Below are 115,343 nucleotides of genomic sequence, written 5' to 3'. Positions count from 1 at the left end.
ATCTTGTGAACTCTACGGAATTTGGTTCTTTTTGGTTGTAACATAATCTCTAAATTTTAGATTTTAGATTTTAGATTTTAGATTTTTTTTATTTTAAAAAAGTAACGGTAATTTAAAATTCAAAATTTCTAATCTAAAATTTTAATTATTATTGTTATTGTTGTTGTTTTTTCTAGGTCTTCTGTTGTCTCTGTCTCCTCCTCTGTTTCCTCTGTCTGACTGACCTCCTTTTTTCTGTTGTCCCACTAGTGGAGAAAGTTCTCTTTTACCGTAAACTTCACCTTTCATGATCCAAACTTTCACTCCTAATCTACCGTAAGTAGTGTGAGCTTCTGCCCAGTGGTAATCGATATCTGCTCTGAAAGTTGACAATGGGATTCTTCCTTCTTTGAAAGATTCTGATCTTGCCATTTCAGCTCCGTTTAATCTACCAGAGATTTGAACTTTGATACCTTCAGCACCCATTCTCATCGTACTTGCCATTGCCATTTTAACAGCTCTTCTGTAAGAAATTCTGTTTTCAATTTGCTTAGAAATACTATCAGCAACTAGTACAGCATCTAATTCAGGTCTTTTGATTTCGAAGATGTTGATTTGAATATCCTTACCTGTAAGTTTCTTCAATTCTTCTTTCAGTTTATCAACTTCCTGACCTCCTTTACCGATGATCAATCCCGGTCTAGCAGTAGTGATTGTAACTGTTACTAATTTCAGTGTTCTTTCAATATAGATTTTTGAAATACCACCTTTAGATAATCTAGCCTCAAGGTATCTTCTGATTTTGTAGTCTTCAGCGATTCTGTCTCCATAATCGTTTCCACCAAACCAGTTAGAATCCCATCCTCTGATGATACCTAATCTATTACCAATTGGATTTGTCTTCTGTCCCATACCTTGATTAATTTTCTTTATTACCTAAGATTAATGTAACGTGGTTAGATCTTTTTCTGATTCTATACCCTCTACCTTGTGGAGCTGGTCTTAGTCTCTTCAATTGTCTTGCACTATCCACGAAGATTTCTTTAACGATAAGGTTAGCTTCTTCAATATCCGCACCTTCGTTTTTAGTCTGCCAGTTTGCCATAGCAGAAAGAAGTAATTTCTCTAACTTGTTAGATGCATCCTTCTTAGAATATTTTAGGATATAAAGAGCTTTATCTACCTGCTCTCCTCTAATGATATCAGCAACTAATCTCATTTTTCTCGGAGAAGACGGGCAATTATTTAATGAAGCTTTTACAACGTCTTTGTTAGCTTCTTTTCTTGCGATTGAACTATCTTGTTTTCTTGATCCCATGATTATCTGCTTCCTTTGTTTTTGTTACCACCATGACCTCTGAAAGATCTTGTTGGAGAAAATTCGCCTAACTTGTGACCAACCATGTTTTCTGTAACATATACAGGGATAAAAGATTTCCCGTTATGTACTGCAATAGTTTGTCCTACGAAGTCCGGAGAGATCATCGATGCTCTAGACCAAGTTTTGATAACTGTCTTCTTACCAGACTCTATATTTGCCTGAACCTTCTTATCTAAAGTATGATGAATGAACGGTCCTTTTTTAAGTGATCTTGCCATAATTATTTTCTTTTAGATACGATGTAACGGTTAGACACTTTGTTTTTCTTTCTAGTTTTGTAACCTTTAGATGGTTTACCGTTTCTAGATCTTGGGTGACCTCCTGAAGAACGTCCTTCACCACCTCCCATTGGGTGATCAACTGGGTTCATTACAACCGCTCTTGTTCTTGGTCTTCTACCTAACCATCTGCTTCTACCAGCCTTACCTGATACTGTTAATTGGTGGTCAGAGTTAGAAACTGATCCAATCATTGCATAACATTCAGTAAGGATCATTCTTGATTCTCCTGAAGGCAATTTGATGATTGCATATTTTCCGTCTCTTGAAGTCAATTGAGCTGAAGAACCAGCACTTCTTGCTAAAATTGCACCTTGACCAGGCTTCATTTCAACACAAGAAATCACAGTACCTAATGGAATGTTTTTCAACTTCATTGCGTTCCCTACATTTGGTTCTACGCTTTCACCAGAAATTACTTTCTGATCCACTTTGATACCGTTTGGAGCGATGATATATCTCTTCTCTCCATCTGCGTACTCTAATAAAGCGATAAATGCAGTTCTGTTTGGATCGTATTCTACAGATTTTACAGTGGCTTCAACGTTTGCTTTGTTTCTTTTGAAGTCAATAATTCTGTATTTCTTTTTGTGTCCACCTCCGGTGTAACGCATGGTCATTTTACCTGTTTGGTTACGTCCACCTGACTTTTTAATACCAACTGTTAGAGATTTCTCTGGTTTGTTGGTAGTAATTTCCTCAAAATTGTTTACAATTCTGAATCTCTGTCCCGGGGTGATAGGTTTTAATTTTCTAACAGACATTACTATTATTTATAATTAATAATTAATTTACAGCAAAAATATCGATAACCTCACCTTCAGCAAGTTTGATTACCGCTTTTTTCAATTTGTTTGTCTTTCCTACTTGAAGACCTTTTTTAGTGTATTTTGAAGATACCTTCGGAGCATAAATCATTGTGTTAACGTCTGCTACTTTTACACCGTAAGCTGCTTCAACAGCCTTTTTAATCTGGATTTTATTCGCCTTAGGATCAACTAAGAAAGAATAAGAACCTCTTAAATCTGTAAGGTAATTAGCCTTTTCTGAAATAACTGGTTTAATAATAATAGACATGACTTATTTCTTTAAATTTTCCTGGAATTTTTCAACTGCACCTTCGAAGAAAATGATCTCACCAGCATTTACTAAATCGTAAGAACTGATTTCGTTGAAGTTCATTACTTTAGTTTTAGGTAAGTTTCTTGAAGATAAATACACATTCTTGTTAGCTTCAGGAAGAACGAATAAAGATTTTTTACCGTTAAGTTCCAATGCGTTTAATACATTGATAAAATCTTTAGTCTTAGGAGCACCAAAGCTCAAATCTTCTAAAACTTTAATGCTGTTGTCTCTCATTTTCTGAGATAAAACAGATTTTTTAGCTAATCTCTTAAGAGCTTTGTTCAATTTGAATCTGTAGTCTCTTGGTTTTGGTCCGAATACTCTACCTCCACCTCTGAAAGTTGGAGATTTGATATCCCCGTATCTAGCAGATCCTGATCCTTTTTGCTTCTTAAGCTTTTTAGTAGAAGCTGTAATTTCGCTTCTTTCTTTTGCTTTATGAGTCCCTTGTCTTTGTGCAGCAAGGTACTGTTTAACTTCTAAGTAAACCGCGTGCTGATTTGGCTCAATTCCGAATACTGTTTCGTCTAGAGTTACTTTTCTTCCGGTCTCTTTTCCTGATGTATTTAATACTACTAGTTCCATTTTCTGATAATTACATAAGAATTTTTAGCTCCCGGAACAGCACCTTTTACTACTAAAAGATTTTGTTCTTGATCCACTTTTAATACTTGAAGGTTTTGAACAGTTACCTGCTTACCTCCCATTCTTCCAGCCATTCTCATCCCTTTGAATACTCTTGAAGGGTCTGAACCAGCACCGATAGAACCTGGAGCTCTAAGTCTGTTGTGCTGACCATGAGTTGCCTGCATTACACCTCCAAATCCATGTCTTTTAACAACACCCTGGAAGCCTTTACCTTTTGAAGTTCCTGTTACGTCAACAAATTCACCTTCAGCGAATAAATCAACTTTCACCTCTTCTCCTACTTTTACTTCATCAACGAATTCTCTGTAGAATTCTACTAATTTAGCTTTAGGAGCAGAACCAGCCTTTTTAAAATGACCAGCTAACGCTTTACCAACGTTCTTCTCACTCTTGTCATCGAAACCTAATTGAACAGCTTTATAACCGTCTTTTTCTAAGGTTCTGACCTGTAAAACCGAGCATGGACCAGCTTGAATAACTGTACAAGGAATGTTTTTCCCTTCTTCGTTAAACAAAGATGTCATACCGATTTTTTTACCAATAATACCTGACATTGTTTATATTATAATAAAATTTATCCTTTATTTATACCCATTTTTCGGAAGTCTGAAGTAATTTCTACTTTTGATATAGGCATACTACGCCCCTAAAATGAGTGTGCAAATCTACGAATAATTTTATAACTGACAAATATTTCGTCTAAAATATTTTGATTTTTAATCAATTAGATGATTTTGAAAAAATTCAGAATAAATTTCCTCAGGAATTATTTTGATTTTAGAAAAGAAATTAAGAAGAAGCCTTAATTACACCATCACATTCACTCCCATTTCTTCCAGCACCGCCTTATCTTCATCAGCAATACCCACGTCGGTAATCAGATAATCCATGGCATCGAGAGAAGCTATTTTTCCAAAACCTTTCGTGTTGAGCTTGGAAGAATCTGCAAGAATAATTGTTTGATCTGCACATTCGATCATCACCTGATTAAGGTGAGCTTCGGCAGCATTGGAAGTACTGATTCCGAATTCAGGGTCAATCCCGTCTACCCCCAGGAAAAGTTTATTGCAGGAAAACTGCTTCAGGATTCCTTCTGAAATAGATCCTACTATAGAAGTAGAACTCTTTCGCACTTCACCCCCCAGCTGAATGATATTAATATTAGGATTGTTACACAATTCAATGGCCACCCGCAGCGAAGAAGTCAAAACAGTAAGTGGTCCGAAATTCACCAGCATTCTGGCCAGATAATGCATCGTGGTTCCGGAAGCCAGAATAATACAGTCGTTTTCCTGAATAAGAGACAACGCAGTTTTAGCAATCGCCTGCTTCGCCTCTACATTAATATTTTCTTTCTCCCCTACATTTTTTTCATAAGCATAACGCACCTGTTTGCTGGCCCCGCCGTGGTTCCGGAAAAGAAGACCAAGGGTTTCGAGATAATTCAAATCCTTTCGTATCGTAACTGAAGAGACATTAAACTTCTCACAAAGGTCCTGAACCTGTACATGACCTTTCACATCCAGCTCTTTCAATATTTCATCGTGCCTGGGTATCAGCTTTTCCATTTTATTCGTTTCACCAAAATTAACGATTATTTTTTACATTCCTAAATTTCATTTATTTTCTTTTTGCTTTCGAATTTAATTTATATATTTGAAAACGAAACATAAACGAAACATTTATGAAACGAAACGAAGAACTCAATACATTAACCCATGTGAAAGAATGGGATTTTATCGTCATCGGAGGAGGCGCCAGCGGTTTAGGCTCAGCCCTTGATGCCGTAAGCAGAGGCTTCAAAACCTTATTGCTTGAATCTCACGATTTTGCAAAAGCAACCTCCAGCAGAAGCACCAAGCTGGTGCATGGAGGCGTACGATACCTGGCACAGGGAGATGTAGGATTGGTAAAGGAAGCCCTTAAAGAAAGAGGTCTTCTCGCAAAAAATGCAGCCCACATTGTAAAAAATCAATCTTTCATCATTCCTAATTATACATGGTGGGGTGGAATTTACTATAAAATAGGACTTTCCGTCTATGACTTCCTGGCAGGAAAATTAAGTTTGGGTAAGACAAAGTATATCAGCAAATCTACCACTATTGAGAAACTCCCTACTATTGAACAAAACCATTTGATGAGTGGTGTTGTTTACCAGGACGGGCAGTTTGACGATGCCAGACTTGCCATCAACTTAACTCAGACGATTATTGAAAAGGGAGGAAATGCCATCAACTATATGAAGGTGATCAATCTACTGAAAGACGATTCGGGTAAAATCTCTGGAGTCGTTGCAGAAGATCAGTTTTCGAAACAGCAATATCAGATTAATGCGAAGGTGGTCATCAATGCCACAGGTGTCTTCACAAATGAGATTTTGAATATGAATAATCCTAAACATGGTAAGCTTGTAGTACCAAGCCAGGGTATTCATTTGGTATTGGATAAATCATTTCTGAAAAGCGATGACGCGATTATGATTCCTAAAACATCAGACGGTCGGGTCCTGTTTGTTGTTCCTTGGCACGACAGAGCTTTGGTAGGAACTACCGACACTCTTCTAAAGGATGAAAGCTTTGAGCCGCGTGCCCTGGAGGAAGAGATCAGTTTCGTATTGAATACCGCAAGACAATACCTGGCTAAAAAACCAACCCGTGAGGATGTAAAATCTGTTTTTGCCGGATTGCGTCCACTGGCAGCTCCTAAAGATGGAAGCAAAAGCACAAAAGAAGTTTCCAGAAGCCACAAAGTAATTGCATCAGATACAGGCCTGATCTCCATTATCGGAGGAAAATGGACTACCTACCGCAAAATGGCGGAAGATACGATTGATGAAGCAATGAAAGTTCACCGCCTGGGAAATACCACTTCCAAGACAGAACATCTTTCCATCCACGGAAATGTAAAACCCGAGAGCGTAGACCGGAGTAATCATTTATATGTATACGGTTCGGACATTCCGGCAATAAAAGCCTTACAGGAGGGAAATCCAAAGTACAAACAGAAAATCCATCCCGATCATCCTTTCACCGTGGCAGAGGTTGTATGGGCCGTAAGGAATGAAATGGCTGAAACCATTGAGGATATTCTGGCCAGAAGAGTACGATTGCTGTTTCTGGATGCCAGGGCTGCCATAGACAGCGCTCACCATGTCGCAAGAATCATTGCCGAAGAAAAAGGATATTCTGAAGAATGGGCCCAACAGCAGGAAAACGAATTCATCGAGTTAGCAAGAGGATATTTATTAACTCCCTACTCGCCTAAAGCTATTCATCTCAATTAACACACTATATCGTATGAATGAAAAATTAATTCTCGCTCTGGATCAGGGAACCACTTCCTCCCGAGCGATCTTATTCAATCACAGTGGAGAAATAAAATATTTATCCCAAAAAGACTTCCGACAAATATTCCCAACTCCGGGATGGGTGGAGCATGATCCGAACGAAATATGGTCATCACAGATCTCAGTAGCAGCAGAAGTTATTGCCAAGGCAGGTATTTCCGGACTTGAAGTTGCAGCCATCGGTATTACCAACCAGCGCGAGACCACAGTGGTTTGGGATAAAGAGACAGGTGATCCTATCTACAATGCTATTGTATGGCAGGACCGCAGAACTTCAAAATACTGTGATGAGCTAAAGGAACAAGGTCACACCGAGGTCATCAAAGAGAAAACAGGACTCGTATTGGATGCTTATTTCTCTGCCACCAAATTAAAATGGATTCTCGATCATGTAGACGGTGCGAGAGAAAAAGCGGAAGCTGGAAAACTATGCTTCGGAACGGTAGACACATGGCTGGTTTGGAAACTCACCCGCGGGAAAATGTTTATCACAGATGTTTCGAATGCCAGCCGTACAATGCTTTTGAATATCCATACCCTTGAATGGGATAACGACCTGCTTGAATTATTCAATATCCCAAGAGACATTCTTCCTGAAGTAAAACAAAGCAGCGAAGTCTATGGAGAGACGGCAACCACATTGTTCTCTACCAAAATTCCTATTGCCGGAATCGCGGGAGACCAGCAAGCCGCTTTATTCGGGCAGATGTGTACTTCTCCGGGAATGGTAAAAAACACCTACGGAACAGGCTGCTTTTTATTGATGAATACAGGAAAAGAAGCTGTTTCTTCTAAGAATAATCTTCTTACCACAGTAGCATGGAAAATCAATGGCGAAGTAAACTACGCTCTGGAAGGAAGTGTATTTGTAGGAGGAGCTGCTATCCAGTGGCTCAGAGACGGCCTGAAGCTGATCAAGTCTTCTGTGGAGGTCAATGAACTGGCAGCATCAGTTAAAGATAACGGAGGTGTCTACTTTGTACCTGCCCTTACCGGTATGGGAGCCCCTTATTGGGATCAGTACGCAAGAGGCACAATGGTAGGAATTACACGTGGAACGACTGACGGACATATTGCCAGGGCAACACTGGAAGGAATTGCATTCCAGGTTTATGACATCGTAAAAGCAATGGAAGCAGACTCCGGAAGAGAAAGTCTGGAATTGAGAGTAGATGGTGGTGCTTCGGCAAGTGATCTTCTCATGCAGATACAGTCTGACTTATTCGGTTTCAAAATCACAAGACCGAAAACATTAGAGACCACTGCATTGGGAGCTGCTTATCTCGCAGGGCTTGCTGTGGGCTACTGGAAGAATATAGATGAAATACAGGCGCAATGGATTGTTGACAAAGATTTCCATCCTCAACTGGAGAAAGAGGAGGTGGATAAAATGACCCATTTCTGGAAGAAAGCCGTAACGCGTGCACAAAACTGGATAGAAGATTAATTTCCTGACCTTAAAAAAACTCACATGACACCATTTATTGCAGAATTAATAGGGACAGCACTTCTTATATTATTAGGAAACGGTGTTGTTGCCAATGTTGTATTAAAAGATACGAAAGGAAATAATTCCGGCTGGATCGTCATCACGACCGCCTGGGCTTTAGCCGTTTTTGTTGGAGTAACTGTGGCAGGACCGGTAAGCGGCGCACACCTTAATCCCGCTGTGACCATCGGACTTGCTACTGCAGGACAATTTGAATGGAACCTCGTTCCCTCCTATATTGCCGCTCAAATGATCGGTGGAATGATCGGCGCATTTCTTGTATGGCTGTTTCATAAGGATCACTTTGCCATTACAGAAGATGAAGGTGCCAAACTGGCTTGCTTCAGTACAGGCCCGGCCATCCGCAAAACATCTTCTAATCTGATCAGTGAAATCATTGGAACGTTTGTGCTGGTATTTACCATCTTTTATTTTGCAAACCCCAGTATTTCTTTACAGGCGGATCCGGCAGCAAAAGTGGGACTTGGTTCTGTAGGGGCAATTCCTGTTACTTTCGTTGTTTGGGTCATTGGATTATCTCTGGGAGGTACCACGGGCTATGCTATCAACCCTGCCCGGGATCTTGCCCCCAGAATAATACATTCAATCCTCCCTGTAAAAGGCAGCAGCGACTGGGGCTACGCATGGATACCCGTTGCAGGACCAGTGATCGGAAGCGTAATAGCAGCTTTACTCTATGGAATTTTAACGTAAACAGGAATGCAAATGGCGAAAGTTCTAAAAGGAATCCTCCTCTGCCTGACAGCAGGAAGATTATTCTCTCAGGAAAGTACTGAGAAGAAGGAAAGCAGGCTTGATTTTACAGCCAATATTCAGAACAACCACTTATGGAGAGGATTAATCATTACAGATAAACCTGTAGTGATGGGAAATCTTTCCTACGCTCTGGATGCAGAAAAAAAATGGAAAGTGGGAATCTGGGGAGCCTCTGCCCTGGCAGATGATAAAGACAACACACACTATAAGGAGATCAACTATTATGTTCAGTATTCTGACGGACGTTTTTATATTGGATTATGGGATCTTTACAACTCAAGAAATATCAATACGGCAGTGGCTGCGGACGACATCTTCAGCTATTCTCAAAGAAGAACAGCGCATATTATTGATTTACGAACAAACTATACTTTCGGACCTTCTTTTCCAATTAATATTGAAGCAGACATCATGCTGTACGGAGGAGCTAATGCAGGGGAAGTACTCCTGGAATCTGACGGAAGCTATAAAAGAAACCGATATTCAACGTATATCCAGGCAAGCTATCCGGTCATCAGTGGTCAGAAAGTAAATCTGGATGCTTTTGTAGGGGCCGGTTTTGCCCTGAACGACAAAACATTTCTGTTTGGAAATGGCAAAAACAGCTTTGACATCGTGAATGTAGGGGTAAAAGCAGGAAAAGTTCTTAAAATCACAGATCACTACAGCCTTCCCGTTTCTATGATGGCCATGTGGAATCCATCTAACAAGTTCGCAAGGATCCAACTGGCTGCAACGGTTTTTTAAACCCGTCTTACGAAATTCATACAGAGCTGCTCACAACCCGGGCAGCTCTTTTTACTAAATTGGACAACCAACCGTCAAACTGCTGAATTGCTATTTTTTCCCATGAGGAAAACAACCGCTCTATGGCATGCAGTATTGAATCCAGATTTGTAATTCATGAAATTACTTTAATCACCGGGATTTTACGGTTTTTCGTTTGGCCAAATATGTTTAATTTTGAAAAAAAAGAAACTATGAAAAAGATTTTCAGCTTAATGGTCTTATTCGTTGGTATTTTTACTTTGGCCCAGGTAAAGGTCCCGTTTACTGGACACAGAAGTTTTGACATCATGAAAGGATACAGTGGCACAGGTACTCCCCATTATTATTTGGATGTAAAGAAAAACGGTGATGTTCTTTTCGGATATGTTCAGGTGAACCAGGCCAACGGAAAAGAGACTAAGGAAGAAGTCAATGCCGGTAAGTACGCTCCTGAGAAAGTGATGAAGGTGGTGTTCAAAAAGTACAATGAGACTTTCTTTGTTAAGTTCGATAAAAATAAAATATTTATGACTGACGAAAAGGGCAACGTCCGGAACCTTGAAGGCTGCTGCTCTTCCAGTGAAAGCCTTGATAAGGAAACCTGTACCTGCGAAAGCGAGTTCTATGAATAATACAGGAAGTACTGATACGAAGAATATTTTTACTTAATATAGGAAGAAATCTGTAGAACTGTTCAGGTAAGCCCTTTAATAGAAACAGCCATATGAAAGTATCCATAACGGCAGTAAGATCCGGATCATCAGGTGTGTCCGTAATCATAGGGATTTTACAGTTTTGTTTTTGGTTAAATATTTTTAATTTTGATAGAAAAGCTATGAAAAAATTTTTCAGTTTATTGCTATTATGCATAAGTATTTTCTCCTTCGCACAATCCCAAACCCCATTTACAGGGAAAAGAGATTTTAATATTGAAACCGGCGAGCAGGGATCAGGAGCTCTTTCTTATTATCTGGATATTAAAAGCAACGGAGATGTTCATTTTGGATCCGTTCAGATTGAACCGGAAAGCGGGAAGGAAAAGAAAGAAGTCATCAATGCAGGGAAATACAATCCTAAAGTCATGAAAGTACACTTCAAAACATATAATGAAACTTTTTATGTAAAGTTTGATAAAATGAACATCTATCTTACTGACGCTAACGGAAATATCAAAAAGTCTGACGACTGCTGTCCGGAAACGGATCAGAAGAACTGCGACTGCATGAGTATATATCAATGAAAGTAATACAAATCCTTCTCGTCTTTTTTATTCTTGCTTCCTGTCAAAAAGAAAAACATCCTTATACATTTTATTATTGGAAAACCAATTTAAAACTGGATCAGGAGGAAGAAAAGGTATTGGGCGAAGCCCCGGTACCTTTTCTTTACACAAGATTTTTTGATGTAGATAAAGCAGGCGGAAAGTTTCAGCCGGTGGCCGTAATCACTAAGGATAAAAGCTTCAGGACCGGCAAGCAGATCGTGCCCACAGTTTTTATTACCAATCAGACTTTTCTTGGTATCAGCCCGGAAGAGATCAGTTTTCTTGCCAAAAGCATCCATGAGCTGGTGGAGAAAAAAATCCGGGAGTATGATTTGAAAACCAATCGGGAGATTCAAATCGACTGTGACTGGACATCCGGAACCCGGAATGATTACTTCAAGTTTCTGACGGAGCTTAAAAGGGTTTCAGGAAAAGACATTACCTGTACCTTACGTCTCCACCAGGTCAAAGATAAAAAACAAACCGGCATCCCACCGGTAGAAAAAGTATATCTGATGTGCTACTCTACCTCTTCCCCATTAGAGAAGTCTGACAGGAATTCTATTCTGGATGTGAGTATTCTGAAAAGTTATCTTTCCAGGCTGGAAGATTATCCTGTGAAGAAGATCGAAGTCGCCCTTCCCATTTATTCCTGGGGTATCGTCACCAATCATCTGGGAAAACACCGTTTAATCAATGCATTATCTGAAAAGGATCTTAATCACCCTGCCTTTAAGAAAATATCAGCTCATGAAGCTGAAGTCCTTAAGGATGGCTTCTATTTTGGAAGCTACCTGAACAGGGGATTCAGAATAAAGGTAGAAGAAATATCTGAGGAACAGCTGGATGAAGTCCTGAGTTTTCTGGAGAAAAAAATACCTGATTTTACTATTATTTATTATCAATTAGATAGTAAATTTGTTTCAGATCGAAAATTTTAAATCTATTGCGATGGAAGCCAACCGTTTTCAGGGACCTTAAATTCTGAAAAGCGCATCTTCTTTTCAGCGTGATGATTAACGACTTAATAAAACCAAAAACACTATAAACCTTATGAAAAAGTATATTCTTTCGCTTGCGGTTGTATCACTTTTCTATACGAAATCTGACGCCTGTGCATGGTCGGATCCGGACTATGAGTACTTTAACCTGTTTACGCAAAGCATTATAAAGGATAAGTCTTATCTTCCGTTCCTTCATAATTATTCTGCAAGATTTTATACGGGATACAACGCTGCCCTGATTCCGGATGACAATATTGAAACCTGGAAAAGATTCTTCAACAATCAGCTTAATGATTCAGAAACCAGAAATCTGGTCTATACCATGAGCTTGAATGATCTGAATGCATTGAAAAACGGCAGCCCTTCCAATCCTCTTTTACAAAAACTGGGGACAGGCTTTTACCAGAAATATAAGGAAGCAATCGACTATCTGATTGAAGCCAAATACCTGGAACCCTACATGAGAATCAATTATATTGCGGGTGAAAACTCTTTTTACTATGACAGACGCGATACGGATAAGAATGCCACCTCACTGGATTACCATAAAACATTTACTGCCCTAACGTCATTGTACAATGCAGCCAAAAACCCTGAGATCAAGCAGCGCTACGGATATCAGCTTGTAAGGTTTAATCATTATACCAGAAACTATGATGCCGCAATTCAGGCCTTCAAATCGTATATAGAACCTATCAAGCTAAGAGGCCCTGTCTACTTTATGGCATTGGACCAGCTGGCAGGGGCACAAAGAGGGCTCGAGAAAAATAATGATGCCAACTGGAACTTCTTTCAGGTATTTATGAACAGTAGAGACCGCAAGGAGTCTGCATTTGTCTCGATGAAGCTTTCGGATACCGCTTCGTTCAGTAACATCATGAAAAGAGCCAATACGAATGAAGAAAAGAATATGGCCTATTTTCTTTTAGGCTATGAAGAGTTCAACAATCCGATTCCCATCATGGAGAAGATGTATGACATCAATCCGGATTCAGAGATTCTGAAAGTAATGGCGGTAAGAAGCATCAACGAGCTGGAAAGAAGCTATCTGCCTACGTACTACTATACTGCCGCAGCTTCTGGCACAGTGTTCGTCAACAGAGGTAATACCGAAACGGAAACTTCAAAAGACACCAAGGTTGATCAGGCAGCTCCTGAAGTAAAAGAAGAAAAAATTTCTTTCTGGCAGAAAATCGTAAGATTCTTCAAAAATCTCTTCGGAGGTTCTTCTAAATCCGGTGAAGGAAGCCAATCCGACCAAAGTAATGATGAGCTGTTCAGCAATCCGGACAGGATTCCGTTTTATACCCGGTCCTCCTATTACTATGATGATAAAACCCAGGATTATCTGAATGATCTTGAGAAATTCACAGAGAAAACCAAGGAAAAATCTAAGGATGAATATTGGCAGATCGCAAATGCCTATCTGAAATTCCTGAAGAAAGACTACAAAGGCAGCACTGAAATCCTGGACGAGATCAAAACAACCAATCCTGAATATCAGGAAGAGATCAAAAGAATGAGAGTTCTTAATGATATTGTTTCACAGCCCAAGGTTGATGCAGCTTTTGAAGATCATCTGATGAAAGATTATGCTGAATATTTTGTGGAAAAGAAAGTGGAAAAAGATACTGTAAATACTCAAAACTATGACTATTATGGCGACACTCCCTCTACTGCTGATTTCCTTAAAGATGTTATCGCCAACCGCTACTTCCTTCAGGGTGAAGATGGAAAATCTTTCCTGATGAACAACAAATTATCAGATCTCCAGTACAATCCAAACTCCAGTCTGGTAAAAAGTGTTGAGGATTTTTATAAAAAGCCGAACAAAACTCAGTTTGAACAGCAGATCATCGCTAAAAATATGGATAGCGTCGGTAATATCGAAGCATTCTTCAGCACCATCTATGGGGATCGCGCCATGAGGCAGGCAGATTTTGAAAAAGCCAAATTATATTATGAAAAAGCACAAAGCTTTGCAGGAATTCCAAGAGTAGAATCTGAATGGACAGACAACGGTCAGAAGATCAGCATGAAGCAATATGCATCTACAGACTACGATGGTTTTGATAATATCTCCAGTCTTGTCTTCGGCCATAATGTTTGGGAAAGCTTTTCAAGCCCGGATACCGAAAGTATGAAAGCTGAAAATTATGCTGACTTCCCTTTCATTAAAAGTAATATGAACAAACTGGAACTGGCTAACGTCCTGCTTCAGCTGAAAAAAGCAGGAACCGGAACGGATGAAAAAGCGGCTAAGGCCAATCAACTCATCGGAAACCTACTGTATAATACCTCTATTTTAGGGTATTACCGACAAGTGTTTGTGATGGATATCGATAACAGCAATGGCGGTAAATATAATTTCTGGAATACGGACCGGAAAAATCCTTATAAGTATTATTATAAAAATTTCCTTGACACCACGTATATTGAACCGGATAACTTTGATCTGGCTATCAGTTATTATCAAAAAGCCCTTAAGCTTGCCAGCAATAAAGAAGAAAAAGCAAGGATCTTATTCCAGATGGCAAGTGCCGAGCAAGGTAAATACTACCAGTATGAGGCAAAAAACCAATTGAAATACAATTATTCTGATCCGAAGTGGTCTGAAAAGGAACAAGCTCACCAGAAAGAACTGGACGACATGAAAAATCAGAAATACAGGACGTATTTTACCCAACTGAAATCCCAGTATGGAGATACTGAAACCTCTCAAAACCTGATGGGCAGCTGCAGCTACTTCAGCTATTTTATGAAAAGATAATTAGGTTGAGCAAGATGCAAGAAGGATGAGAGAAGCGTCAATAGGATCGTTTCTTAATGGTAAGATAAAATTGACTGGCCCAGTAGCCCCACTTTTCATTATCAGAAGAACATGTTATCCGAAGCTCACTACTTACTGATAAAAAAAAGGAATCCTTACGATTCCTTTTTTTGTTTTTCCTGTCTCTGAAGCCATTCTTCATGTTTCTTTTTGAAGAACTCATATTTATAATTCTGGTTTCTCTGTGCAGCATCAATGGAATGGGAAGTATGAATATCGGCATCCTTTTTGGCAAACTGAGCCAGGTTTTCATAATAATGGTGAAGCTGATCGAGTTCTGATTCGGTAAGGTCTTCAATATCTACAATCCTGTTGCTGGCTTTTTCATGGGCAGCAATGATTTCGTTCAACTTGATCTGTATGGCTTTGGAGTCTTTGTTCTGTGCCTTTTGGATCAGGAAAACCATCAGAAACGTGATGATCGTTGTTCCGGTATTAATGACAAGCTGCCATGTTTCAGAATAATCAAAAAAAGGCCCTGAAACGGCCCAGACTACTACAATAAGCATTGCTCCCAGAAATGCATTTCCACTTCCTGTAAATTTCACAGCCTGGTTTGAAAATTTTTCAAAAAAATTATTATTTCTATGACTCATTATAATTTATTTTCCACTAATAAATGTATAAAATTAACATGAATCTTAACGTAAAAATAATTCCAGAGATAATCATCCCATACTTTAATGAAGCACATGGATCTCTAGTGAATAGAATCACAGATTTGAACGTGAGAAAAATATTTCCGGGAATCAAAAAACATCTCGCACTCCCCTACTTTTTGATTATTTCATTTTTCTTAACCGATGCCACCATATAATAAATCCCGTTACCGGCAATGAGCATCCGGCAAGCGAAATGACAAAATACAGGATAATACTTGGCAGCCCCATGATCTCTCCGGTATGTAATGGCTTGGCCAGGGAGGTGAATTGTTTGTTCAAAGGTTTATCTGAAAATAATTCTTTGGTCTTAAAGTTTCCGGTTTTATCAAAGGTTATTTCATCGGGAAGCATCATTCCAAGGAGATTCTGCGTGTTGGTTTTGATGACAACATACCTGGGGTTTTCTTTGTTGGGTAATTCTATACTGGTTACTGCAGGGTATGGAAGATGTTGACCCGCCAGTTTTAAGATTGCATCAATGGATGCGGAAGGTGCATCTTTGAGATTTTTCTTTTCATCCTGTTTTTGCAGCATATCTTCAAGGAGCCCGCCAAAGGCGTCATCGACGCTGTCATTCTCCTGGGAAATATTAGCAATAGAAGTCCCTCCTAAACCGACAATCATCGCGTTTTTCACCCACGGATATGTGACGTATAATCCGGTAGCTGCCATAAAAAAAAGCATCAGAAAGGTATAGAAGCCAAGGGTATTGTGCAGGTCGTAGTTGACGCGTTGAAACTTTGCCTTCCACATAATGGTAAGCCCTTGCTTCAGAAATTTTAATTTTTTGGGAAGCCAGAGGACAAATCCTGAAATCAGAAGGAGACAAAATATCAGCACTGAAGCACCAACAATCTGTCGGCCTGCATTTCCCATCATCAGGTTTCTGTGCAGATCGAGAACCACTTCAAAGAACCTGCCCGATCCCACTTCGGGCTGTCCAAGGATTCGTCCTGTGTACTGATTGTAATAAGCACTTTTATCCAACTGATTTTCACGGTAACCAATGACATAGCTTCTGTCTTTCTGTTCCGGAATAACCAGAGAGGTAAGCTGCTTATTCTGCTGTAGTAATTCAGCCTGGATCTGGTCAGGAGGTTTAGGCTGTCCGGAAGCTGAGGCAAGATAGATTTTATCTCTGTTAGTAAAATCCACGATCTGGTTTTTGAAAGCGTATAAGCAACCCGTAACGCACATCACAAAAACAATGGCACCGGATAGCAGACCTAACCAAAGATGGATCAGCCATGACAGATATTTGGTGACCGGCTCATTTTTCCTTCTTTTTCTATAAAGACTTTTAAAGAATGTTTTCATTATCTTGCTATAACAAAAACATTAAGACAGCAAAACTGTCTTAATGTTCTATAAAATTAAAATTGATATGAATATATTAATACGTTAATACGTCTTATTTTTAAAAGCTGCGAACCAAAGGCGCGGATCATAAATTTCTACAGGCCTTCAGGCTACTTCAACTTATTTACGTCCTTTGAACTGAACATCTTTTACAATGTCTTCAAATTTTGCATAATGTTCCGGAGTCAGCACTTTCTGAATAGCCGCTTTTCTCTGGGCATCAAATTTTTCCCAGTATTCTTTGGCCAGGTCATTGTTTCCGTGGTACACATCGTGGGCATCATTGAACGCTTTTTCAAATGCATCATTAGCCGCATTTACAACTTTAAACTCATCTTCAGAAAGCTGCCCTTCAGTCTTGATTCTTTCCAAAAGCGCATGATCATATCTCGGTCTTTTTCTGGAATTTTCATCAACGAATTTGTTGAATTTTTCCATTTGAGGTCCATCAAGAACTTTAGCCATTTCAAGAGATTGCTGTGCTCTCAGTTCTTCATTTTTAATTCCCAGAGCGACACGGTCCATTTTTCCACCTTGGGCTTTTGCTACCTCGAAGTTCTGCTGCTGTAACTGTTGGTATTTGGCAGTGATCTCATCAAAGCTTTTGGTCTGATCAGGAGTCAGCTGTACTTCTGTTTTATACTGATTGTAGTCTATCCCTTTCTTTTTGTCTCCGGAACAAGAAACGACCAACAGGGTAGAGAATACTATAGCGATTGTTTTGATGTACGTACTTTTCATTTATATTTTTTTTTTAGGTTTATCTATTTTTAGAAGAAGTAATTGGCTCCGAACTGATATCTGATTCCGTCCACTCTGAATCCAAAGTTATTTGCAGGGTCGGAGGCATCATTACGTATATTTTTGTCTAACAGATTATAGACCCCGAAGGTAAATCGCACGTGCTTATTCAGCCTGTAAACGGTTCCCAGATCCCATAAGAAATAAGCAGGTATCGGATATTCCTGAGCTCTTCCTCGGCTTACGCCCGGCTGGCTCTCACTTCTATAGTTTCCTCTTGACCAGAATTCGAAACTTTCGCTGGCTTTCCATGAAAGGTTCGCATTTACCATATGCTTTGGAATCCTTGCATACGGTTTGTTATACAGCTGAGGAATTTCATCCGATTTAATCTTGGTATCGGTGTAGGTATAGTTGGCTTTTAATACAATCTCTTTCGTCACATTAACTCCCAGGTTAGCTTCTACCCCCATACTGTTGGCCTTACCCAAATTTTCTCTTGTTGAGATAAAGTCGTAGATATGGTTATAGATGCTTTCAAACTGCTTACATTCTTCGCTGTTGTTACATTTTCTAACTTCTACCAGTTTATTTTTAAAGTCGGTGTTAAATCCTGTTATACCCAGGCTAACCACTTTTTTATTATCCTCAAACATCACGGTCAATTCCTGGTTAAAGCTTTTCTCAGGTTTAAGGTCTTTGTTTCCGATGATCACCCCGTCCTGCGTTCCGCCTCCGGTTACCTGTCCCCATCCAGGATTTACAGCTCTTAAGCCTGGTGCTTTATATCCCCATGAAGTTCCTCCTTTTACGGTGAAGTTATTGTTAACATTCCATACCAAATAACCTCTTGGTGTAAAGTTGGAACCGTAATTTTCATCATTATCAAGACGGGCACCAGTGACAAGATGAAGCTTATCAAGCAGGTTCCAGTTTCCTTCTGCAAATGCAGACCAGTTCCAACGGGTTAGTTTGGTTACGATATCCCCTTCGGATTTGATCTTGTTTCCTAAATCATTCAGTCTTTCATATCTGTATTCTCCCCCGAAACTGATCACGTGCTTTTTAATATTGAAGTTATTCAGGCTGTAGGCAAGGAACGTCTCATACCTCATATCCCTGTTCGGGTTGTTGGTATTATCATATTGAATGTAAGAGTTCGTATGAAAGTTTGAATAATCTCCTTTATGGCTTAATGAAAGTACATTTCTTTCATAATTATTACGTGAGCTTTTTGCCGTAGGAGCCAATGAGTAACCTGGGTTCTGATTTCTCTCCTGACGGTTGTAGTCGTAGTTTAATTTAAAAGTATTCTTGTCATTCGGAGTAAGGCTGAATTCTGTCCCGAAGGCTTTGATCACTCTTTCTGTAAATCCCCCTACAAACTTATCTTCATTTCTGTCAGAATAGCTTCCTGTAATCTTCATTTGAAGAAGATTCTTTATTAAAGATCCTGCTGTATATCCGTCTATCTGATAAGTATTCCCGGATTCTTTATGTACCTGCTGAATGAGACTGGTCCCAACGGATCCTCTCCAGGTATTCGTAAGTTTTTTTGTGATGATATTGATCACTCCCCCCATCGCATCGGATCCGTATAAAGAAGACATAGGTCCTTTTACAACTTCAATTCTTTCGATTGTTTCCAAAGGCGGCATCCATCCCTGCTCGATTCCGGGACCGTCCGAATTGGGTCTTGTTTCTCTTGTATTGATTCGCTTACCGTCAATGAGGACTAAAGTCTGCCCGGATTCTGCTCCTCTTATTGAAAAGTCACTGGTACTTCCTCCTCCTGTTACAAATACACCGGGAATATCCTGTAATGCATCTGTAATATCTCTGTATGCTCTTTTCTTAATGTCTGCCTGGCTTATTACAGAAATTGTTGCCGGGGCATCTTTAATTTTCTGAGCATATCCTGAACCTGTAATTACAACTTCATCTATCGTACTGCTCTTCAAAGTATCCTTATTTTTTTGGGCACTTACTAAAGTCGTTCCTAAAACAAGGAGAGAAAAAGATACTGTTCTTATCATCACTAATTTTTTTGCAAAATTATTATTTTTAATCATTCTAAATAAATAATACAGGATGATATATCTCATTGCCAAGAGTAACTGAATATAAAATTCTAAATACCATCTACTATCTTAAAAGATACTCTTAACAATAAACCCATTTGATTATAAATAAAAAAAAGATGCACCTGATAAAGTAACATCTCATTAATTATTGAAAAGCAAATTAATTCTTAGCTTTAGAAATCATCTATTTATTTACCTATTCTTCGGCAATACTATTTTATTTAGGATATTTTACAGCTTTATCTATTTCTATAGGGTTGTTTTCTCTTAGCATTATTTTTCTTCGTTCGTCAGCCATTCCTTTCAGCTGATCTATGCTTTTAATCTGTACACCAGAAACCCAAAATGTATTGTCAGGATTAGTATTTGATTTGAACGATTCCGCAACTTCATGTAAAGGATCATTATAGAGTTCCAGCTGTTTTTTTGTAATGATCTTCTCAGTCACAGGAAGAGGTTTCTTTCCCATAAAACTTTCCAGAAATGGAGTTTCATAAGTCTTTGGATACTTCATGCTTTTAGCCAGTTTAAAAATATAGTTCCTGTGAGTATCTTCTATTTCAAAGATGAGTCCCGGAAGTCCACGAAATTTATAGGGCCCTTCACTTAAATTGATACTTTTACAAAACCAGGCAATCCATTGTCTTCCTCCAAAATTAGAAGTTGCTTTCTGTAATATATACTGGCCGTTAACTTTGGTTTCCTCTGACAGTTTCCAGTTGATTTTATCATTTGATTTTAAGGAATAAAAATCATTCAGCATAATGAGCGATATATTTTCAAAAGAGTTTCTCTTTCGGACAACAGCAGGAAGATCATCATCCCACATTGCATTCTTTCGGCCTCTGATTGTATTTAAAGAGTCATTTTCTGCATAATCATAGGGATAGAATTTTACATCAGTAAGATTAACATCGAGAATCATATTGGCTTTGGTAAAATCTTTTGCCAATGAATCTTTTTTATAATCAAGCTGGTATACAAAACGATGCGTCTGGGCACCGAACAATAAAGGAAATAATAAAAGTATTAGTGTTTTCACAACATAGGTTTGAATCAAAAATATCAATAATATTTGGATCTATCACAACAGGTAGTTGTTGTTTTGAATAGGGAAACAAAAAAATCCGTTCCTAAAAAGGAACGGATTCTATAATCATTGCAAAGTATGCAAGTTATCACACTTTAATTTCAACGTCTACACCTGAAGGAAGTTCTAATTTCATTAGAGCATCAACAGTTTTAGAAGAAGAAGAGTAGATATCCATTAGTCTCTTGTGAGCTGATAATTGGAACTGCTCTCTTGCTTTCTTGTTTACGTGCGGAGATCTCAACACTGTGAAGATTCTCTTATTCGTTGGTAATGGAATTGGACCGTTTACAACAGCACCAGTAGCCTTTACCGTTTTTACGATTTTCTCAGCAGACTTGTCTACCAAGTTGTAATCGTAAGATTTTAGTTTTATTCTGATTCTTTGTGACATTTCTTTAATTTAAAAATTAACCTTTTGCTTTAGCGATGATTTCTTCAGCAACGTTTTGTGGAGTAGCTTGGTACTTCTCTAATTCCATAGAAGAAGTAGCTCTTCCTGATGAAAGTGTTCTTAGAGTAGTAACATATCCAAACATTTCAGAAAGTGGAACTGAACCTTTGATTACAACAGCACCGTTCTTTTCTTCCTGACCACTGATAGTACCTCTTCTTTTGTTAAGGTCACCAATGATGTTACCCATATATTCTTCCGGAGTTACAACTTCCAGTTTCATAATAGGCTCCATAATTACTGGCTTAGCAGCACGTCCCGCTTCTTTAAATCCTAACTTAGCAGCCATTTCGAAAGAAAGAGCGTCAGAATCCACCGCGTGGAAAGATCCATCTTTAAGAGTAACTTTAATACCTTCAACTTCGAAACCAGCCAATGGACCGTTCTTCATTGCAGCTTTAAATCCTTTTTCAATAGCAGGAACGAATTCTCTAGGAACGTTACCACCTTTGATCTCATTGATGAATTCTAAACCAATCTTACCTTCGTCTGCAGGTCCTAGTTCAAATACAATGTCAGCAAATTTACCTTTACCACCTGATTGTTTTTTGTAAACTTCTCTGTGGTTGGCAACTTTTGTTAAGTTTTCTTTGTACTCTACCTGAGGTTGTCCTTGGTTTACTTCAACTTTGAACTCTCTCTTCATACGGTCAACAATGATATCTAAGTGAAGCTCACCCATACCAGAGATGATTGTTTGTCCAGAAGCTTCGTCAGTTCTAACCGTAAACGTTGGATCTTCTTCAGCCAATTTAGCTAGAGCGTTACCCATTTTATCCTGGTCAGCTTTAGTTTTAGGCTCAACAGCGATACCAATTACCGGATCAGGGAAAACCATCGATTCAAGAACGATTGGGTTTTTCTCGTCACACATTGTATCACCAGTTTTGATAGATTTGAAACCTACCGCAGCACCAATATCACCAGCTTCAATATATTCTACCGGATTTTGCTTATTAGCGTGCATCTGATAGATTCTAGAGATTCTTTCTTTATCTCCTGAACGGGTGTTCAAGATATAAGAACCAGCATCCAGTCTTCCAGAGTATGCTCTGAAGAATGCTAATCTTCCCACGAACGGGTCAGTAGCAATCTTAAATGCTAGAGCAGAGAAAGGCTCATCTACAGATGGCTTTCTTGTAATTTCAGCGTCAGTTCTTGGGTCAGTACCTTTGATATCATCTTTATCCAATGGAGAAGGCAAGTATTTACATACTGCATCCAACATAAACTGTACTCCTTTGTTCTTGAATGAAGAACCACAAGTCATTGGGATAATAGATAAATCGATAGTAGCAGCTCTCAATGCAGCATTGATTTCTTCTTCTGTAATTGAATCCGGATCTTCAAAGAATTTCTCCATCAAAGTTTCGTCATATTCAGAAACAGCTTCTACTAATTTCTCTCTATATTCAAGAACCTCATCTTTCATGTCTTCAGGAATTGGAACTACCTCGAAAGTAGCACCTTGTCCAGCTTCATCCCAGATGATCGCTCTGTTTTTAATTAAGTCTACAACTCCTTTGAAATCTTCTTCAGCACCGATTGGTAAAACGATTGGAACTGCGTTAGATCCTAACATATCTTTAACCTGGTTTACCACGTTAAGGAAGTCAGCACCTTGTCTGTCCATTTTGTTTACGAATCCCATTCTAGCAACTTTGTAGTTGTCAGCAAGTCTCCAGTTTGTTTCAGACTGAGGCTCTACTCCATCTACTGCTGAGAATAAGAATACCAATCCATCCAATACTCTTAAAGATCTGTTTACTTCTACAGTGAAGTCAACGTGTCCCGGTGTATCAATGATGTTGAAGTGGTAAGGCTTAGTATCTGCAAGAGGTTTTCCCTGGTCTGTTGGAAAGTTCCAAGAACAAGTAGTTGCAGCAGAAGTAATTGTAATACCTCTTTCTGCTTCCTGCTCCATCCAGTCCATTGTAGAAGCACCATCGTGAACCTCTCCAATTTTGTGGTTTACCCCTGTATAGAATAAAATCCTTTCAGTAGTGGTCGTCTTACCCGCGTCAATGTGAGCAGCAATACCAATATTTCTTGTAAATTTAAGATCTCTACCCATTTCAGATTAGAATTTAAAGTGTGAGAAAGCTTTGTTAGCTTCCGCCATTTTGTGAGTATCAGATTTCTTTTTGAAAGCAGCACCTTCTTCTCTTGAAGCAGCTACCACTTCATTAGCTAATTTCAAAGCCATAGACTTATCATTTCTCTTTTTAGAGTAGCTAATTAACCATTTCATTGCCATAGAAATTTTTCTATCAGCTCTGATTGGCATAGGGATTTGGAAGTTAGCTCCACCTACTCTTCTAGAACGTACTTCTACGTGAGGCATAACGTTTGTTAATGCATCTTTCCAGATTTCAAGGGCTGTTTTTTCCGTTTCTCCTTTTTTAGTTTCTACGATATCTAATGCATCATAGAATATTTTGAATGCGATTGACTTCTTACCGTCAAGCATCAAGTTGTTTACGAATCTAGTTACCAATTGATCATTAAACTTTGGATCTGGTAACAACGGTCTTTTTTTCGCTTTTGTCTTTCTCATTGCTTCTGTACCTTATTTAATGATTATTTTTTCTTTCCTTTTGCAGGTGCAGCTGCTGCTTGTCCTGGTTTAGGTCTCTTAGCTCCGTACTTAGATCTTCTCTGAGTTCTTCCATTTACACCAGCGGTGTCTAATGCACCTCTTACGATGTGGTAACGTACTCCCGGTAGGTCTTTCACCCTTCCGCCTCTAACCAATACTATCGAGTGCTCTTGAAGATTATGTCCTTCGCCCGGGATATAGGCGTTAACTTCTTTACCGTTAGAAAGTCTTACCCTTGCTACTTTTCTAAGTGCAGAGTTAGGTTTCTTCGGTGTAGTTGTATATACTCTCGTACATACACCACGTCTTTGTGGACAAGAATCAAGGGCAGCCGATTTGCTCTTCTTGGCAAGCGTGGCTCTTCCTTTTCTTACTAATTGTTGAATAGTAGGCATTTAATTGCTTTTTATTTTAGGGTGCAAAAATAATAATATTTTTTTAATTGACAAGCAGTTATGCATTTTTATTTCTTTCGAAAATCTTTACAAATATTTTTGCACCTGTCTGAAACCTGCATCCTTTTTATATTATTGAATCTTTTTTAAACCAGAAGATTAGATGAAAAATTATTTAAAAGCCTCTTTGATTACTTTTCCTTTTGCATATTGCACCGGAACTCTTAGAAGTTCAGCAATCGTACTGGCGATATCAATCTGCTCGTAGTCTCCCGTGCTGATAATAGTGTTCTTTTTAAAATCGGGTCCCATGGCAAAAAACTCTATATGCCTGCATCCTGCACAGTCATCTCCATGTTCTGCAAAACCTCCGTTCGCATCTATATGTCTGCCATGATCGTTAGAAACAATAAGTGTTGTTTTATCTTTATAAGCAGGAAGTGACTGCATATAATCCCAGATCTCTTTGATAGATGCATCGGTCGTTTTAATGGCTTTGATATATTCATTCCAGTTGTTGGCATGGCCGTAAGAATCTACATCTTTAAAATTGATGACTATCATATTTGGACTGTATTTCGCCATAACCTCTTTGGTTTTCGTCATGGTGATAAGGTCTTCACGATACCCTGATCCGTTTCCGCTCACGCCACAGTCTACACTTGGCTGGAACTTGCCTTTCCAGTCTGCCAGTTTACAGTCATTCAGAACTTCCAGTTTATCTTTAGAAGCAATCACCCATGCTTTTGTTTTATCTGCTCCGGTAAACTTCAGCCACTGTTGCATTACAGATGGAAAACCCGGTAATTCAGTTCCGTTATTTTTGATATTCTCATACACTCCTGAACACATCGCGCTATGTCCGGGATTGGTATTGGTGGTTCCGTTATTTTTAAAATTACTGATAAATACTCCCTGGCTGAGGAGGCTTACCCTATTAGGGATATTCTCTTGGTTAGCCGCTTCCCATGTTTCTGAAATTCGGGGCCCGTCCACGATAAGCAGCACTACATTTTTCGTCTGGTACTTTTCTTCAGTTTTGATTTGTGCTTCCGTATCATGGGTACTGCACGAAAATACAAAGAATGATATCATGAGATATAACAAGATCTTTTTCATAACTATTTATAGTATTTGTAGAATTTGAGTGCAAAGCTAGAAAATCAGCAACCCGGATGTATTAACAAATCATTATCTAATTTTTAAAAATTCAATAACCGGGGAATAATACCAGGAAATTAACAAGTCAGTTTTCCGAAAGTTTTGACAGAGCATAAAGGAACCATAACACCTGTATTATATTGTTAAAAACCTCATCAATCCAAACTATTTTAAAAAAATTTCTTATAGTTACCATCTATTGATAATTCGTAGAGTTCGGCACGATATTTCGTAAATTTGAAATAGTAAACAGTAATGAACGTATTAACTGCTATCTGTAACCATAACAGCCAACATTCAAAAAAGGCTAACGATAGCACCTTGTACATGACCTTTAAAAATAAATATATACATATGAAAAACGCTAGTATTATCGGCCTTAATGAAGCCGATTGCAAGAAAATCTCAGAAAAACTAAATGTACTATTGGCCAACTATTCGGTATTCTATCAGAACACAAGAGGTTCTCACTGGAATATTAAAGGTGACCAGTTCTTTACGCTTCACCCGAAGTTTGAAGAGCTTTATAATAGTCTGGTCTTAAAAATTGATGAAATTGCAGAAAGGATTCTTACGCTAGGAGCTACCCCAGCGCACAACTATTCTGATTATTTAAAAGTAGCCACCATTAAAGAAAGCAAAGAAGTAACCGATGCTTCGAAAAGTGTTGAGCTGATCTTAAGTTCATTCAAAGTTGTGATAGACCTTCAAAGAGAGCTTTTAGACATTACGGATGAAGCGGGCGATGAGGGGACAAACTCTCAGATGAGCGACTATATTACCGAACAGGAAAAAGAAGTCTGGATGTACAATTCCTATCTGGGAAAGTAAACAAATACATATCATCAAAATATTTCAAAAAAATCGTCTTACATTTAGACGATTTTTATTTTAAATTTTTATATTTGCGTTAAAATTACACATATTATGAACGACGTAAGACTGAACTCTATTCTAGATAATGATTTCTATAAAATAACCATGCAAAATGCAGTGGTAAAATTATTTCCAGGCTCTATTGTAAAATATGAATTTATCAACAGAGGAAAGCATCATTTTCCTGAAGGTTTTGATGTTGCCCTAAAAGAGGCTGTCAACAAAATGGCAGAATTAAAACTCACCAAAGATGAAAAAAAATTCATGGCCAGAACCTGTCCATATATCGATCTCCCCTACCTGGACTTTCTGGAAGGCTACCACTATGATCCTTCTGAAGTAAAAATCATCCAGGAGGGAGGTGATCTTTCAGTAACCGTTGAAGGGCTGTGGTACCGGACAATTCTCTGGGAAGTTCCTTTGCTCGCATTGATCAGCGAGCTTCATTATGAGATGAATCATATGGAAAGAGATTCTAATGACGTTGTGATGAGTAAAACCATTGAGAAGGCAGATTCATTGGCTAAGCTGGGTGTCACTTTCGCAGAATTCGGAACCAGAAGAAGGCATTCTTATAAAGTACAGAATCTTGTTATGGAAGCCTTAACACAGAAAAAAGAATCTACATTTATCGGAAGCTCTAATGTTCATTTTGCCATGAAGTACGGAGTGAAACCAATTGGAACCCATGCTCATGAATGGTTTATGTTCCATGCTGCAGAATATGGATTTAAAATGGCGAATGAGCTAGCTTTGGAACATTGGGTAGATGTATACAGAGGCGATCTTGGAGTAGCCCTTTCCGACACTTATACTACGGATGTTTTTTTCCAGCAGTTTGATAAGAAATTTGCCAAACTTTTTGATGGTGTACGTCACGATAGTGGTGATGCGCTGGAATTCGCTGATAAAACCATTGCCCATTACCAGAACAACGGCATCAATCCCATGTTTAAATACATTATATTTTCAGATGCACTGAATCTGGAGAAGGTAGAGGAAATCACCAATTACTGCCGTGGAAAAATCGGAATATCTTTCGGAATAGGAACCAACCTTACCAATGATGTAGGACTGAAACCAATGAACATCGTGATGAAACTTATCGGTGTACAGGCTCCTAATAAAGAGTGGATTCCAACAGTAAAACTATCTGACGAACATGGAAAATATACTGGCGACCCTAAAATGATTGAACTTGCGAAAGAGTTTTTGAGGATAAAAGAGTAAGATCAGATGCCAAATATCAGATCTTAGACACCAAATGCCAGAAGCTGATATTTAAACTTATAACTAGAAATGCTATGAAATTAAAAATTTGCATATTCCTGAGCCTTGCAGGAGGGATATTATCTTTCGGTCAGGAAAAGAAAAAAGAGCCGGTAAAATTCAACCAGGAGCTGGCTACCACCCTGGGTGCCGACCAATATGGCATGAAGCCTTATACGATTGTCATGCTGACTACGGGTACTGCTAAAATTGAAGATAAAGCGAAAATGAACGAACTGATGAAGGGGCATATGGCCAATATCGGCAAGCTTGCCGATGAAGGAAAGATTATTGTTGCCGGACCTTTTCTAGAAAAAAACAAGGAAAATTACCGGGGCATGTTTATTTTCAATACCAAATCCAAAGAAGAAGCTGAGCAATGGGTAAAAACAGATCCGGCAGTAAAAGCAGGAGTTTTCGGTTATGAAATTTTCCCATGGTACGGATCTGCAGCATTGCCTCTGTACCTTAAGCACCATGACGAAATAACGAAAGAAAATCCCTAGATTTTTAACCCTACCTACGCTAAAAATGGGAAAACAAGAAACAATCAAAACCAAAAAACAAATTAAATTATTTAACCAAATACTGATATATTTAAATAATTAACCATTAAATACAAATTTCATTAATAATTTGTTCGTTTTGTAAAATAGTATTACATTCGGTAAAATTAAAAACTTTACCTTATGAAGAAATTACTATTCTTGAGTTCACTGGCACTTGCCACTATGGGCAGTGCTCAGATTTTAGTTAATGAAAGTTTCGAAAACGGAACTTATCCTGGCTTCGTCATCAGCGGTGGCTACACTGATCTTAGCGGTGGTACAGCCAACACTTATCTCGGAAGCACCTGTGACGGGAACATATTTATAGGTGCTGAGTCCTACGGGTCAAGTGTAGCGAACAGAACCATCAATCTCGTTTATACAAAACCAGCCAGCGTAACCGCTAACGGAAAAAAAATCGATATTTCTTTCCAATTTACTACAGAACCTTACTCCATGACCAGCAGCATCGGTGGTGTCATCAATGTTGAATATTCCACGGATAACGGTACTACCTATACACCGGTTGGAACTCCCATTACACTGACCAGTGCAGCGCAGACCTGTGTACCGTTTACGGGCACTATTCCTGAAAGCGCCAATGTGAATGGCAATTTTATGCTAAGAATCCAGACGGTAGGAAGCTCTGGTAACTCATTCGATTTTTACAGTTTTATAGATAAAGTAAGTATCAAACAGGAAGTAACAGCACCTCCGGCGTGTACAACAATAAGCGCTCCGGTTACCGGTGCAACCGGAGCTTCTGTACGACAGCAGATCACATGGGCTGCCACAGGAGGAGCAGAATCCTATAAAGTGAAAGTAGGAACAACCCCTGGAAGTTCAAATGTCTATATGGGAACAACCACCAATACATTCTATGCCCCTGCATCAAGCAGCGTATTTCCAGAAAACACCCTGCTTTATGCATCGATTACTCCAACGAATACTTTAGGTGATGCGACCGGTTGCCCTGAAATCTCTTTCACCACAGGAGCCAATCCGTTTGCGCCATATTGCGGTCCGCTATTCGCAAAATCCAATGTGTATCCAATTTCCAATGTCGTCCTGAGTGATATGACCAACACTTCAAGCACTGCAGCTAATACCGGAAGCGGTCACGAAGACTTCATTTCAAAAATAGCAACGGTTTCAAGAGGATCTTCTTACCCTCTGACCTTAGCTGGTACAGGGCTTGGAGCCAACAGATTCGCATTTACAGTATTTATAGACTGGAATAAGAATGGAAGCTTCGGCGATCCAGGCGAATCTTATTTTGTAACTTCTGATTTCGCAGGCGGCACAGGAAATACTGTAACCGTTAACAAAAACATTACCGTACCCGCTTCAGCAGCGTTAGGAAATACAAGAATGAGAGTTAAGTATCAGTTCAACAGCTCTACAACGTCAGTAAGAACAGAATTATCTGATCCATGTACGGACGTGAACCAGGGACAGGTTGAGGACTACACAATAAAAGTAGAAGAGACACTGGGAACTTCTGAAACAGTGGCTAACAGAAAAGCTGACCTATCAGTTTACCCTAATCCATTTAAAGATATTCTAACAATTTCTGATACTAAAGATGTAAAAACCATTATCGTCAGCGATGTATCCGGAAGACAGTTAAAAACCCTTGCTGCAACCCCTGAGATCAATCTTTCCGACTTGAATGCAGGACTTTATCTGATCAGTCTTCAAATGAAAGACGGAACTACTAAGACCATTAAAGCAGTGAAAAAATAGTATATACCAAAACCATTATAGGTAAAAGCAGCAGTTGTTTAACTGCTGCTTTTTTTATGTTTTACAACGATTCGGGAAGTATTATAAGCTTCCCTATCATCATCGAAATTAAAAGAAATATTCTCAATCAGTACAGATGGGATAAGGTCTTCTTATGCGAAAACAACAATTAGGATCGCAAGCTGCATAGCCTGGTCTGCACACTCCATCGATTGGAAGTTCACATCCGGATTCATTTCCGCCTAAAACATTTTTTAAGACGCTTCTGTTTAAAACTTTTAAATTTTTCATAGGTATTGGTTTATTTAATTTCCTACTCTTTAAGATTTTCGGATATCTCTCTAAGGTATCTCTTAATTACGGGAATTAAATATACTGCTTATTTTTCAAACCGCTACTTTTCAAATAATTACAAAAACCCGAAATAACATTTTATATTTATTTCTTGTAAAAAAAAGAATTATTTTCACTATTTTAGATTAACCAAAAAAAAATAATTACAGTCTGATTGCAAATAAGTTACCATTACCATTAACATAAAACTTAATTCCATGAAAAAAATGAATCTCACAAAACTTTCGAGAACTGAATTGAAAGAAGTATCCGGCGGATATTTGTACCCGGCATTGTGTCACGGCGGATGTCACGGTGAAGCGATGATCAGATGTCCTGACGGCTCCACCACGATGACTGATTATATATGCATCAACAACAGATGTGAAGTGAATACCGGATTCTGTAAACCTTTGGTTCTTGAACCCCTACCGGAACCCATTGTACTTACTCCATAAATTGATAAAAACCAAAGTGAGCTTTACCGGCTCACTTTTTATGTATTAAAAAAGACTGGTTATGTAAAAAATCCTCCACCAAATGCTGTTACAGATCGGAATCGTAAAGAATTCATCCGGAGATCATGGAAAAAAAACCGGGATCTCCCTCAGATCCCGGTCAAAATAATGAACAAAGTAAGAAAACTAATGTGTTTTCTTATACTTTTTACGATAAGCAAAATGGAATACAATAGGCAGTATCGTAAATGACAGGAGCATACAGATGATAAGACCGCCTACGATCATGATCGCCAATGGTTTCTGAATCTCAGATCCCATTCCATTCGACATCGCCGCAGGAAGAAGTCCCATGGAACCCATCAGGGCAATCATCACAACAGGACGGATCCTACTTTGAACTCCCTGTACTATTGATTCTTTCAAAGACATTTTATTCTGCAGATTTTCCTTCATCACCCCGATCAGAACAATACCGTCAATGGTGGCCACTCCAAAAAGGATAATGAAGCCTATTCCTGCCGAAATCCCGAAAATAGTTCCTGTAAACCAAAGGGAAAGAAACCCTCCGATAAAGGCAAATGCCAGTGTAATGGAAGAGATCAGCGTGTCTTTTACATTTCCAAAGTTGAAATACAACAGCATGAGAATAAGGATCAAAGAGATTGGAACAACCATTGCCAGTTGCTTGGCCGCTCTTTCTTTACTTTCGAATTCTCCGGCCCAGGTCATTTTATGGCTTTTTGGAAGCTTTACATCTTTATCTACTTTTTGTTTTGCTTCTGCAATAGTACTTCCCAGATCACGGCCTTCGATATTAAATCCGACTCCGATATAGCGGCTGTTTCCTTCACGGTAAATAAATGATGGGCCTGTATGATAATCAATCGTTGCAATCTCTTTCAGAGGAACTTTCTTATTATCTTGGGTTGGGATCAAAATATCACCCATTTTCTCAGGTGTATCACGATACTGTTTTTCGAACCTCAACATGACATCAAACATTCTTTCCTCTTCATAGAATTTCGTGGCAGCCTGCCCGCCAATGGTCATTTCTATCACCGCTTGTGCATCAGCTGTGGAGACACCATATTTTGCCATTTTAGAGTCATGAAGCTGGATTCTTAGTTCCGGAAGTCCTATATTTTTAAAAACATTCACATCTGATATCCCAGGAACAGTTCTGATGGAATTAGCCACCTGATTGGCATAATTTTCAAGTTCAAATAAATCATTTCCAAATATTTTAATGACCAGTGGAGCTTTTACCCCTGCTACATATTCTTCTACATTATCCTGTATCGGCTGGCTAAATCCAAAATTGATCCCGGGATATTTTTCGAGAGAGACTCTCATCTTTTCTAAAAGATCTTCCTTTGAAATTTTATTTTTCCATTCATTTTCCGGTTTCAGCTGAATGTTAAATTCTATATTGAAAAAGCCGGTAGGGTCAGTTCCGTCATTAGGACGGCCGGTCTGGGTCATCACAAACTTCACTTCATCATACTTCATTAAAAGGTCTTTCATTTCTTTCGTAAGCCTTACAGATTCATCGAGGTTAACGCTATTCGGGAGTGTTGCCCGTACGTAGATAGCTCCTTCATTGAGCTTTGGTAAGAATTCGGATCCGTAATGGGAGAACTTCCACCCGCATACCGCCAGCAAAGCAACAAAACCGATGATAAATCCCTTTTTGTGACGGTCGCTGAATTCATAAATCCGAAACATATTGACCCTGAAAAATCTTGAAATAAAATTTTCCTTTTCTTCAATATTTTTTGTCAGCAATAATTTACACATTGCGGGAACATAGGTAAGACTCAAAATCAATGATCCCAACAGGGCATATCCCAAAGTGAATGCAAGTGGTGAAAACATCTTCCCTTCCACCTTCTGAAAGGAAAAAATCGGCATCAGAGCGACAATCAGAATCAGCAATGCAAAGAAGATATAACTTGCTACACTTCCTGCACTTTTCTTAATGATACCGAGCTTTGAAATTTTATTGAATCGCTCCAATCCAATCTTTTTCGCTTTATGTTCCAGGGCGACAAATACATGTTCTACAATGACCAGCGTCCCCTCCAGCAGCAGTCCGAAGTCCAGTGCTCCCATGGAAATAAGGTTGGCAGGCAGCCCCTGAATTTTTAGCATGATAATGGCAAAAAGGAAAGCCAGAGGAATAACTGATGCTACAATAAAGGTCGTTCTCCAGTTATAAAGGAATATAAACACGATAATAGAAACCAAAATCACACCTTCCACCAGGTTTTTGGAGACGGTATGAACAGTGGTGTTCACCAGTTCAGTACGGTCAATGATCGGAACAATCTGAACATCTCCCGGCAGTTCACCTCCGTTCAGCTGTCCGATCCTGTCCTTAAGTCTTGTGATCACTTCGCTTGGATTCTCACCACGCAGCATAATGACAATACCTTCTACGACATCGTTCTCTTTATTGTATCCCACCTGCCCCAGCCTTGGCTTAGCGGAAACTTTTACTTCCGCCACGTGCTTCACCAAAATCGGAGTGGATCCTTTTACCTCGATCTGGATATTTTCAATATCATCCTTGCTTTCCAAAAGACCTATTCCCCTCACTACATACGCCTGGTCTCCCTTAGCCACCACATCACCACCTACATTGATATTACTCTTAGAAACTGCTTCATACACATCCAGAGGGGAAAGGTCATAATTGTGTAATTCTGTAGGATTGATTTTTATTTCATAGGTTTTTTCCTCACCACCAAAGCTTACCACATCGGCAACTCCGGGAACTGCCAGCAATTCCCTTTCTACCACCCAATCCTGAATGGCAGTCACTTCCCTGATCGGCAGTTTACTTTTAATAATATACCGGTAAATCTCTCCTGTGGCCCCGGAAGGCGGCTCAATACTGTACTCTGCCCCATTGGGAAGATTTACGTTCCCCAGTTTATTGGAAGCATATTGCTGAGCATAAAAATCATCAACATGGTCATCGAAAATTACGGTAACCACAGAAAGCCCGAATAAAGAAATAGATCTTACCGAAGTTTTATTCGGAATCGCATTCATTTCTTTGGAAATCGGCAGGGTAACAAATTTTTCTATTTCTTCAGCACTTCTCCCCGGCCATTGGGTAATGACCCTTACCCTGGTATTGGTAACATCCGGAAATGCTTCAATGGGAGTATGGATATAGGAATAAATTCCTCCAGCCAACAAAAGAAAAGTTCCTAAAAGAACGATCAATGAGTTTTTTAAAGAGAAGGAAACTATATTCTGTACAAATTTTCGCATTACTTCGTAGAATTAATTAGTTGGTTTTTCAGATTTTCGTAAATCAACAGACCATTGGAAGCAATTACGTTTTCACCCTGTCTCAGATTTCCCTCTACATAAATATACTGGCTGTTGGAAGCAATTTCCGTTACCGGTCTGATTTCAAGGTCACAATCTTTTTTATACACCACCACGTAACTCTGGTTATTATCAAAAATCAGAGCTTTGGCAGGAATAGCCAGTGCCGATTTATTTTGAGAGTTCACCGGCAAAACAACATCAGCAGACATTCCGGGTCTCAGCTTCATGCCATTATTGTCCATAATGATCTTGGCCTTCAGCACCCTTTCATTTTCATTAAAAACCTGGGAAATATTATTGATTTTTCCTGGGAAGCTGTCATCGGGATACGCAAGGGTTTTTACCACGACCGGCTGGTCCACATACACATGCCTCATGTTGGTAGCGTATACATTGGCCATCACCCAAACCTTATCCAGGTTGGAAATGGTAAAAAGCTGATCTCCGCCTGCAGTCACAGGCATTCCTTTTGAAATATTCTTGGCAATCACATATCCGTCCGCCGGAGCTTTAATCTGAATGGTACTTCCTCCTGCTGAGTACAGCTGCATATTCTTTTGCGTCTTGGAAATATTAGACTGTAAGATGGCAACTTCCGACCTTGCTTCCTGTAGATCCTTTTGAGAGGCAATATCATCCTTATACATTGCTTCCACAGAAGAAAGCTTCCTTTTCGCCACTGCAAGCTGAGCCTGTAAGGTCTGGGTATCATCCTGCATTTCGTTCACTGCAGTACTCTTCAGACTGGCCAGCACCTGGCCTTTTTTCACATAATCCCCAAGGGAAAAATAGGTATCGGTAACAACTCCGTCCACAAGACTTACAAAGGGAACCGTCTTATCCGAATTACTCTCCACTTCTCCGGTAAGGGTAATACTTTCCTCGATGGGAAGCATTTCTGCTTTTACAAGTTTAATATCTTTTTTAAGTTCTTTGCTGATGCAGTATTTGTTGTCAGCTGCCTGATCCTCCTTTTTGTCTTTGCAGCCCGTAAGAGCGACGAGGGCTGACACATAAATTACTGCAATATATCTGGTAGTATTCATTTTCATAGCTTATAAATCTTGACCCACAACATACTGCAGGTTTTCATAGTATTGATTAAGTTCTTTTTTGGTATCCAGTATAATCATCTTGTTTCCGATATACGTATCAAGAAAATCCATATACTCCAGCATGCTGATATTTCTTAATCTGAAGTTTTTCTCATGACTTAGCAATAAACCATCCAGCGTTGACTCATAGGTGTCATCTATTTCTTCTGAGACCTGCTGGGTACGAAGGTAATTCCTGAAGACGGAAACAATCTCATTTTCAGACTTCAGCATATTTTTTCGCGTTTCCACCTTAGTCTTTTCAATTTGCAGTCTGGCTTCCTGGATATTCCCTTTATTACGGTCAAAAACAGGAAGATCAAAGGACAGCCCCAGGCCAATAAAGTCCTTCATAATATTTCCGCCACGGTCATACCCGATCGAAACGGATACATCCGGTGTTTTCATAGCGTTTTGTATTTCGAGGTTTTTTGCTGCATGCCTCTCATTGTTCCTGGCGATCATAATATCCGGTCGGTTTTCCTTTGCTTTTTCCATCCATTGGGACAGCTCAATTTCTGAAAGTTGTTTATCAGGCATCGTGAACGCGTCAGAAATCACCAGATAAGATCCGGATGGAATCATCAACAAAGCTTTCAGTTCCACCTGCTGGTCTTCAATTTCCTGTTTCAGGGAAACCAATTTTTTCTTGAATTCTATTTCCTGGGCTTTCAGGCGGACATATTCTGCCTTACTTATGTTTCCAAGGTTTAACTGATTATGGTAAGATTTTGTGAGTTTTTCAATGGAAGCGATCTGGCTTTGATAGATCTTCTGCTGTTCCTGGTTGTAAAGAATCTCTGTAATGGTATTTCGTAATGTTTTCTTGAGTTCACGCAGGACTTCCTGAAGTTCATATTTTTCTCCTTCCACTTCAATTTTTTGGAGTTCAATGTTTTTCCTTCTCTTACCTGCCGTCTGGATTACCTGCTCAATTTCAGCAGAGATCTGGGTATTCCTCCCCCAGTTTCCAATTAATGCAGGCTGTTCCTCAATATCATATGTTCGCCAAAGGTTCACTTCGCTGATACTCAACGTTGGATTTGGCCAGTATTTAGCCTGTACCGCCCGGGCTTCTGCTTGGGAAATTTCAAGTTTCCGGGCAATAATATCCAGATTATTAGCGAGAAAAACAGCTTCAGCCTCTTTTCTTCCCATTTTCAGGGTATCTGAAATCTGTGCCGAAAAAAAGCTGAAGCAATGAATGTAAAATAGTGTATAAAAAAGTTTGTTCAAGGTCTCATATTTAAGACCACAAAACTATCCGTCTAATATTAGAGGCAATTTCGAACAAAATTAAAATTCGATTAGCTCAACATTAGAGTTTGATTAGAATGAGTATGTAAGAAGTATCTCTAATGCTTTTCTTGCAGATTTGCTGGTTACACAGAATGATTTACAAATATACTAGTCGAGGAATTGACAACACAAGTCTGTCCAAGCACCTGCTACATCTTTGAAATCTGCGAAAGATTAAAATATTCATGAATATAAACGAAATAACCCTTATTTTTTTATCAATAGAAACGGACCTTAGTCCGTTCTACCATTACCAATACAATCCCTTGGCTTTAGCCCAAAATTAGAATAAATATGTAAATCTATAGGAGATAAAAATTTCAGGCATTTGGAGATTAGAATGATTATGTACGGAGTATTTTCAATGGTTTTCTCGCAGATTTGCTGGTTACACAGATTGATTTTCAAAGATATTAATCCAGGAATTGACAACAAAAGTCTATCCCATACACTTGCTAAATCTGTGAAATCTGCGAGAGATTAAATATTCATGAATATAAACGAAATAACCCTTATTTTCTATCAATAGAAACGGACTTTAGTCCGTTTACCATTATCAACACAATCCACTGGCTTTAGCCCAAACTTAGAATAAATATGTAAAATCTATAGGAGTTAAAAATTTCGGGTATTTGGAGATTAGAATGATTGTGTACGGAGTATCTCCAATGATTTTCTCGCTGATTTTGCAGATTACGCAGATTGATTTACAAATATCTAAATCCAGGAATTGACAATACAAGTCCATCCCAAACACCTGCTAAATCTGTGAAATCTGCGAGAGATTAAAATATTCATGAATATAAACGAAATAACCCTTATTTTCTATCAATAGAAACGGACTTTAGTCCGTTCTACCATTACCAATACAATCCATTGGCTTTAGCCCAAACTTAGAATAAATATGTAAATCTATAGGAGATAAAAATTTCAGGCATCTGGAGGAAACACAAGAAAAACACTCGTTCCCACATCCACAACAGATTCAATGTTCATCATAATATGATGATGGTCAAAGATACTTTTCGAAAGAGATAAACCGATTCCGCTTCCTTTAATTCCATCCACATTTTTCCCTCTGTAGAATGTATCTGTAATTTTAGCAAGGTCATCCGGCGGAATTCCTTTACCTTGGTCTTTTACCTTTATATTGAGGTGATCGGCGCTTTCAGATAATGTAATAACGATAGGGTGATCCTGAGAATATTTGATTGCATTCTCTACAATATTATACAAAGCCAGATACAGCAGGGTCTCATTTCCCGGAAACTCCAGCAAGGCGGGCTTCATGACCTGTAGCTCTATTTTAAGGGAAGAAAGCTTTTCTTTTGCCTTAGGTTCCAGCTTTTCGTAAATCTTCCAGATCAGTTCGTCTATCCTTACCTGTTTATGGGAAGATTCAAGTTTGGTCATTCCGGACATCAGCAAAAGATTGTTGAGAATATTTTCAATCTCATAGACATTATCCAGAGATTCTTTGGCGACCTTTTTATATTCTTCGGGAGTACGGTCTTTTTGGGCAAAAACTTCAAGGTTTCCGGAAATAGCGGCTAGTGGAGTTTTAAATTCATGAGAAACATAGTTGATAAAGTTTTGCTGCAACAGAACATTCTCAGAGATTCTTCCCAATAGTTTATTATAAGATTTAATCAGATCTTCAATTTCGTCATTGGTATTGGTAGAAGTAATGGCAGTAGAAATATTATTATAATCTACCTTATTAATCCGTTCCACCACATTGGAAATAGGCTTATAAACGACCTTTGAAAGATATCGGCTCAGGAAAAAGATTGCCAGCAGCCCAATAATCAGTACAGAAAGCATAATGATAGAAAGCCTCCAGATCTGGGATTGAAATGAATCATTCGGCGATTTTACAAAAACCACAAAGTCTCCCTGGTTATCCGGATAAAAAATCCCATAGTAGAATTGATTACCAGACATAAACTGTGTGCCTTTGTTGTTTCTCGCAGCCCGCAAATGAGAAGGCTTAATATTTTCATCATTCAGATTCTGCCCAAACGTCACTTCATTATTCTGATTATAAACTGCTACCTGATTATTCTGAATAAGATGTTTATATTCCTGTTTAATCTGGGCATGTCTGTCTTTGGGTAATTCGTCTTTTTCAAGATAATAGATGGCAGAAATCAAAGCTGTATTCCTGAGTTTCTCAAAATAAAAGATTTTGGTACTGTCATAATAAGCAAAAAATATCACCGCAGATGTGATGATAGAGACGATGCCGAACGAAAGGCTGGAAATAAGGGTAAACCTGTTCCTAAGCGTCATTTTAATCTTTAATTAAATATCCTGTTCCTTTTACGGTGTGAATAATTTTCTGCTCCGATTCATCAATCTTGTTGCGAACATAGGAAATGTAGACGTCTACCACATTGGTGGCACTGTCAAAATCAATTCCCCAGACATTATGCAAAATCTGAGTTCTGCTCAATACCTTGTTCTTATTCTCCATAAGAAAAGTAAAAAGTTTGTATTCTGTAGGAGAAAATTCAATCTCTTTATCATTTTGAGTTACCTTATGAAGATCTGTATCAACCGTAATATTGCCGCAAGACAATTGGTGATCTTCTTTTTGGTAGCGTAGCTTATTTCTTCTGGTCAATGCTTTGATCCTTGAGATCAATTCTTCAAAATGAAATGGTTTGGATAAATAATCATCTGCCCCTAAATCCAGCATCTTAATTTTATCATCCGGACTGTTTAAAGCACTCAAAACCAAAATTGGTGTATAGTTTCCTTTAAATCTTATGATCTGGGTAAGCTGCATTCCATCCAATCCCGGAAGCATAATATCCATTAAAATTATATCAAAATCGTAGGTATGAAGAAGTTCTCTGGCTTTTTCACCGGATTCTGCCAGCGTGATATTATACCCTGCTTCAGCCAGTCCCTTGATCAGGAAGCTGCTGATTCTTTGATCATCTTCTACCAATAAAATATTCATGTGCTTCTGAAATTTCCCATAAATATAGGGATTCTAATTAAGAAAGAAAGCTGGAAGAGAGAAGTAATGGAGCTCTATCAAATAGCGGTCACACATTTCATCAATATTTTAAAATAGTAGAACAAACAACCCCTATTGCCCATAAAGTTTCCGGCCTTTTTTCATAATTTTGGAAGATGGAGATGATCTACTTAATTATTGGGTTAATTGCCGGTGGAATACTGGGAACTCTTATTGCCTATTTTGCCTTGAAATCTTCAATGGTTTCGAGAAGTGTTTATGATGACCTCAATCGTTTGCACATTAAAAACAATTCTGATCTTGAAAATTCAAACAGGAAGATTGAGGAGCTTAACCAAATTCTCATAGGGGAGAAAGAGCTTAGCCTCCAGCAGCAGGATTTGCAGAATGATCTGAAAAATGAGTTCTCTAAGATCTCTGCTGAATATTCCTCACTAAACATGCAGTTTAAGGAGCAAAAACATATGCATTCAAGGCAGACCGCCCAAATAGAGATCCTTCTCAGTGAAAAACAGGAAATTTTCGCTAAAAACGCTGAACTTTTGGCAAAGAATGAAAGCCTCCAGCAATTGCTGGACACTCAAAAAGAAGAAATCACGAAAATACAGGAAGAATCCAAACTGCAGTTTGAAAACCTTGCCAATAAAATCCTCGAGGAGAAAACAGAAAAGTTCACCACGATCAACCAAAACAACTTAAAAAATATCCTTGAACCATTCCAGGAAAAGATCACTGATCTGAAAAATAAGGTCAATGAAGCTTACGAAAAGGAAAACAAAGAACGTTTTTCTTTAGCGGAAAAAGTAAAGGAACTTGCGGAACTGAATCAGCAGATCTCTGAAGATGCCAAAAAGCTGACCCGGGCATTAAAAGGAGAAAGCAAGACCCAGGGAAACTGGGGAGAAATGATCCTGGAAAGCATCCTTGAAAAGTCTGGGCTGGTGAAGGGAAGAGAATATTTTCTGGAGCATGAATTGCGTGATGAAGATAACAAAGCTTTATTTTCCGAGTTTTCAGGTAAAAAAATGCGTCCCGATGCGGTTGTAAAATATCCGGACGAAAGGAATGTGATCATCGACTCCAAAGTCTCTCTTACCGCTTTCACGGAACTTGTGGATGAAACAGATCAGGAGGTTTATATGATGAAGCTGAATCAGCACCTGGGTTCTATTAAAAATCATATTACACAGCTGAGCCAAAAAGCATATGATGATTATGGAAAATCACTGGATTTCGTCATGATGTTCATTCCCAGCGAGCCGGCTTACATCGCAGCCATGCAGGCAGACCAGAATCTCTGGAACTATGCGTACGAAAAAAGAATTCTTTTGCTGAATCCGAGCAACCTGATTACTTCCCTGAAGCTTATCGCCGATCTATGGAAACGCGAATATCAGAACAGAAATTCTATGGAAATAGCGGATAGAGGAGCCAGGCTTTACGATAAATTCGTAGGCTTTGTAGAAAATCTTGAAAAAGTGGGAAAAAATCTCGACCAGGCAAAGAATGTTTATAACGACGCCTATAAACAGCTTTCAACCGGCAATGATAACCTGGTAAGCCAGACCCAGAAATTGAAGTCTTTAGGAATTAAAAACAAGAAAGACCTGCCTCAGAGTCTTATTGACCATAGTACGACACCTGAATAGTAAAAAATTAACACCATGAAAAAACCATTTGTAATCCTCCTTATCAGCCTGTTTATTTTTGTGCTATCGCTTCCTTTTGTTGCGGTCTACACTACGAACACCGAGGTATATGGTCTGGCCTGCTTCCTGTTGGGATGGGCAGAGATGAAGGGTGGCGGAATAGCCTGGATGGCGAATCCTGTGCTTTTTATCGCTGCATTTTTTCTCCTGGGAAAACAGCTAAAAATATCTGCAGTACTCAGCCTTATTGCAGCCGGTCTTACTTTTTGCTTTTTGTCTGTACAGACGATCACAGTGGATGAAGCCGGACACCAATATCCGATAACAGGTTATGGCGCTGCCTATTTTCTGTGGATAGCAAGCGCATTTTCTCTTTTTATAGGAAATATAATCCTTCTCCGTTCCCCTGGAAAAACCAGTGAACCCATATAAGGTCATTATGTTTTCTTTTACTGCATATTCATACCCTAAATCTGAATCTCTTAAAGAGACTCTTGCCTCCTCTACCGTAGCCGGATTGCTGGTGTATGTATTTCTTATTGTTTTTCAGCCTTTTGGAACTGAAAGCTTTCAGCATCCATACAAGTACCTGATTCTATTTCCATATTCTGTTTTTTTCGGTGCTTCATTCTTTATACTCAACCTTGGTGTATTGAAACTCAGCAACTGGAATATCGGCTTAGAATTGTTGAAAATATTAACCGTATTAATAGTTGGATCTGTCATCTCTTACTTTTATAACACCCTCTATATAAGTCATGTGGATCTGAGTCTGGGCAATTACTTCTATATGCTTCTCTATTCACTGGCGATTGGGATTCCGGTTTCTGCCATTTATATCTTATCACGGTACATCTATCTTAAAAAAGTTCATGAAAGTACTGCACAGACGATCTCCGGACAGCTCACCCACAAAAAACCGGCGAATGATCATCAATTGCTTAACATTTCATCCAACACAACCCATCTTTCAATTAGTGAAAATCATTTCCTGTGTGCACAGTCCATGGAAAACTATTGCATTTTATATTTTACAGATAACGGAGAAACAAAAAAAATGATGCTAAGAATTAGCTTATCATCACTTCTGAAACAGATTGAAACGCCTTCGATCAGAAAATGCCACCGCTCTTTTATTGTCAATCTCGATCACGTAAAAAATCTCAAAGGAAATGCGCAGGGATACAAATTAAGCATTCCTGAAATGACTTTTGAAATCCCGGTTTCCAGAAGTTTTATTTCGTTTATTATTCCACAGCTGAAACAACAAGTACAATGAATTTTGTTACCGGTCACTATTCCTTGACATTCATCACTTTAATTTGATTGCACCCAGACAAAGCGGCACTTTTGCTCAAAAAAAACTGTTATGAGTAAAAATATCCGCTTCTTTTCCATTTTCATTATAGGCTTTTGTGTGTATTATTTCTTTGACCTTGCCTATTTTAAAACCATTGAAAACTTTGCAAAAAATCTATTTCACAGTAAAGCTATAGCACATGTCCTGGCGTACTCTGTAACTTTGATTTCGTTGGTTCTGACCTCAAAAATCATCCTTCCAAAAAAGAAAATTTCAGATATATTTTCTCTTAATGGTTCGGTACTCAAAGGTTTTATATTGGCCTTTATAGGAACAGCACCTATGGCTGCCGGATATCCTTTTCATTTCAATATCACCAGCCATTTAAACATTGAATCTCTGTTTATCAATACCATCTCTTCCGCCTTTTTCGAAGAGATTATATTCAGAGCCTTCCTGATCGGAATATTGTACAGATTTACCCGGTTGGGATTTTTATCCTCAGTACTTATCGGGTCTCTTCTCTTTGCACAGGTTCATATGTACCAAAGTCAGGACATTACCGAACTCATCGAGATACTCACCATTACCTTTCTGGGATCAGTACTTTTTGCGTGGATCTATTTTGAACAGGATTTCAATCTTTGGGTGGCCATATTTGTGCATTTCTTCATGAATCTCTATTGGGAGATTTTTGATGTTGCAGATAATGTTTCAGGAAATCTATATGGCAATCTTTATAAACTGCTGTCCATCATTTTAATAACCGGGCTGATCATTTACACAAAAAAGAAAAATAAAATACCGTTTGAGATCACCCGAAAAAACCTTTTTATCAAAGCCAGGGAAAATCAATCGTAAATTTTACATAATTTTGCAGAATGCTGATAGAAAGTTTTCAAAACGATAAAATAAAGAATGTCACTAAACTTCTTACTGACAACAGATTCCGTAAAAAATCCCAAGTTTTTGTTGTGGAAGGACAACAGGAAAATGAGAGAGCTCTTCACTATGACTTTGAACCTGAAGAGTTTTTTATTTGTGAAACAATTTATAAAGGAAAAATTCCTGGTAGCAAGATTCATTATGTGAGTGAAAAAGTGTATGAAAAGATAGCCTACAGAGGAACTTCTGAAGGAATAATAGGAATTTATCAGGCGAAGGAAATGCCTCTTTCGTCCTTCAATCCTAAAAATGATGCTACCGTTATCATCGTTGAAGGCGTTGAAAAACCTGGGAACCTGGGCGCTATTTTAAGAAGTTGCGAAGCATTCGGTATTGATGCTCTTATTGTGGCTGACGGGAAAACCGATTTTTACAATCCAAATGTAATCCGATCAAGTGTAGGTTGCCTTTTCGGGATGGAGGTCTTTCAGGCTGCCAATGAAGAGGTACAAGAATTTCTTGAAAAAAACCGGTTTAATATCTACACTACTCTTATGGATGAAACTGCTGAAGACCTTTATAAAAGAGATTTTACTGAGCGCTCGGCGGTATTATTCGGAACGGAACATTCCGGATTGAGCGATTTTTGGGTAGGAAAGGGAAAAAATACCCTGATCCCCATGGCGGGGAGTATCGACTCTCTTAACTTAAGTAATGCCGTTGCAATTACCTGCTATGAATCTTTAAAGCAGAAAAAAGGATAAGATTCACTAAACAACATACGGCCATAGCTATAGAACTATTTAACCAGAGCTAAGTTTAGAAAATTATAAGGCTGGAAGTTATTTTCAGGACAATTACTGGCTGAAAACAGCATTCATTTACTTTGAAGAAAATAGATCACATTCACACTTTCGGATCCAGGCTTCGAATTTGATGACAATCAGAATTCCTTATCATTTCTACACTATGGTAACAACAAGATTAAATCTTTTTTTATATGATGATATAGATTACCCTGAACCTGTTGTGAAGTTTAAAGCATAAAAAAACCGTCTCACTGGGTGAAACGGTTCTTTTATTGTTAAGCTTAAGCTAAAATTATTTCTTAGCAGCGTCTTTTGCAGCATCTTTAGCAGCGTCAGCAGCTCCTTTAGCAGCATCAGCAGCACCTTTAGCAGCGTCAGCAGCACCTTTAGCAGCATCTTTAGCAACATCAGCTCCAGCAGCAGTAGTAGCAGCAGCAGCATCTTTAGTAGCTTCTACAGCAGTAGTAGCAGCAGAATCAACAACTTTAGCAGCAGAGTCAGAAACTACAGCAGCAGAATCAGCAACGCTTACAGCAGCAGAATCAGTTGTACCTTCAGTAGCAGTAGCATCAGTTTTTTTACAAGCAACTAAAGAGATTGCAGCGATAGCAGCTACGAATAATGACTTTTTCATAATAAATTAAATTTAATTTTGTTAATATTGTTTTATAAAATTTTCTTCTGTTCTGTTATTTGAACAAGACAAAGGTAGAGCAGTTAGAAAATTTGTTTATGAAAAATAATTGTAATACCTTTGTAAAATAGTTTTACAAAAAAATACAACTGATAATCAACAATTTAATTATTTTTTAAAAAATTGACAGATTTAGATCTACTACACTTTGAGCAGCTGAAAAAGGACGTTCAGGGTCAATATTTAAAAGAACACACCCCTTCACAGGATGATATTTCCAAGTGGAAGGGTATAGATATCATATATTTCCAGGAAGACCTTCGCAAAAAAGCGAAAGGAAACATCAGCGAAAAATCATTTTACACCTATTTCAAAACATCACCAGTCACCAAATTACCAAGGATCGATATGCTCAATTTATTGAGTATTTATGCAGGATACGAGTCTTGGTACGAATTTAAGAAGCAGCATCTTTTTGCCGGAGAACTCCTACAGGAAACCGAGGGTATGGAAGACGAAGAAATTGCTGAATTGGAAAAAACGGTACTTGAGGCCCCTGATTTGCCAAAAAGAGAAATTCAGCCAGAAAAAAGCACAATTTCAACCCCGGAAACCAGAGATTTACAAAAATCGAATACTGAAAATCAACCAGTTAAGACAAACACACCCAATACGACCGAGACTGTTATTTCCAGCACCCCCACGAATAAAAATTTCTTCAAAAAAAATGCATGGGCTCTTGTTACATCAGTTTTAATAGCAATAACAGGTTTGCTTGGATTTAAAGATGTTCTTTTTTCAAAATCTTACACGTATTGTTTTATCGACAAAGACCGTGGAGTTTCCGTGATCAATACCCTGGAAATAATGGTCATCAAGGAAAACGAATCTCCATTGATGTATAAAATAAAGCCTGGCGAATGTTTTTCTTATTCCACAAAAGACAAGAATCTTAAAATGCGGATCAGTGCACCCTTTTATGAACCATTGGAAGTAAACAGAAATCTTGAGAATGCCCCGGAAGAGGAAAAAATAGAACTAAAACCTGATGATTACAAAATGGCGGTCTATTATTTCTCCATCAAAGATGTGAAAGGTGGAAATCCTGAAGAGCAGGTGGCCCTGATCAAACAGAAAAGAAACCAGCTGGAAAACCTGATCAGCAGCAATGCTATCATCTACCAGGTGTATGACAATAATACATATGGTATAGAAAGACTGGATAAACAGAAATACATCACTCTGGTTACAACACCCACAACCTCATTAAAAAACCTGAATGTAATAGAAATGAAAAAGGATAACAAAGGAAAAATTGTATCCATCAAATTTAAAATTACCTCCACAGATGAAAAGAATAAATAACTTTTTAATTTTCGCAATGCTCCTCGTTGTGTTTGTTGCCTGCAACAACAAGAAAACAGAAGTAAGCGACCTTGATAAACTACGAAACAGTACGAATGCTAAAAGCTACCCTGCAGTACAAATGGACAGCATGCAGGCCGTCAACTCTATTACGAAGCAGAAAGTTCAGGAACTTCTGGATCTGTCTACGCTTTATCTATCCGGAAACAGAAATACAGAAATAGATACGGTGATCTATTCGCAAATGCAAAGTTACTTCCATAAACCGGACTCGCTAACGTTCAAGAGGCTGCTGACGGAGCTGGATAGTATGAAGGTAAAATCGGTGAAGGTGAATAGCCTCAATGTCTATAAAGAGTTTTATAAAAAGGATACACTTGATTTTGCCAAATTCAATGTGGAATATTTTGACAGCAAGAGCAAGTCCTTGGGAAGTTTTGAGAAAAATGCACAGTACATCTTACTGTCAACATCCAAACTTAAAAAAGAATTTAAATTTTATTTTCTGGATTTCTACTCCAAACCACTTAAAAAGGACAGCACCTTAGCAGGTGTCACCAAATAGTCGAGGGGAATATCATTCTCCCAGACATCACCAATAGCTTCATCGGGGTCAAAGTAATTGACTCCGATTTTTTTTGTATGATCGGGAATGATCTGAAAAAGTCTGTCATAAAATCCCTTTCCATAACCTACTCTATTCCCTTTGTGATCACAGTATAATAACGGTGTGATTACATATTGAAAATCATATTCTCCCGAATCCGTATCAGAAACAGGTTCTGAAATCCCCCAGGAATTCACTTCAAAAACGGTATCTGCAAAAATCTCAATACTGATCAGCCGGTCTTCTACGATCTTGGGCACAAAAACACGGATATTCTGCTTCAGAAAATAGTGGATAAAAATCCAGGTATCTATTTCCTTTCTTTCCGGTATAGGAATGAAAACGTGTACTTTCTCTGATTCTGCAGGAGTGAAAGAGGTAATAAAATTTTCGAAAATCTTCCCGGATAACACAAAAGCCTCATCAGAAGACAAGGCTTTTCGTTTTTGCATATATTTTTTTCTAAGCTCAGCTTTTAACATCATTATTAAGGTATTTAAACCAACATAATTACAAAATAAGCCTCAGAAGCTATCTATATTTTATGGTTATTCAGAAGGCTGCACAATTTTATATAATTTGTCAGACAGACGAATTCTGAATGGAATTTCAAAAGTGATCTGATCCCCCTTTCTGGCGGTCTCGCAAGGCCCTCCGTTAGCAAAAATCTCAGTAATTGTAAGTTCCTGATCACCCGTGGTCGGTCCTGAAACCAATACCCGATCACCTACTGAAAGCTCTCTGTTTTCCATTAAAAACTGTCCGATTTTTGATTTTGAATAATAGTGCTCCGCTTTTCCAATCAATACTTTTTTGACAGATATCTTTTTTCGGATATTTTTTGTTTCAGCTTTTGCCAAAGGAGCATCTGGTAGGTCGCCTGATTTCTTAAATTTCAAGGCATCAGATTTTCCTTTTCTGAACACCTTATTTCCAACCTGCAGTCCTTTTCTTAACTGTACTTGCTCTTCCACAGGAAGATGTATGATTTCATGGCATTCTGTAGAACAGCAGTTTTCCATCGCCGCTTTACATTCATCACATTGGATAAATAATAAATGACAGGCATCGTTGGAGCAATTGGTATGATTGTCACAAGGTTTCCCACATTGGTGGCACTGGGAAATAATATCTTCTGTAATCCTTTCTCCCAAACGGTGGTCGAATACGAAGTTTTTACCGATAAATTTACTCTTAATCCCTTCTTCTTTAATCTGGCGGGTATATTCAATAATTCCGCCTTCCAGCTGATAGACATTTTTGAACCCCTGGTGTTTGAAATATGCACTGGCTTTTTCACAACGGATTCCTCCTGTACAGTACATCAGAAGATTTTTATCTTCTTTAAAATCCTGCAACTGTTCGTTGATGATCGGCAAACTTTCTCTGAAGTTCTCCACATCCGGAGTAATAGCCCCCTCAAAATGTCCTACTTCACTTTCGTAGTGATTTCTAAAGTCCACCACAATCGTATTGGGGTCCTCAAGCAGGTTATTAAATTCCTGTGCCTTTAGGTGAATTCCTTTATTGGTAACATCAAAAGTATCATCATTCAATCCATCGGCAACGATTTTATGTCTTACTTTGATCGTTAATTTTAAAAAAGAATGATTGTCTTGCTCAACGGCAACATTAAGCCGGATCCCCTTCATAAAGTCATAGGCTTCAAGCGTATTCCGAAAATCCTCAAAATGGTCTGCAGGAATACTCATTTGAGCATTAATTCCTTCATGGGCAACATAAATACGGCCCAGGGCATCAAGAGCATTCCAGGCTATAAATAATTCGTCGCGAAATTTTTTGGGATCTTCAATTTTGGCATACGCATAGAAAGACAATGTAAGGCGGTCCTTACCAGCTTCATCAATAAGTTGAGCTCTTTCTTCTGCGCTTAAGGTGTTATACAGTTGCATGCTATAAACGTTTTAAGTGAGAAAAATATTTTTGCAAAGATAAGCATTTTTACCATAAATACGGGAATCCTAACAAAGCATAGCCATAGACCACAAAAAAAACCGAACATAAGAACATCCGGAAATATTGTCTGCATTCTATTTAGTTTGTAACTTACGACTTATAATGGGTCTGTTTTCTTTAATATTTTTTTAATTTTTGTTAACTATGACATTAACAATTATGACATAATGTATAAAATGACACAATACCCGTTAAATTTTAGTTAAAATTGAAACATAGCATACTAATTGCTTACTTATTTAACATTAAATTTGTTTACTCTAAAACAAAAAAAGAATATTATTAATAAACAAGAAAGATATACAATGAAGAGTACTTTAAAAAAACTATTACCATTTGCAGTAGTTGGAGTTGTTTCAGGAGCTACTACCGTTGGAGCAATACAATATTTAGGACACACTTCCAACAATGGAGATCAATCGTTTTTTACAGCCGCCGCCCCTACCGCATCTTTTGCAGGAATGAATACAGGCGCCGTAGGCGATGACTTCGTGAAAGCAGCGAAAACAACCGTTCCTGCTGTAGTTACTATTAAAAATTATCAAAGCAGAACATCAAGCAGAGCTTCTGAGCAGGATCTGTTCGACTTTTTCTTTGGAGATCCTTTCGGAGGAAGGGGACAGCAGAGACAAAAGCAACAGCAGGTTCCTGACAATATGCCATCGGGAATGGGATCCGGGGTCATTATTTCTCCTGACGGTTATATTATTTCCAATAACCACGTGGTGGCTGGAGCCAATAAGCTGGAGGTGGTTCTGAGCAATAAAAAATCATACATTGCCACTTTGGTGGGAACTGACCCAAACACAGATATTTCTTTACTGAAGATTGAGGAAAAAGGACTTCCTTATCTCAACTTTGCCAACTCAGACAATATTGAGGTAGGACAATGGGTGCTCGCTGTAGGAAATCCACTGGGATTAAATTCTACCGTAACAGCCGGTATCGTTTCTGCTAAAGGAAGAGGTATTGGTATTTTAGGAAGCCAGGGAAAAGCCGCTAACCCTATTGAAAGTTTTATCCAGACGGACGCGGCGATTAATCCGGGTAACTCAGGAGGAGCATTGGTCAATACAAATGGAGACCTTATCGGTATCAATTCTGCCATCCAGTCTACGACAGGATACTATCAGGGATACGGATTTGCAGTTCCGGCAAACCTAGCAAGAAAAATCGTTGAAGATATCAAGAAATTCGGTATTGTACAGAGAGGATTCCTTGGTGTACAGTCGTTAGACCTTTCCAATGATCAACTGGTAGCAGGATACAACAGACAATTCAAAACCAATCTTAAGGTAGGTTCCGGAGTTTATATTACGGGATTTGGAGAGAAAAGCGGCGCTGAAGATGCAGGTCTGAAAAAAGGAGACGTCATTACTAAAGTTGACAATTATGCCGTGACAGATTTTGCAGATCTTTCTATGTCTATCGGAAGTAAGCGTCCTGGAGATAAAGTTCAGGTAACTTACCTGAGAGATGGTAAGGAAAACACCACAACGGTAACCCTTAAGGATCAGAAAGGCGGTACTTCAACAAAAACCAAAGCTGATCTTAGCGTGACCGAGAAAATCGGAGCGGAGTTTGATCCCCTTAATGAAAGATTCAAAACAGAATATGGTCTCACCAGCGGTGTGGTTGCCAAAAACGTTTCTGAAGGTAGTGAAATGGCAAAAATTGGAATCGTAGATAATTATATCATCATAGAGGTCAATGGTAAGCCCGTAAACTCCCAAAAAGATGTAGAGAAGATTCTTGACAGATACCAGGGTAATGTACAGGTGAAGTTTGTAGATGACTATGGAAGAATCTATACTAAGGGATTCAAAATGCCTTAATAAAAAATAAAGAAAGTTTTCAATACAAAAAACGCTGCAAATTTTGCAGCGTTTTTTTATTTATTTGGATTTGTTCATTTTCTCAGCAATTTCTTTCTTTTTGTTCCTTTCATAAATCACCTCTACAATCTTACCGCCAATCCATGAAAACGGAAAAAAGGTAAGGAAGATAGAGATCTTATAGAAAGTAGGATGATAAGGAAAGATGATCACATCCAGCATCGCAATGAAAAGCATGATGAACCCAATAAGGATAGCATATGCCACTTTAGCATATTTAACGATGATAGCGGTAGCCACACCCCCAACAGTAGTTCCCAGTCCGGAAATAAAGAGCAGGAAGCCAAAAAAGGCCTGATCATCCTTCATACTGAAAAGAAATCTCTGCCAGTGCTCAAACGGAGCAAAAGCTTCGAAAGTAACCCATTGCGGGAAAACCCTTATACCAAGAGTAATAATAAGCCCTGCGATACCAAGACCTACCAACACCGCAACTGTATTTCTTATAAAATTCATTAATCCTGATGTGCGATCATAGAGATTTCGATATCCACATTTTTAGGCAGGCAAGAAACCTGTACGGTTTCGCGTGCCGGATAGCTTTCTGCATCCAGATATGAAGCATAGATATCATTCATTACAGCAAAATCATCCATATTTTTAAGGAAGATCGTAGCCTTCACAACATTTTTAAAAGTCATTCCTGCTTCTGTAAGAATAGCCTCAAGGTTCTTCATTACCTGATGCGTTTCTTTTTCAATTCCCTCTACCAATTTACCAGTTGCAGGATCTACAGGAATCTGTCCGGAGATATACAATACTCCATTGGCCATATTAGCTTGTGAATAAGGCCCGATTGCTGCAGGTGCATTAACTGTGTTGATTATTTGTTTCATATGTGGATATTTATTTTTTTTTAGATCACCCCATCACCGTTGTTCTGTTATCTGCAAGCAGTGATGGCATCAGATTCAATCTGGTTGCAAATATAAAATTTATATTTTCAAATGCCAATCTGATATTAGAAAGGCGCATTAGGCTGGGTAAAGCTTCTGTCTTTGTACTTCAGGGCATCACTTAAGATATTGGCTTTGATCCCAATAAAGAAGTCATATACTTTATATTGTCCGAAAGGAACCCAGTTAAAGTTGATGGTAAAACTTCGCTGATCTCTTGAAAAACCTATTCTTGTATACGCCAGATCCTTAGTCACAAGGTCATAATGCGTACTTCCGTTGATGTTCCAGTAAGGAGTCAGTTTGATGCTACCGTCAAGACCTATGGATGCAATTTTGTTTCCAAACCTGCTCAATCCTTTGGAATATGCATAATTTGCATTGATATTTAATGTCCAGGCCTGATCAAAATGGGCATAGTTGTCATCATCAAAATAATAATTTTCATTACGGATTTCTCCTTTTGAAGCGTATTTTTTAGCATAGTCTGTTTTCTCTCCAAAAATTTCGCTGCTTAAAGGATAAGACATCTGAACATTGAATCCCTGCACGCTGAATCCTCCAAATTTTTCTGTTCTGATCCCAACATCCTGTCCAGGAAGAAACTCAATTTTATAAGGATCAAGAGAAAGGCTGGTGTTTACGGTAAGCTTGCTGTTGAAGAAAGACGACTGCCCGTTGATGGTAAAAATAGACCATGGGTGGGTTTTAGCCGCAAAGTTGTAGCTTCCTGAAAAGTTTAAAGATTCAAAAATTTTGATCTTCTTTACTCCTGTTGAGTCTTTTTTAGACTTCACTTTCATTTCTATATTATTCCCAACATTAAAGCCCAGGGCACCTACCATTCCGCTTGATGGGCTTCCTACGATTCCTCTTTCAAAAATAGAATAAGGAGTAAGAGCACCATTGGCATTGTAATAATTTTTGTAGTATCCGAAATTAGGACTTGAGAAATCCGGAGAATAGGTAAACCCGATGCTCGGGATCATCATGTGTCTTATAGCTTCAACAGTAGATCCTTTTTTAAATTTCATCATCCCGTATAGGGTTGTCTGAAGACTTGCTGTAGATGAAAACGTGGAATATCCTGCTACCTGCTTATTGATTTCGTCTACGGTAACGTTCTTTACAGGGTCATAATATCTGTTTAAAGTTTTTGTCGTTAATGCATTGTCAATATTGGCACTTAGACTGAAAGTAAAATATTTGGCCAGTGTGGTATTGGTAGCCAGGGCGATATTGTTTTTAAGTCCCGTCTGCATTTTGTCCCACATTTCTTTTTTGAACAACTCATTTTCCTGGGTATTGACAAAGTTGGTCAGGTTGAAACCCGTATTTACTGTAATATTTTCAAGTAACCCCTGTCTTACTCCTGTTTTGGATTTGAACAGGTAAAACTGATTGATCGCCACATTCATCTGTGGAAGACGAAGATCTGCCAGTCCTGTTGCAAAGTTCTGGGAATAAGAGGCTGTCCCTGTAATGGTTACCGGAAGCTTCAGAAATCTTTTGGTAAGGGTTACCGTGGAATTCTGCTGGGTATTCAGTACATTCTGGTTGAAGATGTAATTGTTGTTCAGCGGATTGTTGTAGAACTTGGTACTTACAATATCTACAGAAGCACTGAAGGTAAGGAACGGATTTGCTTTTGCGTCCTGAGAGTGTGTCCAGTTGATTCTGTAGGTACTGTTTCTTGTATAATCATCTAAGCCTTTAATTCCTCTTACCATGGTTCCGACATCAGCCGTAAAGTTTCCGGAATACCGGTATTTCTTCTGATAATTCATCTGCGGACGGAGGTTCCAGCTTCCCTTGGTATAAATATCGGCCAGCACTTTAAGGTCAAAGTGTTCTCCGATCGGCTGGTAATATCCTATTCCGTTAAGAAAAAATCCTACGTCTTCCCTTTCACCGAAACTCGGGATCAGGATACCGGCAGCTCTTTTGTCTGAGAATGGTAAAATGGCAAAAGGCAGATAGAGGGGCGTGGGAACCTGTTCTATGAACATCTGAATAGGCCCTGTCACAATCTGGGATTTTGTTTTGGTTTTAATAAGCTTAATATTATAAGCCCTCATAAAGTAATCCGCAGCCGTATCTTTTTTCTTGATGAAATAATCATCCGTCGTATAATCCGCTTTTCTCATCGCGAATACCGAGTCGTTGTATTTTTTTGTTTTCTGTGCAATAATGACCCCTTCACTTTCTTCCGTTCTTGCATTGAAAGCAATGGCCTGTTTGGTCTTTGTATTATAGCTGAATTCGTTGGTTTCGTATTTCTTACCGGCCTGGGTGGTAATAACTGGCTCGATGATTTTCCCCAGGGAATCCTGTTTTCCTCTGGCGTAGATCAGGCTTTTGTTATCATCAATGGAGATATAATCTGCATCAATCTGCATATCCTGATATTTTACCTGCGCATTCTTGTTAAGGAATGTCATTTTTTTGGGAATATCTCTTCTCTGATCGTCTGCTTTTGTGCGGAGTACGTCATCTAAAGCTTCTTTCTTTACAACTATGGTATCCTTTTTGGAAATAGTATCATTAACCACATTTTTAGGCAATTTTTCAGGAGTTTTCTGTGCTAAAAAATTGTTAAAAATTAGGATAATTAAAATTTGTAATATATTTTTGAGGACGGTTTTGGCCAATTTTATTATATATAATTAAGGCCCAAAATTAATATAATTTTTATAACTGTAAGATGCACAAACAAAATTTTAAAATAATTTTATCATTTCTCCTTATCCTTATCAGCAACTTTATTTTCTCCCAAAAGAAGTTCATTATCGTTCTGGACGCGGGACATGGAGGAAGTGACCATGGAGCCAACAGGACGTATTCCGATATCGGAAGGGTGGCAGAAAAAGATATTACGCTGTCCATAACTTTAAAAGTAGGGGCAATGCTTGAAAAAAACAGAGATTTCAAAGTAATTTACACGCGTAAATTTGATGAATATCCCTCTCTATCGGATAGAACCAACCTTGCCAACCGAAGCAAAGCAGACCTGTTTGTATCGATTCACTGTAACTCTTCAGCAAGACCTACCGCCTATGGTACGGAGACCTACGTACAGGGACCTAACCAGAATAACGAAAACCTTGAGGTGGCCAAAAGGGAAAATGACGTGATTTTCCTTGATGAAAAAGATAAGCAGATCTTCGGATCTTATAACCCAGACTCTCCGGAATCGCTGATCGCCCTGAAGCTTCAGCAAAGTAAATATCTGGAATCAAGTCTTCTGCTGGGCGGACTGGTAGAGGATAATTTTGTGAACAAGGATAAAAGATTCTCCAGAGGAGTATTCCAGAAAAACCTTCACGTCCTTCGTATGAATGCCATGCCTTCTGTATTGATAGAAACAGGATTCATCAATCATCCTGAAGAAAGCCACTATATTGCTTCGGACAGAGGTCAGAATGAAATTGCTGAAAGTATTTATACCGCTGTTATTGATTACAAAAAAGCAATCGACAGAAAAACGGGCGGGGCCATTGCGATCAGAAAACAGGAACCTGAAAAACCAGCTGAAGTACCTTTGAAAAATGATTTCAGAATATTGCTGATGAGCTCTCCTACAAAATATACTGAAAATGATCCTGCACTGAAGGGGTTAAATTACGTTCTTACCATCAAAGAGAACGGCCAGTACAAGTATTACTATGCGGTAACGAATATGGCTTCTGTAAGGGATATTAACCTTAAGTCTGCAAAAGATGCCGGATTCCGGAATGCCTTTGCGGTAGGTTTCATGCCTAACCAACGCATCAATATGGGTTATTACACGATTGAAGTATATGCGGGTGAGAAGCTGAACGGCAATTCTTATATCCTCCAGAACCTTAAAGATGTGGAACGAAATAAAGACAGCGGAGTGTTCTACTACACCTATGGAAAAGTATATACTTTGGAAGATGCGGTGAAACTTCAAAAAGAGCTTGAATCTAAAGGGGTGAAAAACACCGTCATACAAAAAGTCTATAAATAATTTAAAAAAATAATTTTGAAGTTTAAAAGTTAATTATTACTTTTGCAACCTCAAAATTTGGCCTATTCGTCTAGTGGTTAGGACTCAAGATTTTCATTCTTGCAACAGGGGTTCGATTCCCCTATAGGCTACCAAATTTGATATCATGCCGGATTTAAAAATACAAGAAGCGAAATTGCTCTTTAAGAAAATCCACTCTAACCCAAAAAGTTACGATTTACAAATCAATGAAGACGGGATTACAGGCAGGGATGATAAGATAAGTTTCAGGCTTTACAGGACTGGAGAGAGGGTTGCTTTTGAAGTAACAATAGATGGACTCACTTTCACCAATACGACTGGAGAATGGAACAATGCGATGATTATGTTGGGAAACACAATCAAAAAAATAGAGAAAGAACAGGAAAATAAAAAAATAGAACAAGCAATAGATAAACTTAGAAAATACCTGTCAGAAGAAATTTAAAATTTTTTAAAATTTAATTTGGTAGTTTAAAAAAAAGTTTATAATTTTGCACTCACATTTGAACGATATGGCAAATCATAAATCAGCACTAAAGAGAATTAGACAAAACGAAACTAGAAGACTTCGTAATAGATATTATCACAAGACTGCTAGAACAGCATTGAAAGCCTTAAGAAATGAGGAAAACAAAGCTGCTGCGACAGAGCAACTGCCAAAAGTTATCGCTTTATTGGATAAATTAGCTAAGAAAAATATTATCCACAAAAACAAAGCGGCTAACTTGAAAAGCAAATTGACAAAACACGTTAATAAATTAGCGTAATACTATAGTAGGCCCGTTCGTCTATCGGTTAGGACCTCAGATTTTCATTCTGGTAAGAGGGGTTCGATTCCCCTACGGGCTACAAAGTTAAGAGTTGATACTTATAAAAACAAAAACTAACACATTACTTCGGTAGTGGAAGATAGAGGGCCCGTTCGTCTATCGGTTAGGACCTCAGATTTTCATTCTGGTAAGAGGGGTTCGATTCCCCTACGGGCTACCAAAAAAGGACTTTTTATAAGGTCCTTTTTTTTTGCGTTTATATATGTTGAAACAGAGGACTTAGACTCCAGGGATCAATTTCCAAACTCGCATGGATTCAACATTGACTGAAAGCCGATTAGAAAAAAGCCCGCTGAAAAATATACTTAAACATCTGTGGAAATTTGGGCCATCTACCATTATTTTTACTTATATATTAAAATCGAAAATCATCTCCTCATTCGATGATTGTTATTTCTACGGAGTCAAACAGTGATTGGTGTACAATCCCAATATTATTTTTTATATCACATTAACGCAAGCTTTTGCAGGGCCCCTCAACTTTTGCGACTGCTCCGGGAAAATGGATCAGTATTCATAAAAATATCACTACTAATAGAAATATTATTTTCTCCTTTTACCATTAATGCTTAAATTTGGTGAAAACTATTTAAACATTAATAACATGAAATTTAATTTACTCTCGAGAACTCCGCTTTCATTCCGAAAAGCTGTAATCGCCTTTTTATTGATTTCAGGGAACACTTTATTATTTGCGCAGAGCAGAATTTATGCGCATGCTCAAAATTCCGGAGTCTTTGGGGTAGCCTGCCTTGGCTGTCGTGTCGATAATCCTCAGAATGCAATCGGAGACAATGAAGATGATTATTCTACCCTGGTTCTTGGAACCGTACTCCTGGGAGGAATTCAACAAACACTTACTTTTCCGGATCTGAGATCTGATACCAGACTGGTCGTGGGGATTGGAACGGATAACATTCCTCTGTCTGTACAATTGTTAAGCGGTGTCACCCTTGAAACAATGAATGGTGGTTCTTCCAACAATGACCGCCGAACAGTGGATGTAAGTCTTCTGAAACTGGGCGCTACTCCCAACCGCGGAACTGTAGAATTTAAACCGGAAAAACCATATGACGGTATTAGGATAGGACTGACTGGCGGGGTGCTGAGCCTTGGCGGCGGATTCCGTATTTATTACGCCTATCAGGATCCCCTGATTACTTTAAAAGCTCACAGCCAGGACGGACAGGTGACTCTTGAGGCCAATATTCCTTTGGAAGGGGCTGAAGTGGCTCTTACCAATACATCAGGCAAAGAAGTTTACCGTTCTACGTTGAGATCAAAGACTTTCGACGCCAAGCAGCCCGAAGGCATTTACATGATCACGGTTCAGACGAAAGAAGGAAAAATGTATTCAAAAAAAATTATTGTTAAATAAATGATACCTCCGAAGCCGGCAGATTTGAAATCTGCCGGCTTTTTTGTTTCTAAAGAAGTGATCATTACTTTTTATATTAACTAAAAGTTAAAACTTATCATTTATATAATACAATCTTACTCATATCACTAATAATTGAAATAAATTTACCAACATAATCATATTATATGTAAATTTACATAAAACTAGAAACCTTAAAATTTCACATATGAAAACCAATTTATCAGTGAGACAGCGTGCCCTTAAAGCGGCCGTGTCAGCTTTGTTCCTGTTCCTAATGAGCTCATTATCGAATGCTCAAATTGTAAAAACGTATGCAAGCAGCCAGATCAGCCAGGTCTATGGTATCTGTATTGCCTGTGGCGTATTGAATCCCATGAATGCTGTGGGTAGCAATGAAGATGACTATTCTACCTTACAGGTTTCTGTAGGTCTTTTGGCAAGGACTGAACAGACCTTAATCTTTCCCACCTCCAATATTGTGGCCAATACCAATAAACTTGTTATCGGAATCGGCTCCAATGGGACTCCGCTAACGGTTCAGCTGCTGGGAGGTGTATCTATTGAAACATTCAATGGAGATGTTTCGAACAATGACTATCAGAATCTGACCAATAAGATCCTTCAGCTAGGCGGTACAGACACCAGCAAAGGAGAGATTGAACTTACGATGAATATCCCTTTCGACCGTGTAAAGATCAACGTCAATTCCGGTGTGCTGAATCTGGGTGGGGAACTGAGAGTATATTATGCTTACCAGTATAAAGATCCATTCATCAGTTTTATGGCCCACAGCAAAGACGGACAGATTACCCTGGATAAGAATATTCCTGTGGACGGTGCTGAAGTTACGCTTACCAATACTTCAGGTAAGGAAGTTTACCGTACGAAGCTTACATCCAATACCTTTGGAACCCAGCAGCCTCAGGGGATGTACATCATGAATATTACAACAAAAGAAGGAAAAACGTATTCCCGAAAAATCATGATTAAATAAAAAATAAGTAATGCAACAAAACCGGCAGGCCTTTGGGCCTGCCGGTTTTATTTTATCCCTGCTGTACAGGAAGGTCTTCTGCAACTGTTTTATGTTTTCAAAAGCAGGTAATACGATCATGATCTACGGTCTTCTTACGCAGAATTTATCTGATCCGGATTTAAAAAAATCCCGGCCAATAGATGGCCGGGATAAGATGAGACAAAAACAGCAATACTGAATTTACTTTTTAATCAGTTTTTGCTGATATACTGCTTTATCTGTTGTTGCCTTCAGGATATACATTCCTTTTGGAAGGGCACTTACATTGATCTGTCCGTTTGTGAACTGTTTATTTACCAATTTACCAGAAGCATCATATATCATAATGCTGCCTATCTTCTCCGGCGTTTTGATATACAGAATATCAGTAACCGGGTTCGGATAAATACCAAATTCAAGCTTCTTCACTTCACCTGTGGCTAAAGTAGAACCAAGACTATTGACAGTAAGTGCCTTTTCGACTACTTTACCATTTGAGTTGAAGCTGATCACTACCTCAGCAACCCCTGATGCAATAGGAGTAAGAACCAACTCTTCGTCAGCATTAATTTCAGCAGAAACCACGGAAGGATTGCTGTTAGACTTCACAGATTTTACAATGGAAGCTCCAAAACTGTCCGCATCGGAAACCATTGTTTTAAGGTCGATGGTTGTCACTCCGGACGCTGTCAACTGTGTCGGGAAGGTATTGCTTACCGTTGGAGCTGTATTATCCGGGAATACAGCCAGAGCAGGAAACCAATAATAATCATTCAGCGTTTTGGTATTAATAAGGGTTCCACCTGCGTTATAGGTATGGATCCAGTTTTTCTGATAATGTGCTCCATATCCACTTTCTGTAGTATTCAGAATAAGATTTCCCGTAGCTGGATTTACACGTAAGGCGGCTCCATAAGGAATTTGCTTATAGGTTCCCGTCTGCCCCGGAAGGGTGATGAAAGCCTCATTAAATACTTTAGTGGTTACATTAAACTTAACGATCTGATTTCCGGCATTAAACCCGCTTCCGGCCTTGATCCAGTATAGGGTATTTTCTGTATTACTCGCTGTAAAGCTTCCTGCATTCCATGCTCCCCAGGAATCTGCATAGGTTGAACTCGGAATGTTATAATACTGCACTGCAAAAGTCGTAGGATTGATAAGGGCTAATTTCTGATTCTGAATAGCCCACACACTTCCGTCTTTTGCCTGTGTAATAGAACTGAAAGCACCGGCAATGGTACTCACTACGGTATCGGTGGCCGGGTCAATTACCAAAATTCCCGCAGTTTGTTTTACGGCAAATACATATTTTGAGGTACGGATCATATTACCGATTTGTCCGGAATACTGGCTTCCGCCGCCTGTTCCTGCAATGAGGTTACCTACCTGCATGTTATCAATATTGAAAAGATAGATTCCATTAGATGCACCGATGTAGCCTTTGTGCTGATTCACCCCAAGGAATGACCTTCCGTCTCCCCCACCGATATTATTAAATGTCGCAATTTTCTTCATGGTCTTTGCATTGGCTACCACCAGCCTTCCTCCCGGCGTATATTGTGTATCTCCTCCGTCAGCAGCCTGCTTGGAAACAAAGTAAAATTTGTCACCATAAATTGTTCCGTATTGGGTGGTTGCTCCGAAAGCATGGTTGTTATTTGCGTTGCTGTATACACGGTAACTGATCGGTCCATTATCATCAATGAAATTTACCGAGCCGTTCGTATGCCCGAACCACTCTTCATTCACCATGAAAAATCCATTGGTAAAGTTGGTAGAAGTTACATACGGTGACACCGGTGTAAGTGTGGAAGAAATCGGAAAGGACCCGGACATCGGACTATAGTTCCAAACATCCCATGAGCCATTCTGAAGGACTCTGGAAGTAGCACCAACTCCTGAAAACCCGAAGTCAGCATCTGTAGGATCTTTCACCCAATAGGACCAGAAACCATTGTACCATCCGGACTTCCAGTGGTCATTTGTATCCTGGGCAGTATAATCGTCAAAATCATACTGTGCCGTGTTTACAATTCCATCAACGGGATACAGCGGATACGTTGTATTACCGCTTTTGATTAAAGCATTGGAATTCTGGCCGTTCAGGTCAAACCCCATCCCACCGATGGCTGTTCCGAACTGAGTGCCCTGATACAGCAGGGTAAAAAATCGGTGATCTGCTTTTGCAATGGCCTTCATCATGTCTTCACCCGTCGCATTTCCATTCCATCTGAATCCCCAAACGAGAGCATCAGGATTTTTACTATCATTCCACTGAACAACGAATGCTGCCTGATTGGAACCTGTTCCTACCCAATACTGGATATCAGAAAAACTGATTGTTGTGGTCGTATTGGAGGTGTTGAGCTGTGTATTCCCGGAAAGATCATTTCGGGGCACACCCTGTACTTTTATCTGGGCATTGGTGAACAATGCAAACAGAAAAAGCATGTTAAAAAGATAAAACTTTTTCATTTTCTATTAATTAAATATTTCAGTTGATTATTTCTTAAAATGTAAATCATACGCTCCTGCAACTTCTGTAGAAACTTCACCCAGCCATCCTGCTTCCTGATTGATTCCTGTGTATACCTTCACAAAGTCAATCCCCGGAAGCTTTACATATTTTCCGTTTTGATCCACTGCCCAGGAAATATCAATATTGGAGGCTTCATCATTATTGGGTGCATTATCGGCATATCCGAATTCGTACGATTTACCTACCCAATAGGTTCCTGTTCCGCTCTGATCATAAAAATTATCTTTCAGCCTGGTTCCGGTAAAGCCATAAGAGGCATCCGAGAACCATAACGGATAATAGCTTTGCGAATGGAAGGTATTTTTTGTTTTGAATCCGGTATTCCCCAGATTATCCTGCCACCTGATATACTCTATATCCGTCTGCCAGTTTTCAGTTCCGGGTACGGGAGCTTTATTTTCATTAGGTTTAAAGTAAGTGATACTGTAATTCTTTACGGTCGTATTTTTAAAGTATTCACTTCCTGCAATCTCATACCACTCGTTATCATCAGGCTTTCCGTTTTTGTTCCTGTCGTAGGCAACCATAATAATACCTGGCTCGCAGTTTCCTGACCGGGGATCATTGGCAGCATTTCCAAAAAAAGCATTTCCAAGGATCTTAAAGTCCCGTCCGTCAAAATTGGGAATGGTGTGGTCAAAACCAAATACCACATAGCCTCCGAAGCCACCAAGGCTTAACATTGTAGAATTGGAACCCACCAGGGAGCCGTTTGCTTTCTGAAGCATTTCTGCCGCAGTATTTCCCTGATCATATTCAGGGATTTCGTTCATGAACTGCCCAACTGCCGGCCGAAAGTCAAAGACTTTGGCAATATATTTACTCAATGTTCCGGTTTCTTTGGTGACTACAATTTTTGAATGATACACTTTATCATTGCCCTTACTTCCGATCTTCAATGTCAGCGGATATGTAGCAGCCTTGGTGCTTATAAATTCCAGTTCGCCACTTTGGGAGATGATAGAATCGTTAATGCTCCATGAAACAGCCCCGGAAGTATTGGTGGGAATACTCAGCACCCGGAAGCGTTCGATAGTATAAGATTCATCCAATCCTTTAAAAGGAGGTTCCGTCACCTCGGCGGGGGAATCGTCATCATGCGTACATGAGGCTATCATTCCTGCGAACAGAAGTGATACAAGCCCGGTCGTTAAATAATTGATCGATTTTCTATTCATATGATCAGTTTTGTTATTTGTATAAAAAAGCAAAATGGGCAGGAATGTTTCCGCCTTCGGTTTTCCATTTAAAGTGCCCGTTTTTATCGAAGCAGTATACAAACCCCATCGATACATAGTTTCTGGCATCTGTAATATAAATGTCTTCGGTAATAGGATTTACGGCAATCCCGTAGGGGGTTTTAATAATGGATTCATACTCCTTGTCCACAATTTTGTTGGAAATGATCTGCTCAGTCTTCACATCTATGATTCCAAATGTTTTTACATAGGAATGGGTATTATAATTGAATTCGTTTCCGTAGTAATACAACTTATCATTTACAATGGTCATTTCACTGACTGCCAGATGAAAATCCTTTTTGATAACCCCTGTTGCGGCATCTACCAGATACAGATTGGAAGGAACGTCATAGTAATCACCTCTTGAGCTCACATACAGATCTCCGTAATTGTCCTTTTTAAGACGATGCAGATTAATCGCGACGTCAATCTTTTTCTTTTCTGTAAAACTATTGAGGTCTATGACAGAAACGGTTCGGTCATAGTTCGGAACCATATATCCTCCGGAATTGGCAACAAACAATTGATCACCCACAATTTCCATTTCTTCGGGTTGGTATCCCACTGTTACATTGCGTTTGATGGACAGTGATACCGTATCTATCTCTGCTACTTTCCCTTTAGGAGCTAACGGGTTGATATCTACGGGGCCTGCATAGCTGCTGGCATAGGCTTTTCCATCTTTAAATGTCATGTATCTGCAGTTCTGTAGATAAATAGACTTAAGATGTTTGGCTGTTTTTGCATCAAGAACTTCAATGGTATTGGAAACATTGACCACGATATACAGTTTACTGCCATAGATCTTGATATCATTTCCCACGTCTCCCAGTTCTTTTAAAACATCAGGATTGATCTCAGAAAAGATATTCCTGTAGTAGGTCCCTTTGGTATAATCAAAAAAGTCAAGGGTGCATTTGTTGCTTCCCATATTGCCTTCATTCAGTACATAAAATCCTTTGATGGCCGTATTTTCTATTGGGGTAAGTCCCTCTTCGACCTCCATAGGGATGAGGATTTCATCCGTACGGCAGGAAACAAGAGCAGCCAAAACAAAAAACAGGAAACAGATATTTAGCGTTCTCATAAGTTAAAGTTTAAAGTAAGTCTGAAGTTTCTCCCGGGCATGGGATAGTTTTTCACCACGTCATAATACTGGTTAAAAATATTGTTCATTTCGAGGTTGATTTTAAAGGGATGTCCAGCCAGGCTAAGTTTTCTCTGAACCGAAAGATCATGGGTGTACCAGGGCTGAATAGAATTGTACTTAATATTATCCAGCTGGGCATCATAGCGTTTTCCGACGTAAATCATGCTGTAGTTGAAACTCCAGTCTTTATAATCAGCCATTAAAGTAAATGAACCGCTATGCCATGGGGTATAGGGGATTTGCTGTCCATAAAAAGTTTCGGTTTCCCCTTCGTTCACTGTTTTATCTTTTGCACTCTGGTAGGTATAAGACAATAATGGCTTAACCTTAACCTTTCCCACCATCATTTCGGTCTGAACATTTACATCGGCGCCAATGATTTCAACCTTTCCGAGATTTAGCATCATCCAGCGAAACATATTGGTGGTAGGCACAGCAACAATCTTATCCTCTACCCTGTTGTAATATCCGTCTAATTTTACATAAAGCCCCTTAAACCATGAACGGTCGTATTTTTTCTGATAGGTAAATCCTATGTCATACTGATGGGTAAATTCCGGTTTCAGATAGGTGTTTCCCACGCTGGTATAATACAGGTCATTAAAGGTTGGCAATCTGAAAATATTTTTATAAAAAGCTCTAAGGGTTAGTTCCGGTATTGCAGCAGGCTGATAACTCATAAAAAAGGCCGGTGTCCATTCTCTTCTGTCATCCGGTCTTTTATTCTTTTCAACCTCTTCAAAGGTAAAAGTCCCCAAAAGGCTTCCTAAAAACTTAAACCGGTTCCATTGATAAGTTGTAGCCAATGCAACCAGGGTAGTATAGCGCGTAGGGTAAGAAAAATTATACAAATTAGCATCCAGGTTATTGTACTGAAAGTCGCCACTGAGACTCACGTCCCAATTGGGCGTAATCGAATATAGGTTGGAAGAGGAGAGATAAACCTCCCGTTGAATATATGTATTTGTTGCAGGCATTGCAGACTGTGACAATACCGTATCGTTAAAATAGGTGTAATCATAAGCAAATTTTGCCTTCAGCTGGGTTTCAAGTTTTGGAAACAGCTTTTTTCGGAAATTGGCCTGTACAAAATAGTTTTCATCGAGCATTCTTGCCCCTCTTGCTTTAAAGCGGAATTTCACGATAGGGGCCGGAATACCACGGTCTGAAATATATCCATACCCACGTACATTCCAACTTCCGTTGTTTAAAGTCCCGTTAACGGACGTTTCGAAACGCTTTGCCTTAATATCGGAATCATATCTTTTGGAAATGGTATCGGCAGCCGTTGTCCCATTAGGGTATTTCCGGCCATAATGAAACCTGTAAAGACCGTCACTCTGGAGAAATTCTGCACTGAAACTTGCAGCAATCCTTTTTGAGATCTTTTGCTCCAACCGGAATGAAGAATTAAACAAATCAATGGAAGCACTTTTGGCTCTTAGCACAAGATTGGTTTTCCTGTTTCCGGTGAATACCGGTGTCTTAGGCTGCAGATAAATAGAGCCTGAAGACCCAAAGTCTTTGGCAGGCTGAAAAATTTCACTTTTCTGCCCGTTGTACAGTGAAATTTCTTCAAGGTCATCCAGAGAATACCTTCCTAAATCCACCAGCCCATTCTGAGCATTCCCGAGCTGGATGCCATCATAGAAAACACCGACATGCTGGCTTCCCATACTCCGGATATTAACGGTCTTCAAACCTCCCATTCCCCCGTAGTCTTTGATCTGGACTCCTGAAAAATAACGTAATGCATCGGCAACTGAGTGGCTGTTCAGCCGTTCAAGTTCTTCGCCTTGCAAAACCTGAGCAGGAAGAATCTCTTTAAAATTCTTTTTATAAATATTGACCGTCTTTATGGTTTCTTTCCTAATACTGTCTTTTTTCCCGCTTTGAGAAAACAGGAATTGTGAGGTTAACACGAATACCGTGAAAACAATTGTATGAAATTGAAATGTAGTCAGTTTTGCCACCATTAGCTCATTCAGGATAATGATGACGCTAATGGATGTAAGAAAGCAACGACAAAGCACAGTGATCACTGTACACTATCATTGTTGTCCTAAGCTTTATTCCACGAAAGCGTCAAACGTTAAATTGATCTGGCAGGTCTTCTGACTTACTCCGTTTTTGAAATCCTTCCCATTATAAAACAGTGGATATATTCTTCAAAAACTTTGATGTGGAGCTTACAGCAGCGGGTCTGTCCCGGATTTTCACCGGATTCCCTTTTAAAAGCTTTTTATGGCTCACCAAATTCCGGCAAAGATAGAAAATTCCGGTCAGATACAACACCCTACAGAACAAAATGATTATCAAATGGATAAATAAAAAAATCCCGTTACATTCGTAACAGGATCTTTCATCAGTTTTAGCACCGAATATTGGGTAGCTTTGCGGTCTGATCAGCAGTGTGAAAATAAAGCTTTTTATCGTGATTATTTACGTATAAAATCAGGATCACTCAAAGTTTTCATGAACGTAATAAGGTTCGTTTTTTCTTTTTCGGTCAAGGGAATCCGATTTCCATTTTTCTTAAAAACAGGGTCGAGATGCTCACTGTCTATAACGCCTTTGTCAAAGTAATCAAGAACGGCTCTGAGTGTCGCGAACTGGCCGAAGCTACCGTATGGAGCTGTATATTCCACATTTCTTAGAGAAGGAACCCGAAAGCTCATATAATCTTTTGGAATACCGGTCACTCTTCCCCGCCCTGCTTCATTGGTATCCGGATTCAAAGGAAATCCTATATTCCGGAAACTCTGGTCGGTAAACAGTTCTGTACTGTGACAGCCTGCACATTTTTGCTGAAAAGTCTGATAGCCCTGAGCTTCAGCTTCGGTAAAAGCCATCCCCTCATTTCTTTTGACCTTATCATACTTTGTATCAGCAGAAATCAACGTGTACTCATATTGGGCAATACTCTTATAGATTCTTTCAGGAGTAATACTTCCGTCACCAAATGCCTTTATGAATAAGTCCCTGTAAAAAAGATCATCCTTGATTTTCCCAATAACTTCAAGAATAGATGAGCCCATTTCTTCATGGGTAATAATAGGAACCAGCGGCTGTTTCTCCAATTGAAGAATATTTCCGTCCCAATTGTAAAATTTCATAAAGGCCATGTTCTGGATAGGAGGCGTATTTCGCAGACCTATCCTGCCCTGTATGCCTACCGCCTGAGCCTTATGGTCAGCAAAGGCATTGTCCTGGATATGACAGCTGGAACACGAAACCGTATTATCCGCGCTAAACCTCTTATCATGAAACAGTTTTTCTCCCAGCTCAACACCATATTTCGTAGGCCTGTTAGAAGTCACCGAAGAATTTAGTTCTGGAAAACGCATCGGAATACGGAGTGTAATCTCAGGATTATCAGTAGAAACAGGTTCGTAATAATCATTATTACAAGAGATAAGCAATAACGAAACCACCACCATACACCATCTTTTTTTCATTTTAAAAAGTATATATACTGATCGTTGGAATAAACTCCCCTTAATTCTCAACATTATGTATTGAAAACATTCCTGAAACATCATTTGACCCATTGCCACCAAGGTTATCAACAAATTTCACCATCTGGTTGGCAGTATGAATGTTGGGCGTTGCATTTCCGTCCATTCCTGTTCCGGAAGTTAATACGATTGTATTTATTTTCCCGGTCAGCAGTTTATCAAAATCTGCTTTAATGGTAATCTTAGGCGCTTTGTTATCAACGATTGCAGTCTTAGGAAGATCTAAGGTGATATCTCTGTACGCATCCACTCCCTGTGTATAATTACCTTCTGACCCTTTGATGGTACTTCCGGTATGGATAGACATCTGTTTGTGGTCCGTCCCATAGAATCCTTCAATTTTTGTGAAGCGGTAGCCTGCTCCCCACTCCCACATCATCTGGGTATCATTGGATCCTGCAGTGGCATAAAACTTCGGAAATCTTACCTGGTCCAGGACATTCAGTTCTTTCTTCACTCCTAAACCAAATCTTATCTTTTTGTATTCCCCGGCTGGTATATTACTCAAAATATACTGAAGGGTCTCCGGTTTGGACTGATCTATGACGGTAGCGCCCTGATCCAGATCATTAATTTTATAAGGAACCTCATTACCGTCTGTTTTGATAAGGCGGATATTACTGATTACATATTTCAATTCCGAAAAGTGATGAACCTGACCTTCTGCAGAAATATTTGTAGTTGCTGTTCCCGATGCGGCATCTCCAAGGGCAATGGTCTTATTTTTAAATGTGTTATTGAATTCAAGAGTTACATGATTGGCAACAGGATTATCGTCGCCACTGTTTTGGCAGGAAATTACGCTCAATGAAAAAGCGGATATTAGCAGATATTGTTTTAAGTTTTGCATTGTAAAAATTTTAGTTGTTGTTTTAAATTAAAATAGTGTGATCTTTAAAAACTGATTTTCAAAGAGGTAAAAATATTACGCCCCATTCTGGGAATATTTCCCCAGTCCGCATAAGTGCTATAATAGGCATTGAGCAGATTTTCTGATCCAATCTGGAAAACCGTCCGGAACTTACTGATCCTGAACGAATAATCCACAGATAAGTTCCAAAAAGCATAAGCCGGGGTCTGATCTTCTCCATATTCCGGGCTGTAATTGTTCTGGATAAAGTCTCCATTAACAGAAGTCTGAAATCCGAAATGACGGTAGTTAAAATGAACAGATGACTGATAACTCAAGGGACGGATAAAAGGTAAATTTTTTCCGTGATCATCTCTTCCCCGTGCATAGGTTAGAATACCTTTCCAATGAAGATCCTGCGTGATATGATAACCGGCATTAAGAGAAACGTTAAATAACGTTGCGTGGTCCAGCGATGTATATCCTTTTACCCCGACAGACTGATAATTCATCGGACTTCCCAGACTTAAGATCCTTCCAATAATATAATTTTGGATGTAAAAATAGTTGGCTTTTGCTTCAATAGTAAGTTTCGTATTCTTAAAACCAACGCCAGCATTGGTTTCATAGGAAATTTCATTTTTTAAGTCTGGATTCCCTATATAGTCATACCGATCAAAGCTGTTGTAGATATAATATCCATATCCTTCCGAAACAGAAGGAGCCCTATGGCCATACCCTGTCCCAAGAGAAAAATTAAAGTGCCCGGCTTCCCATTGATAACCGGCGTGTAAAGCTGGCAGGATTCTTATTTTTTCCTGTGGAGCTCCCGGATGAAAGATCCAGTTAAACTCAGCATATCTGGAATAATTATAGTTTAAGCCTAAAGACCCTCCTAAACTCAGCCGGCTTTGATTCGAGATTTCCCACACATTATTCATGGAAAGCCCGGTAAAACGTGTAGTAACCCAGGGCCAGCTGTAGGCAAACATCGTCCTGCTGCTTCGGTCCTGCGGATACATCCGCATCTCAGCAATGGATAAATTTTGGTAGAGGTTAAGCTGAACCTCCGAAGTATAGCGTTCTTTTTTCAGGTTTACATTGGAAACCAGCCCATAGGTAGTACTCCACCCCGGCATATCCATATGGACAAGATTTTCCGGACGTGTGGTGTCATCCATATAATGCTCTATGGTATTGAAGTAGATTTTTGTATCCCACGATTGTACCATCCCTTCTTTAAATAGCTTGTTATAGGAGGCTGAAGTAATCACCGCTCTTGAAAGCCATAAATCCATGGGTAAGGCAGGAAACCCAACATTCTTCGCCTGGTCGAACACAGCATCCACCTTCACAGAGGATAAAGGACCTGTCTTATAAGCAAGGCCAACTCCTGCATTGAACTTATTATATTGTGAATGGTTGACTTCAGCATTATGACCATCATAATAATTATCCGCCTTCCGAAAGCCTACGCTTCCATCGACCACCAATCTCCTGCTTGTATATGATATATTCCCAAGGTTAAAGAACTGTTTGTTGTTGGCTTCGAAACCGGTTTGATAGGCCCCATTCCATTTTTTCTCAAGAGTGAAAGAGCTGGCTTTTCGTTTCAAATCAATGCTTCCGGCAATCGTTGCCCCGTTTAAACTCCCGGCCTGGCCTGATTTTATATCAATCGAGGAAAGACTGTTGCTCTCCATATAGGAGGAAACCGGATCCATCTTGTCTGTACACGCCCCAAAAATATGCATGCCATCAATAGTAACCGCAGATCGCTCAGTACCCATGTTATTAAGTAACGGTTCCCAGGCGTACGCGCCGCGCTTTACAAAGCTGATTTGATCAGAAGCCGCCAGAAGCTCATCCACAGAAAGCGCCCTTTTCATTTTTCTTTCTAACTTCTTTTTATCTCCTCTTACCTCTACCTCATCTAAAAGGGCAATACTGTCCTTTGATATCTGTCTGTTCTGAGCATTCATCAAAAAACCCACAAAGACCAGAATTATTCCTGTATACTTCATAAATCAGAATAATGTATCAATAAAAAGCTCGCTCTTAGCCCCCGCTACACCTGGCGTAAAATCAGTAGAAACCTTAGTTCCTTTAATGATTTTTCCGTTCTGATTCAGCATGATGAAATTCAATGTCCAGTTTCCGGTCATGGTATAATTAACCACACCATGATACAGGCCGTCATCTCCCTGTACCAAATCCTTGTTATTAGGCGATGAATGATTGCCCATAGAAGGCTCCGGCATTCTGGGATCCAGCAGCAAGGTATAGCCTTTGACTTCTGAATACGAAAATTGCGAAGGGTCGGGAAAGCTGCCTCCCGGAGCCTGTGGCTTATTGTATTGATAGATCCCTGCCACCAGCTTATTCTCTGCGACATTTGGTTTCTGAGGAGATACAAGTGCAATAAAATACTGTCCGCCGTCATTTCCCGTGAACGAAGTCATATTGAGGTTTTTATTGATTTGTTCCTGTACCGTTACCTCCTTATCCAATTCATAGGTCTTTTGATTGACCTTGAAATTCAGGTACAGTTTCCAGCCTTGCATTGCATTACTTCTTTCAGTAAATACAGCATACCCTGAGTAATATTGACCGGTAGAATTATATTCCGGTTGATACCGATGGGGACATGAGGCCTTACTTCCATCAGCACTCGTAGCGACCGGCATGAAAGTAACGTCCGAGACATTTAGATATTCGCCGGTTTTTGCATTGACCACCTTCAGCCGGATTTCATTATATCCCTGATAGAAGGTTCCGTTCAATGCTTCAATACTTATTTTATAATCATCTTTACTTAAAGTAACGGCCTCCTTAAATTCATAATGTTCGGGAACGGCCGTATTGATTTCATTTTCATAATCTGTTTTGTCGAGCGTGCAGGAAACAACCGTCAACAGTAAACCCATTATGAAAAATTTATACATTTTCATTGTTGATTTTTTTTAGTTGTTGAGTACAATGGAAATACGTTGAACACTGAGCATTCAACACCTTACCAAGAAAAGGCACCAAAAGAGTTTATAACATTTAAGTTATTTTATAATTTTAACAGCAGACTGTTTTAGATGATACACAAGCTTTTTGAAAATGAGAGGTTTTCAAATTTGTGTACTTATATACATAGGTTTTTAAGCCTACTAAAGCCAGCTTAGATAAATTTTTGGTGAGTTTTCTATAAATGAATAATTAAAACTTAAAAAACCGGTGGTCTGAAAATGTGTTTGAGAAACAGAAAAGAATAGTCTGTTTCGTAAAAGAAGTTACCCCTGAAAAACGAGATTTTTTCATTGATGGCAACTTTGGTAATATCAGTCAGAATATAAATATCAAGAACTTTCTGCCCTGAATTTTTTAATTTATGAAATGGGTTAGCTTCTGTGTCACTGTTAGCTTTTGCCAGTTCTTTGCTGAGGTAGCACTTTCCGTTGCAGTGAAGTTCCGGTTTGCTTTTATTAACGCACAGCGTATTCACGATATAATTATAATTTACAGCATAGTCTGCCATAGGTATCAGAGGCCTGAACACCATATAACCAATAAAGACTATGCTGTAAAATAATTTCATGAACTTATTTTTTGCTTAAGGCAGCATCATATCTTTTGCTTACTTCTTTCCAGTTCAGCACATTCCAGATGGCAGAAAGATAGTCTGCTCTTTTGTTTTGATACTTTAAGTAATACGCATGTTCCCAAACGTCAATTCCCAGGATAGGGGTTCCTTTTTCTTCTACTACATCCATCAGCGGATTATCCTGATTAGGCGTTGAAGAAACGAAAAGCTTCCCGTTTTTATCTACAGAAAGCCAGGCCCACCCTGAACCGAAACGGTCAGCACCTGCTTTGCTCATTTTTTCTTTGAAAGCATCCATACTTCCGAAAGTTTCATTGATCGCTTTTGACAGTTTTGCCGATGGCTGGGTATTTTTCTCCGGAGTAAGAATCGTCCAGAAAAGCTCATGGTTATAATGTCCTCCGGCGTTATTCCTTACAGCAGGGCTTAATTTGGAAGTCTCGGAAAGGATTTTAATCAAATTTTCTTTTTCCTGCGGAGTTCCTGCAATCGCCTTATTCAGGTTACTGGCATAAGCCGCACCATGTTTTGAATAATGAATTTCCATAGTCTGGGCATCGATAGAACCCTCCAAGGCATTGTAAGCATACGGTAACGGAGTCTGCTTAAACTGAGCCAGTGTAAACTGAGCTGCAAAAACTGCACTTACAGCAGCTATTTTCAAAATCTTCATAATGTTTTGTTTTATGGTTGAACAATGTTTTCTATTAACTGGAAGATGGGAGATCAAGGCTGGTAGCACATTCACCTTCCAGCTTCCTTATTTCAATAATTTCTTAATATCTTCAATCAGGATCTCACGGTCCGGGTGATACTTTCCGGTTAATTTTGGTATTTTCCCGTCCGGATCTTCATAATTCAGCCCTGAATAATATAGGATTGGCATATTGTCCTTGTTGTACCTGCAACGGATATTCCCGTCCTGGTCAACCAGAGCGATCATTCCGCTGTGGTTCAGGCTTTCGCTTTCATCTTCTTTATCGCCAACGTAAATATTAAACTGATCGGCAAGGTTACCGATATATGTTCTGTCACCTGTTAAAAAATGCCAGTTAGAAGAAGTAGCACCAATTCTTTTTGCATGTTCTTTTAATGCCTCTGGTGTATCATTCTCAGGATCAATGCTTATTGAGACAATTCCAAAATCAGGATCATTGATCTGATTCTGAATGGCCTTCATATTGGTGTTCATTACCGGGCAGATCGTAGGGCATTTGCTGAAAAAAAATTCTACAAGATATACTTTTCCCAGCATATCCTTATTGGTTATTTTTTTACCGTTCTGGTCGGTCAGTTGAAAATCCGGAACCTTCATTACTGTATAAAGGTTCTTTTTAAAATATCCCATTCCCACACCAATTCCCAGGAAAAGCAGTGCGATCACCACAATCGGTACGATAACTTTGCTTTTGTTATTGGTTGTATTATTTCTGGGCATACTGTTCGGGATTTTTTTTGAATTCTTCTTTGCAATAGACACTGCAAAAACCATACGTTTTATTTTGATATACTGCTGTATCTTTTAGAAAACCAGCGGTTTTCATATGACAGATCGGGTCTTCTGTGTTCACAACCGTAATATTTTCTATATTCTTTCCTGAGGTATTCATATTCGTTTTATGCTTTACCTGGGGAGTTTCTTTTGCACATGACAGCAACGCTATTGACAGCAATGCGGCCAAAACAATTGGTATTTTCATTTTGATGTTAAATAAAGGTTAATAATAAGTAATCCATTGATGGCCACAGATTGAAACAGAGACAGTATTCAGTTTTATTCTGGAAGTTCGTCTTTATCACTCCTTAAAACTAAAACGGGTTATCAACCACACTGAAACCACCACTTATACATTTCCAAAACGATTGGTACACGATCCGGCATATCAAACGTCAGAGAAACAATAATGCTTCCGGACCATAAAACTAAAAATACAGTTTAGTAATCAGATTAAAGGAGGATGAAATATCCGTGAAAAATACTCTGAGGAATGTGCCGTCAAATAGCTTGAATCCGGAGATGCAGAAGTCAACTCCGCACTAAGCACGGCTGGAAAGGATAGAATATCATTAGAAAGAAAGACATCTAATCCTGCAATTTTTATCGTTTGAGAGGTGTTAGACTGTTTTTCAGTTTTGGCCAGCTCTTTTTCCACATAACATTTCCCTTTACAAGTGGACTGTGGTACATCTCTCTTTTCACAAAGATTCTTTACGATATACTCATAATTAACCGCATAATTCAACAGTGGCAAAACGGGTCGGATTGCAATGGTAAATATGATAAATATGGAAATCAATACTCTCAACGATTCATTTCTGTGTTACAAATATACTATTTCAAAACTATTCCCCGCTTCATTATGATGAATATCATTGAATGTTCTTTTTGATGGCAGAAATTGAATGCTCTCAATATGATGTATTACTTATTGGACATTGTGTCATACAAAACTGTTACCTATAAAAATAACATAACTGTACCTGTTGCCATACAATTATTATCCCGAAATTTGATTTGAAGACCTCCTCATGATCCAAATAAGAACAGCAGAAGCACACGATGCTCAACACATTGCCCTTCTGGGAAGGATAACTTTCACAGAAACATTCTCGGAATACTTCCGGGATAGCAAGGATTTATTTGATTATTATGAACAGACTTTCAATGTTGCCAAGATCAGGAAAAGTCTGCAGAACGAAAACAACAGATATTGGATTGCTTTCTGGAAAGATCTTCCTATCGGGTATGCGAAATTAAAAATTCACTCTCCTACGGAATTTATTACGGGCAATATGACTTCCCAGTTGCAAAAGATCTATGTACTGAAAGATTTTCTCGATAAAAAAGCAGGGAAGGCACTGATGGATGAGCTAATGGATTTTTTTACGACCTCTGAGCAGACTCATCTTTGGCTCTCAGTTTTGAATACCAACCGGAGAGCTCTGGACTTTTATGAGAGATATGGGTTTTCGAAAGTTGGAGAACATCAGTTCATAATAGGAAAAGAAGTGTTTGACTTTTTTGCCTTATCAATACAAAAAATTTAGTTCTTTATACATTTAATCTTGTTAATAAAAGCTCTCCCGGAATCTTCCGGGAGAGCTTTTTAAATATAATTTAGTTGTATGTATGATACAATGTACTGCAATTCATTGGCCATCTGCATTTCCTGCCTTTTTGGCTGCTTAGAACTTCATCCTCTGAATTCTCACCGCATTTAAAATAGCGATCAAGGCGACTCCGACATCAGCAAATACCGCTTCCCACATCGTCGCAAGACCTCCGGCCCCAAGGATTAAAACAATTGCTTTAACTACAAACGCCAGGATGATATTCTGCCAAACGATCTTTTTCGTCTTTTTACCAATATTGATTGCCATTGGGATCTTGCTTGGTTTATCATCCTGAATAACGACATCAGCAGTTTCGATGGTTGCGTCACTGCCGAGTCCTCCCATTGCAATACCTACGTCACTAAGAGCGACAACCGGCGCATCATTCACGCCATCACCCACAAAGGCTACCGTTTGGTTTTTGGCTTTGATCTCTTTTACTTTATTGACTTTATCTTCCGGCAGCAGATCTCCAAATGCGTTGTCAATACCCAATTGTTCCGCCACATATTGTACTACTGTACTTTTATCACCACTCAACATGGTTGCTTTCACATTCATTTTATGCAGATTGTCCACCGTAGCTTTTGCATCTTCCTTGATGCTGTCGGCAATGGTAATATATCCTGCGAACTTCTTATCGTAAGCCACTGCAATCACAGTGTATACAATATTGGCATGATTGATGTCATAGCGGATGTTGAATTTATCCATCAGTTTAAAGTTCCCTACCAGGAGTTCTTTTCCGTTGACGGTTGCCTTCAACCCATGTCCGGCTATTTCTTCTACGTTATCCAAAGGAATAGAATAGTTGATATCTCCTACGTAATTGTGAATGGCAGTAGCCACCGGGTGGGTACTTTTACTTTCCAGCACATTGACCATCTGAAGGATCTCATCCTTATTAAATTCCGGGGCAATACTTACTTCCTGCACTTTAAAAACACCTTCCGTCATCGTTCCGGTTTTGTCCATCACTACATTCTGTATTTCTGCAATAGCATCCAGGAAGTTACTTCCTTTAAATAAAATTCCGTTTCTGCTGGCAGCTCCTATTCCTCCGAAATATCCTAACGGAATGGAGATGACCAATGCACACGGACAGGAAATTACAAGGAAGATCAAAGCTCTGTACAGCCAGTCCCTGAACTGGTAATCACTCACAAAGAAATACGGAAGCAGACAGATCGCGATCGCCAGAAGCACCACAATCGGGGTGTACACTTTTGCGAATTTTCTAATGAATAATTCCGTAGGTGCTTTTTGAGCAGTTGCATTCTGAACAAGCTCTAATATTTTGCTTAGCTTGCTGTCTTCATATGCCGTATTTACTTGTACCAAAGCAATACTGTTCATATTAATCATTCCAGCTAAAACTACTTCGCCTTTATTCTTGGTATCCGGTTTACTTTCTCCCGTTAAAGCGGCCGTATTAAATGAAGCTGAATCTGACAGCAATTCGCCGTCCAGGGCTAATTTTTCACCTGGTTTCAACTGGATTACATCTCCTATCTTGGCTTCTTTTGCCTTAATTGTTTTAGGCTGGTTGTTATCCATGATGGTGACTTCGTCCGGGCGCTGATCCAATAAAGCTTTTATATTTCCTTTTGCTCTCGTCACAGCCATGGTCTGAAAAACTTCACCCACAGCGTAGAAAAGCATTACCGCTACTCCTTCGGGATATTCTCCAATGATAAATGCTCCGATTGTGGCGATACTCATCAGAAAAAATTCTGAAAAGACATCTCCCTTGATGATGCTTTTATAGGCATCTTTCAATACTGGGAGCCCTACCGGGATATATGCTGCCAGAAACCATACCAGACGTACCCATCCGGTAAACCATGTTTGTTTTATATAATTATCAAAAGCAATTCCCAATAAGAGGATCACAAAGGAGATGATCGCCGGCAGAAACATCTGAAAGACAGTCTGATCTCCGTTGTCATGAGAGTGGTCATGCCCATCATGATCATGTCCGTCACCTTCAGAGTGATTATGTTTTTTAGGTTGTCCTTTTTCGGGGGTTGTATTACAGCATTTTTCCATAACTGATATTTTTATACAAATATAAAGGTGAGACTTATGCAATGCTATTGCAAACTTTCGAGACAGTTTTCACAAATACCTTTGGCAAAGAGTCTTATTTCATCAATCCTGAAATTGGTTTGGATATTTTCAGGGAACGAAATATCTTCTTTGCAGGTCGTTTGCTTACAAATTTTACAATAGAAATGAAGATGCCAGTCTTTGTGCGTTTTTTCATCACAGTCATCTTCACACAATTTGTATTTTGTGGTTGTATTTTCCTGTATACCATGAACAATTCCTTTTTCTTCAAACGTCTTTAAAGTTCTGTAAATGGTAATCCGGTCTGCATTTTCGAAATGATTTTCTATTTCAGAAAGCGATAGAGCTGCTTCCTGAGAGCTTAAAAAGTCGTAAACCAGAATTCTCATGCTGGTGGGCTTGGTATTCTTATCGATCAGCTTATTTTCTATATCTTTTTTCATTTCTTTGGTAATAAAGGTTACAGGTGAATTTCATTTTCTTCATAGCCTTCATCTTCAATCTGGAAAGTCGTATGACTGATTTTAAAATTCTGGGTCGTACTTTCCGCTAATGCTTTCAGCAATTGGTTTCGGGAAGGTAATTCATCCTTGACGATGTGGGCGCTCATAGCGTTGACACCCGATGTAAGGGACCATACGTGCAGATCGTGAACGCCTTTCACTCCGGGAGTCTGCTCCAACGATTGACGCAGCGCCTGGATATCGACCTCTTTAGGAGTTCCTTCCAGTAAAACATGAATAGCTTCTTTTAATAAGCGCCATGTTCTTGGGAAAATCAATAATCCGATGGCGGCAGAGATCAGCGGATCGGCATAATACCAACCCGTAGTCAGCATAATCACTCCTGCAATCATTACCCCAACGGACGTAAGCATATCGGAAAGTACTTCAAAATAAGCTCCTTTCATATTCAGGCTTGCTTCTGAATCTTTTCGTAAAATCATCATTCCGGCTACGTTGACCAGCAATCCGATTCCGGCAACAATCAGCATGGACTTACTCTGTACCTCCGGTGGATTTTGGAAACGCTGATAGGCTTCGTACAATACGTATAAAGAGATTCCCAATAAAACCACAGCATTGATTACGGCTGCCAGTATCTCCGTACGGTAATACCCATAGGTCTTGGAAGGGTCTGCTTTTCTTTCTCCTATTTTGATTGCAATATAAGCAAGCAGCAGCCCTACGACGTCGGTCAGCATATGGGCGGCATCCGCAAGTAAAGCAAGGCTGTTGGTAAGAATTCCTCCTATAACCTCAGCAATAAGGTAAGCTCCACTGAAACTCAGTACAATCAGCAGATTTTTTTTGTGTTTACTTGCGGCGGAAACAGTTTGTATTTGTGTTTTTGATGGTTCCATAATGTTATTATTTACATTTCGAAGTATAAAGGATTCTCTTTCTTCAGGGGTACATTCTGCTCTCCGGTCATCTGTCTTAGATTGATTTCTATTGTTTGTGCCAGAGACGTCATCGGGGTATCAACTGGTGTATTTTCAAATGGGTCCTGCATAATTATTGAGGTTCTTTCAATTGCAATAAATAAAGTAGGAACCAAAATAGTGATGAGTACCTCAACGGTTAGCTGACGATCATCCAGTCCAAATGGAAGGATGGCAGCAAATACATAAATTAAAATATGTACCAGAATACTGTACGATCGAGGGAAAACCGTATTTTTTAACCGTTCACATTTCCCCATGCTGTCACAGAGCTTTGTAACAGAGTCGTTCATCTGCATTTGCTGAAACTCAGTCAGTAATTTTGAAGAGGCCAGTTTCTGAATCTGTTGAGAATGCTCGTCCAATAATGCATTAGGAACATTGAAGGCATGTATATTATGGGTATCCAGATATTCCTGTACGCGTTTGGAAAAAGGTAGTTTTCGTAAAGATTCTCCCAACGCATAGGTCCAGATGATCTGTCTTTCTGCAAATACTCTGGCTTCCTTTTCCGGTAAAAACTGTACTGCCAGCCGCACCAGTGTCCGCGAATCATTAACAATGGCCCCCCAGACAATTCTTGCTTCCCACCATCTTTCATACGATTGCGAGGTACGGAAAGCCAACAGTAAAGACACCGCTGTTCCTACCAGAGCAGGAATATTCAGCGGAAGGGAAATCTTCCGGAAACCCGGGAGCAAATCCAAAAGCCCGACGGATATAGCAAAAATAACGATGAAAAAAATCTGAGATTTTATTTCATTGATAAAATACCAAATAGATACTTTTTTATTTAATAGCATAATTATTCTTTTAGCGGGTTCTGGCAGTTATCTGTTATTTTCCAGGTAGGTCGTTTGCATTTTCATGATCTTAAGGACAAGATAGGTTATCATGGTAAGAACGGTTCCCACCACAAATAAATAGTTGTAATGAGAATGATCTTTAATCCATTCGCCGGTTAGATCAAACAGCATAAAAATCAGAAACATTGCAAAAAGCCCGTTTTTCTCCTTCTTTAACACCTTTTTTATACTGAAAGACAGTTCGCTCCTGGTAAACAACCCTAAGTTAGGGATAAAAACCGGTACTTTAGATGCCCAGGTTCTATATTCTTCACCAAATTTTCGTTCCAGGAACTGCTCTTCTGCGTAAATAATTCTTTCATAATAGATCCAGTAGAAAAGGATGAATGAAACAATAAACCACAGATTTTCTGTAAACATCGCAGGTCCCAGCCACATGAAGAAATTCCCCAGATATAAAGGATTTCTTACTATGCTATAAATCCCCGTAGTATTCAGGGTATCGGCTACCTGTCCTTCCGAAGTATTTCTTCCTGAAGTATTTTTGGGAGTATGTCCCACCGTATATACTCTGATCGCCAGGCCAATCGCACTGATCAACAGACAGAAAAATTCGTAATAAACAATGCAGTCTGAAGATACTTCTTTCAGATTGGTCTGGACAAAAACAATCAATCCTATAAACAGAATACCTATCGGTAAAACGCTTCTGTATTTAAACAGCCAGTTTCCCTGTTTTTCTAATTCTTCTTTTAGTGCCATTTTGTGAAATAATTTTATGTGTTTTTTATGTTGTAAGGAGATTTTACTAATCGTGTTCACCAGCATTGGTGAGCTTCGCATTCACAAAAAAGGCTCCTTTCACAACAATTTTTGCATCATCGGGAATCCGGCCTATCGGAGTAATGGCTGTATAGCCCATATCCGACGTTCCCTTTACCACTTCCACTTTTTCAAAATTTATCGTCTTAGGATGAGGTTTTCCTTTTTCCTCATGTTCTTCCTCTGCCTTTTTATCGGTCTGTACAAAAACATAATATTTGCTGTCTGCTTCTACAATGGCTTCCGTAGGAACCGCAGGCGTGGTACTTTTATCCAGACTTACAATTCCTGTAATGTTCATCCCATCAATTAATCCCGTTTTATTTCCGATCACTTCACAGTGCATTGAAATCGTTTTGCTATCGTTTTCAAACGAAGAGCCTATGCTGTAAATTCTTGCATCATATTCAGTTTCCGGATTATTGGTGAGATTGAAATGTACGACCTGTCCTACTCTCATTTTCGGAAGATCTTTTTCAAAAACCTGAAGATCCAGATGAATTGAACCATTATCGATCACCGTAGCCACCGGAGAAGAGATATCTACATAACTTCCGATCTGCGCTGTGATACCACTGATGGTTCCACTGATAGGAGCCGTAATCACTAATCCTGATCTCATATTCCCGTTGTTGACACTTCCGGGGCTTATTCCCATCATCTGAAGCTGTTTTAGAAGAGAGGCTCTTCTGGTCCTTAAGGTCTTTAGCTCAGCATCAGCACTTTGTAAGTTTTTCTTTGCACCCGCATCATTATCAAAAAGCTCTCTCTGTCTTCTGAATTCCTGCTCGGCGTAGGTAATCCTGCTGTTTGTCGTCAGGTAATCTTCCTGAAGCTGGATATACTCAGGATTCGCAATTGTAGCAATTACCTGTCCTTTCTTCACGATACTTCCTACCTGAACATTTAAGGTTTTGATAATTCCTCCATACAAAGAGGTAATGGTTGCTTTATTGCTGTTGGGAACACTTAACAGACCATTGGCTTTTATGGTAGATGTCAGCTCTTTCATTTCTACCGTCCCCACAGTAACGCCTACCGACTTCATCTGTTCCTCCGTCAGCGCGGCTATTGTTTCGGGAACTTCTTCTTTGTGCTGTTCTTTCTGTTCTGTTTTTTCCGGGGCTTTTTCGGCTGGAGTTTCTTTTTTTCCACAGCTTGTTACAAGCAGAGCAATAAGTATTAGGGGTATGATATTATATTTGAGTTTCATATGCAGATATTTATTTTTTATAAGGTCATATGCAATCGCCATCCTGGTGAGTGTTTGTTTCGTGGGAAATTTTATTAACGATTTCATATTATTTATTAATGATTGAATTAATAGTTACTACAGATTGATTGACCTGCTGTATTGCCTCCAGATATTTTAATTGGATGTTGGTGGCTGTTTGCAGGGCAAAAAGATATTCTACATAAGAAATTTCTCCCGTTTTGTACCCTAACTGGGCCGCATTTACAATCTTTTCAGCATTGGGCAGAGCCTGATTGGTGTAATAATCATACTGCTGTATATCCTGCTGATATTGGCTGAAGGCATTTTCCAATTGTGCAGCCAGCTGTTTCTCCTGCATCTTCGCATTGGTTTGGGCAACCTGCTTATCATATTCCAATGACTGGATTCTTGCTTTGGTTGCTCCAAATGTCAGTGGAATGGCTACGCCAACTGTTGCGGCACTGAAACGATTTCCTGACCCGTAATATCTCTCCTGTCCGTTTACCGTCTGAAAGCCGATCAGGGATTGGTTGGTGTAGCCTAAACTAAAGTCAGGAAGTCCCAGGGATTTTTCAACTTTCTTATTCTTCTCTGCAATTTCCATATCCTGATAAAAGGCCCGTACCGATGGATTATTGATAACAGCTGAACTATCGAGGATATTTTCCACTTTTAAAGGTTCATAATTCTGATTGAAAGGAACCTCAAAGTCTTCTGCACTATTTAAAACCGTTTTTAAGTTTTTATAGGCATTATTTAAGAACACCTCATTTTGTCTTAGAAGCAGGTCAATTTCTCCTTTCTGAGTTTCTGCTGTATTTATTTCAATTTTTTTAATATCTCCCGCTTTATATCTTATCGTTGCAATTCTGATAAAATCCTCATAGAGCTTGTCAAGACTTGTCAGCTGCGCTTTATTGTACTGGAGATATTCAATCTGATAATAGTATGTCCGAACCTGACGTATGAGTTCATTAGCCGTTACTTCCTTATCAATCTGCTTACTCTTAATATTTTCATTGATTAATTCCTTTTTCGCCTTAAAGAGTGTTGGAAAAGGAATACTCTGAGAGATTGCAAAAGACTGATCAAAATTCCGGCTGTTGTATTGTCCCAACTGCGCTTCAACGTTTAATTTGGGAAGTTCTTTGGACGTTGGCCTTAATGCTTCAGCGGATTTGATACTTAAATCTTTTGATTTTAGAACCAAGTTATTATCCACTGCTGTCTGCACAGCCTGTTCAACAGACATCTGTTTTGACTGCGCTTTAAAATTCTGACCCATCATCATAAATCCTACGACAAGCATAATGGTAAATGCCCCTGTTTTATTATTTTTTCTTTTCAAAATCTTTGTGTTAAAAATAATGTAGAGCATAGGCAGAACAAATAAGGTCAGGAATGTTGCAGACACCAGCCCGCCAATCACTACAGTGGCCAACGGTTTCTGAACTTCTGCCCCCGCTCCTGTGGAAATAGCCATCGGTAAAAATCCTAATGAGGCTACTGTTGCCGTCATCAGTACCGGTCTCAATCTGCTTTTTGTCCCTTCATAAACTCTTTTCAAAATATCTGTTTCTCCTTCTTTCTCCAGCTGATTAAAGGTTCCAATCAATACAATCCCGTTAAGAACGGCCACTCCAAACAGGGCAATAAATCCAATCCCTGCACTGATACTGAATGGCATATCTCTCAGGAGAAGTGCAAATATTCCCCCAATAGCACTCATAGGAATTGCTGTAAAAATCAATGCAGCCTGCTTGAATGAACGGAATGTGAAATACAGCAGCATAAAAATAAGGAGCAGCGAAACCGGAACCGCAATCATCAGACGCTTGCTGGCTTCCTGCAGATTTTCAAACTGTCCGCCATAGGTAAAGTAATATCCTGAAGGCAGTTTTATTTCTTTGTCAAGCTTCGCCTGAATATCTCTCACTACACTTTCCACATCGCGGCCTTTCACATTAAACCCAATGACAATTCTTCGTTTTCCCTGTTCACGGCTGATCTGTGCAGGGCCCAGTTTATAGCTCACACTGGCAACCTGCGACAATGGAATCTGCACTCCTGTAGCGGTTGTGATAATTAGATTATTGACATCTGCAATATCGGATCTATGAAGACTGTCCAGGCGTACCACCAGGTCGAAACGTCTTTCATTTTCAAAAACCTGTCCGGCCGCTTTTCCTGCAAATGCTGTACTTACGGCATTATTAACATCTTCGATATTCAATCCGTAATTAGCAATTCTTGTTCTGTCATACTGGACATTGATCTGTGGTAAACCACTCACCCTTTCTATTTGAGGAGCCGTAGCACCGTCAACACTCTGAATGGCTTTTCCTACTTTATCGGCGTACACCGCTAATGAATCCAGGTTTTCACCAAAGATTTTAACGGCAACATCCTGCCTGATCCCGGTCATCAACTCATTGAAACGCATCTGAATTGGCTGATTTTTCTCAAAGAAGACCCCCGGAATGGCTTCTAATTTTTCACTGATCTCGTCCGCCAGTTCATTGTAAGATTTTTTCGTTTTCCATTCACTTTGTGGCTTTAACACCACAATCATGTCGGTAGCCTCTGGTGGCATCGGGTCTGTAGGAACTTCAGCTGATCCTGTTTTCCCGACAACCATTTTTACTTCATCAAACTGTTTGATAATTCTTGAAGCCTGCATAGAGGTTTCTATACTCTGACTCAGTGAACTTCCCTGCGGCAAAATACAGTGAAATGCGAAGTCTCCTTCCTGTAACTGAGGAATAAATTCTCCCCCCATATTTTTAAAGATGAAGGCTGCAATTACAAATACCACAACGGTTGCTGAAACGATCATGTATTTTATTCTGATTGCTTTCTGCAGTAACGGCTGGTAGATCTTCTGCAAACGGTTCATCATTTTATCCGAAAGCGTCTCTTTATGCGATATCTTTTTAGATAAAAACAATGCGCTCATCATCGGAATATAGGTAATGGATAATATCGTAGCCCCGATAATAGCAAAACCTACTGTTTTAGCCATGGGGGTAAACATTTTCCCCTCTACCCCTGCCAACGTAAGAATAGGTACATACACAATCAGGATGATGATCTGTCCGAATATGGCACTGTTCATCATTTTAGAAGCTGCTGTTCCTACTTCCTGATCCATCTGAACCTGGGTAAGCCTGTTCGTATAATTCTTATTATGCAATACGTGCAGGGTAGCCTCTACGATAATGACGGCTCCATCTACAATAAGCCCGAAATCGATCGCTCCGAGACTCATCAGGTTGGCACTCACTCCGAAGACATTCATCATTCCCAATGCAAAGAGTAAGGAAAGCGGAATTGCTGAGGCCACAATAAGGCCGGCCCTCAGATTTCCAAGGAAAACAACAAGAACGAATATCACAATCAATGCTCCTTCCATCAGGTTTTTTTCCACCGTACTGATTGCTCTGCTTACTAAGTCTGTTCTGTCTAAAAAAGGCTCAATCACCACGTCCTCCGGAAGTGATTTCTGTATCGTGGGTATTTTCGCTTTAATATTTTCTACTACTTCATTACTGTTGGCGCCCTTAAGCATCATAACAACTCCTCCCACAGCATCTACCTTTCCGTTGTACGTCAGTGCCCCGTAACGGACAGCACTTCCCAGACGCACATCTGCCACATCTTTAACAAAGATCGGTACACTGCCCGTTTCATTTTTTACGGCTATATTTCTGATATCTTCCAGAGAACTTACCAATCCGATTCCACGGATAAAGTAAGCATTGGGCTTTTTATCAATGTACGCGCCTCCGGTATTCTGATTATTTTTTTCTAATGCTGTAAAGATATCGCTGATGCTGATAGACATCGCTTTCAGCCGATTGGGATCAATAGCTACTTCATATTGCTTTAGCTCGCCTCCAAAACTGTTGATCTCTGCAACCCCGGGAGTTCCGTTGAGCTGTCTTCTGACGATCCAGTCCTGCATGGTTCGAAGTTCTTTGGCATCATATTTTTTCTCGCTTCCTTTCTTTGGATGGAGAATATACTGATACACTTCCCCCAACCCTGTACTTACCGGAGCAAGCTCCGGAGTCCCTACTCCTTTGGGAATTTCTTCAACTGCGTTTTTTAATTGTTCACTGATAAGCTGTCTGGCAAAGTAAACGTTAACATCTTCTTTGAACACTACTGTAATTACGGAAAGTCCAAACCTTGAAATACTTCTTGTTTCCTGAATGTCCGGAACGTTCGCAATACTTTGTTCAATGGGAAAGGTAACCAATTGCTCCACTTCCTGACCTGCCAAGGTAGGACATACGGTAATAATCTGTACCTGATTATTGGTAATATCCGGTACGGCATCGATGGGCAGTCTTGTGGCACTCCAGGTTCCCCAGATGATCAGCACTAAGGTCATAAGACCAATGATCACCTTATTCTTGATACTGAATTTTATGATTTTATCTAACACGATTTATATTTAATTTTATTGAAAATAAATGCATACAGTGGAAATACTGCAGCAAAAATATCCTGAAAACCTCTGCAATGGTATTGCAAAGTTTCATACAGTAGCTGGAAAGCTTTACTTTCCAACAATCAATAAAAATTAAATTTTAGGGGGCTGCCAAATAGGATCGTATACCTGATAGGCAAAATCGTTTTTATGAAATAGGATTTTCTTTGAAAAATAAGCCTGTACCTGTTCCGGAATTTCCAGCAGAGGATCCATTTTAAATACAGAAACAGTCATCTGACAGCAGCTGCATGCACAAAGGGGTGAACAGATATCCCCTTTCTCTGTGGAATGATTTTCACCAACATTCAGCGATACTTTCTGTTCTGAATCCAGAGGATGGGACATATCTTCGCATGGCATTAATGATAACGCCATGAAATATATTGCCAATATCCATCTTAACAGGTTCATTGCTACAAAGGTAAAGTTTTTTTCTAAAATACATCAACTCATTTAACAAGCAATGCATAAGTTCCTGAAAGACTAATAGTTTCAAAAAAATATTTGACCTATCCCCTGCGATGATATTCATGACTTAAATCACAAGACACCAAAAAGTGACTTTGTTAAAAATAAGTTAAATTTGCGCCATAAAAACAAACTAATTTATACATTACTCAATGAAACGTACATTACTATTCGTTTTTACCATTGCAGCGACCAGCGCTTTCGCACAAAGCTGGAATGTTACCGGAAATGCCGGAACCAACCCTTCAACCCATTTTCTGGGTTCAACAGATGACAAGCCGATTGTCTTCAGACAAAACAACAAACAGACTTTCAAGCTTGACGGCCAGAGTATCAACATTGGAAGTGGAGCTCCGGGAACCGGAAACCTGCAGTTGGCGCTTTCGCCTTGCAACAGTTGCTATTCCCAATGGGCTAAACCCAATGATGCAGTGATGAGACTCTTAAGCGGACACAATCTGAACATCCATATGGATAACAACAATGCTATCGATCCCAATTCGGATACCAGTACGCCGAACTCGCCGGGAATTTCAAGAGTCCGTTTTTCTGATGGGGTTCATAAAAATTTATTAGTCCTTTTCAACACGGGGAAAGTAACGATGGGGACAGAAATGTATGACAATGATCCTAACTTTATTTTTTATGTGGGGAAAGGAATAAAAGCAGAACAGGTAAAAGTGGAAAGTCCTGCAGCCAACGGATGGGCGGATTATGTTTTCAAAAAGGACTATAAGCTCCGTTCTTTGGAAGAGGTAGAAAAACACATTTCAGAGAAAGGACATCTTCCTAATATTCCATCTGCACAAGAAGTGGAGAAAGAGGGAATCAATTTAGGGGAGATGGATGCAAAGCTTTTAGAGAAAATTGAAGAGCTTACCCTGTATTCTATTGAGCAGAACAAGCAGTTAAAATCTCAGTCTGAAGAGATCAAAGAACTGAAAGCACAGGTACAGCAGCTGCTTTCCACAAAAAAATAATCAGCTATGAAAAGAAAATTACTTTCCGTATTTTCTCTGCTGATCGGTTTTTTAGGTTATTCACAAACTGAAGTATACTTCAAATATGATGAAGCCGGAAACCAGCGCTACAGGGGAACCAACAACGCAGGCAAAAAAGCACCTGAAGAAATTGTAAAAAAGGAAGCTAAAGTAGAAGAAGCTGTGAAAACAGCTGCTGTTACCAAACAGGAAACAGCCATTGATGAAAAAGCCTTCTGGAAACAGATCCGCCTCTACCCTGTCCCGGTCAACGATTATCTGACTATCGACTGGACAGAAGAAGTAGACGGGCTGATCGAATCGGTTTCACTCTACCAGCACAGTACGGTTCACTGGAAATTCCAGCAACAGAATGCACCAGGATTAAACCGTCAGGTGAAAATCAACATGACCGGATATGATTGGGGAGTTTACATTCTCCGATTTACACTAAAAGACGGAAGAGTCTTTAGTAGAAACGTGACCAAAAGATAGAACAGGAAATAATTGAAAGAGTATCTCTACCTATCAATCATCATTAATCAACATTAAAAAATAATTAATACAACAATGAAATTATTTTCATCATTGATGTTATCCTTGTGTTCGGTATGGGCCTTTTCACAGACCATACTCTACCAGGCAGAATCCACCTCGCGGACAGTTCAGGATCCGCAGGCGGTAGTCATGGCCCAGGGATTTCATGCCAGATCGGATGTTTCGAGTCCGTTTTTGGCGAAAATTGGCCCTGCGACCGGAGGCAATCCAGGCGGAGGACCTGCCGACTCTGGTGCAGGAGCGAACAACCCAAGCGGCACTATTACTCCAAACTACCATAGCACCTTAGGAAATATAGAGGTCAATGCAATGGGGCAATTACAGTTCACATTGCCTATTTCAACTCCTCCCGGGGTTAAAAACGTAACTCCACAAATCAGCTTAGCCTACACCAGTGGTTCCGGAAATGGAATAGCGGGATACGGCTGGAATATTTCCGGAATCTCCTCTATTACAAGAGTTGGCAAGAACATTGAAAGAGACGGAGACAGTAAGGGCATCCAGATCGATTATAGTGATTATTATAGCTTTAATGGCCAGAAACTAATATTAAAATCGGGAGAATATGGAGGAGACGGAGCAGAGTATACTACAGAAAAGTACTCCAACATTAAAATCAAATCTGTAGGCACCTACTCTGCAACCGGACTCAATGCGGGACCTGCTCATTTTGAAGTTACCTTTGAAGATGGTTCCCAGGCCTGGTATGGTGCAAACGGTGCTGGTATCAGAGGCAAACCTACTGTGACAACCCCTTTAGAATACAATATTGTAAAATGGAAAGATGCACAGGGAAATTTAATTAGTTATAACTATATAGCTAATGGAAGCCCAGGTGGCTTCAGAACCTTAAGCCGGGTCATGAAAATTTCCTCTATCGAATGGGGAGGAAATGAAACATTGAATAAGCCTCATCTTAATTCTATTGATTTTCTTTATATTGATCGTGACGCTCAAGAACAATCCTATGTACAAGGTATAGAATTCAACCAGGATAAGATTCTTTCAGAAATTGCTGTAAGAATCAATTACAAGGCATTTAAAACGTACAAGATCACCTATAAAAAAGATGCCAACGGATCTGATTATCAATTCCTGAATACCATTACTGAGTATAATTCTAAAGATGAAGCGGCCAATCCAGTGGTTTTTGATTATGAAAAGTCAAGTCTAGGAGGATGGAAGTCGACTAACTATGACTACACTGAGGACCACAAAGTTTTAGGTGATTTTGATGGAGACGGGAAAGTTGATATGCTGAAGTATTCCAATTCAGTGAATTATTGTAAGACCTATAATACAACAGCTCCTTTAGCACCAATAGCCACCGAAAATGAAATTTCATATACAGACTATAGTGATTCAAAATGTGTAGAATGGGTAAATGAACCGGGTGGTTTTTATCTTTTTAAAAATATTTTTGATGATAATAAGCCGGAAAAAATATTGGTGGCAGCTGATATTTCTAAAGAATCCCTTGACAATGCATCTGCCATTGTAGTAAAGGATAATAATAACATAGTAAATTCAAAGCAAAGCTTAGTTATTTTCAAGAAAAATAAAATAGCTGGCAGTGAAAAAGCTGATTTAGAATTCAGGACTTATATTTTTTCTGACACCAACACTCTTGATTATCAGTTTAGCAAAACTATTCAGTATTCGCAATATGCTGTAGACAATAATACAATAGCAGAGAATCAAATAAAAGAAGTAGATCTTAACGGAGATGGGCTATCAGAATTAATTGTAACCGTAAAAGATACCAATGGCTTATATAAGTATCTACGTGTTAATTTAGATAAGGATGTTCAGAATAGTGCTTCCTTTGCTTCGTTTGAACTTCTTCCTAAAAATGCTCCTGCAATGAGCAATTATATGTCAGGTGATTTTGACGGAGACAGTAAAACAGATTTCCTGGCCTTAAACAATAATATTGCTACATTTATTAAACTTAAGGATAACGGGCAAAGCATTACAGTTATGGAGACGCCTGCTGTAAGCAACACTACGGGTGGGACAATGTCTGTTTCAGGGATCTGGGGAAGTGCCGTATTAGGGGATTACAATGGTGATGGAAAAACAGATTTTTTAATTCCCACCGCCTTCAATTCTTCGGATTGGAGAATGTACACCTCTACCGGTAAGGGTTTTGCTGAAAAATATTATAGTAATTTCTGTTATTTTCAGGAATCACAGAATGATCCGGACAACCATATTCCATGGTATTCACACAGAAGATCTTATGTAGCTCAGGATCTTAATAAAGACGGAAAATCTGATTTTATTGAGTTTTATTCTTTGGTACAGATCAGCCAGGCAGGAGGGGCTCAATCAAGATTTCTAGTCAACTTATATGAGAATAAGGGATACAAAGCAGCCTCTGCTGGCATCGAATTCCAAAAGAAGAAGCTGGTTAATTACAAAAGTATAGTTAACCAATCCAACAGACCACTTATTGAGAATTACCGAGGATATCCATATCTGTACAACACAGACAGGACATGGTACCTTCCAAGCATGGAACAGTTTACCTGGTCTAATGTGGGAGAGCATTACACTCCAATATTCGGGAACTTCAGAGTGAATATGTCTGATGAAAACATTTTGGTCTTCCAAAAAAGTAAATTGTTTAAGTTTAACTATTATGACGTAACAAAAGAGTCGAGGATCACCGCTATTACTCAAGGTGATGTAACAACAGAAGTTGAGTATAAAGAGCTAAATCCGAATGTTAACTCGAATGTCTATCAACCGGTAAAAAAAGAACAATATCCTTATCTGGAGCTCAACAAAGTTTACCAAACTTCTGCGGTATCTCAATTGAAGTCATGGGGAAGAAAGCAGGATTTCCGTTATAGAGGATTTGTTTCTCATCTACTAGGTAAGGGAGTGATAGGTTTCCGTCAGATTGCACGCTCATCATGGTATGGCGATGGTTTTGAAAACACAAAGGTTTGGTCCGGTGTTGAAATGGACCCTTTAAATGATGCAGCGATTATCAAAGAATGGACCACCAGAACCAACGATGAAAGCAAAATATTCCCTGCAGATCTTTCAGAAAACAACACCCAGTTGTTGAGTTTTAAATCTACTCTTTATCAAACAGATTACTTGTTAAACGGGCAGAAATTATCCTCTCTCAACAATGTTGATAAATCTAAAGTTGTTACTGCTGTAATTCCAACATCAACAAGAACAAAAGACTTTTTGACCAATACAGTATCAACAAGTACTATAACGTATGGACAATACTATCTGCCATCACAAAGTATTTCGAAGGTAAACGATAATTTTGCGACGACAACGTCCAACTTTGACTATATCCATAACCCTTCCGGAAGCGGCGCAGACTATTATATCGGTCGTCCACAACTAAAGACAAGTACGATACAGGCTTATGGTGACACCCAATCATCTAAAGAGGAATATGTATATGAAAACAATCTCTTAAAGACCTTAAAAAAATGGAACAGAGATAATACAGGTTATTTGCAGGAGACTTATAATTATGATGGATTTGGAAACACTATTCAGAAAACAATAACCAATAGTTCAGATTCACAAACCCAGACTAATAAAGCTCAATACGATGATACAGGAAGATTTATTCTAAAGCAGACGGATAACTTAGGATTAGAAACCAATACCACGTATGACAATGTGGGACAAGTTCTTACCCAAACAGATCCAACAGGTAATACAACGACCAATGTGTATGATGAATGGGGAAAGACTGTCAAATCCAAATCTAATCTGCATGGAACAACAACCTATGAGTATGAAACCAAGTTTCGTATTATAACACCAGGCTTCTTTAAGCGTATTGTAGGTACACAAGTGAAAAAATACTCTCCGAACGGAGATATTAGCATTGTTCATACAAACGTATTAGGGCAAAACTTTAAAACAACAACCAAATCCTTTAAGGAAGGGAAGTTTATTTCCCGAGACACCGAATATGATGTTTTAGGAAGAAAAACGGCTGAAAGTGAACCTTATTTTGAAAGTGATTCTAACCTGAGAAATTGGAATAAAATCATTTACGACGATTCTGTTTTTCCTCCAAAGGTAAAGTCAGTCTCGTTTAGTGGTGTCGAAACAATAAGTACTACTTCCGGATTAACGACAACTGTTGAAGAAACGAAAGGGAATAAAAGAATAACAACTCAAACCCTTGACGCATTAGATAATGTAGTGTCTACAACAGATAAAGGAGGAAAGATTACTTTTTCGTATAATGCGACCGGTGATCAAATCAAAGCACAGTATGCAGAAAATATTGTGACTACCAAATATGATGCGTGGGGAAGAAAAATTGAATTTAATGATCCGTCAAATGGTCTGTATAAATACGAATACGACGGTTTCGATCAAATCAAAAAAGCAATCAGCCCTAAAGGAACTAAGGAATATACATACAATAACCTTGGACAGCTTATTTCTCAGAAAGAGATTTCTACCACAGATGGTGGACAGGCTACGAATAAAATGATTTCCTTTGCATATGACAACAAAGGCAGAATTACTTCAAAATCCGGTACTTCTAAAGGAAAAGGATACAGCTCTACGGTAACGTACGACCCTCAAGGCAGGATTATTTCCACATCAGAAAACAGTAACGGTAAATATTTCATAAAAAAAGGAATCACCTATGACGACAAGGCAAGGGTAATTTCTTATGAAAAACAATTGTATTCGTCCGGAGCCCTCACCAAAGTAACTGTTGAAAATATTTACAGCAGCTGGAATGGAGACCTATATCAGGTTAAGGATAAAAATTCCGGAAAAATTCTGTGGGAACTTAAAGACACCAATGAAAGGGGGCAAATTCTTAATGCTAAATTAGGAGCTGCTGACATTACAAATTTATATGAGAATACTAGCGGATTCCTGTCAAAAACAAACCATTCTTCACAGATAAAACCAGGTATTTTACAGTTAACGTATGTTTTTGATGCTGTTAAAAATGAATTAAAAAGCAGAACAACAGGAGGTGATTTTAATATTACAGAATCCTTTGAGTATGATACTAATAACAGGCTGGTAAAATGGACTAATCCAGTAACCGGTCAGTTTGATTCCAATGTTTATGATGCCAAGGGAAGAATTCTTGAAAATAATCAGGTTGGAAAAATTAAATTTGCCAATACAGCGAAGATTTATCAGCCAACAGGAATGACTCTTAATGCTGCTGGAACACAGAATTACAACAACGATCTTATTCAAAGTATTGCCTATAATGAGAATAACGATCCTATTTTCATTGATGGTGAGAAAGGAGATGTAGCTTTCCAGTATGGATTAACAGCCATGAGACAAAAAGTCTCTTATGGAGGTAACTTTGATCCTGATCAGGACGGGAAATTTACGAGATTCTACAGTGAAGACGGAAGTTTTGAAATCACAAAAGACAATGTAACCGGTAAAGAAAAACATATCCTTTATATTGGTGGAACTCCGTATGAAAGTAATATTGTATATTTAAAAAATTATGACGAAACCAATGGTTCTTACAGATTTCTGCATAAGGATTATTTGGGCAGTATTCTTGCGATCAGTGATGAGGCAGGAAATAAAATAGAGCAAAGACATTTTGATGCATGGGGTAATTTTACCCATCTTCAAATAGGAAACGGGCCAATTCTTACCGATAAAAACAGTATTGATAATGCCTCACTATTAATAGACAGAGGATATACCGGACACGAGCATTTTGCTGAAGTAGGAATTATCCACATGAATGGAAGGTTGTATGATCCGTTACTCAGAAGATTTTTAAATGCGGATGAAAACATTCAGGAGCCATACAATACACAAAGCTATAACAAATATGGTTATGTTTTAAATAACCCATTGATGTTCAGTGATCCAAGCGGAGAAGTATTTCAATTTGCCTTTCTTGCAGCTATGGGTGCTTTCTGGGCGACGGTAATGACAGGAGCCATTATCTCCTCAGCTATTGCCACGTTCTTATATCTGGCCAAAGCATACCTGACCAGAAACTTTAGTGTAGGAGGCTTTTTTAAAGCGGTTACTATTGGATCCATTACCGGTGCCGTCTCGGCAGGCCTCGGGCAGGTATTCAGTGCAGGGTCCTTAATTGCAAGCATTGGTAACGGTGTTTTATCCGGTGCGGGAGCTTCTGCAGTACAATCGTTAGCTAGCGGAACTAATTTCCTTAAGGGAGTTACGCAAGGTGCAGTAATCGGAGGTGCAATGGGAGCTCTCAGCTGGGGTATTACCAGATTATTTGCAAAACCATCCGGTCAGTCTTTGGATGTAGAAGACCACTCGGAAGGCGTTGCTGAAAATCCGGTCAATCAAAGTTCTAGTGAAGTGAAAAAAGTTATGGTCAATGATTTTAAAGGAAAGAGCGCTGCTAACGGAAGCGTCACGGTACTGCATAAGGCAGATGATCTTCCAAATTATTTAAAAGAAAGGAAATATACATTTGATGGTAAGACATTATTCAATGAGAAAGGTAAATCTGTTCTTGGTGTGACAACTCCATTCTATAGAAATACGTATATGAGATATGTATTTGCACCTAATGCTTTTAAATCACCAGAGTTATTAACCCTTACTACCGGGCATGAGATGCTTCATGGAGCCTTATATGCAGGTAAAATTAATCCCTCTGAATTATCTCTAGAATCATGGAATCCAGCTTCCAAAACAGTGACTAGCCATCATGCCATTATTGCAGAATGGGAGAGAAGTTATATAGACTTACGGGGATGGCAGGGCTTAAATCTTCCTGTAGAACCTAGAGTCAATTTAGATATTTTAAGACAGTCGAATTATGGGTTTAATGCCCAATATACTAAAATGACGGATATACTTAAAAAATTTCTCAAAAAATGAAAATAATTAAAAAAGTAATCTTATTATCAGCAACATTACCCGTACTCGCTTGTACTGATCCTAATACTGATAAAATAGAATTATCCTATTCGTTTGAAAAGAAAGAAAAGAAAATCAATTTGGTATTGTTTAACAACACCAATGAAGATTTTATAGTCATTATATCTAAAACATTTAACTTCGACAGCAAGCATTCGGGAAGTGAAAAATTAGAAGAATATACATCTCTGAATGCCGATCTTTCAAATCCGGAAAATACAGTCTTTTCTAAACAAATTGATTCAATTAATTTATCTTTGAATCCAAGTGCCTCACCAGAGGATATGAAAGCGTCTTTTCCTACCGCTGTATTGGTAAAGAAAAAAGAGAAAAAGCAGTTGGAATATAAATTCAATAATAACTTCACTGTCAACAGGGAATACAAGACTTCTTTTGGTAAAATGAGAGACATCTTAAACATTCCTTATAATTTAGAAATGTTAAAAAAAATGCTTGAATGCCGGCAAGATGATCAGTATAAAATCTATCTGGATGATTTTGCAATCAAAGACAGCATAAAAGTTAAATTTTAACGGTTAGATCACATAACCTAAACACTGCTTCAATATTGGAGCAGTGTTTTTATTTATAACCCAGTCAAAGTACAGGATCAAAAAGTAATTACAGGAAGTTAGCATAGTTATCAATCTGTTGATATCAGATATTTTTCTTTCCCATGAAGAAATAAATTCATGACTTAAATCACAAGACACCAAAAAGTGACTTAGTTAAAAATAAGTTAAATTTGCGCCATAAAACAAAAACTAATTTTTATACAGATGAAACGTACTTTACTGATTGCCGTACTGGCAGTCTCAGGTTTTATGCGCGCGCAAAATGCTGCAGGATTAACCGTTCAGGATACCCGAAGTATTAATGACCTACCAGCTGCCTACAATCATGTAGTTAAAGCAGAATTTAAACTCAGAGATGTTGTAGGGGTTCCGGGAAAAGGAAATTACTCAGGAATGTTAACCATTGCCCCTTGGTTCGATAATTCAGGGAATAAGCGCCATCAGCTTAATTTTAACGACGGAGGTATTTTCTATAGAAATGGTCTGTCAAGTGATTCTCAGTGGGGAACGTGGAGCAGCCTTCTTACTCAGTCCAGTGACGGAAGAGTGAAAATTGGACTGAATGATCCTGATACAGCTTCACCTGCATCATTAAGAGTGTATAGTAATGAAAATACTCTTTTTGAAATTGCAAATTCAGTAGGGAGGTTTCAGATTGCTAAAGTGAGCTGTAACGGATGCTATGGAGGCACAATAGGAGACACTGTTTTAAGGAATCTGGGAAATTCTCACAACATTATTATAGCACAGCCAAATGATAATAATGATGGGGGTTCATTTATTGGAATTCAGGATGCTACCCGGGGGATTTGGATTAAATTTCTGAATAACGGAATTGCCAAATTTGATGGCAAAATCCATGCTAAAGAAATTGAGGTAAAAGCTGATGTATGGGCTGATTATGTTTTTAAGAAGGATTACCAATTGAAATCTTTAGATGAGGTAGAAAAGCATATTGCGGAAAAAGGACACTTACCTAACATCCCATCTGCTGAGGAAGTATTAAAAAATGGAATTAATGTCGCTGAAATGAATGCCAGACTTCTAGAGAAAATAGAAGAACTGACACTTTATTCAATCCAGCAAAATAAACAACTTCAGGAAGAAAACAAGGTTCTTAAGTCTCAATCAGAAAAGATTGAACAACTGGAACAACAAATTAAAAAGCTTTTATCCTCTCAAAAATAAATACAGATGAAAAGAAAACTACTTTCCGTATTTTCTCTGCTGATCGGGTTTTTAGGTTATTCACAAACTGAAGTATATTTCAAATATGATGAAGCCGGAAACCAGCGCTACAGAGGAACCAACAACGCAGGCAAAAAAGCACCTGAAGAAATTGTAAAAAAAGAAGCTAAAGCAGAAGAAACTGTGAAAACAGCTGCTGTTACCAAACAGGAAACAGCCATTGATGAAAAAGCCTTCTGGAAACAGATCCGCCTCTACCCTGTCCCGGTCAACGATTATCTGACTATCGACTGGACAGAAGAAGTAGACGGGCTGATCGAATCGGTTTCGCTCTACCAGCACAGTACGGTTCACTGGAAATTCCAGCAACAGAATGCACCAGGGTTAAACCGTCAGGTGAAAATAAACATGACCGGATATGACTGGGGTGTTTACATTCTTCGATTTACGCTAAAAGACGGAAGAGTCTTCAGCAGAAACGTGACCAAAAGATAGAACAGGAAATAATTGAAAGATTTCTCTACCTATCAATCATCATTAATCAACATTAAAAAATAATTAATACAACAATGAAATTATCTTCATCATTGATGTTATCCTTGTGTTCGGTATGGGCCTTTTCACAGACCATACTCTACCAGGCAGAATCCACCTCGCGGACAGTTCAGGATCCGCAGGCGGTCGTCATGGCCCAGGGATTTTATGCTACATCAGATACTTCCAGTCCGTTTTTGGCGAAAATTGGTCCGGGTACCGAAAATCCGGGAGGAGGACCAACAAGTTCTAATGCGGGAGCAAATAATCCTAGTGGAACTACTGCACCGACGGGTAAAAGTTTTCATGATACCAAAGGAAATATAGAAGTTACAGGATCCGGACAGCTACAATTCACTTTACCTATTGCCTTACCACCCGGAGTAAAAAATGTAGCACCCCAGGCAAACCTTGTATACACCAGCGGGACCGGAAATGGTATCGCAGGATATAGCTGGAATCTATCGGGAATTACTTCTATTTCACGAATTGGTAAAACCATCGAAACACATGGCGAGATTAAGCCTGTGCAAATAGATTATTCTGACTCCTATAGTTTTAACGGGCAAAGATTAATCTTGAAATCCGGTGAATACGGAAAAGATGGAGCAGAATATGTGACAGAAAAATACTCCAATATCAAAATCAAATCTATAGGTACTTACCCTATCAATGGGCAAGATGTAGGACCTGCTCATTTTGAAGTTACCTTTGAAGACGGATCACAAGCCTGGTATGGAGTATACGGCGCGGGTATCAGAGGTAAACCTACCGTAACCACGCCTTTAGAATACAATATTGTGAAGTGGAAGGATGCTCAGGGAAATTACATTTCCTATAACTATACATCCGAATCGGATGGTGGTGGCTTCAGAAGTTTAAACCGTGTCATGAAAATATCCACCATCGCATGGGGAGGAAATGAAACATTGAATAAACCTCATTTCAATTTTATTGACTTCATTTATCTTGACAGGGATTTAAAGGAACAGGCTTTCGTACAGGGCTGGGAACATACACAAAGTAAGATTTTGTCTGAAATTATAGTGACTTCCCATTTAAAGCCTTTCAAAACATACCGTATTAATTATAAGAAGGACAATAACGGAACAAACTATCAGTTTCTAAGCAACATCACTGAATATAATTCTGCTGGGGCAGCAGCTAATCCTGTCAGTTTTGAATACGAAAACTCGGTACGAGGGACAGACTGGATACAATCATCAAGTCACTCTCTGGAATCAGGATTATTAGGTGATTTTGATGGCGATGGGAAAATAGATGCCTTAGAATACAAGGATCAGCCTTTCAGGGTTTGCGAAAGTGTTGGTGGTACTGGCTTCAACCCGGTATGTGTGAACCCTACCAATAAACCGGCTGGATTTTATTTGGCTAAGAAAGCTTTGGATCGACCGCAAGGACAGGGGGAAATTACTTTTGTAGGATCATTGGATATTACAAAAGAGGAGTTTAAAAAAGCACTTCCTATTTCTTTTAAGAACCCGGCGGGTATTATGGAGAACCAGCAGGGATTTGCTTTTTATAAGGTAGCCAATGATACCAAAGATATTCAGCTTTTCGTATATTCTATCAACCAGGCTAATCAGCTGGAACATCAATACACCAAGATTCTTCCCAAGTCTGTGTATGATCTTACGACTCCTCCAATAGATCCTATGCAAGGGGGTAGCAGTTTCAAAACGACTCCATTGAAGCTTATGGAATTAGATCTTGACGGAGATGGAATTTCGGAAATAATAATGGGTTTCAATGACGCTGTACATACTAAAGTTCCAAGACCTGTGGATCCGCATGCTCCGATAAGCATTCCTGAATTTGACGAAACTTTCCAGGACAGAAAAAGATACGTTGTCATTAATATCGATAATGCAGCAACCACATCACAGTCTTTCTCTCAAATGTCTTTTTATCCGTATGATACCGATATATTGGAAACATACAAAATAGGAGACTTTGACGGCGATGGAAAAACGGATTTCTTAAGATTTGATAGTGGAAACCGTCCATTTATTGTTCAGTTTCAGAAAGGATCCAATAATCTTTATTCAGTGATAGAACGTGGATTCTATTTAAATGATGAAAGAATAAAAGGGGTAAACCAAAGAGCGGTTATAGGTGATTTTAACGGAGATGGAAAAAGTGATTTATTAGTTCCTGCATCGGATACGACGACAGACTGGTATTTATATCAATCAACAGGAAAATCGTTTTCAGAGGAATTTAAATCAAACTTTGCTTTATTCAGAAAAAATGCTCTTGTCAATACCAATAACGATGGTACGGCAACGGTGGAAAGAACCAGTCACCAGGCGTATGATCTGGACAGGGATGGAAAAAGTGATTTTGTTACGTTCAATTACCGCAAAGAAAGAGTGAAACTTGGCGGTTCTCAGACTATTTTTAATATCTATTATCATAATACTGTCGATATCAAAATTTCAGGTGGCGAGAAGAAATTCAATAATGACATCCGATATGCATTCAGTGAAGGTCCTTTAGGAGATAGTAGTGGGTTTAGAGATAATCCGCATACCTACCTTAATGAAAGAACAAAGTACGATATGCAGGAGCTTTTAGGTAACTTTAGGATCAATCAGTCTATCCATCAGATCATTCTTGTTAGCCCGAGCCCGATCAGAGGAGTATCAGGAGACAGGGTAAAGAGGATTGATTTTTATGATGTGTCTAAAGAAGCTCGTATCAATTCAATCACTCAGGGTGGAGTAAAAACAGACATCAGCTACAAAGAGCTTGATCCTATTGTTTCTCCAAACTTCTACCAAGCTGTAAAAAAGGAAAAATACCCTTATATGGAGCTTGCAAGTGCCCAGCAGTCATATGCTGTATCACAAATCCAGCAAACAGGCAAAAAGCAGGATTTCCGTTATAGAGGACTATTAGCGCACCTTCAAGGCCGTGGAATGGTAGGATTCCGCCAAACAGCCCGTTCTTCATGGTATGCAGATGGATTAGAAAACACAAAAGTGTGGAATGGTATAGAAATAGACCCGTTGAAGGAAAGCCTGCCAGTTAAAGAATGGTCTATCCGGACAACAGACGAGACTAAAATTTTCCCGACTGATATATCTGAAAACAACAGCCAACTATTATCTTTTAAATCCACTATTTATCAAATCGATAAATTGGTGAACGGCCAGATTACAGCTTCAATCTCTGATGCTGATAAATCCAAGGCAGTAACAGCGATTCTCCCACAAAAGATTAAAACGAAAGACTTTTTAACCAATAAGATTACAGAGAATACTGTTACCTATGGAAATTATTATCTTCCATCGCAAAACATTTCCAGTATCAATAATGGTTATGCTGTTACCACTTCAACATTTACCTATATCCACAACCCGTCCGGGACAGGATCTGAATATTATATCGGCCGTCCTCAAGAAAAATCAGAGGTAAAACAAGCATATAATGATACCCAATCTACAAAACAGGAATTCACATATGACAATAACCTTATAAAAAAAATAAAAACCTGGAACAGAAACAATACAGGTTGGTTATTGGAAGATTTTAATTATGACGGTTTTGGAAATATTACTTCAAAAACAACAAGCAACAGCATAGATTCACAAACGCAGGTTGTTGCTACGCAGTATGATGATAAAGGAAAGTATGTCATTAAAAAGACAGACAACCTCGGGTTGGTTACCAGCATTATTTATAATGACTTGGGACAGATTACCAAGCAGACGGATTATCTGGGAAATACCTTAGATAATGAGTATGATGGTTGGGGAAAACTGATGAAGTCAAAAACCAATTTGGGAGGTACTACAACCTATGAATATGTAAGAGATGACCAATTTAACTCTACCGTAGTTCAGTATGAACCTCAAGGAAATATTTCAAAAAAATATACCAATAAGCTGGGGCAAGACTATAAAACATCTGCCAAAGCCTTTGAACAAGGAAAGTTTATTTCCAAAGACACTCAATACGATGTTTTAGGAAGAAAGACCAGTGAAAGCGAGCCATATTTCGAAGGAGGGAATCCATGGCAATGGAATACGATAGCGTATAATGATTCAGTCTTCCCACCTAAAATGACCATTACAGCATTTACAGGAAAACAAATTGAAACTTCCGTTTCCGGAAACACAGTTACGGAGAAAGAAATGAATGGTTATGGAAGAACAACTTCCAAAACGACTGATGTACTGGAAAATGTGGTAACGAGCTCTGATAAAGGGGGAACTATTACTTTTTCTTACAATGCTTCAGGAGAACAAACCAAGGCTCAGTATGCCGAAAACATTGTAACAACCAAGTATGATCCATGGGGACGAAAATCAGAATTCAATGACCCGTCTAATGGAACGTACAAATATGAATACAATGGATTTGGACAGCCTAAAAAAATTATCAGTCCAAAAGGAACAAAAGAATATACATATAATACCCTGGGCCAGCTTATCTCTCAAAAGGAAACTTCCACTTCAGATGGCGGGCAAGCTACCAATAAGATCTTCAAATTTATCTACGATGACAAAGGAAGACTGATCTCAAAATCAGGGACATCTAACGGAAAAGCCTACAGCTCTAATACAGTTTACGATCCCCAAGGAAGAACTCTATCGTCATCTGAAAGCAGCAATGACAAGTATTTTATACAAAAAGGAATTACGTATGATGATAGAGCAAGGGTTATCTCTTATGAAAGGCAACTATTCTCTACAGGAGTACTGACTAAAGTACAGATCGAAAATGTATACAATGCGTGGAACGGAGTTTTGTATCAGGTTAAGGATAAAAACTCAGGAAAAATCCTTTGGGAACTTAAAAATGTAAGTGATAAAGGGAAAATTCTTAAAGCTAAGTTGGGAGCTGCTGAAATTAACCAAACCTATGAGCCTGACGGAACTCTTAGTCAAGTAAATCACGGTTCAGCAAATAAGCCACATATCTTACGACTTTCATACAATTTTAATGCAATCAAAAATGAATTGGAAACCCGAACTACAGAAGGAGATTTCTCTATTTCGGAATCGTTTGATTATGACAATAACAACAGGCTAATCAACTGGACAAATCCAGCTACAGGTGTTAAGGTACAGAATGCAATCCGAAATGTTTATGATAACAAAGGACGAATTCTGGAGAATGACCAGGTAGGCACCATTAAGTTTGACAATTCCTCCAAGGTTTATCAGCCGACGGGAATGACTTTAAATGCTGCGGGAACTCAAAATTACAACAATGACTTAATTCAGAATGTTGTCTATAATGAAAATAATGATCCTGTATTTATCGATGGAATAAAAGGTGATGTTGCCTTCCAATACGGCCTTACCAACATGAGACAGCGGGTTACCTATGGAGGAAACTTTAGCGCTGACGGAGAGGGTAAATTTACTAAATTCTATAGTGAAGACGGGAGTTTCGAGGTAGTAAAAGATAACACTACAGGTAAAGAAAAACATATTATTTACATTGGTGGATCACCTTACGAAAGCAATATTATTTTTGTCAAGAATTATACTGAAGCTTCCGGTTCTTATAAATTCCTACATAAAGATTACTTGGGAAGTATTCTGGCGATCAGTGATGAGGCTGGAAACAAACTGGAACAAAGACACTTTGATGCATGGGGTAACTTGACCCATCTTCAGATAGGTAATGCAGCAATTATTACCGATGTGAATAAAATCCAGGAAACAGTAAACAATGGAGGAATATTGCTGGAAAGGGGCTACACTTCCCACGAGCATTTTATGGAAATAGGAATCATCCATATGAATGGAAGATTATACGATCCGCTATTGAGAAGATTCTTAAATGCAGATGAACATATCCAGGAGACTTATAATACACAGAACTACAACAAATATGGGTATGTCCTGAACAATCCTTTGATGTATAATGACCCAAGCGGCGAAGTATTCTTCTTAGTTCCGGTTCTTATCAAAATTGCAATAGGAGCTATTTATGGGGCTATAATAGGAGCGGGTGTCGGTATTTTAACGTACACCATCAAAGGTTTAATTACCAAAGACTGGAGTGGTTTTGGTAAAGCAGTATTAGGAGGAGCGGTTGCTGGCGCTATATCCGGTGGGTTAAATGGGTTGGGCTCTGCCCTATTTACGACCAGCAGCACCATTCTTAATAGTGGAACCTGGGAACTTCTTTCTAATATTACGACCCAATTTATGCTGGATGGAAAAATTGACGCAGTAACAATTACCTCATCGATGATTGGATCATTTGTAGGAAACAAACTACCAGGCTGGAAAACGCTAGGCGGAAAAGGAGTTTGGGGATGGACCAAAAATGCAGTAGCAGAAGTACTTTACAATTCTACAAAATATGGAATTACTGGTGCAATTTCTGGTGGATTCTCGGCAATGTTCAGAGGGACCAATGTATGGCAGGGAATTAAAAACGGTTTTGAAAACGGAGCTTACAACGGAGCAGGACAAGGTCTTTTTATTGTTGCTGCATTTGGACCAACATTCCAGCCTGATGAAGATGATTTGCATTTCGTAAAGAAAATATCCAAAGAAAGAAATGTGTCTTATGACCATGTAAAATGGAGAAAAGGAGGAATTTATCAGGTAATACAGCCTTTATGGAGCAGTGGATATAAAAGAGAAGTTACCTGGGGAAATAATGTTGCTACATTTGGCAGCACAGACCCAAGTACTTTTGGACATGAATTCGGACACATCATCCAGGTTAATAACCAGGGATGGAGCAATATGCAGGCTAGTGGTATCTGGGAACAGCTTTTCATCAAAGGAAACGCGTACCTCATACCGGGAACCAATGAATTCGGAGCAGAAATAATGCTTCAGAATACCGGTGGCAGAACAATCAAAAATCCTATATTTTCTGAACATCTCTATTATGGAGATTAAATCAAAAAGGTGATATGAAAGATTACAAATTATTTACAGTCTTTATTTTTGTATGTATACTTTACTCCTGTTCAACAAAGATGAATTATTTTGAAGTTGTTAACGGCAATAAAGACAATATTAATTTAAGCGTAATCTCTTCTTTAAAATATAAGGAGTTTATACTAAGCGGACTGGATGACAATCAAGGAGAAACTTATATAATTCTAAGAAAAGAAGAAATTCACCCAATGATATATGATGAGAATAGAAAGTCTTTTATCTTTGGACTGGATGTTAGCGATTACAATTTCTATAAAAATATAGTACGTGATCCGATACTCATCAAGCAAGGAAATAAAGACATACAATTTAAGTTCATACAATAGAAAAACAGCCCGTCATCAGACGGGCTGTTTTATGACATACTATCCAGATTAAAGACTGCTTCTAACTGAAGCAGTCTTTTTTATGAAGGCAGTATATCAAAAAAGCCACCGCAAAGCAGTGGCTAAAAAATCAATCTAATTATAAACTATGGACTTTATCTTATAAATTCGGGTTGTTCTCCCCTTCTCTCTGTGGAATGCTGAACAGATAGTAATTGCTGTTCGGGGTGAAAGAAGACTTATCAGGGAAACCAAAAATAGAATGTCCTCTGCCGTCTACTGTTTTTACCGTTCCGTCCGGGGTGGTGATCTGAACTTTCACAGGTTTTCCTTCCCCATCTACAAATGGTTTTCTTACTACGGTTCCCTGTGTTCTGATAATATCTGAAAGAGCAAATCCTTCTCCAAACAATTCTTTTCTTCTTTCGATCAAAATGGCATCAATTACTTCATTCTCTGCCAGAGAACCACTATACACATTGGCATTTCTGGCGGATTTAAGCTGATTCAGCACCGCTACAGCCTGGGATACATTTCCGTTTCTTGCTTCACCTTCAGCTTCAATCAGGTACATTTCAGCAGCTCTCATATAAACAAGATCGGCAATCAGTGTGGATTTAAACTTAAATTTAGCATATCTCAGCAATCCTTCTCTTCCTTTAAGGCCATCCCATGAGAACAATTGAGCTCTGATATCATTGCTGTCGAACAAATTCTTAAAGTAAGGATCCGCCATAAAGCTGTAGTAAAAACTTCCTGATGAAGACACATCCAGATAATGGAATGCATAGCTTGCATCAGATTGTTCCTGTGTCTGCCCATGTCCCCAGATCCACTCCACATTGTTGATGTCATTGAAGCCGTCTTTGTATTTTTCAGGAGCCATTAGCGGATAGCCTTCTCTTGCCAACTTTGCAGAGGTGGCAGCCTTACTCCACTCTCCCGTATTCAGGTACGTTCTTGCCAAAAGCCCGTTGACTACAGCCCGGTTGATCTTGTCCTTATTGTTTCTCGTATAATCTTTTAATAGCTGATCAGCATCGGTAAGGTCACTTTTTATCAGGGTATAGATTTCTTCAAGGCTCGCTCTTTTTTTCCCTGGTGTATTAATGGTTGAAGGTTCCGTATAAAGCGGAGCAGTAAGAGCTGTTTTATCTTTAAGATAGCTGAACTGGTAAAAGCTTGCTATATTCAGATAACAGAATGCACGCAGCGCCTTGGCCTGTCCTTTCACCTGATTCTTTTTCTCCTGGCTTCCCTCGGTTCCATCGATCCTTGTGATGACATTGTTCATATTATTGATCGTGGAATAAAACATAGACCAGATAAACAACGGGCGGCTGGCAGTATTATTCACCATTTCCGTAAATGCATAGGTTGAGGCAAAACCATATTTGTTGGTTAGTACTGCCACATCACTTCCCATGGCATCACTTGCCCTGAGGACTGTGGAAAAACCTATGTTGGCGTATGTAGTTCCGTCATCGTTAAATTTGGCCCATGCTCCGTTGATCACCGTTTCTGCGCTTTCAGCTGTTTTGAAAACCTCAGCCTGGTTGGCCTGATCAGTTGGAGCCGTATCCAGTTCACTTTCGCAGCTGGTCACTGACCAGAATCCGATGAAAGCAAAAGATAAATATTTTATTTTTTTCATTGTTGTCATTGTAAGAGTTAAAGAGTTGCCTGCAGTCCGAAAGTAATGGTTCTCATGGCAGGATACCTGTAATACGTGGTCCCATCCAAAGCTTGTTCAGGATCCATTCCTTTATGCTTATAAAAAGTCAGAAGGTTTTCAGCCTGAATATAGATTCTGAACTTTTTAAGGCCTATTTTTTCAAAATAATCGGATGGAAGTGTGTATCCTAAGCTCACATTTTTAAGTCTTGCATACGTTCCCGAATATAAAAATCTTGAAGAGGTTGTCGTCCAGTTGTTCGTTGTAGTACTCAATCCCGGTACATCCGTATTGCGGTTCTCAGGAGTCCATCGGTTCAGCATTTCAACACTCCATGCTCTTCCGCCGGCACTTCCGTTATGCAGCAACGAAGTATAGTCTGTATCCAGTACCTTACCGCCAATCTTGAATGTCAGTAATCCTGAAAAATCAAAGTTCTTGTAAGCAATACTCGTACTGATTCCTCCCGTTACCTTTGGCAATGCAGAACCCTGCAATGTTCTTGTCGCCTTAGACACTTCAGAAGTTGTTCCTTCTACGGTATTTCCGCTGGCATCATTATAAAAAGTTTTCCAAAGCGGATTTCCGGTATTCGGATCCACTCCTACCCATTCCGGAATATAAAAATCATACACAGAACCTCCTACCTGCAGCAACTTGGTACCAGAGACAATAGAACCTTTAGGAAGTTTTGTAATGGTATTGTTCAAAGTACTTAGGTTGATATCCACATTCCACTGAAAATCGTCGTTCCTGATCGGAGTGGTAAAAAGTGAAAATTCAAAACCTGTATTTTTTATCGTTCCGATATTAGCCGGAAAATCACTGATTCCTAATGATGGTGCTACCGGCATATTGAACAGAAGATCCTGGCTTTTTCGTTGGAAATATTCTATATTACCTTTAATCCTGTTATTTAGGATGGCAAACTCCAGCCCTACATTCAGATTAAGATTCGTTTCCCACTTTACATTCTCTGTAGCGGCTTTTTCAAGAACGGTTCCCGGCTCACCCAGGTTATTATAAAACTTATACAGTTCCTGGTAAGCATAATACAATGGTGACCTGTTAGGCTGCAGTAATTTATCGTTTCCTTGTCCACCATAACTTGCCCGGAGGGTCAGCTGGTTGAAGACATTCAGGTTTTTAATAAACTCCTCATTTGAAATTTTCCATGAACCTCCCACAGACCAGAATTTCCCCCATCTGTTGCCTGGCGAGAATCTCGAAGAACCATCTGCCCGACCTGACGCAGACAAGAAATAGGTATTATTAAAATCATATTCTACCTTACCTAAGAAACTCAATAAGCTTACCTGATCACTGTTTCCACTGAAACTTCCTAACAGGGCTGCTGCATCAGGCTCATAATAGTAAGGGAGCGAAAACTGCGTCCTTGTTCCTGAGATGGTCTGATATTCATATTTATAGAATTCCTGTCCGCCTAAGACATTGAAATGGTGTTTTCCGAATTTCTTATCAAAAGTCAGAATATTACTGGTGGTATATGACAATGTCCTGCTGTTGGATTTCGTCACCGAACCGCCGGTTTCACTTCCTTGTCCGATAAGCGGATTAGAATAGTAATGTCCGTTATAATTCACAAGGTCAACGGAGAAGCTCGATCTGAATTTCAACTCCGGTAAGAATGTGAAATCCAGAAATCCTTTTCCTGAAAAGTTATCTTCCTTATTTTCGTTTTTATCCAATGGAAGTGTGGCTGCTGCATTTTGATTTTGAAGAGCACTGGTCGGCCTGTATTTTCCAAAATCATAGATTCTGTCTCCGTCTGCATTCAGGATATAAGATCCATCATCATTTCTTTCGTAATATGGGTAAAAAGAAGGGATCACTCTTGCAGCCTGGATAATATTGCTTGCTTTGGAATCTGAAGAAGTAGGAGCTTGCTGAATACTGTTGGTATAGCTCAGGTTAACTCCGACGTTCAACCAGCTTTTCACTTCGGAATTGAGTTTTAAACGGGTATTGTATCTTTTAAATCCTGACTCAATTGCCATTCCCTTATCATCCAGATATCCTAATGAAAAGAAATAATTGCTTTTTTCACTGCCTCCGCTGATGTCCAGATCAACCTGATTCCTGGAAGCCACTCTCTGCAAAATATCTCTCCAGTCATCATTCCATAAAGCTTTTGCACCAGGCAGTAACTTTCCGTCGGTGCCTATGGGTTTAGGATATGCTGCTCCATAAGGATTGATAGAAAGACCCGTACCTGAAGTAAGATTATCGGTCGCCATCTGTGCCGCTTGCTGAGCGGAGATCTGTCCGGACTGATATCCGTTTCTCATCGCCTCCCAGTATAATTGGAAATATTGGTCCGTACTGACTTGTTCGTAATCTTTAACCGCTCTGCTGGAAAATCCCTGGCTGATATTTAAATTAACCCGTGCTTCTCCTTTCTTTCCGGATTTGGTGGTAATGATGATGATCCCATTTGCTCCTCTTGAACCATATAAAGCACTTGCTGTAGCATCTTTCAAGACACTGATAGATTCAATATCATTCGGGCTTATGGAGTTGATGTTTCCGTCAAAAGGAATTCCGTCTACCACAAACAGCGGGTCGCTGGAAGCACTTACAGATCCTATTCCCCGGATTCTAATGGTAGAGACCGCTCCCGGCTGTCCTGAAGAAGTCGTTGTTTGGATTCCCGGCACCTGGCCTTCCAAGGCTTTTGTAATATTGGTGACAGGTCTGTTGTTGATTTTATCGCTGGAAATCGTTGCCACGGAACCGGTATAGCTGGTTCTTTTAGCTTTTCCATAGGCCACGACCACTACTTCATCAATTTCTTTTTCGTTCAGCGTATCTTTTTGAGGCCTGGAGCTTTGTCCGCTTACACTGGTAATTCCCAGAAAAACAGCAGCGACTGGTGGAATCCAGATCCTGGAACGAAATAAATTTATATTAATCATAATCAATTTTATTTATCATATATTAAAATTTTGCCCTTTGCAGAAATGTCAGCAAAGGGCATCGATAAATACGATAAACCAAATGCTTATTTTTCCTTTACAGGCTGAATGTAACACCTTACGTAATGCAGGTTGTTAAGATTTCGCAGGGTCAGTTCCCTCCATCTTTCTTTATAAGCCGATCGAAATATGTTGGCAAAGCTACAAACATTTAGTCTACAAAACAAGTAGACTTATTTATTTTCATGATAAATTTTCAAAAATTAACATAATATTACAATAAAATACACTAAAATAAGGAGTTACAAAAATTACCATTTTTATAAATATGATAAATATCATTAAGAATTATTCAATGCCGAATTCAGATTAAACGCAAAAAAAATGACACCCTCAGGTGCCATAGCAATAGTTCATAAAACCAACAAAAGCTGTATAATTCCTAAAGAATTAAAGCCACTCATGTGACGAACTTACTCGCATTGCGTAAAGTAACAATTGACATTTAGTTATTGTACTGCTTATACACAATCACAACAGCGTCATTCCGAACTACCTTACATATTCGACTGCCATACTGAACATATTACAGAACATCCTTGCATTAGCACTTTCGGTACAGCTGCTGCCCTCATTATAAAACTTATCTGTTGATTCGTAATTGTCGAAAATATTGGAATCGGTATAGATCAGTAAATTATCCTGTATGGTCCCTGCAGCATTTCCTTTGCTGTCTTTCATAAACAACTTGGCTGCAGACGGATATTGTGTTATTTTACCCATATAGCGGTTGGTCTGTATTCTTGTATTTTCTGCAAGTGTTCCAAATACGCCACTATTTGGCTTTTGGGAAGTTGTCGTATAGAAAGATCCAGGCATCTGTGAGTTGACATACTTTACTGTATACCCCAAATTTAGCTTATTAACAGGGGTAAGACCCTGGTGTTCTCCTCCAATAATAAAGAACTTTCTCTTTTCCTGAATTTTCTGCTTAATAACGGCAATGCTTTGGTTGGAAAAATAACTGGTATACACATATCCGATCCATATGATATCTGCATTGTCTATAGCCTGGCTTAATTCAGCAGGGGTGGCACTTTGGATATTAATGGCGGAAAACGTAAAATTTGCCATTACCACACTACCATTGGGTCCAAAGTTGCTTGGATTCGTTAATTTGGAACGGGCAGCTGACGAATAAATTCCATAGGAATTTGTAGTTAAGGCTGCATTCCATGCGTCAGGGGTTATAGAGAGCACTTTAACCAGCCTGCCTGATGGTTGAGGAGTTACGGTGATACTAAAAGTACAGTTCTCGTTACCCCCCGGGTTGATAATGGAGTAGAGAAAAGTTCCTGTCTGTACAGGAGTTCCTTCAGCAGAAAGAATCACAAACTGTTCTCCCGTGCTTTCAAAGGTTCCTTCGCCACTGAAGCGCATTCCATTAACGGTATCCGTATTGATTTTGTAACCACCCGGTCTGGTTACCGTCACTTTAATCCTTACAGAGCCCGCCGCAGGAGAACCTTTATGAAAGTTTCCATTGACTACAGGATCGCAGTTGATTGTATAAACAGCAGACCCACCCTGGCAGGTATTAATCCATTCCAGACTGTTCCAATACTCCATGCAGTGAACGGTAGTATTGTAGATTATCATACCTTCAGCGTCTACATTTGGTGAATCCGGAGGAAGAAGAGCATCTCTTTCAACGGTTGTCAGACGGGGAGGAAGAAAACCTTTATCCTTAGAAAAAATTTCCAGTGCCGATTTTGGGTTTGGTTCGGCTATATTTATCCCTACCTGACCATTCAAGAGTAAAAAAGGAGCCATAAAAGCTACCAATCGTAATAATTTTTGCTTAATCATCTTTTTATATTTAATTGTGTTTTATCTGCTTTTGAAGACAGGCAGCAAGCCTGGTGGACCATCGGTTACATAATAACCTCCGTTACTATACCATTCGATGGTCCTAATCCGTTTCAGATTCTTTTAAATCCTAGTACGACTTCTTAGGTTTTTAGGATGAACTGATCATGACCCACGTCATATCAGACAATTTCCTTTGATCATTTCAATGTCATTCCTACCGTAGGAGTATGCATCAGTGCTGAAATATTTTCTTCCACTTCGCGAGCGTATTTCTACTGGTTTTAAACCGGTTGGCCGTCTGCGTATTGTTATAGCCATTTTTTTTCTGGAACTCCAGAATCTTTATGATCGTCTGTGTATCGTACGATTTATGTCTTTGGTTAAACTGTTCTGTTTCTATATTTTTTAATTGAAAAACAATTTGATTCAGTTCAATCACATCCAATACCGTTAAATTTTCCTTGTTTAAGATCGAATGACAAATCTCAAATTTATCAGGAAATTTCATCAGGATTATGTCCGTATAAATCTTTTTATAATCAGGACCATCCACTTTTATACACTCTCTTGTTTCCATTGTTCCCTAAAATCCGTGTTTGCTGAGGGTTATTTAAACTTTATTATACTTGCTGATCCATTTATACAATGTCGTCTTGGGAATTCTGTATTCTTCTATCACCTGAAGTTTTGTTTTCTGACCGGTATTGATCAATTCCAGAATAAAATCTATCAGTTCTTTGGTATATACATTTTTTCGAAACTGAGGAAGAATAGTCTTCAGGCTGTTATCTGCAACATTATATTGAACACCTGCCTGAGGAGCAAAAATGATCAGATGCTGCGTATATATTCTGAAAAAATCGTATTCTAAAAGTTTACTCCATTTAAGAAGCAGTTCCGAGTCCATGCTTTTTTTTCCAAACATTTTATGTACTTCAGGTTCTGTAGCATTAAGAAATTTACAGGTGCGTGCAATAGAGACATTGAGCTCTTCCATCCTTTCCCTGATGCATCTTCCTATATGAATGTTTTTAAAATCAAAATTCACTGTATTTTTTTTAAAAAACTGGTTATTAGACATTTTCCCCCTTTTCAAAACAGCAATGCCACGTAATGGCTTTCACTCGATCCCTTTTATCAACAGGCATTTTCTTAGCGAAAAATTTATTAATCATCATTTGTGTTTTTAATATAATAGCAATTGTGTTTATTGTATTGAATGCCATACAACATGCATTATCATTCTCTCTGTAAAAAAGACAGAAATAGAATCGATAACTCTTAAAATGAATTATTAAATAATGCGTTGGTTATATTACAATTTTACTTCATCCGGGGTTAAGAGATTTGAATCCCACTCTGAAAGTAAATTATCTGATCTGATCTAAGGCATACGCCATTACATTATGAACAAACCTCTCTTGTGGCGTATCTATTGGGCCTGTTACAGAAGCCCTGAAAACGCCCTCATCCCAAAAGAATACCGCTCTTCCGTCTTTTCCGGCAATCCATCCGCCTGCATTTGTAGTGGCTTCAGTAGCGAGAAGCCTGCTTCCTGGTGGCAATTGAGACATCAGTACCCTACCTGCAGTATCAGATCCCGATATGGGTATATTTCTAACATCGCCAAAAATGCCATTATTGACGGGATCATTCGTACTTCTTGCAACAACCCCACCGGTACCCACGTTTCCATTGCCACCAAAGGCTTGCAGTAAATTAGATCCTACCCCAAGGTCAAACATGAGCAGAGCTACCCCGCCTCTATCTACATACTCTTTGATTTTACCTGCATCGGAAGCATTCATGTTCGTTCCATTCCATCCTGTACATATGATATCGAAGTTCGCAAGCAATTCGTCAACCGTCGATCCCGACAAAGTAGAGGTAATATTAATAAGCTCTATTCCGGAAATTTTTCGATACGTCCCCGCAACCCCATAATTATTTGTATCGGTAAGCTGGGCATTAAAAGGAACCCAGGCAGGAACAGCCCACTGGCCCATACGCACAACTGGCGGTTTCCTTCTTTTATCAGATAGGCACCGTGACCATCCACTGGATTTGTAAAATCTGATACAGTCCCGAGAAGAGTCGTAAATAATGGTACCCACGGCGACATCCCCACCCTGAGGATTCACAAAATGATCAGTATCCGAATTGGTAGGAATTACTAATCCTGATGTATTGGTGGTGGGTTTATTAATATCTAAAGCACCCCTCGGTGTTGTTGTATCAATACCCATTTGTCCATATACCGGGAACAGCGCACTGCATAAAACAACAATACTAAAAATAATTTTCTTTTTCATTACCTCTTGTTTTTAATTAATGATTAGATTGTAGATGATATTATGATCCAACTCTATCTAGAGCATAAGCCATGATATTATGCAGAAATCTTTCCTGAGGTGTATCTATTACAGTACCTGATACGCTGGAAGCACGAAAAACTCCTTCATCCCAAAAGAAAATAGCTCTTCCACCCGCTCCGGTAATCCAGACTCCGGCATTAGCCGATGCTTCATTCGCAAGAAGCTTACTACCCGCAGGCAGTTGAGACATCTGAACCCTTCCTGAACTGGCAGCCCCTGATAACGATACATTTCTTGCATCACCGAAAACACCATTATTGGTATTGCTCGCCGTACTATTACCGGCAAGTGCCCCGGTAGCTACATTTCCTGTACCTCCGAAGGCCTGAAATAATGAAGTTCCCAAATTATTATCAAGTGATATGATCGCAACGCCTCCACGATCCACATAACTTTTGATCTTGGCAGCATCAGCAGCACTCATATTAGAAAACCCTGTACTAATCACATCATAGTTGGCCAGCAGGTCATCAGCAGTCGTATTGGCCAAAGTAGAGGTAATGTTGGTAAACTGAAATCCTGAAACATTATTGTATGTACCGGAAGCACCATAATTATTGGTATTGTTTAACTGAGAATTAAAAGCACTCAAGCCTGAGCTGCCAATTGCATAGGTAGACCAATACGCTACCCGGACAGTTTCCGGTCTGGTGATTTTGTCAGATAAGCATCGTGACCACCCGCTTGACCTGTAAACTCTGATACAATCCTGACTGGAATCATACATCACAGTCGCAAGGGCAACATTTCCTCCCTGAGGATTTACAATATTATCGGTATCTGAATTGGTAGGAAGCACCAATCCGAAGGTATTGGTAGTGGGCTTATTGATATCTAAAGCACCTCTTGGAGTTGCTGTACCGATACCCACTTGTCCGCATACAAGAATCACTGCACTGCATAAAACTGCAGTACTCAAAATCATTTTTTTTCTCATCCTTATGTTTTTATACTATCATTCAATTGATAGATGACCGTTACATTCAAAGAGGTCATTATCAAAATCTAAAATCATTGTCAAACACCACTGTTTCATTTCTTCTTACAGAGCGATTTCATTCAGAATCATCTGGAATTTATATAAAGCTATACTAAGCTTATTCTCCTGTTGACTGCCACATTGTTCTTATCCCAACCTGCTATATTATATTATAAAATGTGCTTCAATTTTTCACTTCCCAAAACGGATGAAGTTGATCAAACACGCAACAATAACTCCACAATTGAAAAAATAAAAATTGTTAGTTAACCTTATATTTTTTTTCTATAATTTAGCCAAAATTCATACTCCTACAATTCGAGTTTGAATTGCAACATGATATAACCGGCTATGCAAAAAAGAAGTGTGTTTTAAGAATTTTGAATAAAGATCAATGACGATTATATTCATCATTTTGTATTTTTCAAAGTTCTATTGCAAAGTTATTCCTTACAGGTGTACCAAAAAACTAAATGATAAATGAGAATCCAGAAAATGACTGAAATTCATTAACTAGCTTAAAAACAAAATATTAGATAAATGATTTTTGATAAAACTAATTAATCAACCTGTTTAAACCCATTAAACCTGCTTCATTTGAATTCAAAAAAAGAAGAAATAAAGAAATTGAAATTAGAACTGATGGATCGATATGTGGTGAGTATGACTTTCATATTGGCCATTTACGTCGGCATATTTACGTTCTTTATTCCAGACAAAATAATGTCATGGTACCTTGCTGTTGGTGTTCTTTTTTTAGGAGGTCCTTATGTATTTATACGGAAACGATATTCTCCGGATTTACTGGTCACTACTTTTCTGATCTGCGTTCCGATCTATAGCTTTTATATTATACTCTCGTTTTGGGAAAACTCTGTAGCCAGCTTTTCAATTTTACTGCCGATTCCACTGGGTGCTTATATTTACTTTTCTAAAAAAGCTGTACTATTATATACACTATATGTGATAGTGACCATCATTACCGTCAGCATTGTGGCCAACAATTTCAATTTTAATTTCCCCAAGCATACCCGTGAAGAGATTAAATTCAGTGATACCCTGCTCTTTATTTCCAATATATCAATCGTCTTTTTACTGATCCATTATAAAGACAAGATCAAAAGACTGGAAGCGCAAGATCAACTTGCTGTATCATCGGCAACTTCTGCCCTTTTAAATGTAGAAAATGCTACGGAAGACGCCATCACAACAGTACCAGATTCTAGAAGTATAATAAGGGCTGTATCAGACTCTGTAGATATAGAAGCTATGGAAACCCTATTTGAAAAAATAGAGGCAATCATGAATCAGAATATGCTTTTTAAAGATACCAAGCTTAATCTTTCAAGGCTAAGTGTTGTTCTGGATATCAACAGTTCCTATATATCCAAGGCCATTCGCTATAAAGAGTATCCCAACTTTAATACCTATCTCAATATCTATAGAATAGACTATGTGAAGAAGCTTCTTCAGGAAACCGATTTTCAGAAAACAACCTTAATGTACGTCTATACAGAAGCC

General features: G+C 39.0%; 94 protein-coding genes, 3 tRNA genes and 2 riboswitches (2 of these 99 only partly in view). Of the genes, 40 read left to right on the top strand and 57 right to left on the bottom strand.

The genetic code is table 11. The annotated features are described in order from the left end of the window. The 9 genes from rplP to DRF67_RS05905 all read right to left on the bottom strand — a co-directional run. Window positions 1-44: the 5' portion of a 50S ribosomal protein L16 gene (gene rplP, locus DRF67_RS05945; protein ID WP_002983219.1), read on the bottom strand. Its footprint begins 382 nt before the window's first position; only the first 44 of its 426 coding nucleotides appear in the window; its start codon is at window positions 42-44; its stop codon lies off the left edge, out of view. Between the two features lie 97 nt (window positions 45-141). Continuing rightward, complete coding sequence (rpsC, locus tag DRF67_RS05940; protein ID WP_034694675.1) at window positions 142-891, bottom strand: 30S ribosomal protein S3; 750 nt, start codon at window positions 889-891, stop codon at window positions 142-144. Window positions 892-898: 7 nt separating this feature from the next. Beyond that, a complete protein-coding gene (gene rplV, locus DRF67_RS05935; RefSeq protein ID WP_047096818.1) occupies window positions 899-1,297 on the bottom strand; it encodes a 50S ribosomal protein L22 in 399 nt (132 codons plus the stop codon). 2 nt (window positions 1,298-1,299) lie between these two features. After that, window positions 1,300-1,578, bottom strand: a complete 279-nt coding sequence (gene rpsS, locus DRF67_RS05930) for a 30S ribosomal protein S19 (RefSeq protein WP_002983209.1) — start codon at window positions 1,576-1,578, stop codon at window positions 1,300-1,302. Between the two features lie 2 nt (window positions 1,579-1,580). Next, window positions 1,581-2,402, bottom strand: coding sequence for a 50S ribosomal protein L2 (gene rplB, locus DRF67_RS05925; RefSeq protein ID WP_103246794.1), 822 nt, complete (start codon window positions 2,400-2,402; stop codon window positions 1,581-1,583). Window positions 2,403-2,424: 22 nt separating this feature from the next. Then, entirely contained in the window at window positions 2,425-2,715 is a 291-nt protein-coding gene (gene rplW, locus DRF67_RS05920; RefSeq protein ID WP_047376571.1) for a 50S ribosomal protein L23, read from the bottom strand. Between the two features lie 3 nt (window positions 2,716-2,718). Continuing rightward, the gene (gene rplD, locus DRF67_RS05915) at window positions 2,719-3,348 is read right to left on the bottom strand and encodes a 50S ribosomal protein L4 (protein WP_045491156.1); all 630 of its coding nucleotides are present in this window, start codon (window positions 3,346-3,348) and stop codon (window positions 2,719-2,721) included. Continuing rightward, window positions 3,339-3,965 carry a 50S ribosomal protein L3 gene (gene rplC / locus DRF67_RS05910; RefSeq protein WP_115927399.1) on the bottom strand — a complete coding sequence of 209 codons (627 nt, stop codon included), beginning with the start codon at window positions 3,963-3,965 and terminating at the stop codon, window positions 3,339-3,341. The genes rplD and rplC overlap by 10 nt, the downstream gene beginning before the upstream one ends. A 252-nt stretch (window positions 3,966-4,217) precedes the next feature. Next, window positions 4,218-4,979 (bottom strand): DeoR/GlpR family DNA-binding transcription regulator, encoded by a 762-nt coding sequence (locus DRF67_RS05905; RefSeq protein WP_165851750.1) that lies wholly within the window; start codon window positions 4,977-4,979, stop codon window positions 4,218-4,220. A gap of 116 nt (window positions 4,980-5,095) precedes the next feature. Between DRF67_RS05905 and DRF67_RS05900 the strand changes: the two genes are divergently transcribed. The 8 genes from DRF67_RS05900 (at window position 5,096) to DRF67_RS05865 (ending at window position 14,829) form a co-directional block, all read left to right on the top strand. Further along, a complete protein-coding gene (locus DRF67_RS05900) occupies window positions 5,096-6,694 on the top strand; it encodes a glycerol-3-phosphate dehydrogenase/oxidase (protein ID WP_115927398.1) in 1,599 nt (532 codons plus the stop codon). A gap of 13 nt (window positions 6,695-6,707) precedes the next feature. Continuing rightward, entirely contained in the window at window positions 6,708-8,204 is a 1,497-nt protein-coding gene (glpK, locus tag DRF67_RS05895) for a glycerol kinase GlpK (protein ID WP_115927397.1), read from the top strand. Window positions 8,205-8,228: 24 nt separating this feature from the next. Continuing rightward, the gene (locus tag DRF67_RS05890; RefSeq protein ID WP_115927396.1) at window positions 8,229-8,960 is read left to right on the top strand and encodes an MIP/aquaporin family protein; all 732 of its coding nucleotides are present in this window, start codon (window positions 8,229-8,231) and stop codon (window positions 8,958-8,960) included. Window positions 8,961-8,972: 12 nt separating this feature from the next. Then, the gene (locus DRF67_RS05885; RefSeq protein ID WP_115927395.1) at window positions 8,973-9,770 is read left to right on the top strand and encodes a hypothetical protein; all 798 of its coding nucleotides are present in this window, start codon (window positions 8,973-8,975) and stop codon (window positions 9,768-9,770) included. Window positions 9,771-10,003: 233 nt separating this feature from the next. Next, window positions 10,004-10,423 carry a hypothetical protein gene (locus DRF67_RS05880; RefSeq protein ID WP_115927473.1) on the top strand — a complete coding sequence of 140 codons (420 nt, stop codon included), beginning with the start codon at window positions 10,004-10,006 and terminating at the stop codon, window positions 10,421-10,423. A 203-nt stretch (window positions 10,424-10,626) separates the two neighbouring features. Next, on the top strand, window positions 10,627-11,031 hold the full coding sequence (locus DRF67_RS05875) for a hypothetical protein (RefSeq protein ID WP_115927394.1): 405 nt from the start codon (window positions 10,627-10,629) through the stop codon (window positions 11,029-11,031). Next, window positions 11,028-11,996 carry a hypothetical protein gene (locus tag DRF67_RS05870; RefSeq protein ID WP_115927393.1) on the top strand — a complete coding sequence of 323 codons (969 nt, stop codon included), beginning with the start codon at window positions 11,028-11,030 and terminating at the stop codon, window positions 11,994-11,996. The genes DRF67_RS05875 and DRF67_RS05870 overlap by 4 nt, the downstream gene beginning before the upstream one ends. A 112-nt stretch (window positions 11,997-12,108) precedes the next feature. Then, entirely contained in the window at window positions 12,109-14,829 is a 2,721-nt protein-coding gene (locus DRF67_RS05865) for a hypothetical protein (RefSeq protein WP_115927392.1), read from the top strand. A gap of 155 nt (window positions 14,830-14,984) precedes the next feature. Here the strand turns inward: DRF67_RS05865 and DRF67_RS05860 are convergent, their stop codons facing one another. From DRF67_RS05860 to DRF67_RS05815, 10 genes are all read right to left on the bottom strand, one after another. Beyond that, a complete protein-coding gene (locus tag DRF67_RS05860) occupies window positions 14,985-15,485 on the bottom strand; it encodes a low affinity iron permease family protein (protein WP_115927391.1) in 501 nt (166 codons plus the stop codon). A 186-nt stretch (window positions 15,486-15,671) separates the two neighbouring features. Next, window positions 15,672-16,868 (bottom strand): PepSY-associated TM helix domain-containing protein, encoded by a 1,197-nt coding sequence (locus DRF67_RS05855; RefSeq protein WP_115927390.1) that lies wholly within the window; start codon window positions 16,866-16,868, stop codon window positions 15,672-15,674. Window positions 16,869-17,030: 162 nt separating this feature from the next. Further along, window positions 17,031-17,651, bottom strand: a complete 621-nt coding sequence (locus DRF67_RS05850; protein ID WP_115927389.1) for a hypothetical protein — start codon at window positions 17,649-17,651, stop codon at window positions 17,031-17,033. 29 nt (window positions 17,652-17,680) lie between these two features. Beyond that, entirely contained in the window at window positions 17,681-19,687 is a 2,007-nt protein-coding gene (locus DRF67_RS05845) for a TonB-dependent receptor domain-containing protein (RefSeq protein WP_115927472.1), read from the bottom strand. A 265-nt stretch (window positions 19,688-19,952) separates the two neighbouring features. Continuing rightward, window positions 19,953-20,777 (bottom strand): GLPGLI family protein, encoded by an 825-nt coding sequence (locus DRF67_RS05840; RefSeq protein WP_228435746.1) that lies wholly within the window; start codon window positions 20,775-20,777, stop codon window positions 19,953-19,955. A 136-nt stretch (window positions 20,778-20,913) separates the two neighbouring features. Continuing rightward, complete coding sequence (gene rpsJ / locus DRF67_RS05835) at window positions 20,914-21,219, bottom strand: 30S ribosomal protein S10 (RefSeq protein ID WP_002661363.1); 306 nt, start codon at window positions 21,217-21,219, stop codon at window positions 20,914-20,916. A gap of 16 nt (window positions 21,220-21,235) precedes the next feature. Next, window positions 21,236-23,353: an elongation factor G gene (fusA, locus tag DRF67_RS05830; RefSeq protein ID WP_115927387.1), complete on the bottom strand. Its 2,118-nt coding sequence runs from the start codon at window positions 23,351-23,353 to the stop codon at window positions 21,236-21,238. Window positions 23,354-23,359: 6 nt separating this feature from the next. Further along, entirely contained in the window at window positions 23,360-23,836 is a 477-nt protein-coding gene (gene rpsG, locus DRF67_RS05825; protein ID WP_034677991.1) for a 30S ribosomal protein S7, read from the bottom strand. A gap of 23 nt (window positions 23,837-23,859) precedes the next feature. Beyond that, window positions 23,860-24,273 (bottom strand): 30S ribosomal protein S12, encoded by a 414-nt coding sequence (gene rpsL / locus DRF67_RS05820; RefSeq protein WP_002983146.1) that lies wholly within the window; start codon window positions 24,271-24,273, stop codon window positions 23,860-23,862. A gap of 171 nt (window positions 24,274-24,444) precedes the next feature. Beyond that, window positions 24,445-25,392: an alkaline phosphatase family protein gene (locus DRF67_RS05815; RefSeq protein ID WP_115927386.1), complete on the bottom strand. Its 948-nt coding sequence runs from the start codon at window positions 25,390-25,392 to the stop codon at window positions 24,445-24,447. Between the two features lie 396 nt (window positions 25,393-25,788). Here DRF67_RS05815 and DRF67_RS05810 point away from each other — a divergent pair, with 396 nt between their 5' ends. The 5 genes from DRF67_RS05810 (at window position 25,789) to DRF67_RS05790 (ending at window position 30,664) form a co-directional block, all read left to right on the top strand. After that, window positions 25,789-26,265: a Dps family protein gene (locus DRF67_RS05810; RefSeq protein ID WP_115927471.1), complete on the top strand. Its 477-nt coding sequence runs from the start codon at window positions 25,789-25,791 to the stop codon at window positions 26,263-26,265. 96 nt (window positions 26,266-26,361) lie between these two features. Next, on the top strand, window positions 26,362-27,540 hold the full coding sequence (gene pncB / locus DRF67_RS05805) for a nicotinate phosphoribosyltransferase (RefSeq protein ID WP_115927385.1): 1,179 nt from the start codon (window positions 26,362-26,364) through the stop codon (window positions 27,538-27,540). A 74-nt stretch (window positions 27,541-27,614) separates the two neighbouring features. Continuing rightward, the gene (locus DRF67_RS05800; protein WP_115927384.1) at window positions 27,615-28,085 is read left to right on the top strand and encodes a YciI family protein; all 471 of its coding nucleotides are present in this window, start codon (window positions 27,615-27,617) and stop codon (window positions 28,083-28,085) included. Between the two features lie 183 nt (window positions 28,086-28,268). Next, window positions 28,269-29,873 carry a GEVED domain-containing protein gene (locus tag DRF67_RS05795; protein ID WP_115927383.1) on the top strand — a complete coding sequence of 535 codons (1,605 nt, stop codon included), beginning with the start codon at window positions 28,269-28,271 and terminating at the stop codon, window positions 29,871-29,873. A 551-nt stretch (window positions 29,874-30,424) separates the two neighbouring features. Then, entirely contained in the window at window positions 30,425-30,664 is a 240-nt protein-coding gene (locus tag DRF67_RS05790; protein ID WP_115927382.1) for a bacteriocin-like protein, read from the top strand. A 186-nt stretch (window positions 30,665-30,850) separates the two neighbouring features. On the opposite strand, the gene DRF67_RS05785 is transcribed toward DRF67_RS05790, so the two are convergent. The 5 genes from DRF67_RS05785 to DRF67_RS05765 all read right to left on the bottom strand — a co-directional run bounded on the left by DRF67_RS05785 (window position 30,851) and on the right by DRF67_RS05765 (window position 39,373). Next, complete coding sequence (locus DRF67_RS05785) at window positions 30,851-33,949, bottom strand: efflux RND transporter permease subunit (RefSeq protein ID WP_115927381.1); 3,099 nt, start codon at window positions 33,947-33,949, stop codon at window positions 30,851-30,853. Further along, a complete protein-coding gene (locus DRF67_RS05780) occupies window positions 33,949-35,058 on the bottom strand; it encodes an efflux RND transporter periplasmic adaptor subunit (RefSeq protein ID WP_228435745.1) in 1,110 nt (369 codons plus the stop codon). The genes DRF67_RS05785 and DRF67_RS05780 overlap by 1 nt, the downstream gene beginning before the upstream one ends. A gap of 9 nt (window positions 35,059-35,067) precedes the next feature. After that, the gene (locus DRF67_RS05775) at window positions 35,068-36,264 is read right to left on the bottom strand and encodes a TolC family protein (RefSeq protein ID WP_228435744.1); all 1,197 of its coding nucleotides are present in this window, start codon (window positions 36,262-36,264) and stop codon (window positions 35,068-35,070) included. 1,071 nt (window positions 36,265-37,335) lie between these two features. Then, window positions 37,336-38,697, bottom strand: a complete 1,362-nt coding sequence (locus DRF67_RS05770; protein WP_115927378.1) for a sensor histidine kinase — start codon at window positions 38,695-38,697, stop codon at window positions 37,336-37,338. 1 nt (window position 38,698) lies between these two features. Then, window positions 38,699-39,373, bottom strand: coding sequence for a response regulator transcription factor (locus DRF67_RS05765; RefSeq protein WP_115927377.1), 675 nt, complete (start codon window positions 39,371-39,373; stop codon window positions 38,699-38,701). Window positions 39,374-39,549: 176 nt separating this feature from the next. On the opposite strand from DRF67_RS05765, the gene rmuC reads away from it, so the two are divergent. From rmuC to DRF67_RS05740, 5 genes are all read left to right on the top strand, one after another. Further along, on the top strand, window positions 39,550-41,043 hold the full coding sequence (gene rmuC / locus DRF67_RS05760) for a DNA recombination protein RmuC (protein WP_115927376.1): 1,494 nt from the start codon (window positions 39,550-39,552) through the stop codon (window positions 41,041-41,043). Window positions 41,044-41,058: 15 nt separating this feature from the next. Further along, window positions 41,059-41,475 carry a hypothetical protein gene (locus tag DRF67_RS05755; RefSeq protein WP_115927375.1) on the top strand — a complete coding sequence of 139 codons (417 nt, stop codon included), beginning with the start codon at window positions 41,059-41,061 and terminating at the stop codon, window positions 41,473-41,475. A gap of 7 nt (window positions 41,476-41,482) precedes the next feature. Next, a complete protein-coding gene (locus tag DRF67_RS05750; RefSeq protein ID WP_115927374.1) occupies window positions 41,483-42,322 on the top strand; it encodes a LytTR family DNA-binding domain-containing protein in 840 nt (279 codons plus the stop codon). Window positions 42,323-42,412: 90 nt separating this feature from the next. Next, window positions 42,413-43,204, top strand: coding sequence for a CPBP family intramembrane glutamic endopeptidase (locus DRF67_RS05745; RefSeq protein ID WP_115927373.1), 792 nt, complete (start codon window positions 42,413-42,415; stop codon window positions 43,202-43,204). A 20-nt stretch (window positions 43,205-43,224) separates the two neighbouring features. Then, the gene (locus DRF67_RS05740; protein ID WP_115927372.1) at window positions 43,225-43,992 is read left to right on the top strand and encodes a TrmH family RNA methyltransferase; all 768 of its coding nucleotides are present in this window, start codon (window positions 43,225-43,227) and stop codon (window positions 43,990-43,992) included. 337 nt (window positions 43,993-44,329) lie between these two features. Here the strand turns inward: DRF67_RS05740 and DRF67_RS05735 are convergent, their stop codons facing one another. Then, window positions 44,330-44,671, bottom strand: a complete 342-nt coding sequence (locus tag DRF67_RS05735; protein WP_115927371.1) for a hypothetical protein — start codon at window positions 44,669-44,671, stop codon at window positions 44,330-44,332. Window positions 44,672-44,854: 183 nt separating this feature from the next. Between DRF67_RS05735 and DRF67_RS05730 the strand changes: the two genes are divergently transcribed. Together DRF67_RS05730 and DRF67_RS05725 are read left to right on the top strand one after the other, a co-directional pair. Beyond that, on the top strand, window positions 44,855-46,036 hold the full coding sequence (locus DRF67_RS05730; protein WP_115927370.1) for a hypothetical protein: 1,182 nt from the start codon (window positions 44,855-44,857) through the stop codon (window positions 46,034-46,036). Continuing rightward, window positions 46,020-46,601, top strand: a complete 582-nt coding sequence (locus tag DRF67_RS05725; RefSeq protein WP_115927369.1) for a hypothetical protein — start codon at window positions 46,020-46,022, stop codon at window positions 46,599-46,601. Before DRF67_RS05730 ends, DRF67_RS05725 begins: the two co-directional genes overlap by 17 nt. Here DRF67_RS05725 and DRF67_RS05720 read toward each other — a convergent pair. Further along, window positions 46,550-47,095: a 5-formyltetrahydrofolate cyclo-ligase gene (locus DRF67_RS05720; protein WP_317047997.1), complete on the bottom strand. Its 546-nt coding sequence runs from the start codon at window positions 47,093-47,095 to the stop codon at window positions 46,550-46,552. The genes DRF67_RS05725 and DRF67_RS05720 overlap by 52 nt on opposite strands. Window positions 47,096-47,191: 96 nt before the next feature. Then, complete coding sequence (trhO, locus tag DRF67_RS05715; protein ID WP_115927367.1) at window positions 47,192-48,556, bottom strand: oxygen-dependent tRNA uridine(34) hydroxylase TrhO; 1,365 nt, start codon at window positions 48,554-48,556, stop codon at window positions 47,192-47,194. A 369-nt stretch (window positions 48,557-48,925) separates the two neighbouring features. Here trhO and DRF67_RS05710 point away from each other — a divergent pair, with 369 nt between their 5' ends. After that, entirely contained in the window at window positions 48,926-50,455 is a 1,530-nt protein-coding gene (locus DRF67_RS05710; protein WP_115927366.1) for a trypsin-like peptidase domain-containing protein, read from the top strand. 60 nt (window positions 50,456-50,515) lie between these two features. On the opposite strand, the gene DRF67_RS05705 is transcribed toward DRF67_RS05710, so the two are convergent. From DRF67_RS05705 to DRF67_RS05695, 3 genes are all read right to left on the bottom strand, one after another. Further along, entirely contained in the window at window positions 50,516-50,971 is a 456-nt protein-coding gene (locus tag DRF67_RS05705; RefSeq protein WP_115927365.1) for a hypothetical protein, read from the bottom strand. Then, window positions 50,971-51,351 carry a RidA family protein gene (locus tag DRF67_RS05700; protein WP_047096864.1) on the bottom strand — a complete coding sequence of 127 codons (381 nt, stop codon included), beginning with the start codon at window positions 51,349-51,351 and terminating at the stop codon, window positions 50,971-50,973. The genes DRF67_RS05705 and DRF67_RS05700 overlap by 1 nt, the downstream gene beginning before the upstream one ends. A 125-nt stretch (window positions 51,352-51,476) precedes the next feature. After that, window positions 51,477-54,062, bottom strand: coding sequence for a putative LPS assembly protein LptD (locus tag DRF67_RS05695; RefSeq protein WP_115927364.1), 2,586 nt, complete (start codon window positions 54,060-54,062; stop codon window positions 51,477-51,479). A 53-nt stretch (window positions 54,063-54,115) separates the two neighbouring features. Here DRF67_RS05695 and DRF67_RS05690 point away from each other — a divergent pair, with 53 nt between their 5' ends. From DRF67_RS05690 to DRF67_RS05650, 9 genes are all read left to right on the top strand, one after another. Continuing rightward, window positions 54,116-55,402 carry an N-acetylmuramoyl-L-alanine amidase family protein gene (locus DRF67_RS05690; RefSeq protein WP_185142059.1) on the top strand — a complete coding sequence of 429 codons (1,287 nt, stop codon included), beginning with the start codon at window positions 54,116-54,118 and terminating at the stop codon, window positions 55,400-55,402. Between the two features lie 59 nt (window positions 55,403-55,461). Next, a tRNA-Glu gene (locus DRF67_RS05685) sits at window positions 55,462-55,536 on the top strand. 11 nt (window positions 55,537-55,547) lie between these two features. Beyond that, window positions 55,548-55,868, top strand: a complete 321-nt coding sequence (locus tag DRF67_RS05680) for a hypothetical protein (protein WP_115927363.1) — start codon at window positions 55,548-55,550, stop codon at window positions 55,866-55,868. Between the two features lie 67 nt (window positions 55,869-55,935). Continuing rightward, window positions 55,936-56,190 carry a 30S ribosomal protein S20 gene (gene rpsT, locus DRF67_RS05675; protein ID WP_002983073.1) on the top strand — a complete coding sequence of 85 codons (255 nt, stop codon included), beginning with the start codon at window positions 55,936-55,938 and terminating at the stop codon, window positions 56,188-56,190. 10 nt (window positions 56,191-56,200) lie between these two features. Then, window positions 56,201-56,272 (top strand) — tRNA-Glu (locus DRF67_RS05670). 66 nt (window positions 56,273-56,338) lie between these two features. Further along, window positions 56,339-56,413 (top strand) — tRNA-Glu (locus DRF67_RS05665). 444 nt (window positions 56,414-56,857) lie between these two features. Then, window positions 56,858-57,631 carry a T9SS type A sorting domain-containing protein gene (locus DRF67_RS05660; RefSeq protein WP_165851749.1) on the top strand — a complete coding sequence of 258 codons (774 nt, stop codon included), beginning with the start codon at window positions 56,858-56,860 and terminating at the stop codon, window positions 57,629-57,631. A gap of 208 nt (window positions 57,632-57,839) precedes the next feature. Next, window positions 57,840-58,628 (top strand): T9SS type A sorting domain-containing protein, encoded by a 789-nt coding sequence (locus tag DRF67_RS05655; RefSeq protein ID WP_115927361.1) that lies wholly within the window; start codon window positions 57,840-57,842, stop codon window positions 58,626-58,628. Window positions 58,629-58,638: 10 nt separating this feature from the next. Next, a complete protein-coding gene (locus DRF67_RS05650) occupies window positions 58,639-58,848 on the top strand; it encodes a hypothetical protein (RefSeq protein WP_115927360.1) in 210 nt (69 codons plus the stop codon). A 2-nt stretch (window positions 58,849-58,850) separates the two neighbouring features. Here DRF67_RS05650 and DRF67_RS05645 read toward each other — a convergent pair whose 3' ends face one another. From DRF67_RS05645 to DRF67_RS05590, 12 genes are all read right to left on the bottom strand, one after another. After that, window positions 58,851-61,127, bottom strand: a complete 2,277-nt coding sequence (locus DRF67_RS05645) for a T9SS type A sorting domain-containing protein (protein ID WP_115927359.1) — start codon at window positions 61,125-61,127, stop codon at window positions 58,851-58,853. Window positions 61,128-61,154: 27 nt separating this feature from the next. Continuing rightward, window positions 61,155-62,369, bottom strand: coding sequence for a cell surface protein (locus tag DRF67_RS05640; protein WP_115927469.1), 1,215 nt, complete (start codon window positions 62,367-62,369; stop codon window positions 61,155-61,157). A gap of 13 nt (window positions 62,370-62,382) precedes the next feature. Further along, window positions 62,383-63,519, bottom strand: coding sequence for a YncE family protein (locus tag DRF67_RS05635; protein ID WP_115927358.1), 1,137 nt, complete (start codon window positions 63,517-63,519; stop codon window positions 62,383-62,385). Continuing rightward, entirely contained in the window at window positions 63,516-65,558 is a 2,043-nt protein-coding gene (locus DRF67_RS05630) for a TonB-dependent receptor plug domain-containing protein (RefSeq protein ID WP_115927357.1), read from the bottom strand. The genes DRF67_RS05635 and DRF67_RS05630 overlap by 4 nt, the downstream gene beginning before the upstream one ends. 111 nt (window positions 65,559-65,669) lie before the next feature. Further along, a riboswitch (cobalamin riboswitch) is annotated at window positions 65,670-65,854 on the bottom strand. Between the two features lie 166 nt (window positions 65,855-66,020). Continuing rightward, on the bottom strand, window positions 66,021-67,040 hold the full coding sequence (locus tag DRF67_RS05625; RefSeq protein ID WP_115927356.1) for a cytochrome-c peroxidase: 1,020 nt from the start codon (window positions 67,038-67,040) through the stop codon (window positions 66,021-66,023). A 40-nt stretch (window positions 67,041-67,080) separates the two neighbouring features. Beyond that, window positions 67,081-67,950 (bottom strand): MbnP family protein, encoded by an 870-nt coding sequence (locus tag DRF67_RS05620; RefSeq protein ID WP_115927355.1) that lies wholly within the window; start codon window positions 67,948-67,950, stop codon window positions 67,081-67,083. A 44-nt stretch (window positions 67,951-67,994) separates the two neighbouring features. After that, on the bottom strand, window positions 67,995-69,974 hold the full coding sequence (locus DRF67_RS05615; RefSeq protein WP_115927354.1) for a TonB-dependent receptor plug domain-containing protein: 1,980 nt from the start codon (window positions 69,972-69,974) through the stop codon (window positions 67,995-67,997). A 3-nt stretch (window positions 69,975-69,977) separates the two neighbouring features. Then, window positions 69,978-70,877 (bottom strand): FixH family protein, encoded by a 900-nt coding sequence (locus DRF67_RS05610; RefSeq protein ID WP_228435743.1) that lies wholly within the window; start codon window positions 70,875-70,877, stop codon window positions 69,978-69,980. Window positions 70,878-71,164: 287 nt separating this feature from the next. Then, window positions 71,165-71,536 carry a hypothetical protein gene (locus tag DRF67_RS05605; protein WP_115927352.1) on the bottom strand — a complete coding sequence of 124 codons (372 nt, stop codon included), beginning with the start codon at window positions 71,534-71,536 and terminating at the stop codon, window positions 71,165-71,167. Window positions 71,537-71,540: 4 nt separating this feature from the next. Then, a complete protein-coding gene (locus tag DRF67_RS05600; protein WP_115927351.1) occupies window positions 71,541-72,215 on the bottom strand; it encodes a superoxide dismutase in 675 nt (224 codons plus the stop codon). A gap of 87 nt (window positions 72,216-72,302) precedes the next feature. Next, window positions 72,303-72,980 carry an SCO family protein gene (locus tag DRF67_RS05595; protein ID WP_115927350.1) on the bottom strand — a complete coding sequence of 226 codons (678 nt, stop codon included), beginning with the start codon at window positions 72,978-72,980 and terminating at the stop codon, window positions 72,303-72,305. After that, window positions 72,967-73,242 carry a YHS domain-containing protein gene (locus tag DRF67_RS05590; protein ID WP_115927349.1) on the bottom strand — a complete coding sequence of 92 codons (276 nt, stop codon included), beginning with the start codon at window positions 73,240-73,242 and terminating at the stop codon, window positions 72,967-72,969. Before DRF67_RS05590 ends, DRF67_RS05595 begins: the two co-directional genes overlap by 14 nt. An 829-nt stretch (window positions 73,243-74,071) precedes the next feature. Here DRF67_RS05590 and DRF67_RS05580 point away from each other — a divergent pair. Continuing rightward, window positions 74,072-74,590: a GNAT family N-acetyltransferase gene (locus DRF67_RS05580; protein ID WP_115927347.1), complete on the top strand. Its 519-nt coding sequence runs from the start codon at window positions 74,072-74,074 to the stop codon at window positions 74,588-74,590. 138 nt (window positions 74,591-74,728) lie between these two features. Here the strand turns inward: DRF67_RS05580 and DRF67_RS05575 are convergent, their stop codons facing one another. From DRF67_RS05575 to DRF67_RS05540, 8 genes are all read right to left on the bottom strand, one after another. Then, window positions 74,729-76,378, bottom strand: a complete 1,650-nt coding sequence (locus DRF67_RS05575; protein WP_449384850.1) for a heavy metal translocating P-type ATPase — start codon at window positions 76,376-76,378, stop codon at window positions 74,729-74,731. Window positions 76,379-76,749: 371 nt separating this feature from the next. Further along, window positions 76,750-77,169 (bottom strand): Fur family transcriptional regulator, encoded by a 420-nt coding sequence (locus DRF67_RS05570; protein WP_115927345.1) that lies wholly within the window; start codon window positions 77,167-77,169, stop codon window positions 76,750-76,752. A 17-nt stretch (window positions 77,170-77,186) separates the two neighbouring features. Continuing rightward, window positions 77,187-78,089, bottom strand: a complete 903-nt coding sequence (locus tag DRF67_RS05565) for a cation diffusion facilitator family transporter (RefSeq protein ID WP_115927344.1) — start codon at window positions 78,087-78,089, stop codon at window positions 77,187-77,189. Between the two features lie 11 nt (window positions 78,090-78,100). Next, on the bottom strand, window positions 78,101-78,973 hold the full coding sequence (locus DRF67_RS05560) for a bestrophin family protein (protein WP_115927343.1): 873 nt from the start codon (window positions 78,971-78,973) through the stop codon (window positions 78,101-78,103). Window positions 78,974-79,000: 27 nt separating this feature from the next. Next, window positions 79,001-79,738: a methyltransferase family protein gene (locus DRF67_RS05555; protein ID WP_115927468.1), complete on the bottom strand. Its 738-nt coding sequence runs from the start codon at window positions 79,736-79,738 to the stop codon at window positions 79,001-79,003. Window positions 79,739-79,784: 46 nt separating this feature from the next. Further along, on the bottom strand, window positions 79,785-81,011 hold the full coding sequence (locus DRF67_RS05550; RefSeq protein ID WP_115927467.1) for an efflux RND transporter periplasmic adaptor subunit: 1,227 nt from the start codon (window positions 81,009-81,011) through the stop codon (window positions 79,785-79,787). A gap of 88 nt (window positions 81,012-81,099) precedes the next feature. Further along, on the bottom strand, window positions 81,100-85,464 hold the full coding sequence (locus tag DRF67_RS05545) for a CusA/CzcA family heavy metal efflux RND transporter (RefSeq protein WP_115927342.1): 4,365 nt from the start codon (window positions 85,462-85,464) through the stop codon (window positions 81,100-81,102). A gap of 138 nt (window positions 85,465-85,602) precedes the next feature. Next, window positions 85,603-85,923, bottom strand: coding sequence for a DUF6660 family protein (locus DRF67_RS05540; protein WP_115927341.1), 321 nt, complete (start codon window positions 85,921-85,923; stop codon window positions 85,603-85,605). A gap of 209 nt (window positions 85,924-86,132) precedes the next feature. Here DRF67_RS05540 and DRF67_RS05535 point away from each other — a divergent pair, with 209 nt between their 5' ends. From DRF67_RS05535 to DRF67_RS05500, 8 genes are all read left to right on the top strand, one after another. Then, window positions 86,133-86,960: a cell wall anchor protein gene (locus DRF67_RS05535; RefSeq protein ID WP_115927340.1), complete on the top strand. Its 828-nt coding sequence runs from the start codon at window positions 86,133-86,135 to the stop codon at window positions 86,958-86,960. A gap of 6 nt (window positions 86,961-86,966) precedes the next feature. Further along, window positions 86,967-87,455, top strand: coding sequence for a hypothetical protein (locus DRF67_RS05530; RefSeq protein WP_115927339.1), 489 nt, complete (start codon window positions 86,967-86,969; stop codon window positions 87,453-87,455). Window positions 87,456-87,530: 75 nt separating this feature from the next. Then, window positions 87,531-94,382, top strand: coding sequence for an RHS repeat-associated core domain-containing protein (locus DRF67_RS05525; RefSeq protein WP_123912710.1), 6,852 nt, complete (start codon window positions 87,531-87,533; stop codon window positions 94,380-94,382). Continuing rightward, the gene (locus tag DRF67_RS05520; RefSeq protein ID WP_115927337.1) at window positions 94,379-94,954 is read left to right on the top strand and encodes a hypothetical protein; all 576 of its coding nucleotides are present in this window, start codon (window positions 94,379-94,381) and stop codon (window positions 94,952-94,954) included. The genes DRF67_RS05525 and DRF67_RS05520 overlap by 4 nt, the downstream gene beginning before the upstream one ends. A gap of 246 nt (window positions 94,955-95,200) precedes the next feature. Continuing rightward, complete coding sequence (locus DRF67_RS05515; RefSeq protein ID WP_115927336.1) at window positions 95,201-96,184, top strand: cell wall anchor protein; 984 nt, start codon at window positions 95,201-95,203, stop codon at window positions 96,182-96,184. Window positions 96,185-96,190: 6 nt separating this feature from the next. Then, a complete protein-coding gene (locus DRF67_RS05510) occupies window positions 96,191-96,679 on the top strand; it encodes a hypothetical protein (RefSeq protein ID WP_115927335.1) in 489 nt (162 codons plus the stop codon). 74 nt (window positions 96,680-96,753) lie between these two features. Beyond that, entirely contained in the window at window positions 96,754-103,617 is a 6,864-nt protein-coding gene (locus DRF67_RS05505) for an RHS repeat-associated core domain-containing protein (RefSeq protein ID WP_115927334.1), read from the top strand. A 14-nt stretch (window positions 103,618-103,631) separates the two neighbouring features. Further along, the gene (locus DRF67_RS05500; protein ID WP_123912709.1) at window positions 103,632-103,985 is read left to right on the top strand and encodes a hypothetical protein; all 354 of its coding nucleotides are present in this window, start codon (window positions 103,632-103,634) and stop codon (window positions 103,983-103,985) included. Window positions 103,986-104,145: 160 nt separating this feature from the next. Here the strand turns inward: DRF67_RS05500 and DRF67_RS05495 are convergent, their stop codons facing one another. From DRF67_RS05495 to DRF67_RS05465, 7 genes are all read right to left on the bottom strand, one after another. Continuing rightward, window positions 104,146-105,639: a RagB/SusD family nutrient uptake outer membrane protein gene (locus tag DRF67_RS05495; RefSeq protein WP_115927332.1), complete on the bottom strand. Its 1,494-nt coding sequence runs from the start codon at window positions 105,637-105,639 to the stop codon at window positions 104,146-104,148. A gap of 17 nt (window positions 105,640-105,656) precedes the next feature. Next, a complete protein-coding gene (locus DRF67_RS05490; RefSeq protein ID WP_115927331.1) occupies window positions 105,657-108,596 on the bottom strand; it encodes a SusC/RagA family TonB-linked outer membrane protein in 2,940 nt (979 codons plus the stop codon). An 83-nt stretch (window positions 108,597-108,679) separates the two neighbouring features. Next, window positions 108,680-108,776, bottom strand: a riboswitch (SAM riboswitch). Window positions 108,777-109,148: 372 nt separating this feature from the next. Beyond that, window positions 109,149-110,465 (bottom strand): hypothetical protein, encoded by a 1,317-nt coding sequence (locus tag DRF67_RS05485; RefSeq protein WP_115927330.1) that lies wholly within the window; start codon window positions 110,463-110,465, stop codon window positions 109,149-109,151. A 235-nt stretch (window positions 110,466-110,700) separates the two neighbouring features. Beyond that, on the bottom strand, window positions 110,701-111,045 hold the full coding sequence (locus DRF67_RS05480; protein ID WP_115927329.1) for a helix-turn-helix domain-containing protein: 345 nt from the start codon (window positions 111,043-111,045) through the stop codon (window positions 110,701-110,703). Window positions 111,046-111,078: 33 nt separating this feature from the next. Then, a complete protein-coding gene (locus DRF67_RS05475; RefSeq protein ID WP_115927328.1) occupies window positions 111,079-111,549 on the bottom strand; it encodes a transposase in 471 nt (156 codons plus the stop codon). Window positions 111,550-111,838: 289 nt separating this feature from the next. Continuing rightward, on the bottom strand, window positions 111,839-112,780 hold the full coding sequence (locus tag DRF67_RS05470; protein WP_115927327.1) for a hypothetical protein: 942 nt from the start codon (window positions 112,778-112,780) through the stop codon (window positions 111,839-111,841). Between the two features lie 40 nt (window positions 112,781-112,820). Further along, window positions 112,821-113,780 carry a hypothetical protein gene (locus DRF67_RS05465; RefSeq protein WP_115927326.1) on the bottom strand — a complete coding sequence of 320 codons (960 nt, stop codon included), beginning with the start codon at window positions 113,778-113,780 and terminating at the stop codon, window positions 112,821-112,823. Between the two features lie 639 nt (window positions 113,781-114,419). Here DRF67_RS05465 and DRF67_RS05460 point away from each other — a divergent pair. Beyond that, window positions 114,420-115,343: the 5' portion of a helix-turn-helix domain-containing protein gene (locus tag DRF67_RS05460; RefSeq protein WP_115927325.1), read on the top strand. It continues 111 nt past the right edge of the window; 924 of the gene's 1,035 nt are visible here — the first part of the coding sequence; its start codon is at window positions 114,420-114,422; its stop codon lies off the right edge, out of view.

This window comes from Chryseobacterium pennipullorum (assembly GCF_003384725.1).
Taxonomy (GTDB): domain Bacteria; phylum Bacteroidota; class Bacteroidia; order Flavobacteriales; family Weeksellaceae; genus Chryseobacterium; species Chryseobacterium pennipullorum.
This window is presented reverse-complemented; position numbering and strand designations above follow the sequence as displayed.

Excerpts from the sequence above, each read along its gene's own strand:
- rpsC (WP_034694675.1), bottom strand. The coding sequence starts at position 891 with ATGGGACAGAAGACAAATCCAATTGGTAATAGATTAGGTATCATCAGA.
- rplV (WP_047096818.1), bottom strand. The coding sequence starts at position 1,297 with ATGGGATCAAGAAAACAAGATAGTTCAATCGCAAGAAAAGAAGCTAAC.
- rpsS (WP_002983209.1), bottom strand. The coding sequence starts at position 1,578 with ATGGCAAGATCACTTAAAAAAGGACCGTTCATTCATCATACTTTAGAT.
- rplB (WP_103246794.1), bottom strand. The coding sequence starts at position 2,402 with ATGTCTGTTAGAAAATTAAAACCTATCACCCCGGGACAGAGATTCAGA.
- rplW (WP_047376571.1), bottom strand. The coding sequence starts at position 2,715 with ATGTCTATTATTATTAAACCAGTTATTTCAGAAAAGGCTAATTACCTT.
- rplD (WP_045491156.1), bottom strand. The coding sequence starts at position 3,348 with ATGGAACTAGTAGTATTAAATACATCAGGAAAAGAGACCGGAAGAAAA.
- rplC (WP_115927399.1), bottom strand. The coding sequence starts at position 3,965 with ATGTCAGGTATTATTGGTAAAAAAATCGGTATGACATCTTTGTTTAAC.
- DRF67_RS05905 (WP_165851750.1), bottom strand. The coding sequence starts at position 4,979 with ATGGAAAAGCTGATACCCAGGCACGATGAAATATTGAAAGAGCTGGAT.
- DRF67_RS05900 (WP_115927398.1), top strand. The coding sequence starts at position 5,096 with ATGAAACGAAACGAAGAACTCAATACATTAACCCATGTGAAAGAATGG.
- glpK (WP_115927397.1), top strand. The coding sequence starts at position 6,708 with ATGAATGAAAAATTAATTCTCGCTCTGGATCAGGGAACCACTTCCTCC.
- DRF67_RS05890 (WP_115927396.1), top strand. The coding sequence starts at position 8,229 with ATGACACCATTTATTGCAGAATTAATAGGGACAGCACTTCTTATATTA.
- DRF67_RS05885 (WP_115927395.1), top strand. The coding sequence starts at position 8,973 with ATGGCGAAAGTTCTAAAAGGAATCCTCCTCTGCCTGACAGCAGGAAGA.
- DRF67_RS05880 (WP_115927473.1), top strand. The coding sequence starts at position 10,004 with ATGAAAAAGATTTTCAGCTTAATGGTCTTATTCGTTGGTATTTTTACT.
- DRF67_RS05875 (WP_115927394.1), top strand. The coding sequence starts at position 10,627 with ATGAAAAAATTTTTCAGTTTATTGCTATTATGCATAAGTATTTTCTCC.
- DRF67_RS05870 (WP_115927393.1), top strand. The coding sequence starts at position 11,028 with ATGAAAGTAATACAAATCCTTCTCGTCTTTTTTATTCTTGCTTCCTGT.
- DRF67_RS05865 (WP_115927392.1), top strand. The coding sequence starts at position 12,109 with ATGAAAAAGTATATTCTTTCGCTTGCGGTTGTATCACTTTTCTATACG.
- DRF67_RS05860 (WP_115927391.1), bottom strand. The coding sequence starts at position 15,485 with ATGAGTCATAGAAATAATAATTTTTTTGAAAAATTTTCAAACCAGGCT.
- DRF67_RS05855 (WP_115927390.1), bottom strand. The coding sequence starts at position 16,868 with ATGAAAACATTCTTTAAAAGTCTTTATAGAAAAAGAAGGAAAAATGAG.
- DRF67_RS05850 (WP_115927389.1), bottom strand. The coding sequence starts at position 17,651 with ATGAAAAGTACGTACATCAAAACAATCGCTATAGTATTCTCTACCCTG.
- DRF67_RS05845 (WP_115927472.1), bottom strand. The coding sequence starts at position 19,687 with ATGATAAGAACAGTATCTTTTTCTCTCCTTGTTTTAGGAACGACTTTA.
- rpsJ (WP_002661363.1), bottom strand. The coding sequence starts at position 21,219 with ATGTCACAAAGAATCAGAATAAAACTAAAATCTTACGATTACAACTTG.
- fusA (WP_115927387.1), bottom strand. The coding sequence starts at position 23,353 with ATGGGTAGAGATCTTAAATTTACAAGAAATATTGGTATTGCTGCTCAC.
- rpsG (WP_034677991.1), bottom strand. The coding sequence starts at position 23,836 with ATGAGAAAGACAAAAGCGAAAAAAAGACCGTTGTTACCAGATCCAAAG.
- rpsL (WP_002983146.1), bottom strand. The coding sequence starts at position 24,273 with ATGCCTACTATTCAACAATTAGTAAGAAAAGGAAGAGCCACGCTTGCC.
- DRF67_RS05815 (WP_115927386.1), bottom strand. The coding sequence starts at position 25,392 with ATGAAAAAGATCTTGTTATATCTCATGATATCATTCTTTGTATTTTCG.
- DRF67_RS05810 (WP_115927471.1), top strand. The coding sequence starts at position 25,789 with ATGAAAAACGCTAGTATTATCGGCCTTAATGAAGCCGATTGCAAGAAA.
- pncB (WP_115927385.1), top strand. The coding sequence starts at position 26,362 with ATGAACGACGTAAGACTGAACTCTATTCTAGATAATGATTTCTATAAA.
- DRF67_RS05800 (WP_115927384.1), top strand. The coding sequence starts at position 27,615 with ATGAAATTAAAAATTTGCATATTCCTGAGCCTTGCAGGAGGGATATTA.
- DRF67_RS05795 (WP_115927383.1), top strand. The coding sequence starts at position 28,269 with ATGAAGAAATTACTATTCTTGAGTTCACTGGCACTTGCCACTATGGGC.
- DRF67_RS05790 (WP_115927382.1), top strand. The coding sequence starts at position 30,425 with ATGAAAAAAATGAATCTCACAAAACTTTCGAGAACTGAATTGAAAGAA.
- DRF67_RS05785 (WP_115927381.1), bottom strand. The coding sequence starts at position 33,949 with ATGCGAAAATTTGTACAGAATATAGTTTCCTTCTCTTTAAAAAACTCA.
- DRF67_RS05780 (WP_228435745.1), bottom strand. The coding sequence starts at position 35,058 with ATGAATACTACCAGATATATTGCAGTAATTTATGTGTCAGCCCTCGTC.
- DRF67_RS05775 (WP_228435744.1), bottom strand. The coding sequence starts at position 36,264 with ATGGGAAGAAAAGAGGCTGAAGCTGTTTTTCTCGCTAATAATCTGGAT.
- DRF67_RS05770 (WP_115927378.1), bottom strand. The coding sequence starts at position 38,697 with ATGACGCTTAGGAACAGGTTTACCCTTATTTCCAGCCTTTCGTTCGGC.
- DRF67_RS05765 (WP_115927377.1), bottom strand. The coding sequence starts at position 39,373 with ATGAATATTTTATTGGTAGAAGATGATCAAAGAATCAGCAGCTTCCTG.
- rmuC (WP_115927376.1), top strand. The coding sequence starts at position 39,550 with ATGGAGATGATCTACTTAATTATTGGGTTAATTGCCGGTGGAATACTG.
- DRF67_RS05755 (WP_115927375.1), top strand. The coding sequence starts at position 41,059 with ATGAAAAAACCATTTGTAATCCTCCTTATCAGCCTGTTTATTTTTGTG.
- DRF67_RS05750 (WP_115927374.1), top strand. The coding sequence starts at position 41,483 with ATGTTTTCTTTTACTGCATATTCATACCCTAAATCTGAATCTCTTAAA.
- DRF67_RS05745 (WP_115927373.1), top strand. The coding sequence starts at position 42,413 with ATGAGTAAAAATATCCGCTTCTTTTCCATTTTCATTATAGGCTTTTGT.
- DRF67_RS05740 (WP_115927372.1), top strand. The coding sequence starts at position 43,225 with ATGCTGATAGAAAGTTTTCAAAACGATAAAATAAAGAATGTCACTAAA.
- DRF67_RS05735 (WP_115927371.1), bottom strand. The coding sequence starts at position 44,671 with ATGAAAAAGTCATTATTCGTAGCTGCTATCGCTGCAATCTCTTTAGTT.
- DRF67_RS05725 (WP_115927369.1), top strand. The coding sequence starts at position 46,020 with ATGAAAAGAATAAATAACTTTTTAATTTTCGCAATGCTCCTCGTTGTG.
- DRF67_RS05720 (WP_317047997.1), bottom strand. The coding sequence starts at position 47,095 with ATGCAAAAACGAAAAGCCTTGTCTTCTGATGAGGCTTTTGTGTTATCC.
- trhO (WP_115927367.1), bottom strand. The coding sequence starts at position 48,556 with ATGCAACTGTATAACACCTTAAGCGCAGAAGAAAGAGCTCAACTTATT.
- DRF67_RS05710 (WP_115927366.1), top strand. The coding sequence starts at position 48,926 with ATGAAGAGTACTTTAAAAAAACTATTACCATTTGCAGTAGTTGGAGTT.
- DRF67_RS05705 (WP_115927365.1), bottom strand. The coding sequence starts at position 50,971 with ATGAATTTTATAAGAAATACAGTTGCGGTGTTGGTAGGTCTTGGTATC.
- DRF67_RS05700 (WP_047096864.1), bottom strand. The coding sequence starts at position 51,351 with ATGAAACAAATAATCAACACAGTTAATGCACCTGCAGCAATCGGGCCT.
- DRF67_RS05690 (WP_185142059.1), top strand. The coding sequence starts at position 54,116 with ATGCACAAACAAAATTTTAAAATAATTTTATCATTTCTCCTTATCCTT.
- DRF67_RS05680 (WP_115927363.1), top strand. The coding sequence starts at position 55,548 with ATGCCGGATTTAAAAATACAAGAAGCGAAATTGCTCTTTAAGAAAATC.
- rpsT (WP_002983073.1), top strand. The coding sequence starts at position 55,936 with ATGGCAAATCATAAATCAGCACTAAAGAGAATTAGACAAAACGAAACT.
- DRF67_RS05660 (WP_165851749.1), top strand. The coding sequence starts at position 56,858 with ATGAAATTTAATTTACTCTCGAGAACTCCGCTTTCATTCCGAAAAGCT.
- DRF67_RS05655 (WP_115927361.1), top strand. The coding sequence starts at position 57,840 with ATGAAAACCAATTTATCAGTGAGACAGCGTGCCCTTAAAGCGGCCGTG.
- DRF67_RS05650 (WP_115927360.1), top strand. The coding sequence starts at position 58,639 with ATGCAACAAAACCGGCAGGCCTTTGGGCCTGCCGGTTTTATTTTATCC.
- DRF67_RS05645 (WP_115927359.1), bottom strand. The coding sequence starts at position 61,127 with ATGAAAAAGTTTTATCTTTTTAACATGCTTTTTCTGTTTGCATTGTTC.
- DRF67_RS05640 (WP_115927469.1), bottom strand. The coding sequence starts at position 62,369 with ATGAATAGAAAATCGATCAATTATTTAACGACCGGGCTTGTATCACTT.
- DRF67_RS05635 (WP_115927358.1), bottom strand. The coding sequence starts at position 63,519 with ATGAGAACGCTAAATATCTGTTTCCTGTTTTTTGTTTTGGCTGCTCTT.
- DRF67_RS05630 (WP_115927357.1), bottom strand. The coding sequence starts at position 65,558 with ATGGTGGCAAAACTGACTACATTTCAATTTCATACAATTGTTTTCACG.
- DRF67_RS05625 (WP_115927356.1), bottom strand. The coding sequence starts at position 67,040 with ATGAAAAAAAGATGGTGTATGGTGGTGGTTTCGTTATTGCTTATCTCT.
- DRF67_RS05620 (WP_115927355.1), bottom strand. The coding sequence starts at position 67,950 with ATGCAAAACTTAAAACAATATCTGCTAATATCCGCTTTTTCATTGAGC.
- DRF67_RS05615 (WP_115927354.1), bottom strand. The coding sequence starts at position 69,974 with ATGAAGTATACAGGAATAATTCTGGTCTTTGTGGGTTTTTTGATGAAT.
- DRF67_RS05610 (WP_228435743.1), bottom strand. The coding sequence starts at position 70,877 with ATGGGTTTACTGTTGACGGTTGTTTCCTGCACGCTCGACAAAACAGAT.
- DRF67_RS05605 (WP_115927352.1), bottom strand. The coding sequence starts at position 71,536 with ATGAAATTATTTTACAGCATAGTCTTTATTGGTTATATGGTGTTCAGG.
- DRF67_RS05600 (WP_115927351.1), bottom strand. The coding sequence starts at position 72,215 with ATGAAGATTTTGAAAATAGCTGCTGTAAGTGCAGTTTTTGCAGCTCAG.
- DRF67_RS05595 (WP_115927350.1), bottom strand. The coding sequence starts at position 72,980 with ATGCCCAGAAATAATACAACCAATAACAAAAGCAAAGTTATCGTACCG.
- DRF67_RS05590 (WP_115927349.1), bottom strand. The coding sequence starts at position 73,242 with ATGAAAATACCAATTGTTTTGGCCGCATTGCTGTCAATAGCGTTGCTG.
- DRF67_RS05580 (WP_115927347.1), top strand. The coding sequence starts at position 74,072 with ATGATCCAAATAAGAACAGCAGAAGCACACGATGCTCAACACATTGCC.
- DRF67_RS05575 (WP_449384850.1), bottom strand. The coding sequence starts at position 76,378 with ATGAGTATCGCCACAATCGGAGCATTTATCATTGGAGAATATCCCGAA.
- DRF67_RS05570 (WP_115927345.1), bottom strand. The coding sequence starts at position 77,169 with ATGAAAAAAGATATAGAAAATAAGCTGATCGATAAGAATACCAAGCCC.
- DRF67_RS05565 (WP_115927344.1), bottom strand. The coding sequence starts at position 78,089 with ATGGAACCATCAAAAACACAAATACAAACTGTTTCCGCCGCAAGTAAA.
- DRF67_RS05560 (WP_115927343.1), bottom strand. The coding sequence starts at position 78,973 with ATGCTATTAAATAAAAAAGTATCTATTTGGTATTTTATCAATGAAATA.
- DRF67_RS05555 (WP_115927468.1), bottom strand. The coding sequence starts at position 79,738 with ATGGCACTAAAAGAAGAATTAGAAAAACAGGGAAACTGGCTGTTTAAA.
- DRF67_RS05550 (WP_115927467.1), bottom strand. The coding sequence starts at position 81,011 with ATGAAACTCAAATATAATATCATACCCCTAATACTTATTGCTCTGCTT.
- DRF67_RS05540 (WP_115927341.1), bottom strand. The coding sequence starts at position 85,923 with ATGAACCTGTTAAGATGGATATTGGCAATATATTTCATGGCGTTATCA.
- DRF67_RS05535 (WP_115927340.1), top strand. The coding sequence starts at position 86,133 with ATGAAACGTACATTACTATTCGTTTTTACCATTGCAGCGACCAGCGCT.
- DRF67_RS05530 (WP_115927339.1), top strand. The coding sequence starts at position 86,967 with ATGAAAAGAAAATTACTTTCCGTATTTTCTCTGCTGATCGGTTTTTTA.
- DRF67_RS05525 (WP_123912710.1), top strand. The coding sequence starts at position 87,531 with ATGAAATTATTTTCATCATTGATGTTATCCTTGTGTTCGGTATGGGCC.
- DRF67_RS05520 (WP_115927337.1), top strand. The coding sequence starts at position 94,379 with ATGAAAATAATTAAAAAAGTAATCTTATTATCAGCAACATTACCCGTA.
- DRF67_RS05515 (WP_115927336.1), top strand. The coding sequence starts at position 95,201 with ATGAAACGTACTTTACTGATTGCCGTACTGGCAGTCTCAGGTTTTATG.
- DRF67_RS05510 (WP_115927335.1), top strand. The coding sequence starts at position 96,191 with ATGAAAAGAAAACTACTTTCCGTATTTTCTCTGCTGATCGGGTTTTTA.
- DRF67_RS05505 (WP_115927334.1), top strand. The coding sequence starts at position 96,754 with ATGAAATTATCTTCATCATTGATGTTATCCTTGTGTTCGGTATGGGCC.
- DRF67_RS05500 (WP_123912709.1), top strand. The coding sequence starts at position 103,632 with ATGAAAGATTACAAATTATTTACAGTCTTTATTTTTGTATGTATACTT.
- DRF67_RS05495 (WP_115927332.1), bottom strand. The coding sequence starts at position 105,639 with ATGAAAAAAATAAAATATTTATCTTTTGCTTTCATCGGATTCTGGTCA.
- DRF67_RS05490 (WP_115927331.1), bottom strand. The coding sequence starts at position 108,596 with ATGATTAATATAAATTTATTTCGTTCCAGGATCTGGATTCCACCAGTC.
- DRF67_RS05485 (WP_115927330.1), bottom strand. The coding sequence starts at position 110,465 with ATGATTAAGCAAAAATTATTACGATTGGTAGCTTTTATGGCTCCTTTT.
- DRF67_RS05480 (WP_115927329.1), bottom strand. The coding sequence starts at position 111,045 with ATGGAAACAAGAGAGTGTATAAAAGTGGATGGTCCTGATTATAAAAAG.
- DRF67_RS05475 (WP_115927328.1), bottom strand. The coding sequence starts at position 111,549 with ATGTCTAATAACCAGTTTTTTAAAAAAAATACAGTGAATTTTGATTTT.
- DRF67_RS05470 (WP_115927327.1), bottom strand. The coding sequence starts at position 112,780 with ATGAAAAAGAAAATTATTTTTAGTATTGTTGTTTTATGCAGTGCGCTG.
- DRF67_RS05465 (WP_115927326.1), bottom strand. The coding sequence starts at position 113,780 with ATGAGAAAAAAAATGATTTTGAGTACTGCAGTTTTATGCAGTGCAGTG.